Source organism: Pseudarthrobacter sp. fls2-241-R2A-127, assembly GCF_030209355.1.
In the GTDB taxonomy this organism is placed as follows: Bacteria; Actinomycetota; Actinomycetes; order Actinomycetales; family Micrococcaceae; genus Arthrobacter.
Window position 1 is genome coordinate 1 of record NZ_JARVSF010000010.1, and the last position, 108,181, is coordinate 108,181.

97 protein-coding genes, 7 tRNA genes, 1 pseudogene and 1 riboswitch are annotated in these 108,181 nt (G+C 66.6%); of the genes and pseudogenes, 47 read left to right on the forward strand and 58 right to left on the reverse strand.

All coding sequences use genetic code 11. From position 1 onward, the window contains the following. The first annotated feature begins 79 nt into the window (after positions 1-79). The 4 genes from QRN53_RS08185 (at position 80) to QRN53_RS08200 (ending at position 4,422) form a co-directional block, all read left to right on the forward strand. Complete coding sequence (locus tag QRN53_RS08185) at positions 80-1,051, forward strand: PfkB family carbohydrate kinase (protein WP_285243521.1); 972 nt, start codon at positions 80-82, stop codon at positions 1,049-1,051. Between the two features lie 64 nt (positions 1,052-1,115). Beyond that, entirely contained in the window at positions 1,116-2,576 is a 1,461-nt protein-coding gene (locus QRN53_RS08190) for an extracellular solute-binding protein (RefSeq protein ID WP_285243522.1), read from the forward strand. Continuing rightward, the gene (locus QRN53_RS08195; RefSeq protein WP_285243523.1) at positions 2,573-3,502 is read left to right on the forward strand and encodes a carbohydrate ABC transporter permease; all 930 of its coding nucleotides are present in this window, start codon (positions 2,573-2,575) and stop codon (positions 3,500-3,502) included. Before QRN53_RS08190 ends, QRN53_RS08195 begins: the two co-directional genes overlap by 4 nt. 8 nt (positions 3,503-3,510) lie before the next feature. Beyond that, on the forward strand, positions 3,511-4,422 hold the full coding sequence (locus tag QRN53_RS08200) for a carbohydrate ABC transporter permease (protein WP_285243524.1): 912 nt from the start codon (positions 3,511-3,513) through the stop codon (positions 4,420-4,422). Positions 4,423-4,985: 563 nt separating this feature from the next. On the opposite strand, the gene QRN53_RS08205 is transcribed toward QRN53_RS08200, so the two are convergent. Then, positions 4,986-5,067 (reverse strand) — tRNA-Leu (locus QRN53_RS08205). Positions 5,068-5,269: 202 nt separating this feature from the next. On the opposite strand from QRN53_RS08205, the gene QRN53_RS08210 reads away from it, so the two are divergent. Further along, positions 5,270-5,875, forward strand: a complete 606-nt coding sequence (locus QRN53_RS08210; protein WP_009358190.1) for an ANTAR domain-containing response regulator — start codon at positions 5,270-5,272, stop codon at positions 5,873-5,875. A gap of 146 nt (positions 5,876-6,021) precedes the next feature. On the opposite strand, the gene pyk is transcribed toward QRN53_RS08210, so the two are convergent. The 11 genes from pyk to hisI all read right to left on the reverse strand — a co-directional run bounded on the left by pyk (position 6,022) and on the right by hisI (position 21,336). Continuing rightward, on the reverse strand, positions 6,022-7,512 hold the full coding sequence (pyk, locus tag QRN53_RS08215; protein WP_285243525.1) for a pyruvate kinase: 1,491 nt from the start codon (positions 7,510-7,512) through the stop codon (positions 6,022-6,024). A 64-nt stretch (positions 7,513-7,576) separates the two neighbouring features. After that, positions 7,577-9,034 (reverse strand): glutamate synthase subunit beta, encoded by a 1,458-nt coding sequence (locus tag QRN53_RS08220; protein WP_285243526.1) that lies wholly within the window; start codon positions 9,032-9,034, stop codon positions 7,577-7,579. Continuing rightward, on the reverse strand, positions 9,027-13,640 hold the full coding sequence (gene gltB, locus QRN53_RS08225) for a glutamate synthase large subunit (protein WP_285243527.1): 4,614 nt from the start codon (positions 13,638-13,640) through the stop codon (positions 9,027-9,029). The genes QRN53_RS08220 and gltB overlap by 8 nt, the downstream gene beginning before the upstream one ends. 260 nt (positions 13,641-13,900) lie before the next feature. After that, positions 13,901-15,076 (reverse strand): prolipoprotein diacylglyceryl transferase, encoded by a 1,176-nt coding sequence (gene lgt / locus QRN53_RS08230; protein WP_285243528.1) that lies wholly within the window; start codon positions 15,074-15,076, stop codon positions 13,901-13,903. A 3-nt stretch (positions 15,077-15,079) separates the two neighbouring features. Beyond that, positions 15,080-15,892, reverse strand: coding sequence for a tryptophan synthase subunit alpha (gene trpA / locus QRN53_RS08235; protein ID WP_285243605.1), 813 nt, complete (start codon positions 15,890-15,892; stop codon positions 15,080-15,082). A gap of 11 nt (positions 15,893-15,903) precedes the next feature. Next, positions 15,904-17,223, reverse strand: a complete 1,320-nt coding sequence (gene trpB, locus QRN53_RS08240) for a tryptophan synthase subunit beta (RefSeq protein ID WP_285243529.1) — start codon at positions 17,221-17,223, stop codon at positions 15,904-15,906. A 125-nt stretch (positions 17,224-17,348) separates the two neighbouring features. After that, on the reverse strand, positions 17,349-18,170 hold the full coding sequence (gene trpC / locus QRN53_RS08245) for an indole-3-glycerol phosphate synthase TrpC (protein ID WP_285243530.1): 822 nt from the start codon (positions 18,168-18,170) through the stop codon (positions 17,349-17,351). Continuing rightward, a complete protein-coding gene (locus tag QRN53_RS08250) occupies positions 18,170-18,457 on the reverse strand; it encodes an HGxxPAAW family protein (RefSeq protein ID WP_285243531.1) in 288 nt (95 codons plus the stop codon). The genes trpC and QRN53_RS08250 overlap by 1 nt, the downstream gene beginning before the upstream one ends. Positions 18,458-18,561: 104 nt before the next feature. After that, positions 18,562-19,206, reverse strand: coding sequence for a Trp biosynthesis-associated membrane protein (locus tag QRN53_RS08255; RefSeq protein WP_285243532.1), 645 nt, complete (start codon positions 19,204-19,206; stop codon positions 18,562-18,564). Then, positions 19,206-20,768 carry an anthranilate synthase component I gene (locus QRN53_RS08260; protein WP_285243533.1) on the reverse strand — a complete coding sequence of 521 codons (1,563 nt, stop codon included), beginning with the start codon at positions 20,766-20,768 and terminating at the stop codon, positions 19,206-19,208. Before QRN53_RS08260 ends, QRN53_RS08255 begins: the two co-directional genes overlap by 1 nt. A 115-nt stretch (positions 20,769-20,883) precedes the next feature. Beyond that, positions 20,884-21,336 carry a phosphoribosyl-AMP cyclohydrolase gene (hisI, locus tag QRN53_RS08265; RefSeq protein WP_285243534.1) on the reverse strand — a complete coding sequence of 151 codons (453 nt, stop codon included), beginning with the start codon at positions 21,334-21,336 and terminating at the stop codon, positions 20,884-20,886. Between the two features lie 111 nt (positions 21,337-21,447). Here hisI and QRN53_RS08270 point away from each other — a divergent pair, with 111 nt between their 5' ends. After that, a complete protein-coding gene (locus QRN53_RS08270; protein WP_285243606.1) occupies positions 21,448-22,092 on the forward strand; it encodes a TIGR03085 family metal-binding protein in 645 nt (214 codons plus the stop codon). Between the two features lie 51 nt (positions 22,093-22,143). Here the strand turns inward: QRN53_RS08270 and hisF are convergent, their stop codons facing one another. The 14 genes from hisF to QRN53_RS08340 all read right to left on the reverse strand — a co-directional run bounded on the left by hisF (position 22,144) and on the right by QRN53_RS08340 (position 33,438). Further along, entirely contained in the window at positions 22,144-22,920 is a 777-nt protein-coding gene (gene hisF / locus QRN53_RS08275; protein WP_285243535.1) for an imidazole glycerol phosphate synthase subunit HisF, read from the reverse strand. Between the two features lie 63 nt (positions 22,921-22,983). Next, positions 22,984-23,844, reverse strand: a complete 861-nt coding sequence (gene hisG, locus QRN53_RS08280) for an ATP phosphoribosyltransferase (RefSeq protein WP_285243536.1) — start codon at positions 23,842-23,844, stop codon at positions 22,984-22,986. Positions 23,845-23,928: 84 nt separating this feature from the next. Next, on the reverse strand, positions 23,929-24,192 hold the full coding sequence (locus tag QRN53_RS08285) for a phosphoribosyl-ATP diphosphatase (RefSeq protein ID WP_009358176.1): 264 nt from the start codon (positions 24,190-24,192) through the stop codon (positions 23,929-23,931). Positions 24,193-24,298: 106 nt separating this feature from the next. Continuing rightward, positions 24,299-24,784, reverse strand: coding sequence for a 6,7-dimethyl-8-ribityllumazine synthase (gene ribH, locus QRN53_RS08290; RefSeq protein WP_285243537.1), 486 nt, complete (start codon positions 24,782-24,784; stop codon positions 24,299-24,301). A gap of 18 nt (positions 24,785-24,802) precedes the next feature. After that, positions 24,803-25,537: a GTP cyclohydrolase II gene (ribA, locus tag QRN53_RS08295; RefSeq protein WP_285243538.1), complete on the reverse strand. Its 735-nt coding sequence runs from the start codon at positions 25,535-25,537 to the stop codon at positions 24,803-24,805. Next, entirely contained in the window at positions 25,534-26,292 is a 759-nt protein-coding gene (ribB, locus tag QRN53_RS08300; RefSeq protein WP_502934833.1) for a 3,4-dihydroxy-2-butanone-4-phosphate synthase, read from the reverse strand. The genes ribA and ribB overlap by 4 nt, the downstream gene beginning before the upstream one ends. Further along, complete coding sequence (locus tag QRN53_RS08305; RefSeq protein ID WP_285243539.1) at positions 26,289-26,951, reverse strand: riboflavin synthase; 663 nt, start codon at positions 26,949-26,951, stop codon at positions 26,289-26,291. Before QRN53_RS08305 ends, ribB begins: the two co-directional genes overlap by 4 nt. Beyond that, the gene (gene ribD, locus QRN53_RS08310; RefSeq protein WP_285243540.1) at positions 26,951-28,090 is read right to left on the reverse strand and encodes a bifunctional diaminohydroxyphosphoribosylaminopyrimidine deaminase/5-amino-6-(5-phosphoribosylamino)uracil reductase RibD; all 1,140 of its coding nucleotides are present in this window, start codon (positions 28,088-28,090) and stop codon (positions 26,951-26,953) included. Before ribD ends, QRN53_RS08305 begins: the two co-directional genes overlap by 1 nt. 168 nt (positions 28,091-28,258) lie before the next feature. Then, positions 28,259-28,406, reverse strand: a riboswitch (FMN riboswitch). Positions 28,407-28,445: 39 nt separating this feature from the next. Further along, positions 28,446-29,123, reverse strand: coding sequence for a ribulose-phosphate 3-epimerase (gene rpe, locus QRN53_RS08315; RefSeq protein WP_285243541.1), 678 nt, complete (start codon positions 29,121-29,123; stop codon positions 28,446-28,448). 67 nt (positions 29,124-29,190) lie between these two features. Beyond that, on the reverse strand, positions 29,191-30,819 hold the full coding sequence (locus QRN53_RS08320) for an RsmB/NOP family class I SAM-dependent RNA methyltransferase (RefSeq protein WP_285243542.1): 1,629 nt from the start codon (positions 30,817-30,819) through the stop codon (positions 29,191-29,193). Beyond that, positions 30,816-31,736, reverse strand: a complete 921-nt coding sequence (fmt, locus tag QRN53_RS08325; RefSeq protein ID WP_285243543.1) for a methionyl-tRNA formyltransferase — start codon at positions 31,734-31,736, stop codon at positions 30,816-30,818. Before fmt ends, QRN53_RS08320 begins: the two co-directional genes overlap by 4 nt. Then, positions 31,733-32,323 carry a peptide deformylase gene (def, locus tag QRN53_RS08330; RefSeq protein WP_285243544.1) on the reverse strand — a complete coding sequence of 197 codons (591 nt, stop codon included), beginning with the start codon at positions 32,321-32,323 and terminating at the stop codon, positions 31,733-31,735. Before def ends, fmt begins: the two co-directional genes overlap by 4 nt. A gap of 78 nt (positions 32,324-32,401) precedes the next feature. Continuing rightward, positions 32,402-33,262, reverse strand: a complete 861-nt coding sequence (locus QRN53_RS08335) for a cytochrome (RefSeq protein WP_285243545.1) — start codon at positions 33,260-33,262, stop codon at positions 32,402-32,404. Positions 33,263-33,366: 104 nt separating this feature from the next. Beyond that, a tRNA-Val gene (locus QRN53_RS08340) sits at positions 33,367-33,438 on the reverse strand. Positions 33,439-33,722: 284 nt separating this feature from the next. Here QRN53_RS08340 and QRN53_RS08345 point away from each other — a divergent pair. The 7 genes from QRN53_RS08345 (at position 33,723) to QRN53_RS08375 (ending at position 36,076) form a co-directional block, all read left to right on the forward strand. After that, positions 33,723-33,795, forward strand: a tRNA-Gly gene (locus tag QRN53_RS08345). 47 nt (positions 33,796-33,842) lie between these two features. Beyond that, a tRNA-Cys gene (locus QRN53_RS08350) sits at positions 33,843-33,913 on the forward strand. A gap of 37 nt (positions 33,914-33,950) precedes the next feature. Further along, positions 33,951-34,022: transfer RNA gene (locus QRN53_RS08355), tRNA-Val, on the forward strand. Between the two features lie 56 nt (positions 34,023-34,078). Next, positions 34,079-34,151, forward strand: a tRNA-Gly gene (locus QRN53_RS08360). 31 nt (positions 34,152-34,182) lie between these two features. Next, positions 34,183-34,254 (forward strand) — tRNA-Val (locus QRN53_RS08365). 147 nt (positions 34,255-34,401) lie between these two features. Beyond that, the gene (locus tag QRN53_RS08370; protein ID WP_285243546.1) at positions 34,402-34,665 is read left to right on the forward strand and encodes an antitoxin; all 264 of its coding nucleotides are present in this window, start codon (positions 34,402-34,404) and stop codon (positions 34,663-34,665) included. Positions 34,666-34,846: 181 nt separating this feature from the next. Further along, the gene (locus tag QRN53_RS08375) at positions 34,847-36,076 is read left to right on the forward strand and encodes a benzoate/H(+) symporter BenE family transporter (RefSeq protein WP_285243547.1); all 1,230 of its coding nucleotides are present in this window, start codon (positions 34,847-34,849) and stop codon (positions 36,074-36,076) included. On the opposite strand, the gene zapE is transcribed toward QRN53_RS08375, so the two are convergent. Continuing rightward, on the reverse strand, positions 36,073-37,110 hold the full coding sequence (zapE, locus tag QRN53_RS08380) for a cell division protein ZapE (protein WP_285243548.1): 1,038 nt from the start codon (positions 37,108-37,110) through the stop codon (positions 36,073-36,075). The genes QRN53_RS08375 and zapE overlap by 4 nt on opposite strands. A 216-nt stretch (positions 37,111-37,326) precedes the next feature. On the opposite strand from zapE, the gene QRN53_RS08385 reads away from it, so the two are divergent. Genes QRN53_RS08385 through ybaK form a run of 3 tightly spaced genes read left to right on the forward strand, consistent with a single transcriptional unit; the run spans position 37,327 to position 39,269 of the window. Further along, positions 37,327-38,253, forward strand: a complete 927-nt coding sequence (locus QRN53_RS08385; protein WP_285243549.1) for a sulfurtransferase — start codon at positions 37,327-37,329, stop codon at positions 38,251-38,253. A 30-nt stretch (positions 38,254-38,283) separates the two neighbouring features. Further along, positions 38,284-38,745, forward strand: a complete 462-nt coding sequence (locus tag QRN53_RS08390) for a SufE family protein (protein ID WP_285243550.1) — start codon at positions 38,284-38,286, stop codon at positions 38,743-38,745. Between the two features lie 11 nt (positions 38,746-38,756). Next, positions 38,757-39,269: a Cys-tRNA(Pro) deacylase gene (gene ybaK, locus QRN53_RS08395; RefSeq protein ID WP_285243551.1), complete on the forward strand. Its 513-nt coding sequence runs from the start codon at positions 38,757-38,759 to the stop codon at positions 39,267-39,269. Here ybaK and QRN53_RS08400 read toward each other — a convergent pair. The 3 genes from QRN53_RS08400 to QRN53_RS08410 are packed head-to-tail and all read right to left on the reverse strand — an operon-like array spanning position 39,266 to position 42,985. Beyond that, complete coding sequence (locus tag QRN53_RS08400; RefSeq protein WP_285243552.1) at positions 39,266-40,090, reverse strand: SDR family oxidoreductase; 825 nt, start codon at positions 40,088-40,090, stop codon at positions 39,266-39,268. The two genes, ybaK and QRN53_RS08400, sit on opposite strands and share 4 nt — an antisense overlap. A 38-nt stretch (positions 40,091-40,128) precedes the next feature. Next, a complete protein-coding gene (locus tag QRN53_RS08405; RefSeq protein WP_285243553.1) occupies positions 40,129-41,700 on the reverse strand; it encodes a succinic semialdehyde dehydrogenase in 1,572 nt (523 codons plus the stop codon). A gap of 1 nt (position 41,701) precedes the next feature. Then, positions 41,702-42,985, reverse strand: a complete 1,284-nt coding sequence (locus QRN53_RS08410) for an alpha/beta hydrolase family protein (RefSeq protein WP_502934834.1) — start codon at positions 42,983-42,985, stop codon at positions 41,702-41,704. A gap of 127 nt (positions 42,986-43,112) precedes the next feature. On the opposite strand from QRN53_RS08410, the gene QRN53_RS08415 reads away from it, so the two are divergent. The 9 genes from QRN53_RS08415 to QRN53_RS08455 all read left to right on the forward strand — a co-directional run bounded on the left by QRN53_RS08415 (position 43,113) and on the right by QRN53_RS08455 (position 53,172). After that, complete coding sequence (locus tag QRN53_RS08415; protein ID WP_285243554.1) at positions 43,113-43,604, forward strand: hypothetical protein; 492 nt, start codon at positions 43,113-43,115, stop codon at positions 43,602-43,604. Positions 43,605-43,660: 56 nt separating this feature from the next. Continuing rightward, a complete protein-coding gene (gene msrB / locus QRN53_RS08420) occupies positions 43,661-44,137 on the forward strand; it encodes a peptide-methionine (R)-S-oxide reductase MsrB (protein WP_285243609.1) in 477 nt (158 codons plus the stop codon). A 166-nt stretch (positions 44,138-44,303) separates the two neighbouring features. Continuing rightward, entirely contained in the window at positions 44,304-45,671 is a 1,368-nt protein-coding gene (locus QRN53_RS08425) for a DUF6421 family protein (RefSeq protein WP_285243555.1), read from the forward strand. Further along, entirely contained in the window at positions 45,668-46,396 is a 729-nt protein-coding gene (locus QRN53_RS08430) for an SDR family NAD(P)-dependent oxidoreductase (protein WP_285243556.1), read from the forward strand. The genes QRN53_RS08425 and QRN53_RS08430 overlap by 4 nt, the downstream gene beginning before the upstream one ends. A gap of 40 nt (positions 46,397-46,436) precedes the next feature. Continuing rightward, the gene (locus QRN53_RS08435; RefSeq protein ID WP_285243610.1) at positions 46,437-47,534 is read left to right on the forward strand and encodes a threonine aldolase family protein; all 1,098 of its coding nucleotides are present in this window, start codon (positions 46,437-46,439) and stop codon (positions 47,532-47,534) included. Between the two features lie 58 nt (positions 47,535-47,592). Continuing rightward, positions 47,593-48,243 carry a DUF3000 domain-containing protein gene (locus QRN53_RS08440; RefSeq protein ID WP_285243557.1) on the forward strand — a complete coding sequence of 217 codons (651 nt, stop codon included), beginning with the start codon at positions 47,593-47,595 and terminating at the stop codon, positions 48,241-48,243. Positions 48,244-48,282: 39 nt separating this feature from the next. Continuing rightward, the gene (locus QRN53_RS08445; RefSeq protein WP_285243558.1) at positions 48,283-49,617 is read left to right on the forward strand and encodes an HRDC domain-containing protein; all 1,335 of its coding nucleotides are present in this window, start codon (positions 48,283-48,285) and stop codon (positions 49,615-49,617) included. A gap of 118 nt (positions 49,618-49,735) precedes the next feature. Then, positions 49,736-51,016, forward strand: coding sequence for a thiolase family protein (locus tag QRN53_RS08450; RefSeq protein WP_285243559.1), 1,281 nt, complete (start codon positions 49,736-49,738; stop codon positions 51,014-51,016). Further along, positions 51,013-53,172, forward strand: coding sequence for a 3-hydroxyacyl-CoA dehydrogenase NAD-binding domain-containing protein (locus QRN53_RS08455; RefSeq protein ID WP_285243560.1), 2,160 nt, complete (start codon positions 51,013-51,015; stop codon positions 53,170-53,172). The genes QRN53_RS08450 and QRN53_RS08455 overlap by 4 nt, the downstream gene beginning before the upstream one ends. Positions 53,173-53,227: 55 nt before the next feature. Here QRN53_RS08455 and QRN53_RS08460 read toward each other — a convergent pair whose 3' ends face one another. The 11 genes from QRN53_RS08460 to QRN53_RS08510 form a co-directional block, all read right to left on the reverse strand. Beyond that, entirely contained in the window at positions 53,228-54,784 is a 1,557-nt protein-coding gene (locus tag QRN53_RS08460; RefSeq protein WP_285243611.1) for an ABC transporter ATP-binding protein, read from the reverse strand. 7 nt (positions 54,785-54,791) lie between these two features. Beyond that, positions 54,792-55,580, reverse strand: a complete 789-nt coding sequence (locus QRN53_RS08465; protein WP_285243561.1) for an energy-coupling factor transporter transmembrane component T — start codon at positions 55,578-55,580, stop codon at positions 54,792-54,794. A gap of 7 nt (positions 55,581-55,587) precedes the next feature. Beyond that, the gene (locus tag QRN53_RS08470; RefSeq protein ID WP_285243562.1) at positions 55,588-56,439 is read right to left on the reverse strand and encodes an ECF transporter S component; all 852 of its coding nucleotides are present in this window, start codon (positions 56,437-56,439) and stop codon (positions 55,588-55,590) included. A gap of 196 nt (positions 56,440-56,635) precedes the next feature. After that, on the reverse strand, positions 56,636-57,658 hold the full coding sequence (locus tag QRN53_RS08475) for a nucleoside hydrolase (RefSeq protein ID WP_285243563.1): 1,023 nt from the start codon (positions 57,656-57,658) through the stop codon (positions 56,636-56,638). A 38-nt stretch (positions 57,659-57,696) separates the two neighbouring features. Then, positions 57,697-58,674, reverse strand: coding sequence for an aldo/keto reductase (locus QRN53_RS08480; protein WP_285243564.1), 978 nt, complete (start codon positions 58,672-58,674; stop codon positions 57,697-57,699). Positions 58,675-58,683: 9 nt separating this feature from the next. Beyond that, a complete protein-coding gene (locus QRN53_RS08485) occupies positions 58,684-59,244 on the reverse strand; it encodes a hypothetical protein (protein ID WP_285243565.1) in 561 nt (186 codons plus the stop codon). Then, positions 59,241-59,858 carry a DUF402 domain-containing protein gene (locus QRN53_RS08490; protein ID WP_285243566.1) on the reverse strand — a complete coding sequence of 206 codons (618 nt, stop codon included), beginning with the start codon at positions 59,856-59,858 and terminating at the stop codon, positions 59,241-59,243. Before QRN53_RS08490 ends, QRN53_RS08485 begins: the two co-directional genes overlap by 4 nt. Continuing rightward, complete coding sequence (gene dxs / locus QRN53_RS08495; protein WP_285243567.1) at positions 59,855-61,828, reverse strand: 1-deoxy-D-xylulose-5-phosphate synthase; 1,974 nt, start codon at positions 61,826-61,828, stop codon at positions 59,855-59,857. The genes QRN53_RS08490 and dxs overlap by 4 nt, the downstream gene beginning before the upstream one ends. A gap of 129 nt (positions 61,829-61,957) precedes the next feature. Next, positions 61,958-64,771, reverse strand: a complete 2,814-nt coding sequence (locus tag QRN53_RS08500; RefSeq protein ID WP_285243568.1) for an aconitate hydratase — start codon at positions 64,769-64,771, stop codon at positions 61,958-61,960. 165 nt (positions 64,772-64,936) lie between these two features. Then, positions 64,937-66,325, reverse strand: coding sequence for a class I SAM-dependent RNA methyltransferase (locus QRN53_RS08505; protein WP_285243569.1), 1,389 nt, complete (start codon positions 66,323-66,325; stop codon positions 64,937-64,939). Then, on the reverse strand, positions 66,322-68,298 hold the full coding sequence (locus QRN53_RS08510; protein ID WP_285243570.1) for an APC family permease: 1,977 nt from the start codon (positions 68,296-68,298) through the stop codon (positions 66,322-66,324). The genes QRN53_RS08505 and QRN53_RS08510 overlap by 4 nt, the downstream gene beginning before the upstream one ends. 118 nt (positions 68,299-68,416) lie before the next feature. On the opposite strand from QRN53_RS08510, the gene QRN53_RS08515 reads away from it, so the two are divergent. Continuing rightward, complete coding sequence (locus QRN53_RS08515; protein WP_018761109.1) at positions 68,417-69,091, forward strand: potassium channel family protein; 675 nt, start codon at positions 68,417-68,419, stop codon at positions 69,089-69,091. Further along, the gene (locus QRN53_RS08520; protein ID WP_285243571.1) at positions 69,088-69,849 is read left to right on the forward strand and encodes a potassium channel family protein; all 762 of its coding nucleotides are present in this window, start codon (positions 69,088-69,090) and stop codon (positions 69,847-69,849) included. Before QRN53_RS08515 ends, QRN53_RS08520 begins: the two co-directional genes overlap by 4 nt. A 56-nt stretch (positions 69,850-69,905) precedes the next feature. Here QRN53_RS08520 and QRN53_RS08525 read toward each other — a convergent pair whose 3' ends face one another. The 4 genes from QRN53_RS08525 to dut form a co-directional block, all read right to left on the reverse strand. After that, positions 69,906-70,679, reverse strand: coding sequence for a DUF3159 domain-containing protein (locus tag QRN53_RS08525; protein WP_285243572.1), 774 nt, complete (start codon positions 70,677-70,679; stop codon positions 69,906-69,908). After that, a complete protein-coding gene (locus QRN53_RS08530; RefSeq protein WP_285243612.1) occupies positions 70,676-70,984 on the reverse strand; it encodes a single stranded DNA-binding domain-containing protein in 309 nt (102 codons plus the stop codon). Before QRN53_RS08530 ends, QRN53_RS08525 begins: the two co-directional genes overlap by 4 nt. 46 nt (positions 70,985-71,030) lie before the next feature. Beyond that, entirely contained in the window at positions 71,031-71,744 is a 714-nt protein-coding gene (locus tag QRN53_RS08535; RefSeq protein ID WP_285243573.1) for a DUF3710 domain-containing protein, read from the reverse strand. A 106-nt stretch (positions 71,745-71,850) separates the two neighbouring features. Further along, positions 71,851-72,363 (reverse strand): dUTP diphosphatase, encoded by a 513-nt coding sequence (gene dut / locus QRN53_RS08540; protein ID WP_285243574.1) that lies wholly within the window; start codon positions 72,361-72,363, stop codon positions 71,851-71,853. A gap of 102 nt (positions 72,364-72,465) precedes the next feature. Here dut and QRN53_RS08545 point away from each other — a divergent pair, with 102 nt between their 5' ends. From QRN53_RS08545 to QRN53_RS08555, 3 genes are all read left to right on the forward strand, one after another. Next, complete coding sequence (locus QRN53_RS08545; RefSeq protein ID WP_285243575.1) at positions 72,466-72,954, forward strand: DUF3093 domain-containing protein; 489 nt, start codon at positions 72,466-72,468, stop codon at positions 72,952-72,954. Between the two features lie 194 nt (positions 72,955-73,148). Then, positions 73,149-74,459, forward strand: coding sequence for a septation protein SepH (gene sepH / locus QRN53_RS08550; RefSeq protein ID WP_285243576.1), 1,311 nt, complete (start codon positions 73,149-73,151; stop codon positions 74,457-74,459). 113 nt (positions 74,460-74,572) lie between these two features. After that, positions 74,573-75,157 carry a dihydrofolate reductase family protein gene (locus QRN53_RS08555; RefSeq protein ID WP_285243577.1) on the forward strand — a complete coding sequence of 195 codons (585 nt, stop codon included), beginning with the start codon at positions 74,573-74,575 and terminating at the stop codon, positions 75,155-75,157. Between the two features lie 56 nt (positions 75,158-75,213). On the opposite strand, the gene QRN53_RS08560 is transcribed toward QRN53_RS08555, so the two are convergent. From QRN53_RS08560 to QRN53_RS08585, 6 genes are all read right to left on the reverse strand, one after another. Beyond that, on the reverse strand, positions 75,214-77,841 hold the full coding sequence (locus tag QRN53_RS08560; protein WP_285243578.1) for a bifunctional lysylphosphatidylglycerol flippase/synthetase MprF: 2,628 nt from the start codon (positions 77,839-77,841) through the stop codon (positions 75,214-75,216). Continuing rightward, complete coding sequence (locus QRN53_RS08565) at positions 77,838-79,205, reverse strand: alpha/beta hydrolase (RefSeq protein WP_285243579.1); 1,368 nt, start codon at positions 79,203-79,205, stop codon at positions 77,838-77,840. The genes QRN53_RS08560 and QRN53_RS08565 overlap by 4 nt, the downstream gene beginning before the upstream one ends. 250 nt (positions 79,206-79,455) lie before the next feature. Beyond that, the gene (locus QRN53_RS08570; protein WP_285243580.1) at positions 79,456-80,196 is read right to left on the reverse strand and encodes a thymidine kinase; all 741 of its coding nucleotides are present in this window, start codon (positions 80,194-80,196) and stop codon (positions 79,456-79,458) included. Next, complete coding sequence (locus QRN53_RS08575) at positions 80,189-81,418, reverse strand: alkaline phosphatase family protein (protein WP_285243581.1); 1,230 nt, start codon at positions 81,416-81,418, stop codon at positions 80,189-80,191. Before QRN53_RS08575 ends, QRN53_RS08570 begins: the two co-directional genes overlap by 8 nt. A 1-nt stretch (position 81,419) precedes the next feature. Next, positions 81,420-82,163, reverse strand: a complete 744-nt coding sequence (locus QRN53_RS08580; protein WP_285243582.1) for a DUF5998 family protein — start codon at positions 82,161-82,163, stop codon at positions 81,420-81,422. 41 nt (positions 82,164-82,204) lie between these two features. Next, positions 82,205-84,889 (reverse strand): bifunctional acetate--CoA ligase family protein/GNAT family N-acetyltransferase, encoded by a 2,685-nt coding sequence (locus tag QRN53_RS08585; protein ID WP_285243583.1) that lies wholly within the window; start codon positions 84,887-84,889, stop codon positions 82,205-82,207. 76 nt (positions 84,890-84,965) lie between these two features. Here QRN53_RS08585 and QRN53_RS08590 point away from each other — a divergent pair, with 76 nt between their 5' ends. After that, positions 84,966-87,482: a DNA gyrase/topoisomerase IV subunit A gene (locus tag QRN53_RS08590; RefSeq protein WP_285243584.1), complete on the forward strand. Its 2,517-nt coding sequence runs from the start codon at positions 84,966-84,968 to the stop codon at positions 87,480-87,482. Between the two features lie 34 nt (positions 87,483-87,516). Here the strand turns inward: QRN53_RS08590 and QRN53_RS08595 are convergent, their stop codons facing one another. Beyond that, on the reverse strand, positions 87,517-87,954 hold the full coding sequence (locus QRN53_RS08595; protein WP_285243585.1) for a hypothetical protein: 438 nt from the start codon (positions 87,952-87,954) through the stop codon (positions 87,517-87,519). A gap of 16 nt (positions 87,955-87,970) precedes the next feature. Here QRN53_RS08595 and QRN53_RS08600 point away from each other — a divergent pair, with 16 nt between their 5' ends. Both QRN53_RS08600 and QRN53_RS08605 read left to right on the forward strand, forming a co-directional pair. Beyond that, positions 87,971-88,645: a DUF8462 domain-containing protein gene (locus QRN53_RS08600; protein ID WP_285243586.1), complete on the forward strand. Its 675-nt coding sequence runs from the start codon at positions 87,971-87,973 to the stop codon at positions 88,643-88,645. Between the two features lie 267 nt (positions 88,646-88,912). Beyond that, positions 88,913-90,310, forward strand: coding sequence for a plasmid pRiA4b ORF-3 family protein (locus QRN53_RS08605; protein ID WP_285243587.1), 1,398 nt, complete (start codon positions 88,913-88,915; stop codon positions 90,308-90,310). A gap of 151 nt (positions 90,311-90,461) precedes the next feature. On the opposite strand, the gene QRN53_RS08610 is transcribed toward QRN53_RS08605, so the two are convergent. Then, positions 90,462-90,803 carry a YegP family protein gene (locus QRN53_RS08610; protein ID WP_285243588.1) on the reverse strand — a complete coding sequence of 114 codons (342 nt, stop codon included), beginning with the start codon at positions 90,801-90,803 and terminating at the stop codon, positions 90,462-90,464. A 398-nt stretch (positions 90,804-91,201) separates the two neighbouring features. Continuing rightward, a complete protein-coding gene (locus QRN53_RS08615; protein ID WP_285243589.1) occupies positions 91,202-91,444 on the reverse strand; it encodes a YegP family protein in 243 nt (80 codons plus the stop codon). Between the two features lie 377 nt (positions 91,445-91,821). Between QRN53_RS08615 and QRN53_RS08620 the strand changes: the two genes are divergently transcribed. From QRN53_RS08620 to QRN53_RS08630, 3 genes are all read left to right on the forward strand, one after another. Beyond that, positions 91,822-92,415, forward strand: a complete 594-nt coding sequence (locus QRN53_RS08620; protein WP_285243590.1) for a hypothetical protein — start codon at positions 91,822-91,824, stop codon at positions 92,413-92,415. A gap of 93 nt (positions 92,416-92,508) precedes the next feature. Then, positions 92,509-93,075, forward strand: coding sequence for a recombinase family protein (locus tag QRN53_RS08625; protein ID WP_285243591.1), 567 nt, complete (start codon positions 92,509-92,511; stop codon positions 93,073-93,075). 431 nt (positions 93,076-93,506) lie between these two features. Continuing rightward, positions 93,507-93,794 carry a VOC family protein gene (locus QRN53_RS08630; RefSeq protein WP_285243592.1) on the forward strand — a complete coding sequence of 96 codons (288 nt, stop codon included), beginning with the start codon at positions 93,507-93,509 and terminating at the stop codon, positions 93,792-93,794. A gap of 694 nt (positions 93,795-94,488) precedes the next feature. Here the strand turns inward: QRN53_RS08630 and QRN53_RS08635 are convergent. Together QRN53_RS08635 and QRN53_RS08640 are read right to left on the reverse strand one after the other, a co-directional pair. Beyond that, on the reverse strand, positions 94,489-95,553 hold the full coding sequence (locus tag QRN53_RS08635; RefSeq protein WP_285243593.1) for a S1C family serine protease: 1,065 nt from the start codon (positions 95,551-95,553) through the stop codon (positions 94,489-94,491). Positions 95,554-95,865: 312 nt separating this feature from the next. Next, positions 95,866-96,036: a hypothetical protein gene (locus QRN53_RS08640; protein ID WP_285243594.1), complete on the reverse strand. Its 171-nt coding sequence runs from the start codon at positions 96,034-96,036 to the stop codon at positions 95,866-95,868. A 567-nt stretch (positions 96,037-96,603) separates the two neighbouring features. Between QRN53_RS08640 and QRN53_RS08645 the strand changes: the two genes are divergently transcribed. From QRN53_RS08645 to QRN53_RS08660, 4 genes are all read left to right on the forward strand, one after another. After that, positions 96,604-96,885 carry a DUF4193 family protein gene (locus QRN53_RS08645; RefSeq protein WP_502934835.1) on the forward strand — a complete coding sequence of 94 codons (282 nt, stop codon included), beginning with the start codon at positions 96,604-96,606 and terminating at the stop codon, positions 96,883-96,885. A 10-nt stretch (positions 96,886-96,895) separates the two neighbouring features. Beyond that, positions 96,896-97,264, forward strand: a complete 369-nt coding sequence (locus QRN53_RS08650) for a phosphatase PAP2 family protein (RefSeq protein ID WP_285243595.1) — start codon at positions 96,896-96,898, stop codon at positions 97,262-97,264. A gap of 89 nt (positions 97,265-97,353) precedes the next feature. Further along, positions 97,354-98,427, forward strand: coding sequence for a glucose 1-dehydrogenase (locus QRN53_RS08655; protein ID WP_285243596.1), 1,074 nt, complete (start codon positions 97,354-97,356; stop codon positions 98,425-98,427). After that, entirely contained in the window at positions 98,424-99,425 is a 1,002-nt protein-coding gene (locus QRN53_RS08660; RefSeq protein WP_285243597.1) for an aldose 1-epimerase family protein, read from the forward strand. Before QRN53_RS08655 ends, QRN53_RS08660 begins: the two co-directional genes overlap by 4 nt. A gap of 111 nt (positions 99,426-99,536) precedes the next feature. Here QRN53_RS08660 and QRN53_RS08665 read toward each other — a convergent pair whose 3' ends face one another. Then, complete coding sequence (locus tag QRN53_RS08665) at positions 99,537-99,974, reverse strand: MarR family transcriptional regulator (RefSeq protein ID WP_285243598.1); 438 nt, start codon at positions 99,972-99,974, stop codon at positions 99,537-99,539. 147 nt (positions 99,975-100,121) lie between these two features. Between QRN53_RS08665 and QRN53_RS08670 the strand changes: the two genes are divergently transcribed. The 7 genes and pseudogenes from QRN53_RS08670 to QRN53_RS08700 all read left to right on the forward strand — a co-directional run. After that, entirely contained in the window at positions 100,122-100,589 is a 468-nt protein-coding gene (locus QRN53_RS08670; RefSeq protein ID WP_285243599.1) for a hypothetical protein, read from the forward strand. Continuing rightward, entirely contained in the window at positions 100,586-101,227 is a 642-nt protein-coding gene (locus tag QRN53_RS08675; RefSeq protein ID WP_285243600.1) for a gluconate 2-dehydrogenase subunit 3 family protein, read from the forward strand. The genes QRN53_RS08670 and QRN53_RS08675 overlap by 4 nt, the downstream gene beginning before the upstream one ends. Continuing rightward, the gene (locus QRN53_RS08680) at positions 101,224-102,879 is read left to right on the forward strand and encodes a GMC family oxidoreductase (RefSeq protein ID WP_285243601.1); all 1,656 of its coding nucleotides are present in this window, start codon (positions 101,224-101,226) and stop codon (positions 102,877-102,879) included. Before QRN53_RS08675 ends, QRN53_RS08680 begins: the two co-directional genes overlap by 4 nt. 2 nt (positions 102,880-102,881) lie before the next feature. Then, the gene (locus QRN53_RS08685; protein WP_285243602.1) at positions 102,882-104,672 is read left to right on the forward strand and encodes a thiamine pyrophosphate-requiring protein; all 1,791 of its coding nucleotides are present in this window, start codon (positions 102,882-102,884) and stop codon (positions 104,670-104,672) included. Between the two features lie 3 nt (positions 104,673-104,675). Continuing rightward, positions 104,676-105,779 carry an enolase C-terminal domain-like protein gene (locus tag QRN53_RS08690; protein WP_285243603.1) on the forward strand — a complete coding sequence of 368 codons (1,104 nt, stop codon included), beginning with the start codon at positions 104,676-104,678 and terminating at the stop codon, positions 105,777-105,779. A gap of 31 nt (positions 105,780-105,810) precedes the next feature. Continuing rightward, positions 105,811-105,945, forward strand: coding sequence for a hypothetical protein (locus tag QRN53_RS08695; RefSeq protein ID WP_285243604.1), 135 nt, complete (start codon positions 105,811-105,813; stop codon positions 105,943-105,945). Positions 105,946-106,087: 142 nt separating this feature from the next. Beyond that, positions 106,088-106,681, forward strand: a pseudogene (locus QRN53_RS08700) (glycoside hydrolase family 15 protein); the annotation flags it as partial. A gap of 18 nt (positions 106,682-106,699) precedes the next feature. On the opposite strand, the gene QRN53_RS08705 reads toward QRN53_RS08700, so the two are convergent. After that, positions 106,700-107,770, reverse strand: a complete 1,071-nt coding sequence (locus tag QRN53_RS08705) for an IS110 family RNA-guided transposase (RefSeq protein WP_285243613.1) — start codon at positions 107,768-107,770, stop codon at positions 106,700-106,702. Between the last annotated feature and the right edge of the window lie 411 nt (positions 107,771-108,181).

Genomic DNA, 108,181 nt, shown 5'->3' on the forward strand with positions numbered 1-108,181 from the left:
GTCCTCTTATTGCGTCAAATCGATCCCCGTGTCATCAACCTGCCGGGGCAGTACACCTAGCCCTGCCCGGGAGACAACCATGGAATACCTTGGAGCAGCACGACGAGATGCCCACCAGGCCCTGGACGCCGTCGTTGTCGGTGAAGCGCTGATCGATGTGGTCACCACACCGAACAGCCGGGTGGAGTACCCCGGCGGGTCGCCGGCCAACGTCGCCTACGGCCTCGGGCTGCTGGGCGTCCCCACGGGCCTGCTCACCGCCATCGCACCCGATGCACGGGGAGTTTCGATAGAAAATCACCTCCGCCGGGCAGGAGTGACTCTTCTGCCCGGTTCAAAATTTCTTGACCGCACGGCGACAGCCACCGCAACCCTCGGACCCGACGGATCAGCCGAATACGACTTCGACATCCGCTGGGAGCTGCAGGCAGCAACGCCTGCCTATTTCCCCAAAATCCTCCACACCGGTTCAATAGCAACCTTCCTGAACCCCGGGGCCGGTTCCGTCAGAACCCTCCTCGAACGGGCCCACCGGCATTCCACCATCACGTGCGACCCGAACATCAGGCCATCCCTGCTTGGCAGCCATTCAGAAGCGAAGGCAACCTTCGAAGACATCGCCGCCCTGACCGACGTCGTCAAACTCAGCGATGAGGACGTCCACTGGCTGTACCCCTCGAAAACACTGGAAGAAGCCGCTGGGCACATCCTCCGGCTGGGCGCAGGGCTGGCGGTGATCACTACCGGCGCCGCCGGCTCACGGTTCACTTCCCTGTCGGCGAGCATCACTGTTCCCGCAGTCACAGCGACCGTGGCGGACACCATCGGTGCCGGCGACTCCTACATGGCCGCACTCATCCTGGGCCTCCTTACGCGAGGCACCGAAGGATTTGCCCCCGCCGTCATGGAGCAGCTGGGACGCACCGCCGCCGCAGCAGCGGCCATCACCGTCCAGCGCGCCGGAGCGAACCCGCCTACCCTTGACGAACTGACATCTGCTGTCGGGGCACCGACCTCCGCGCCCCAAGCTTTCGCGTTCGATCAGGTGTAAGAGAAGCAACCCTGCGGACAACAAAAGCACCGGACCCCGTTTACTCTGTTAGGAGGAGCCGATAATGACGTCCGAAAAGACACGGGGGCAACCAGCCCCTTCGCATTCGCTGCGGCCCAGCGGCAGGTTCGCACAGCTTAGCCGCCGTTCCATGCTGGGCCTGACCGGGATCGCCGTGGCGGGAGCCACCGTGGGCGCTTGGCCGCGGCTGACCGGTGCTGACATCCCGGGCCGGGGCAGCAAGGCCTTGAACATCGCCATCCTTGGGACGGCGGCGGATGCCGCGGGCCGCCAAGGCCTGATCCAGGCCTTTACCGCCGCGCATCCAGACATCCCCGTGCAACTGCAGGCGATTCAGGGTGCGGACTGGAAAGACTTCTTTTCCAAGATCCTCACCATGGTGGCCGCGGGAGCGCCGCCGGATGTCGTCTATGTCGCCACCGAAGGCGCCCAGTTGTTCGCCGACAAACTCGCGGAGCCGTTGGACAGTTTCGTCCGCCGGGACGCTGCGGCGATGCGTGATTACTTTAACGACGTCCATCCCAGCTTGCTGGAAGCCTTCATGTACCAAGGAAGCCTGTACCAACTTCCACTGGACTGGAACGCGGCCAACATGTACATGAACACCACCACCTTTGCCCAAGCCGGGCTTGACCGGCCCAAGGACGATTGGACGAAGGACGACTTCGGCGCCACCCTGAAAGCCCTTCGCAAGGCCCGGCCAGCTGATTTCACCCCGTACTACTGGACCAACCGCCTTTTTGGCGGGGTCGTGCCGTGGCTCTACGCCAACGACACCAGCTTCCTGTCCGAAACGAAGGCACCGGGCGGGGACTGGCTGTGGGACGCCTTTTACCCGTCCGACCCTGCCCGTGGGATCCGGGGCGGCGGGTATCAGTGGCTGGCTCCGAACGCCGAGGACGGGCGGGTGATCGAAACATTCGACTATTTGCGCGAACTGGTGGCCGAAGGACTGGGCGTGCGTCCCGAGTCCGGGGGCGGAAACGCCTTGGTGGGCCTGTTCGGCAACAACCGCATCGGCACCACCCCCGCAGGGGGATACTGGGCGCAGGGTCTGCACGAGGCCGGGATGAGTGCCGATCAATTCGACGTGCAGTTCTTCCCGCGCTGGCGGACCCAGCGACATCAGTTCGGCGCTGCCGGCTACGCGATTATGCGCACGGCGAAGGACAAGGATGCCGCGTGGGAGTGGGTGAAGTTCTGTTCTACGCGTGAAGCGATGCAGCTGGCCATTCCCAAGCCGAACACCACGCCGACCCGCCGTTCGATGGTCAACGAGTCCTTCTACGCCGCCACCGGGCCTCGGCACTGGAAAGTCTTCTACGACACCTTGGACAGATTCCCCACCTCCGGCCCGATTCCCGCCCCGCCCCAGCAGGCCGCCGTCGAAACTGCCCTGATGAAGAACGTGTCCACCGCGGTCAGCGGCAGCTCCGCCGACGTCCGGACAGCGATGGGCAACCTGCAGCGCGACCTCGAACTGGCTCTGAGGAGGAACTCATGACTGCCGCATCCACCGCCCAGGGGCGAACAGTGAAACCGCTGGCCGTAAAGCGCTCCCTTGTGGAGCGCTGGCTGGCGAGGATTTTCCTGGCTCCCACCGTGCTGGGGATGGCCCTGTTTACGTTCCTGCCGATCATCGCATCCTTGGTCCTGGCTTTCTTCCGCTGGGACATCATTTCGGCGCCACAGTTCGTCGGTTTCGCCAACTTCGCTTCACTGGCAGAAGACCCCACCGTACGCGTGTCCTTCCTCAACACCGTCGTGTTCGTCGTTGTCGCGGTCATTCTTCAGCTGGGCATCGCGCTCTGCCTGGCATCCATGCTGCAGGCCCGGATGCCATCCTGGCTGAGGGTGTTCCTCCGCTCCACCTTTTTCTTCCCGCTGGTCCTGTCCGCCGCGTCCGTGTCCATCTTCATGCGGTATATGTTCAACGAACAGTTCGGCGTCGTGAACTGGCTTTTGTCACTGGTCGGGATTCCCGCTGTGCCGTGGTTGACAAGCCCCGCGGCATCGGCCGCCGTCGTTGTGCTGGTCTACGTCTGGCAAAACTTCGGCTTCTCGTTCCTGCTGTTCCTCGGCGCGCTCACCAACATCCCGAAGGAACTCCACGAAGCGGCGAACCTTGATGGCGCCGCAGGCTGGAAGCAGTTCAGCAACGTGACGCTTCCACTCATCAGCCCCACGGTGCTCGTGGCCTCGGTCATGGCCATCATCAGCGCCCTGCAAGTCTTCGACCAACCGTATGTCCTGACCAACGGCGGCCCCGGCGATTCCACCCGGACAGCCGTCATGGTGATCTTTGAATCCGCCTTCCAGCAACTGGAGTTTGGCAAAGCCTCAGCCATCGGTCTGGTACTCACCGTGCTGATCCTTGCCGTCACCGCTCTCCAGTTCCGCCTTAGCCGCCGCTTCGTGTTCTACCAGTGAGGTCCCCCATGCCCAGCCACACCCTGCAGACCGGGACCGGCAAGCATTCCGGTTCCACCACCGACACGCCCACCACCCCCAAGCCTTACCGGACACGCCGGCTGCCCGCAGCCAGCACCGTCGGCAGATACACGGCGTTGGCCGTGGCAGCGGCGCTGACCCTCGGCCCTGTCCTGTGGACCTTGTCCACGTCGCTGCGGACGCCGTCGGCATCCTTCAACCTGCCGCCGTCCTTCCTGCCCGTCAACCCTGACTTCACCGCTTACCAGGAGGTGTTCCAGCAGATCAATGTCGGCCTCCTTGTCCTGAACAGCGCCCTGGTAACGGGGCTGATCGCACTTGGGCAGATGGCATCGGCGACCCTGGCCGGCTACGTCTTCGCCCGCCTGGATTTCCGCGGCAAGAACGCCGTCTTCTCGCTGGTCCTGGCCACCATGATGGTCCCCGTACAGGTCACTATCGTCCCGGTGTTCATGCTGATCCGCGGCATGGGCCTGTCCGACACCCTCCTGGCCTTGATCCTGCCCGCCGTCCCCACGGCATTCGGCACCTTCCTGTTGCGCCAATACTTCCTGGGCCTGCCGAATGACTTCGCGGAAGCGGCCGCGCTGGACGGTGCCGGACCCTGGCGGATCTTCCGGTCCATCTATGTTCCTTTGGCCGTCCCCGGCATGGCCATCGTTGGGATCCTGGCCTTTAACTTCCATTGGAACGAGTTCTTCCGGCCGCTGATCCTCACCATCAGCGAACAGAACTTCACCCTTCCCCTCGGCCTGGTCACGCTTCAGGGGAACCTCGGCACGGGCAGCATTTCCGTGGTTCTCGCCGGCGTAATCCTGTCCATGCTGCCGGCCCTGGTCGTCTTCATCTTCGGCCAACGGACTCTGCGGGAAGGCCTTACGGCCGGCGCCAGCAAATAGGGCAGATGTTGTAGACAGGAACACGTCCCCGGGGTGCATCATCTCGGAATGGCAGGGCGAGTAGCTCCCGTGAGTTGGTGGTGCGGTCAGCCCAGCGGACGGTAGATGCAGCAACCATGGCTGCTGCAAGGGCCGGCGGGACGGCGCCGGCGCGGGACAAAACGAGCGCGAAAAAGGCCGATAGACCAAATATAAGTGTCGACAATGTCCCCACCCCCTTAGGCAGGACAATGGCGAGCTCGGCTCCCTGCGTCGCCCTAAATTCGCCTATCTTGTATGTCCTTGCACCAAGCTAAAGGCACTTCATGTCGTTCCCACTCCCCCGGCGAATGAATAGGCGTAGGCAAACTGCGGCCCACCCAACAAAACTGGAACGAGGACGCGCATACCGCCAGCTCATCAGTCGGAAGGCCCACAAGCCAGGGCCCTGGACCCGCCACCCACACAACTGAATAGGTCACCGCGGGGCCAGGCCACAGCCCGCGACCCAATCCGTGAGGCGACGCGACCACAAGCTTTGTCAACACGTTAAAGCAAAAACCCCTCTGACGAGGGGTTATGCGTGCCCGAGGTGGGACTCGAACCCACACACCTTTCGATACCGCATTTTGAGTGCGGCGCGTCTGCCAATTCCGCCACTCGGGCGCGGAATACATGGAGTGAAAGTACGCCCACAGCTGACTGTGAGCAACGCGATCGCTTCACGTACGCGGAATTACTCTACATGCAGATAGGCTGAATTCCAGAATCGCGCCGCCGTCGCCGCAACCGAACCCCTGCAAGCCAAGTACAGCCGCGGTGGCACCTAAGATAGTGATGTCCCGCCGTACCTTTTCAAGGAGATCCCGTGACTGAACAGACGGAGTCCAAGCCCACGTCCCAGCCGGCGCGCCGCGTCATTGTGGCAGAGGATGAAACCCTCATCCGCCTCGACATCATCGAGATCCTGCGCGGTGAAGGCTATGACGTTGTGGGTGAGGCGGACAACGGCGAGAAGGCCGTCCAGCTCGCAGAAGAACTGAAGCCGGACCTGGTCCTCATGGACGTCAAGATGCCCGTCATGGACGGCATTTCCGCGGCCGAGAAGATCGTCAAGGCCCGCATCGCCCCCGTGGTGCTGCTCACCGCCTTCAGCCAGAAGGAACTGGTCGAGCGTGCCCGGGACGCCGGCGCCATGGCCTACGTGGTGAAGCCGTTCACCCCCGCAGACCTTATCCCGGCCCTGGAGATCGCCCTCTCCCGCCACGAGGAAATCAAAGCCCTCGAGAGCGAGGTTTCCGACCTCCAGGAGCAGTTCGCCACCCGCAAGCTCGTGGAGCGCGCCAAGAGCCTGCTGACCACCAAGATGGGCCTGACGGAGCCGGAGGCCTTCCGCTGGATCCAGAAGACCTCCATGGACCGCCGCCTCAGCATGCGTGAGGTCGCCGAAACCATCATCAACCAGGTCAACTAGCCTGCGGGCAGGCCCCGGAGGAAGTACGACGCCGGCCCTGCCACCAACAGTTGGGCAGCCCACCAAAGCGCCCGCTCACCGCAGAAGCAAAGCAAAGAACCCCCGCCAACCGGCGGGGGTTCTCTGCTTTATCCGAAGACTGGGGCCTAGGCCTTCTTCTTCTTTTCCGGCCAGGGGCCGAGCTTTTCCTTGTTGCTGCTGACTTCACCGGCGCGGGTGGAGTCGGCCAGGTCGCCTACCTTGTGCACCTTCAGCGAGTTGGTTGAACCGGCCTTTCCGGGAGGGGACCCGGCAGCGATGACCACCAGGTCACCGTCCTGCACCAGGCCCATTTCCTCGAGACTGCGGTCCACCTGCGCCGTCATGGCGTCCGTGTGGTCCACCATCTGCACCAGTACCGGCTGAATGCCCCAGGTGAGCGCCATCTGGTTCCAGACCTGCTCCACCGGGGTGAACGCGAAGACCGGCTTGATGGGCCGCAGGCGTGACAGGCGCCGGGCGGAGTCTCCGGACTGGGTGAACGCACAGATGTACTTGGCGTCCAGCTGGTCGGCGATTTCGACGGCGGCACGCGTGATGGCGCCGCCACGGGTCTTGGGCTTGGTCCCCAGCGGGGGGACGCGCTCCAGGCCGTGGACCTCGGTGGATTCGATGATCCGGGCCATGGTCTTGACCGTTTCGATCGGGTACTTGCCCACGCTGGTCTCGCCGGAGAGCATGACGGCGTCGGCACCGTCAAGGACGGCGTTGGCGCAGTCGGAGGCCTCAGCACGGGTTGGGCGCGGGTTATCGATCATCGACTCGAGCACCTGGGTGGCCACGATGACCGGCTTCGCCCAGCGGCGGGCGAGCTCGATGGCGCGCTTCTGCACGATCGGCACTTCCTCCAGGGGAAGCTCCACACCCAGGTCGCCACGGGCCACCATGATCGCGTCGAACGCGTCGATGATCTCCGGCAGCTGCTCAACAGCCTGCGGTTTTTCGATCTTGGCGATGACCGGCACGCGGCGGCCTTCTTCATCCATGATCTCGTGCACGCGGGTGATGTCTGACGCGTCACGGACGAAGGACAGGGCTACCAGGTCCACGCCGCGGCGCATCGCCCAGCGGAGGTCGTCCTCGTCCTTTTCGCTCAACGCGGGAACGTTGACGGCCACGCCCGGAAGGTTGATGCCCTTGTTGTTGGACACCATGCCGCCCACCGTTACCTCGGCGACCACCTTGACGTCGTCGACCTCGATGGCACGCAAAGCCACCTTGCCGTCGTCGATCAGGAGCGCGTCCCCCACCTTGACGTCCTCGGTGAGGCTCTTCAGGGTGGTGGAGCAGATCTCCTGGGTGCCGGGAACGTCCTCGGTGGTGATGGTGAAGATGTCACCTACGGCGAGGGCGTGCGGGCCGTCTACGAAACGGCCCAGGCGGATCTTGGGGCCCTGCAGGTCGGCCATGATGGCCACGGCCTTGCCCAGGTCCGATGCCGCCTTGCGGACGTTTTCGTAGGTGTTGTCATGCACGGTGTAGTCACCGTGGCTCATGTTCATGCGGGCGACGTCAACGCCGGCCTCCAGCACAGCCAGGGTGTTCTCGTAGCTGGCAATTGCCGGGCCAAACGTAGCCACAATTTTTGCGCGTCTCATATACCTACCCTATTGGTCTCTTGCATTGGTTAAGTTGTCGGCGAGGTGAACCCTCGATGCACCCCTAGAGGACGGCGATGGCGCGGTCCGTCGGTGCGACGGGAGCGGGAAGGATGGTGCTTCCCATGAGGTACTTGTCCACGGCTGCCGCGGCGGCACGGCCTTCGGCGATGGCCCACACAATCAGGGACTGCCCGCGGCCGGCGTCACCGGCGACGAACACACCTTCGGTGTTGGTCATGTAGTAGCCGTCGCGGGCCACGTTGCCGCGCCCGTCGAAGTCGGCGTGCACCTGGTCGGTGATGCCGGCAGGCTCTGCTCCGGTGAACCCCAGGGACAGGAACACGAGGTCGGCGGGAATGATCCGCTCGGTGCCGGCCTTGGGGAGCCGCTTGCCATCCACGAACTCGGTTTCGGCTACCTTGACGCCGGTGAGCTTGCCGTTTTCGCCAACGAATTCCACGGTGGACGCGAGGTAGGTGCGTTCGCCGCCCTCCTCATGGGCGCTGGCCACTTCGAAGAGGTTGGGGAACGTAGGCCACGGCTGGTGGCTGGCGCGCTCGGCCGGCGGCTGCTTGCCGATAGCAAGGGTGGTGACGGATGCTGCCCCGTGCCGGTGGGCGGTGCCGAGGCAGTCGGCACCGGTGTCACCGCCGCCCAGGATGACCACATGCTTGCCATTGGCGTGGATCTGGTGGTCGATGGTTTCCCCGGCCACCACGCGGTTGGCGGGTACCAGGTAGTCCATGGCGAAGTGGACGCCTTCCAGGTCCCGGCCCGGGATGGGCAGGTCGCGCGGGACGGTGGCACCGGTGCAAACTACGACGGCGTCGTAGCGACGGCGCAGCTGCTCCCAGGTCACGTCGGTACCCACGGCCACGCCGGTCCGGAAGCGGGTGCCTTCGGCCTTCATCTGCTCGACGCGGCGGTCCACCTGCTCTTTTTCCATCTTGAAGTCGGGGATGCCGTAGCGCAGCAGGCCGCCGATCTTGTCGTCCCGTTCGTACACAGCAACGGTGTGGCCTACCCGGGTGAGCTGCTGTGCGACAGCCAGGCCCGCCGGGCCGGAGCCGACCACCGCAACGGTCTTGCCGGTCAGGCGCGTGGGCGGCAGCGGGTTGACCCAGCCGTTCTCGAACGCCTCGTCGATGATCGAAACTTCAACCTGCTTGATGGTGACGGCAGGCTGGTTGATCCCCAGGACGCAGGAGGCCTCGCACGGCGCCGGGCACAGGCGGCCGGTGAACTCAGGGAAGTTGTTGGTGGCGTGCAGCCGCTCAATCGCCTCCTCCCCCTTGTCCCGCCACATGAGGTCGTTCCACTCGGGAATGAGGTTACCCAGTGGGCAGCCCTGGTGGCAGAACGGAACGCCGCAGTCCATGCAGCGTCCGGCCTGCGCCTTCAGGACGCCTTTTTCCTGCGCCTCGTAGACTTCCTTCCAGTCCATGATGCGCACGGGAACAGGACGGCGCGGCTGGGTTTCACGCTGGCGTACTTTCAGAAATCCGCGTGGATCAGCCACCGGTCACCTCCAGGATTCGAGACCATACTTCTTCGCCATCGGGGTCAAGGCCCTCTTCGATGGCGTCAAGTCGGGTTTGCAGCACAGCCGCGTAGTCGCGCGGCAGCACCTTGGTAATGCGGGCAACGGTGTCGTCGAAGTTCTCGAGGAGCCGCGCCGCCAACTGGGACTCGGTTTCCTCGATGTGCTTCACCAGCAGCCCGTGGACAATGTCGCGGTCCTCGGCGTCGAGCTCGCGCAGCTGCAGCTCGCCGGAGTCCAGGGCCTGCTTGTTGACGCGGGTGGTCCGCAGGTCCAGCACGTAGGCGGTGCCGCCGGACATGCCCGCGCCGAAGTTGCGCCCGGTGCGTCCCAGGATCAGCGTCTGGCCGCCGGTCATGTACTCGCAGCCGTGGTCGCCGATGCCTTCGACGACGGCCGTGGCACCGGAGTTGCGGACCAGGAAGCGTTCGCCCACCTGGCCCCGCAGGAACATTTCGCCACTGGTGGCACCGTAGCCGATGACGTTGCCGGCGATGACGTTGGTCTCCGCCTTGAAGACGTTGGTCCGGTCCGGGCGGACGATGATCCGGCCGCCTGACAAGCCCTTGCCCACATAGTCGTTCGAGTCGCCGAAGAGCCGCAGGGTGATGCCCGCCGGCAGGAACGCGCCGAGGGACTGGCCGGCAGTACCGTTCAGCGTGATGTCGATCGTGTCCGTGGCCAGCACATCGGTGCTGAAGGTCTTGGTGACAACGTGCCCCAGCATGGTGCCAACGGAACGGTCGGTGTTGATGACGTCCACGTTGATCTTCACGGGGCTGCGGTCCGTCAACGCCTCGGTGGCCATGGTGATCAGCCGCTGGTCGAAGTGCTTGTCCAGCTCGTGGTTCTGGCCGGTCATGTTCCGCAGCGGCGCGTCGTCGTCAAACTCCAGGCCATGCAGGATCGGGTCCAGGTCCAGGCCGTCGGCCTTCCAGTGGTTGACCGCGTCGCGGGCATCCAGGACCTCGGCGTGGCCAATGGCCTCTTCGAGGCTGCGGAAGCCAAGCTCGGCCAGGATTTCGCGGACTTCCTCGGCCAGGAACTCGAAGAAGTTGACCACGAACTCCGGCTTGCCGCTGAAGCGGGCGCGAAGCTCAGGGTTCTGGGTGGCAACGCCCACCGGGCAGGTGTCAAGGTGGCAGACGCGCATCATGATGCAGCCTTCCACCACGAGCGGAGCGGTGGCGAAGCCGAATTCCTCGCCGCCCAGCAATGCGGCGATGACAACGTCGCGGCCGGTCTTGAGCTGGCCGTCAACCTGCACCACCACGCGGTCGCGCAGGCCATTGAGCATCAGCGTCTGCTGGGTCTCGGCCAGCCCGAGCTCCCACGGGACACCGGCATGCTTGAGCGAGTTCAGCGGCGAGGCGCCGGTTCCGCCGTCATGGCCGGAAACCAGTACGACGTCGGCCTTCGCCTTGGTCACGCCGGACGCCACGGTGCCGATCCCCACTTCGGAGACAAGCTTCACGTGCACCCGTGCGGACGGGTTGGCTCGCTTGGCATCGTAGATCAGCTGCGCCAGGTCCTCGATGGAGTAGATGTCGTGGTGCGGGGGCGGGGAGATGAGCCCGACGCCGGGGGTCGAGTGGCGGGTGCGGGCCACCCACGGGTAGACCTTCTGCGCCATCAGCTGGCCGCCTTCGCCGGGCTTGGCACCCTGGGCCATCTTGATTTGGATGTCGTCGGCGTTGGTCAGGTACAGGCTGGTGACGCCGAACCGGCCGGAGGCGATCTGCTTGACCGCGGAGCGGCGCTTGGGGTCGAGCAGGCGCTCCACGTCCTCGCCGCCTTCACCGGTGTTGGACTTGCCGCCCAGCTGGTTCATGGCGATGGCCAGCGTCTCGTGGGCCTCCTGGGAGATGGAGCCGTAGCTCATCGCACCGGTGGAGAACCGCTTGACGATGCTGGAGACCGGCTCCACTTCCTCGAGCGGAACGGAGGGACGCTCGTTCTTGAACTTGAGCAGCCCGCGCAGGGTCATCAGGTTGGTGGACTGGTCGTCAACGCCCTTGGTGTAGGCCTTGAAGATGTCGTAGCGACGCTCACGGGTGGCGTGCTGCAGCCGGAAGACGGTCTCCGGATTGAACAGGTGCGGCTCACCGTCGCGGCGCCACTGGTACTCGCCGCCGCCCAGCAGGGGCCGGTGCGGCTGCTCGATGCCGCCTTCCGGGTACGCCATCTGGTGGCGCGCGGACACCTCTGCAGCGATGACGTCCAGCCCCACGCCGCCCAGCTGGGAGTGCGTGCCGGCAAAGAACTCGTCCACCAGTTCCTGTCCGAGGCCCAAGGCCTCGAACGTCTGGGCACCGGTGTAGGAGGCAACAGTGGAGATGCCCATCTTGGACATGATCTTCAGGACACCCTTGCCGAGGCCCTTGATCAGGTTGTAGACGCCGTCCTGCGGCGTGACCCCGGTGACGTCGCCCGCGGCGATGAGCTGTTCCACGGATTCCATGGCCAGGTACGGGTTGACGGCGGAGGCGCCGTAACCGATCAGGACGGCCACGTGGTGCGTCTCGCGGACGTCGCCGGCCTCGACCACCAGGGCGGTCTTGGTGCGGTTGGCGCTGCGCAGCAGGTGGTGGTGCACGGCGCTGACCAGCAGAAGGGACGGGATCGGCGCCCACTGGGCGTTCGAGTCACGGTCCGAGAGCACGACGTACTGGACGCCACGGTTGATGGCACCGGAGACCTGCTCGCAGATCTCGGTGAGCCGGGCGCGCAGGGCGTTCTCGCCGCCTTCGGGGCGGTACAGTCCGCGGACCTTCATGGCCACGCGGTTGCCGTCAGCGTCCTCGATGTTGGCGATCTTGGCGAGCTGGTCGTTGTTGATTACCGGGAACGGCAGCTGCACCTGCGGCTGGCGCACCCGCTTGGTATCCAGCAGGTTGCCGTTGGGTCCGATGGCGCACGTCAGGGACGTGACCAGTTCCTCCCGGATGGCGTCCAGCGGCGGGTTGGTTACCTGCGCGAAGGACTGCACAAAGTAGTCGAAGAGCAGCCGGGGGCGCTTGGACAGCACCGCCACCGGGGTGTCGGAGCCCATGGCGCCCAGTGGTTCTGCGCCGGTGCGGGCCATCGGGCCCAGGAGAATCTTCAGTTCCTCGGTGGTGTAGCCGAAGGTGCGCTGGCGGATGTTCACGGACGCGGCGGTGTGGACCACGTGTTCGCGCTCGGGCAGCTCATTGAGGTCGATCAGGTTGTCCTTGACCCACTCGGCCCACGGGTTGGCCGCGGCGACTTCGGCCTTGACCTCTTCGTCGTCGATGATGCGGCCGGCCTCGGTGTCCACCAGGAACATCTTGCCCGGGGACACGCGGCCCTTCTTGACCACCTTGGAGGGCTCGACGTCGATCACGCCCACCTCGGAGGCGAAGACGATCAGGCCGTCTTCGGTGATCCAGAAGCGGCCAGGGCGCAGGCCGTTGCGGTCCAGCGTGGCACCCACCAGGTTTCCGTCGGTGAAGGAGACGGCGGCAGGGCCGTCCCACGGTTCCATCAACAGCGAATGGTACTCGTAGAACGCGCGCCGTGCCGGATCCATGGTGGCGTGGTTTTCCCACGCCTCGGGGATCATCATCATGATCGAGTGCGTGATGGGGCGGCCGGAGAGCCAAAGCAACTCGGCTACCTCGTCAAATGACGCGGAGTCCGACGCGCCCGGGGTGCAGATGGGGTACAGCTCTTCGGGAGAGTCGCCCAGCAGCGGGTTAGCCAGCTGGGACTGGCGGGCCCGCATCCAGTTCCGGTTGCCCTTGACGGTGTTGATTTCCCCGTTGTGGGCGATGGTGCGGAAGGGCTGCGCCAAAGGCCAGGACGGGAACGTGTTGGTGGAGAAGCGCGAGTGGACGATCGCGAGCTTGGTCTTGAAGCGCTTGTCCGAGAGGTCCGGGTAGAAGGGCTCCAGCTGCGCGGTGGTCAGCATGCCCTTGTAAACGATGGTCCGGGAGGACAGCGAAGGGAAGTAGACGCCGAATTTGTTCTGGGCGCGCTTGCGGATCCGCCACGCACGGGAGTCAAGTTCGTTGCGGTCCAGTTCCTCACCGCTGGCGGAGGCCAGGAAGGGCTGGGAGAAGTAGGGCATGCAGGCACGGGCCATGGCGCCCACGAGGTCGGCGACAACCGGGACCTCACGCCAGCCGAGGACCTTCAGGCCTTCGTCGGCAGCAAGGCCCTCGATGCCTGCCTTGGCTGCGTTGGCTTCACGCTGCTCTGCCGGCAGGAATGCGGTGCCGGCCACGTACTGGCCGGGGCCCGGCAGCTCGAACTCGGTGACTGCCCGGAAGAACTCGTCCGGGATCTGCATGAGCAGGCCTGCGCCGTCGCCCGTTCCCTCGTCGGCACCCACGGCGCCGCGGTGTTCAAGGTTGCGCAGGGCAGTCAGGGCGGCGTCGACAATGTCGTATCCGGGCTCGCCGCGCAAGGTGGCGATGATGGCAAGGCCGCACGCGTCTTTTTCCTGCTCGGGGTTGTACAGCCCGGCAGCCTCCGGCATGGCGGCGAAGCGCTTGAACGGCGACAGTGCAGTCTCAGGCTGCTCCGGTTCGGACCAGCTGGGAGTGTGAAGAGTTTGGGTCATGGGAGACGTCCTTCCTCCTGATCGTGCGTATGGAAGGGACACCGTTGGCCCCACTCGTCGGCGCCGTTGCAGGGGCACAACAAAGTGTTGATTACTGGAAATTGTAGGTCAGCGCAGCCTGCTGAACTAACGGTTACGCAGGCACCTGCCCGGGGCTTCATCCGGCAGCATCTCTTTACTGCCAGGATGGGCCCCATGCCACGACATTGTGGTTTCGGGCCCTTCGAGCGGTGGCTCTGCTGCCCTGCCTGGCCGGCCTCCTACTTACCGGCGCCGGCCTCCGATGCGGGTCCTGTGGCTGTGCTGCCGGAAGTTCCGGAAGCCGTGGCATCCGTGCCAGGCGTGAAGCCTGCCGGAGCCGCCGCGGGTTCTTCCGTGGGGGCGGAAGCATGCCGGGAACCGCTTTGGTTACCTGGGAGATTACCACGCGAATCACTATCTGAGACAACAGTGTCCGGATCACGGACTTCCTGCTCGTCTTCCGCCGGGGCTCCGGCCACGGCCGCTTCGCCCGCCTCGTGCGGTTCCCGGCCCGGCAGGTACACGCTGTCCGGTTCCGGCCGGCCCTTCAGGCCGAGCAGGAGGAATGCGATCAGCGCCGCCAGGAACACGAAGATGCTTGTCCAGACGTTGAGCCGGGTAGTAATGCCCAGGATGTTGATTTGTTCGGCGTCATCGATGCGCATGGCTTCGATCCAGACGCGTCCCAGCGTGTAGTACATGGCGTACAGCCAGAACAGCCGGCTCCGCCGGAAGTTGAAGCGCTTGTCCAGGGCCAGCAGGATGAGCACGCCGGCCACGTTCCAGAGCGATTCGTAGAGGAACGTGGGGTGGAAGAGGGTGTCCGCAGGCATGCCGGCCGGGAAGTTCGGGTTGTTGGGGTCGATCTGCAGCCCCCACGGCAACGTGGTGGGGCCGCCGAAGAGTTCCTGGTTGAAGTAGTTGCCCCACCGGCCCAGCGCTTGGGCCAGGAGCAGGCCGGGAGCGGCCGCGTCGACGAAGGCGCTGAGCTTGACGCCGCTGCGGCGGCAACCGATCCAGGCACCGACCGCGCCCAGGACGACGGCGCCCCAGATTCCGAGTCCGCCACGCTGGATCTGTGGGATCAGCGAGAGGTCTCCGGTCCCGTTGAAGCCGGGGCCAAAGTAGGCATCCGGTGACGACACCACGTGATACAGGCGCCCGCCGATGATGCCGAAGGGAATGGCCCAGATGACGATGTCCCACACGCTGCCTTCGGGGGCGCCGCGCTTTGCCCACCGGACGGAGGTCAGCCACAGGCCAACCACAATTCCGGCCAGGATGCACAGCGCATAGGCGTGGATCCGGAGGCTGCCCCACGGCAGGGGGATGTCGAAGCCGGACCAGCTCGGGCTGGGGATGCTGCCAGGCATCAGGGTGGGTGCCAGGGCGGCTGCCTGGATCAGTGCCTGCATGGGTTATGCCCCGTCCGTGGTGTGCCCGGCTTCCGGCGCCAGGCCGGTGCTGAGGTCCTTGGTGAGGGCGGCGACGGCGTCCACTCCCCCGTCGCGGAGGGCAGCGACCAGGGCGGTGCCCACAATGACGCCTTCGGCGTACTCGGCGATTTCCCGGACCTGGCCCGCGGTGGAAACTCCGAGGCCCACGCAGACGCGCTCCGCTCCGGCGTCGTGCGCGGCGGCCACCACGTCCTTGGCGGCAGTACTGACGGACGTGCGGGCACCGGTGACGCCCATGATGGAGACGGCGTAGACGAACCCTCGGCTCGCATCCACGGTCCGCTGCATGCGCTCGGCGGTGGAGGACGGGGCAACCAGGAACACCCGGTCCAATCCATATTTGTCAGACGCTGCCATCCACTCGGTGGCCTCGTCCGGAATCAGGTCCGGCGTGATGAGCCCGGCTCCCCCGGCCTCGGCCAGTCGGCGGGAGAATTCGTCCACGCCCATGCGGACTACGGGGTTCCAGTAGGTCATGACCAGGACGGCGGCGTCGGTCTTGCTGGTGATGCCGGCGACGACGTCGAAGACCTGCTTGACGTGGAAGCCGTTGGCCAGCGCCTCGGTGGTGGCGGCCTGGATGACCTGGCCGTCCATGACGGGATCGGAGTAGGGGATGCCGATCTCGATCAGGTCGGCGCCGTTCTCCGCCAGGGCAATGCCTGCGGCGATCGTGTCCTCGACGTTGGGGTAGCCGGCGGGGAGGTACCCGATCAGTGCCGAGCGGCCCTGGGCGCGTGCCCGGTCAATGGCTGCTGCTGACTTGCTGGTCATCTCTGCGTGGTTCACAGCTGCTCCCCCTCTTTGCCGATTTCCGATTCGGCGGAATTCTTGTCCAGCAGGTCGAACCATTCGGCTGCGGTGGCCACGTCCTTGTCGCCGCGGCCGGAAAGGTTGACGATGATGATCTTCTCCGCTGCGGTGGCTGGGTCCTCGGCGGCAAGCCGCTGGCCCACCTTGATCGCGCCGGCCAGAGCATGGGCGGACTCGATGGCGGGAATGATGCCTTCGGTCCGGCACAGGAGGCGGAAGGCTTCCATGGCTTCGGTATCGGTGATGGGCTCGTAGCTGACCCGGCCGATGTCCGAGAGGTAGGAGTGTTCCGGTCCGACCCCGGGGTAGTCCAGGCCTGCGGAGATGGAGTGCGATTCGACGGTCTGTCCGTCGTCGTCCTGCATCAGGTAAGAGCGGGCGCCGTGCAGGACCCCGGGCTTGCCCAGGGAGATGGTGGCGGCGTGCCGGCCGGTCTCCACGCCGTCCCCGCCGGCCTCGAAGCCGTAGATCTTCACGGAAGGGTCATCAAGGAAGCCGTGGAAGATGCCGATGGCGTTGGATCCGCCGCCGATGCAGGCACAGACGGCGTCGGGGAGCCGGCCTTCCTGTTCCAGGATCTGGGCACGGGCTTCGTCCCCGATCACCTCGTGGAAGTAGCGGACCATGGCGGGGAACGGGTGGGCCCCGGCAGCGGTTCCGAGCAGGTAGTGGGTGTTGGACACGTTGGCCACCCAGTCCCGGAGGGCGTCGTTGATGGCGTCCTTCAGAGTCTGCGATCCGCTGGTTACCGGGATCACCGTGGCCCCAAGGAGCTCCATCCGGGCAACGTTCAGGGCCTGCCGGCGGCAGTCTTCGGCGCCCATGTACACCACGCACTCCATGCCCATGAGGGCGGCCGCGGTGGCGCTGGCCACGCCGTGCTGGCCGGCTCCGGTTTCGGCGATGATCCGGGTCTTGCCCATCCGTTTGGCGAGCAGTGCCTGGCCCAGGACGTTGTTGATCTTGTGCGAACCCGTGTGGTTCAGGTCCTCGCGCTTGAGGAACACCCGCACTCCCCCCGCATGCTGGGAGAACCGCTTCGCTTCGGTGAGCAGCGACGGCCGGCCGGAGTAGTTCTTGTTCAGGTCGGCAATCTGGGCCCGGAATTCGGGATCGTCCTTGGCCTTGTTGAACGTTTCCTCAAGTTCGTCCAGGGCGGCGATGAGGGACTCGGGCATCCACCGGCCACCGTAGCTGCCGAAGTACGGCCCCGGCGCGTGGCGGAGGGATCCGCCCTGCAGGAATGCTTCGGCGGTGTTGTTCTCAGCGTTCCCTGAGGGTGCGTCGGCCATCAGTCCCGTCCTGTTCCAAGTTGATCGGTCAAAGTGTGCTGTCCCGGCCTGGGCCGGATCGGTGGTTGCATTGCGGAACCGGCCGGCACCGGCCGGCCCCGCAATGCAGGGTGTGCCTGGTGCCGTCAGCGGCGCGTTGCGATCGCGGCGGCACCGGCGGCAGTGAATTCGGCGAGTCGTTCCCTGGGAGTCGCGTGGCTCACCAGGGCTTCGCCCACCAGTATGGCGTTGGCGCCGCTCGCGGCGTAATGCGTGACGTCGTCGGCGTCGCGGACGCCCGATTCGGCGACCACCACTGCCTCGCCGGGGATCAGGCCCGCCAGTGAAGCAAACACTGAACGGTCGACGTCGAGCGTCTTCAAATTGCGCACGTTGACGCCGATGATCCGTGCGTTGGCCGCCACGGCACGCTCGATCTCCTCTTCGGTGTGCGTCTCCACGAGCACGTTCATGCCCAGTTCGGCGCTGAGGGCACTGAACTCGGTGAGCTGGGCGTCGGAGAGTGCGGCAACGATCAAGAGGACGAGGTCGGCGCCGTGGGCACGGGCTTCCCAGATCTGGTACTCGTCAAGGGTGAAATCCTTGCGAAGCAGCGGGACGTCGACGGCGGCGCGCACGGCATCGAGATCGGCCAGCGACCCGTTGAAGCGGCGCTGTTCGGTGAGGACGCTGATGACGGCCGCGCCGCCGTCGGCGTACTGCCTGGCGAGCGATGCCGGATCCCCAATGCTGGCGAGGTCTCCCTTGGAGGGGCTGCGGCGCTTGATTTCCGCGATGACTTTGAGCTGTTCCCGGGTTGGGGAGGTGCCGCCGAGTGCCGCCCAGGCGTCGCGCGCGGGCGCGGCTGCCCGGGCCCGGTCCTTCAGCTCAGCCAGTGAAACGAGCCGCTTCCTGGCCTCCATGTCCTCCCGGACACCGGCATTGATGTCGTCGAGAACAGTTGCCATCAGTGGCCGGAGTTCTTCAGCTTGCTGCCTTCGACTCCGTAGCCTGCCTTGCGCATGACGTAACCGAGGATCAATCCGATCACCATGACCACGGCCCCGCCGATGAAGATGGGGGTGCTGGCGATAACGAACGCGATGGCTGCGATGAGTGCGCCGACGAGCATGACGATGACGCAGGTCCAGGCGGCCGGGCTGTTGCCGTGGCCAAGTTCCTGGCTGTGGTCAATGACGCCGGGGGCTACCGTGCGGGTGCCTGACGTGGAAACGGACGCAGGTGCTTTGCTCATGGAAATCTCCTCAGGATGGATACTGCTTACATTCTGCCATTTTTTGGCTGCCGCCCGCGTACCGCGAGGCGTCCTGCCGGTTCCGGCGCCGGCTGCGGCAGCGCTCAGGTGGGGTCGTCGCCGCGCGAGAGCCGGTCCCAGCTGTCGATCTCGTCCACAGGTCCGGCCGGGGCGGCCGACCCCGTGGCGGCCGGCGCGTCATATTTGGTGCGCGCCTTCCAATGCCGTGACGCGGGAATGATCAGCAGGCCGGCCAGGGCCAGGAGGCAGCCGGCGACGACGGCGAGGGCCGGGAAAGCGGTGAGCTCGACGTGTGCCTGGCTGCCGGAGACACCGGTAGCGGTGGCAATGCTGCCCTGCGCCGCTGCCAGCGGATCAGCGAGGACGGTGGCGGCAGCGGTCACGACGCCGGCCGAGGCAAGGACGATGATGGCTGTGATGACCCACCGGGCGATCCTGCCGGCGATGGACGCGGCAAGTCCGCCCGCGAGGGCCACCAGGGCCAGGGCGGTGACGGTGGTGGCCGCCTTGCTCCCCTGCACGGGCAGGACGCTTTGTGCGGCGCCTGCCTGGTTGGGATCAAGGGTGGCGGTCATCCACGTCTGGGTTGTGGTGCCGAATGCGGCCAGGGCCACGACCGTGATCAGAAGCACCAGCGTGGACTTGCGGGCCCATACCGGCGTGATCCGGGTCTTCCCGGTCCTGCCAACTTTTCCCGTGCTGCCGGCAGCCAATCCCGAGTCAGCCATTACTGCTCCGCCCGGCCGGGGAGTGATTCCGCGGAGATGTTGTGCAGGGAACCGGCCGTGTGGACAGCGCGAAGCGGGGCGGCGGCTTTGTTGACGGTCTCGAGGGCCTCCGTGGGGTTCACGGAATCAGCCACGATCCCGCCGCCGGCCTGGACGTACGCCCGGCCGTCGCGGATCAGCGCCGACCTGATGGCGATGGCCATGTCCATGTCGCCGGCGAAATCGAGGTACCCCACCACGCCGCCATAGATGCCGCGGCGGTGCGGTTCGAGTTCGTCAAGGAGCCGCAGGGCGCGGGGCTTGGGCGCACCGGACAGGGTACCGGCCGGGAAGGTCGCCTTCAGGACGTCGTAGGCCTTGGCCTGCGGCGCCAGCCGGCCCACCACGGTGGACACCAGGTGCATGATGTGGCTGAAACGCTCCACCTCCATGAACTGGGTGACGTCCACGGTGCCCGCCACACAGACCTTTGAGAGGTCGTTGCGGGAGAGGTCCACCAGCATCAGGTGCTCGGCACGTTCCTTCTGGTCCGCGAGCAGTTCCTCGGCGAGGGCCTTGTCCGCTTCCACGGTCTTCCCGCGTGGACGGGATCCGGCGATGGGGTGGGTGATGACTTCCTCACCGGTGACCGTGACCAGGGCTTCGGGCGAGGATCCCACGATGGAGTACTCACGGCCCTCGGCGTCGGCCAGGCTGAAGATGTACATGTAGGGGCTGGGGTTGGTGTTTCGCAGTACGCGGTACACGTCCAGCGCCGAAGCCCGGCATTCCATTTCGAACCGGCGCGAGATCACCACCTGGAAGACCTCGCCGTCCACAATGGCTTCCTTGCCGCGGTCCAGCGCGGCCAGATACTCGGCCTCATCCCAGCGTTCCTGGACGCTGGACGCAAAATCCAGTGCCGCAGGTTCCAGCACGGAGACTGGCTGCGGCACGGGGGCGCTGATCTTTGCCAGGAGTTCCTTGACCCGGGCGACGGCGTCGTGCCAGGCCTCATCCACGCGCTCGGAGCTGTTGTCGAAGTTGATGGCGTTGGCAATAAGCAGGACCGTGCCGTCAACGTTGTCGTGCACGGCCATGTCGGTGACCAGGTTCAGCGCCATCTCCGGCAGCTGCAGGTCGTCCTCGGGCGGGCTGACCAGCCGTTCCCAGTGCCGGACGGTTTCCCAGCCCAGGAACCCCACCAGGCCGGAGGTGAAGGGCGGGAGTCCGTCGAAGCGGTCGGTGCGGAGGGCGTCGATGGTATCGCGGACGGCATCGACGGGGCTGCCGCTCACCGGGACACCGGCGGGCGGTTCGCCCAGCCAGTGGGCCTGTCCGTCCTTGGTGGTCAAGGTGGCGCGGGACCGGGCGCCGATGAAGGAGTAGCGGGACCAGGCGCCGCCCACGGCCGCGGATTCCATCAGGAAAGTTCCGGGCTGGCCCTGCGCGAGCTTGCGGTACAGGCCGATGGGTGTTTCGGCGTCAGCCAGCACCTTGAGCCTGACGGGGATGACGCGGCTGTGGCCGGCGAGCTCCCGGAATTCCTCGAGGCTTGGGCTGATGGTTCCAAGGTCCTGCATGGCTATGCTTGTCCGCCTGTTCTTCGAAAGGGCCGGCCGTGCCGGACACCTTGAGTGTGCTTGCTGGGGGTTGGCCGCGGCCGGATGGGACGCCGGGCCCGGCAACCGGTCCGGCCTAGCTTGCCTGGCCCGTGACGACGGTGAGGCCCCTGCCGTCGAAGCAGGTGCGGGTGCCGGTGTGGCAGGCGGCGCCGACCTGGTCGACGCGCACCAGCAGTGCGTCGCCGTCGCAGTCCATGGCAACTGATTTGACCCACTGGACGTGCCCGGAGGTGTCGCCCTTGCGCCAATACTCCTGGCGTGACCGCGAGTAGAACGTCACGCGTCCGGTGGTCATGGTCCGGTGCAGTGCCTCGTCATCCATCCAACCGAGCATCAGGACCTCGTTGGTGTCGAACTGCTGGACCACTGCTGCCACCAGGCCGGCGGCGTCGCGCTTGAGGGCGGCTGCCACCTCGGCGGGAAGCGGGCCCGCGGCGGGGGTTGCCGGGGCAGATTCAGCGGACGACGACGGTACCTGGGATTCGTCGGATCCGGCGGTTTGGGCGGGGGTTGGCTGCTCAGACATCGGGTCAAGTCTAGTGCCTTTGGCGGCCACACTCCCGATGTGAACAACGGCACGCCACCGGGCGGTGCGATGCTGCCCAACTTCGCGGCTCTCGTGCTAGTTTCACAAGTGATGCATTTCGTCGAACCGTCCCGAGAAGTCCTGGCCGAGACCCTGCTTGCGGCCGGCCCTGATGCGCCCACGCTATGCAAGGGCTGGCGCACCAGGGACCTTGCCGCGCACCTCTACTTGCGGGAGCGGAAGGCCGCTGTGGGGCTAGGTTTGATCATCAAGAGCCTGGCCAAGGCCTCCGACCAGGCCACCGCCAAACTTGCGGCAAAGCTGACCACCACCGAGGACTACGCCCGGCTGGTCAACACGTTCCGGGCCGGGCCTCCTGCGCTTTCGCCGATGAGCATCAAGGCCCTGGACGAAAGCGCCAACCTGATCGAATACTTCGTGCACACCGAGGATGTCCGCCGCGCAGTGGACCGGTGGGCGCCACGGGCCCTGGACGAGGCGTACTCGGATGCGCTTTGGGACGAACTGGTCAAGCGTGCCGCGATCTTGTACCGCGGCGTGGACCTTGGCATCGTGCTGGTCCGTCCGTCCGGTCCCCGCCACGTCGCCAAGCGGGCGCCTGTATCGGTGGCGATCGTCGGTGAGCCGGGCGAACTGCTGATGCACGCCCATGGCCGCACCCGCCATGCCCTGGTCACCTTCGAAGGCCAGCCCGACGCCGTCGCCCTCCTCCAGTCAGCCGAAGTAGGCCTTTAAAGGTAAAGCCAGGTCACTCACAGTGACCTGGCTTTGCTTTTGGCCATGCGACTACCTGACTTCGAAGCCTGCCGCCCGGATGGCGTCCTTGACCTGGGACATCATGTCATCCGGGCCCCAGTGGAAGATTGATGCTGCCAGCACGGCATCCGCGCCGGCAGCGACGGCCGGCGGGAAATGCGCTGGTTCCCCTGCCCCGCCGGAGGCGATGATCGGAACCCTGACGGCGGCCCGGACCAGCTTGATGAGTTCGAGGTCGAAGCCGTCCTTGGTGCCGTCGGCGTCGATGGAGTTGAGCAGGATCTCCCCCACTCCCCGGTCAGCCGCTTCCTTCGCCCACGCGATGGCGTCTATGCCCGTGCCGGTGCGGCCGCCGTGGGTGGTCACTTCAAACCCCGACGCCGTGGGCTGGGAGCCCGGGCGGGTGCGGCGGGCATCCACGGACAAAACAAGCACCTGGGACCCGAAGTGCCGGGTGATCTCGTCGATGACGTCCGGCCGCGCCACAGCTGCGGTGTTGATGGAGGCCTTGTCAGCACCGTAACGCAGGAGCTTGTCCACCTCGGCCACGCCCCGGACGCCGCCGCCGACGGTGAGTGGGATGAACACTTCCTCGGCGGTGCGGCGGACCACGTCGAAGGTGGTCTCGCGGTTCCCGGAGGAGGCCGTGACATCGAGGAAGGTGAGTTCGTCGGCGCCCGCTTTGTCGTACCGGTGGGCCAGTTCCACGGGGTCACCGGCGTCGCGGAGGCCCTCGAAGTTGACGCCCTTGACGACGCGCCCGGCATCGACGTCGAGGCAGGGAATGACACGTACTGCTACTGCCATGGGAACTCCTGGAATTCTGCGGTCTGGTGAACGGGGCCTGGACCGTGCGCTGCGCCGGAGGCGTCAGATACGGCAGGCGTGGATGCTGCTGACCAGGATGGCGCGGGCGCCGAGGTCGTACAGTTCATCCATGATCCGGTTGGTTTCCTTCTTGGGAACCATGGACCGGACGGCCACCCAGTCGGAGTCCCGGAGCGGCGAAACCGTGGGCGATTCGAGGCCGGGGGTCAGGCCGGCGGCCTTCTCCACGAGTTCCTTGCGGATGTCGTAGTCCATCAGGACGTACTGGCGGGCCACAAGGACGCCCTGGAGGCGCCGGATGAGCACCTCGATTTCCTTGGCCGTGCCGTTGGCGGCGCCGCCGTTGCCGGTGCGGCGGATCAGGACGGCCTCGGACTTCAGGATGGGGTCGCCGAAGATTTCCATGCCGGCGGCCTTGAGGGTGTTGCCGGTTTCGACGACGTCGGCGATGGCGTCAGCGACGCCTAGCCGGACGGAGGACTCGACGGCGCCGTCGAGCCGGACCACCTTGGCGTTGATGCCGCGTTCAGCGAGGTAGTTGCGCAGCAGTCCGTCGTAGCTGGTGGCCAGGCGCTTGCCCTCGAGCTCGGCGGCTGAGCTGAAATCGCCCACGGGACCGGCAAACCGGAAGGTGGAGGCGGCGAATCCAAGTGGCAGCAGCTCTTCGGCTTCCACTTCGGCGTCCAGCAGCAGGTCGCGGCCGGTGATGCCGACGTCGAGCGTTCCTTGGCCCACGTAGACCGCAATATCGCGGGGGCGGAGGAAGAAGAACTCGATGTCGTTGTCCGGGTCCACCATGACCAGTTCGCGGCTGTCGCGGCGCTGGCGGTATCCGGCTTCGGAGAGCATGGCGGAGGCGGCTTCGGACAGGGAGCCCTTGTTGGGGACGGCTACTCGCAGCATGGGGAATTCTTTCTGGGGTGGAAGGTCTGGGTTTTCAGGCAATGCAGGCCACAGCGGGCCCGGCGGCAGGCGCCGGACCGGTGGCTACAGATGCTTGTAGACGTCTTCCAGGGTCAGGCCTTTGGCGAGCATCAGAACCTGCAGGTGGTACAAAAGCTGGGAAATTTCCTCAGCCGCGGCTTCATCGGATTCATATTCGGCAGCCATCCATACTTCGGCTGCTTCCTCAACGACTTTCTTGCCGATGCCGTGAACACCGGACTCCAATTCTGCGACGGTACGGGAGCCTTCCGGACGGGTGGCTGCCTTCTCGCTGAGCTCAGCGAACAGCGTCTCGAAATTCTTCACGCCCTCCAGCCTACTTGCTGCGGCCGCACGGGCGCTTCCCGGGCCGTTCCATGACGGGCGCGATGTGAGCGAATACACACCGCGCCCGTCACGCCGGGTACCCGTACTACGCGTACTGCTTCAGGACCAAGGCCGTGGCCAGGGCGGCGGTGACGGCTTCGTGGCCCTTGTCTTCCTTGGAGCCGGGCAGTCCGGCGCGGTCCAGGCCCTGCTGTTCGTTGTCGCAGGTGAGCACGCCGAAGCCCACCGGCACGCCGGTGGCGACGCTGACGTCGGTAAGGCCCGACGTCGCGGCCTGGCAGACGTAGTCGAAGTGCGGCGTGCCGCCGCGGATCACGACGCCGAGGGCCACCACGGCGTCAAAGTGCGGTGCCAGGCGTGCGGCGGCTACGGGAAGCTCAAAGCTGCCGGGAACCCGCAGGACAGTGGGCTCGGCGATGCCGGCGTCCTTGGCTGCCCGGAGCGCGCCGTCCAGGAGGCCGTCCATGATCTGGGTGTGCCAGCTGGCTGCGATGATTGCCAGCTTCAGCTGTGAGGTCTCAGCAGGGTTGAGGGTGCTGAGGTCGATGTCGGGGGCGCCGTGTCCGCTCATGGGTGTGTTGTGTTCCGTTCAGTCTTGTTCGTGGTCGTAAAGGGATTCGGGGGCTGTGACGGGCACGGAGGCCACATCGGTGTCCAGGAGGAGCCGGTGCTCCATCCGGTCCTTCTTGGTGCGCAGGTACCGGATGTTCTGCTCGCGGGAGGGAACCTCCGTGGGGACCATTTCCACCACTTTGACGCCCGCCTGGGCCAGCCTGTTCTGCTTGTCCGGGTTGTTGCTCAGCAGCCGGACCTCGTGCAGGCCCATTTCAGCGAGGATCTGCGCCGCGGCCTTGTAGCACCGCGCGTCAACCGGCAGGCCCAACTGTTCGTTGGCTTCCACGGTATCGAAGCCCGCTTCCTGCAGCGCGTACGCCTTGATCTTGTTGGCAAGGCCGATGCCGCGGCCTTCCTGGCCGCGCAGGTAGAGCAGCGTGCCGCCGTTGTCCCGGATCAGTTCCAGCGCGAACGCGAGCTGCTCCCCGCAGTCGCACCGATAGGATCCGAAGACGTCTCCGGTGAGGCACTCCGAGTGCAGCCGCACCAGGGGGGCCTTGCCGTCGGTGGGGGCGTTGGGCGAGCTGACGGCGAGGTGTTCCACTCCGGTGAGGAGGTCGGTCCATGCCTGGGCCACGAAGTCGCCGAAGGCGGTGGGCAGTTGCACAACGGGACCTCCGCTGACGGGATAGGTCCCGGCTCCGGGTACCGGGTGGTGGTCCCTGTGGCCGTCCTCGTGGCTGTCGTCTCTGGCTGCCGATGCCGTCATGGCTTCTCCTTCTCTACGCCCGGCGTTACCCGGACCTCCTCGCGCTGGGTTCCCCCGGCCCCGGCCCCGGCTTCAAGATACGCCACCAGGTCCTCGATCGAGATCAGCGGACACCCGTGGTCCGCCGCGAACGTCCTGAGACCGTCCAGGCGCATCATTTCACCGTCGTCGTACACTACTTCCGCGATCACCCCGACCGGCTCCAGGCCGGCAAGGCGGCACAGGTCCACCGCGGCCTCGGTGTGGCCCTGGCGTTCCCGCACACCACCCTCAACCGCACGGAGCGGGAAAATATGCCCCGGACGGGTCACGGAGGCCGGGACGGCGTGCGGGTCCGCCAGGATGCGGGCCGTCAGCGCACGGTCCGTCGCGGAAATGCCGGTGCTCACACCGGTGGCGGCATCACAGGACACCGTGTAGGCGGTGCCCTTCGCATCCTGGTTGACCGCCGTCATCGGAGGCAGCTCCAGCTGATCGGCACGGGCGCCTGTCAGCGGCACGCAGATCACGCCCGAGCTGTAGCGGATGGTCCAGCCCATCAGCGCCGGCGTGGCGTGCTGGGCCGCGAAAATGATGTCGCCTTCGTTCTCGCGGTCTTCATTGTCCACCACCAGCACCGGACGGCCGGCGGCCATGGCGCGCACGGCGTCCTCGATCGGGTCCAGGGCTTTCCCCGGCGCCGGGGCCTGGGCCACGGGCCGGCCGGCCGCCGGGTTTCCTTCGACGGCGGTGTCCAGGCGCACTGCGGCGTTCACCGTGCGTCTCCTGCGATGGCGGTTTCGCCGGCCCCGGCTGCAGCGCCCGGTTCCCGGAAGGCCAGCAGCCGTTCGGTGTACTTGGCCAGCACATCGACCTCGAGGTTCACCCGGCTGCCGGTGTGCTTGGTGCCCAGCCCGGTCTCCGCCAGCGTGGTGGGAATGAGGCCCACCTCAAACCAGGGTTCCTGCTCGGCCGCCGGGCTGACGGCAGTCACGGTGAGGGAGACGCCGTCGATGGCGATGGAGCCTTTTTCTGCGATGTAGCGGGCCAGGTTGGCGGGCACCCCGAAGCGCAGCCGCTCCCAGTTGCCCTGGGGCTCGCGTTCCAGCAGCACCCCTACGCCGTCCACGTGGCCTTGCACCACATGCCCGTCCAGGCGGCCGCCGGCGGGGACGCAGCGTTCCAGGTTGACGGAGTCGCCCGCGGCGAGTTCGCCGATGGTGCTCCTGACCAGGGTCTCTCCCATGACGTCGACGCTGAAGTCCTTGCCGTCAATGGCGGTGGCCGTGAGGCAGACCCCGTTGACGGCGATCGAACCGCCAAGTGCCAGGCCCTCCGTGGACCCGGGTGCGTGCAGCCGGACGGTGGCGCTGGTGTCTCCGTCGCGTTCCACTGACAGCACCTGCCCCTGCTCGGCAATAATTCCGGTGAACATCAGCGGCCTCCCTGGGCTTGCTCCGCGGTACCGCGGGTTGGTTGGTGGTCCAGTGCAACTCTGCGTTGCGGTCTTAGGTGAAGTCTCAGGTCCCGGCCGAGCGTCCGTACGGCGCCACCGTCGGAAGCATCCCATTCCCATTGCTGGGCGTCGGCGAGGGTGGTGATGCCCAGCCCGTCCAGGGCCGGGGTGCCGGATCCCAGGAGGGTGGGGGCGAGGTACATGATCAGTTCGTCCACCAGCCCGGCCGAGAGGAACGTGCTGAGGATCCGTGATCCGCCTTCGACCATGATGTGCCGGGCGCCTGCGTCGTACAGCATGGACAGGGCTTCGTCGGGGTCGCGCGTGGGCAGGTGGGTGGCCAGGCCGTCGTCGCCGCGGATTGCGGCGTCGCAGGGAATGTCCCGGAGCCCCATGACGGCCCGCACGGGCTGTTTGGCGGCGAGGCCGCCTGAGGGATTCCTGGCAGTCAGGCGGGGGTTGTCCACCAGCACGGTCTGCGTGCCCACCAGGATGGCATCGATGCGGCCGCGGATGCCGTGGTTGTCGGCCAGCGATTCCGGGCTGGAGATCCACTGGCTGGTGCCGTCTTCCGCGGCGATCCGGGCGTCCAGGGTTTGCGCGATGTGCAGCGTGACGAAGGGACGTTTGGCCGCGACGGCTTCAAACCATTGGCGGTTCAGGTCCAGCGCTTCCTCGGCGCCAAGGCCGCTGCGGACACTTACCCCGGCGTTGCGGAGGGTGGCCGCTCCCCCGGCGGCGGGGTCGTGCGGGTCATCGATGGCGTAGACCACGTCGGTGATCCCAGCGGCGATGATCGCTTCCGTGCACGGCCCGGTGCGGCCCACATGGTTGCAGGGTTCGAGCGTGATCACCATGGTGCAGCCGGAGAGGTCAAGGCCGACGGCGGCTGCCTGGGCTATGGCGTCGGCTTCGGCGTGGGCGGTGCCGGCGCCGCGGTGGTGGCCGGTGACCAGGTGGCGGCCATCGGGGCCGATCACGACGGCACCCACGAGGGGGTTGGCGCCCCGCGGACCCTGCAGGGCTGCCTCGAGCGCTTCCTCCATGGCCCGGATTTCATCGGCGCTGAAGGCAGTGACCACCCCTGCGGCGGGTTTCAGTTCAACTGCGCCGCTCATGCGGCGGCCGTCGGGGAGTTGGTGCCTGCCGTGGAAGCAGCAGGACTTGCGGCGTTTAAGAGCCATCGCTGGGGGTTCATTCGTGTCGTTCCTTCCCTCTCGAACCGCGATGGCTCCGGGGGTACGACAGCAGAACGCTGCGGAGCCCAAAGGCCCGCAGATACAGCTGTACGTGCTTCTCTCATCCAGACTTTAACTGTCGGTACCGGAATTCCACCGGTTCAACCGTCTGCCGGGTCCTCGTGAAAGGGCACCGGCTCGCGGGTCGCGGACTGTCACCGCCGGTTCGGACTTACACCGACCCCGGAGCACGTATGTGTTTTGTTATTGTGCCACAACCGGCAGGGGCCGCCGGTTATTCCGTCGCCGCACGTAATGTCCGGCTTCCCTTTGCACGGAGCAGCTCGATGGCTGCTGCAGGATCGTCCGCACCGTAGACCGCGGAGCCGGCTACGAAGACGTTGGCGCCTGCCTCGGCGGCACGGGCGATGGTCTCCTCCGAGATGCCGCCGTCCACCTGAATGGCAACTCCCAGCCCCGACCCGTCCACTGCTTCGCGCGCCCTGCGGATTTTGGGCAGCGTGATGTCCAGGAATGCCTGGCCGCCGAAGCCCGGCTCCACAGTCATGATGAGGAGCATGTCAAGTTCCGGCAGCATGTCCAGGTAAGGTTCAACCGCCGTGGCGGGCCGCAGCGCCATCCCGGCCTTGGCTCCCCTGCTGCGCAGTTCCCGTGCGAGCTTGATCGGTGCGATGGATGCCTCGGCGTGGAAGGTGACTGATGCGAGCCCGGCGTCGGCGAACCCGGGTGCCCAGCGGTCGGCGTCGGCAATCATCAGGTGCGCATCCAGCGGAACGGGGCTGACTGCCTGGATCCGCTGCACGACGGGCAGCCCGAGGGTGAGGTTGGGGACGAAGTGGTTGTCCATCACGTCCACGTGCACGGCGTCGGCATTGCTGATCCGCTGGAGTTCGGCCTCAAGGTTGACGAAGTCGGCGGAGAGGATGCTCGGGTTGATGCAGCATTGCGCCACGGAAGTGCCTTTCGCTGAAGGTGCTTGGTGTGTTTGGAACGTTCCTGCCCGGGCAGGAACGTCCCGATCAGGATTTCTTCTTGATGATGGCCAGGAACATGGCGTCGGTGTGGTGGATGTGGGGCCAGAGCTGGGCCGTCAGGTCGTGTCCGGCGCCGAGGTTGCCGGTCAGGCTGACGGCATCCAGGGCGGCGCCCGCGTCAAGGAGCTCAAGGTCGTCGCGTTTCCTGATGGCGTCGGCCACGACTGCAGTGGTTTCGGCCGGATGCGGCGAGCAGGTCACATAAGCCACTACTCCCCCGGGACGCACCGCGGCCAGCGCGGATGCCAGCAGCTCCCGTTGCAGAGGGCCCAGGTCTGCGATGTCCTTGGGCGACCTCCGCCACCGGGACTCCGGACGGCGGCGCAGCGCCCCCAGGCCCGTACAGGGAACATCCACCAGGACTCGGTCGAAGCTGCCGGGCTGCTCCGTTCCGACATCACGGCCGTCGCCAGTGCGCACCTGCCAGCTGTCGTGCGGCACGGCGGCCAGGGCCTGGCCCACGAGCTTTGCCCGGTGCGGAGCCGGTTCGTTCGCCAGGAGCGTGGCCCCGCGCTGGTGGGCAAGGGCCCCCAGCAGTGCCGCTTTCCCGCCGGGCCCCGCGCACAGATCCAGCCACGCCTCGGGGGTGGAATCTGCCGACGCGGTTGGCCCGGCACTCTCCGCTGCCGTCGCGCCGAGGTCGACGGCGGCAAGCGCCCTTGCCACCAATTGGGAACCGACGTCCTGCACGCGGGTGGTTCCGGCGCGGACGGAGGACAAGCGGCCCAGGTCCCCGCCGCTGGACAGCGCGGATCCCTCCACCAGTTCACCGGGGGTGGCACCCGTTTCCAAGGCTTCATCCAGGCTCCCAAGCCCTGGCAGGGCCACCAGGTTGACCACGGGGGCGGCGTTGTCAGATTCCAGCAGCGTGTTGATCTCGGAGGCGGGGCGGCCATGGGCCACCAGGGATTGCCGCATGGCCCGGACAATCCACTCGGGGTGGGCGTATCGCAGCGACGCAATCTTCGTTTCGTCGGTCTCGCCTGCAACCAGCTGGTCCAGCCATTCATCAAGGGTGCGGGCCGCGACCTTGCGCAGGACGGCGTTGATCAGTGCCGAGGGGCCTGCACCGATGACGGCGCGGGCGAGCCCAACAGTCTGGTCCAGCGCCGCATGGGCCGGGACCCGCATGGCCAGCAACTGGTGGACACCGAGGCGGAGGGCGTCCAGGACGGCCGGATCAAGCTGGTCAAGCGGCCTGTCCACGCACCTGGCCAGGATGGCGTCGTAGGTGCCTTGGCCGCGCAGGGCACCGTAGCTCAATTCGGTGGCGAAGCCGGCGTCCCGTTTGTCGAGGTGGTGATGCCGGATCCGTGCAGGCAGCACCAGGTTGGCGTAGGCATCTTCCTGGGCCACGGCGCGCAGCACCTCGAAGGCCACCAGCCGGGCGGGGTCGGCGCGCCTGGTGCGCTGGGACGGTGCCTGCTCTGTGAAGCTCCGTTGCGGCCCGCGGTTGCGTTCCCGCCCTTTGGCGTCCCGCCGGCTGGCACCGGCGGGACCGCCGTTGCCCCGTCCGCCGCCGGGCCCACCGCTGCCGCCCTGGCCATTCCGCCCGGCGTTGCCCCGCCCTCCGGACCTGCCCTGGCCGCCCGGGTTTGCTCCGGAACCGCTCATTCGAACACCACGCCCTCCACTGAAGCCATACCGCGCGCCCAGTCGGCGGCGGCCATCATTTTCTTGCCGGCGGGTTGGATCCGGGTGAGTTCCACCGCGTGCGAACCCGTTCCGACCAGCACGGCTTTGCCGTTCAGTTCCATGGTTCCCGGGGCCAGGCCGGTAACATCCGGCCGCAGCCGGACGGGCTCGAGTTTGATCCGCTGCCCGTCCAGCATGGTCCAGGCCCCGGGCTCGGGGGTGACGCCGCGCGCCTGCCGGCTGATGGCAAGCGCCGGGTGGGCCCAGGTGAGGCGCCCGTCGTCCAGGGTCAGCTTCGGCGCCACGGTGACGTCGCCCGCCTGCGGCTGCGGCGCCGCTTTTCCGGCGTCGATGGCCGACAACGTCTGCGCGAGCAGGACTGCTCCGCTGTGTGAAAGCCGCTCGAGCAGGTCGCCTGCGGTGTCGTGGGGGCCCACGGGCTCGGTCAGGGTGCCGAAGACGGGACCGGTATCGAGTCCTTCTTCAAGCTGGAACGTCACGGCGCCGGTGACGTCGTCTCCGGCCATGATGGATCGCTGGACCGGGGCCGCGCCGCGCCAGGCCGGAAGCAGGGAGAAGTGCAGGTTGACCCAGCCGTGGCGGGGTATGGCCAGCGCGGCGGGCGGGACCAAGCCGCCGTAAGCAACGATCGCGGCCACGTCCGGCGCGGCGGCCGTGATGCGTGCGGTGGTGTCGGCTTCGACCTTGGCCGCGTGAATGATGTCGATCCCGAGTTCGGCGGCGCGGCGGGCAACCGGGGAGGGCGTCAGCACGCGATTCCGGCCCAGTGGCGCGTCGGGACGGGTCAGGACCGCGACGACCTCGAAGCCGGCGTTGACCAGGGCGTCGAGTGATGGAACGGCGACGGCCGGGGTACCGGCAAAAAGTACCCTCATTCTGCGGCGCCAAAGCTGCCGGGGGCGCCAAAACTTGTACCGCCGAAGCTGGACCCGACGCTCTTGGCACGCTTGGCCGTGGTGCGTTCGGCGACGGCGTCGTAGTTGGCATTGCGGATGGAGCGCAGAGCTGCCTTCCGGTCGTCGCCCTCGAGCCGGTCGGTGTAGAGGATGCCGTCGAGGTGGTCGTTTTCGTGCTGGAAGCACCGTGCCAGCAGCCCCTCGCCGTCGACCGTCACCGGGTTGCCGTGCATGTCGACGCCGGTGACCCGGGTGGCGCGGAAGCGGCGCACCGGGAAGCCAAGTCCCGGAATGGAGAGGCAACCCTCCACATGGTCCGGCTGGTAGTCCGCGCTGTTCTCCAGCACCGGGTTGATGATGTGGCCTTCGACGCCGTCAATACGGTACGTGAAGACACGTTTGCTGACGCCGACCTGCGGCGCGGCCAGGCCGGCGCCTTCCACGTCCTCCATGGTTTCGGTCATGTCGGCGACCAGTTTGGCAAGCTCGGGTCCGAATTCCGTCACGGGATCAGCCACCGTGCGGAGCACAGGATCGCCGATGATGCGGATATTCAGGATAGCCATGCGCAGTTATTCCTCACGGTTGGCGGAAAAAGGGAACCTGTCCAGTTTAGGTGCTGTCCCCTGCGGTGCCGCTCCGCCTTACGCCGTGCGGGCCTGTGCCAGCGGCGGCGGCGCGATGGGCAGCAGTGCCGTGCCGGCGCTGAGGGTGTCCGCGGACAGTTCCCACACCCGGCGCAGGGCGCAAAACTTCCACCAGTGATGCTTGAGGACCTCCGGATTCGCACGGACGGGACGTACCTCGGTTTCTCCAATGGCGACTGCCAGCAGGACCGGGTTGTCGCCGTATTTCCAGGGCTCCCAGGTTCCGGCTTCGGGATCCACCAGGCTTTCTTCCGCCTTCATTCCGGCGACCAGCTGCATGACCACCTTGTCATCGAGCGGTTTGACCAGCCCGTCGCGAGTGGTGCCCTTGGTTTTGTAGTCGATCAGGCAGACGCGGCCGTTGATGCGGGCTACGAGGTCGAGGGTTCCGGCGTAGCCCACGGACTGGTTCCAGACAGTGATTTCCGGGGCAATGGGCTCCACCCGGAACAGCTCCCACCACTCATCGAAGCGGACCGCGAAGGCTTCTTCACCATTGGCTGCCAGGGCCTCCCGGGCTTCCTTCATGGTGTCCGGGCGCCCCAGCGCCCGGAGCGCCACCTGCTCGCAGTAGTTATGGACCCGGTCCCCGCGGCGCGCGGCGTCGTCCCGGTAGGTTTCGGCAGCCTTGGCCGCACGGTTGATGGCCTGCTTGATCTTCGCCGGGCTGCCCAGGCTGTCTGAGAGGAGGGGATCCTTGGCGAGGCTGCTCGCACCCATGTAGCCGAACCAGCCGTCGAGGCCATGCGGCTGTTGGCTGATGACGGTGGTGATGGACGGCACGGAGAACTGTTCAGACGTGGACCGTGCGTACATCCGGCCGTATTCAGTGGCGTGGGCAAGAAGCGGATCAGTCATACAAAAGACTCTTTCACAGGGGGCTGACAAAATCTCCGGACGCTGGATCCGAACACAAAAAAGGTCCGTTTCCGCTGCGTATGAGCGGAAACGGACCTCTGCGGTGGGCGATACTGGGTTCGAACCAGTGACCTCTTCGGTGTGAACGAAGCGCGCTACCACTGCGCCAATCGCCCCGATGCATTTGAATGCTAGCCGACCATTGGGCCATTTGAAAAATCGGCGCCTGCCGGCCGCGCATATAGAGAGGTTGTCGGGGCCCGGCGGCTGCCCGCCAGCCGCCGTCCACTTCGAATTACACGCTTGTAAGTCGAAAAATTCGCGTGATGACGCGGAAGTGGGGCCGCATGACCATCATCCCTTGGGGGCAATTTGGAGAATCCCGGAACCTCCTATATTGTTTTTACTCGTTGGAACGCGAGGAAATGCCGGAAACGGCAAGGAATCAACCCTCCAAAATGCGGACGTAGCTCAGCTGGTAGAGCACCACCTTGCCAAGGTGGATGTCGCGAGTTCGAATCTCGTCGTCCGCTCGCAGGACACTGTCACAGCAAACATTCTTCGGAATTGACGCTAACACGGTGGGTTGGCCGAGAGGCGAGGCAGCGGCCTGCAAAGCCGTATACACGGGTTCGAATCCCGTACCCACCTCGGTGAAAACCATGGTTTCCGGTTTACCGGAGGCAATGGGCGATTGGCGCAGCGGTAGCGCGCTTCCCTGACACGGAAGAGGTCACTGGTTCGATCCCAGTATCGCCCACTCGGCAAGGAAACTTGCCGGCAGTATCCCGGAGTATCCGGAACAAACTGCACAATGCGGACGTAGCTCAGCTGGTAGAGCACCACCTTGCCAAGGTGGATGTCGCGAGTTCGAATCTCGTCGTCCGCTCTCTTATGTCCCATACCGGTCTTCCGGTTCCGGGCGATTGGCGCAGCGGTAGCGCGCTTCCCTGACACGGAAGAGGTCACTGGTTCGATCCCAGTATCGCCCACTGAAAAGCAGCAGCTCTCCGGAGCTGCTTTTTTATTGTCCCGGCATACGCTGCGGGCGAACGCGATTTCCTTGGCATGCCTTCGCGACGCGGCTAGGATCGGTTGCGCGAGGAGCGACCTGGCTCCGCGATCGAAGGGAGGTGCTCGTGGGTTTACTTGACGATCTAAAGGGCAAGGCTCAGGGTCTGATCCGAGGCAACGAGCAGGCCATCAAGGACGGCATCACCAAGGCCGGCGATTTCGTCGACACCAAGACCGGCGGCAAGTACGCAGGCCACGTCGACAAGATCCAGGATGGCGCTTCCAAGCTCGTTGACAAGAACGGAACTCCCGGCCAGGCACCTGCCGCCGGGCAGGTTCCGCCGGTTGCTCCCGGAAATCCGGTTCCGCCGGCTGACAGGACGCCGTAAAGGATTTGGCCAGGGGCCCTTGCCCCGGCACGTCAAGGAGGTGCGGGTCCCGCCGGGAGGCGGCACCTGCACCTTTGTCGTTTAAGGGCAGCTTCCGGTTGCGCCCTGAACCGGCCACGGCCGCTGCCCGCGGGCACCTTCACATTGCCGGTTCGCCGGTACGCGCCGGTAACCTGCCGGTATGCCTAAGTCCGCAGCGTTTCCCAAAACATCACACACCGGGCGGCCACGGCTGGATTCCCGGCCCGTGGTCGCCGGCATCGTCACGGCACTGGTGGGCTTCACGTCGTCATTTGCGGTGGTCCTGGCCGGCCTGAAGACAGTGGGTGCCGATCCCGCGCAGGCCGCCTCCGGGCTGCTGGCGGTCACGCTCGCCGTCGGGCTTGGTGTGCTGTTACTCGCCTGGCGCTCCCGGGTTCCGGTGACCCTGGCGTGGTCAACGCCGGGTGCGGCGTTGCTGGCAGCGTCGGGAACGCCCGACGGCGGCTGGCCGGCCGCCGTCGGGGCCTTCCTTGTGGCGGGCGTACTGCTGGCGCTGACCGGACTGGTGCCCGCGCTCGGCAGGCTGATGGCAGCAATCCCCACCTCGCTTGCGCAGGCGATGCTGGCAGGGGTCCTGCTTCAGTTATGCCTGGCCCCCTTCAAGGCCTTGGGCACGGTCCCGCTGTTCGTGGCGCCCGTGATCCTGTGCTGGCTGCTGATGATGAAGTTTGCTCCACGGTGGGCGGTGCCGGGCGCGCTGCTGGTGGCCTTGCTGGTGATCGGGATCCAGCTGGCGGCCGGCGGGACCACTATCGGAGCCGAAGCCCTCGTGCCTGCCCTGGTGTGGACCACCCCCGTGTTCACCCTGCAGGCGTTGGCGGGCATCGCGGTCCCCTTGTTCGTGGTGACCATGGCGTCGCAGAACGTTCCCGGGGTGGCCGTCCTGCGGTCGTTCGGATACGAAACCCCGTGGCGGCCCGCCATGCTGGTAACGGGTGCGGGCACCGTACTGGGAGCGCCGTTTGGCGGCCATGCCATCAATCTTGCCGCGCTCAGCGCCGCGCTTGCCGCCGGCGAGGAGGCCGGCGCGGACCGGAGCAGGCGGTGGATCGCCGGTTTCGTCTCCGGGCCCGCGTACCTGGTGTTGGCTGCGTTTTCCGCCGCCCTGGTCACCGTGGTGGGTGCGGCACCGGCGGGAATGCTCGAAGCTGTCGCAGGCCTCGCCCTGCTGGGTACCCTCGCCTCGGCGGTATCGGCCGCATTGGCGGACCCCGAAGACCGGATCGCTCCAGCGGTCACCTTCCTGATGGCGGCTTCGGGCCTGGCCTTCGCCGGAATCGGGTCAGCGTTCTGGGCGCTCCTTGCCGGCCTGGCAGTGCGGGCGCTCCTGGTTCCACTCCGGCGTCCCGTAGCGGAACGGGCCGACTAAGAGGGTTCGTGGTTCTGGCCTTCACGGGCCAGCGCGGTGAGGCGGGAAACGGCACGGAAGTACTTCTTCATGTACCCGCCGGTCATCATTTCCTCGGTGAACAGCTTGTCGAACGGGACACCGCTGGCGAGGATGGGAACGTCCTTGTCGTAGAGCCGGTCCGCCAGGACGACGAACCGGAGCGCCACGGCCTGTTCGCTGATGGTTTCCACGTTCCGCCACACCACGCCGTCGATGCCGTCGATAAGCTGCCGGTAGCGGCTCGGGTGCACGCCCGCCAGGTGGTGGATCAGGGTTGAGAACTCGTCCTGCGCCACGGTCTTGCCGTCGAACTCGGCTTTCATGTGCGCGTTCAGTTCGCTGTTCCTCAGCGGGGCGGGAGCAGCCGGAAGGCCACGGTGCCGGAAGTCCTCACCGTCGATGCGGATGACCTCGAACTGGTCCGCGAGCACCTGGATCTCGCGCTGGAAATCCACTGCCGCGAACCGGCCGTCGCCCAGGGATCCGGGGAGGGTGTTGGACGTGGCAGCAAGCTTGACGCCGGCGTCGGCCAGTTCCCGCATGAGCCTGGACATCAGGACGGTATCGCCCGGATCGTCGAGTTCGAATTCGTCGATGCACACCAGCTTGTAGCTGCTCAGCGCCTCCACGGTCTTGCGGAAGGACAGGGCGCCCACCAGGTTGGTGTACTCCACGAACGTGCCGAAGGCCTTGGGTCCGGGCGCTGCGTGCCAGAGCGACGCGAGCAGGTGGGTCTTGCCAACGCCGAACCCGCCGTCCAGGTAGATCCCCGCCCTGGATTCGTCTTTCTTGCCGAACAGCTTCTTGAATAGGCCGCCCCCGTTACCCGCTCCGACGCCGCCGGCAAATTCTTCCAAGGCGTTCACTGCGGCAGCCTGGCTTGGCTGCTTGGGGTCCGGGCGGTAGCTCGAAAAGGAAACCTCCCCGAACCGCGGCGATGGGTAGAAGCCCTTGAGGAGTTCGTCCACCGAAACTGCCGGAGTACGGGCGGCAAGCTGTTCGATCTGTACCAAGGTGGTCCGTTCTGCTCGTGGGTGGTCCCCAGAAAGGATACCGGCAACGGGCGCCGCAGCCGGGGTCGGCGGGGTCCCCGGCACGGCCGCGTGACCAAGCCAACATTTCGCCCTATTAACGGAATACGGACAACGCCGGGGGCGCTGGCTAGGGTGGGAACAGGTTCCAATGCCGGTCCCACGGTTCTCCGTGCCCTTAGTGAAAGGCCAAACGCCATGCCCTACCCGGTTGAACAGAATGAGAAGTTCGCAGCCTACGCCCACCCCGAGCGGCTCGTTTCCACGGAGTGGCTGGCCGCCGCCATCGAAGGCGGCGCGGTGGCCGACGGCGGGCTGATCGTGGTCGAATCCGACGAAGACGTCCTCCTGTACGAAACCGGCCATATCCCCGGCGCCGTCAAGATCGACTGGCACACGGACCTGAACGACGACGTGGCCCGCGACTACGTTGATGGTGCCGCCTTCGCTGAACTCGCGGCGTCGAAGGGCATTTCGCGGGACAGCACCGTGGTGATCTACGGCGACAAGTCCAACTGGTGGGCCGCCTACGCCCTTTGGGTGTTCACGCTGTTCGGCCACAAGGACGTCCGGTTGCTGGACGGCGGCCGGGACAAGTGGATTGCCGAAGGCCGCGAACTGACCAGGGACCGGCCCGCTCCCGCTGCCGGAAACTACCCGGTGGTCGAGCGTGACGACGCCCCCATCCGCGCCTTCAAGGATGACGTCCTGGCCCACTTGGGCACCGGTCCCCTGATCGATGTCCGCTCCCCCGAGGAATACACCGGCCAGCGGACGCACATGCCGGCCTACCCCGAAGAAGGCGCCCTGCGCGGCGGCCACATCCCCACTGCCGCCTCCATCCCGTGGGCCCGTGCGGCCGCCGAGGACGGGACGTTCCGCAACCGCGAAGAACTCGAAGCCATCTACCTTGGCGAGGCCGGGTTGGCCAAGGGCGACGACGTCGTTGCGTACTGCCGGATCGGCGAGCGGTCCAGCCACACCTGGTTTGCCCTGAAGTACCTCCTGGGCTTCGAGACCGTCCGCAACTACGACGGATCCTGGACGGAATGGGGCAACGCCGTCCGCGTGCCGATCGTCAAGGGCGTCGAGCGCGGTTCCGTCCCCGTCAGCGTCAGGGCCTGACTCCCGGCTTCCCCGCGTAGACTTGGAACGATGACTACTCAAGCTTTGCCCACCGCCCTGGCGGCGATTGTGGACGATTTCCAGGCCCTGTCCGAACCCGAGCGGCTCCAGCTGCTGCTGGAGTTCTCGGAGGGGTTGCCGGAACTGCCCGAGCGCCTCAAGGACCACCCTGAACTCCTCGAGCAGGTGGTGGAGTGCCAGTCGCCGCTGTTCCTCACCATCGAGACGGAGAAGGACGACGCCGGCCCGGCAGGCGTGGTGCATCTCTATTTCAAGGCCCCGGCCGAGGCTCCCACCACGCGGGGTTTTGCCGGCGTGCTCCATGAGGGCCTGGATGGCTTGTCCGCCGGGGAGATCCTGTCCGTCCCCGATGACATGCCGGAACTGCTGGGTCTCACCCGCGCCATCACGCCGCTCCGCATGCGGGGCATGACGGCCATGTTGGGCCGGATCAAGCGCAAGGTGGCCGTCGCTTCACGCGCCAACGGCTGACCCCGTACACGATGGCGCGCAAGAATGCTTTCCAGGGAACCCCGGCCACTGCGGCCTTGACCGCGGCCGGGGTTCCCTTTGTGTTGCACCCTTACAACCACGATCCCGCCGCCGGCAGCTACGGTGCGGAGGCAGCCGCCGCCTTGGGCATCGATCCGTTCCGGGTCTTCAAGACCCTGATGGTGGACGTCGAGGGGAGGCTCGCCGTTGGCATCGTGCCGGTCAGCGGGACCCTGGACCTTAAGGCCATGGCGGCGGCGCTCGGTGCGAAGAAAGCGTCCATGGCTGATCCCGCTGCCGCCCAGCGGCGGACCGGCTATGTCCTGGGCGGCATCTCACCCCTCGGCCAGCGGCTGTCCTCCCCCACTGTCCTGGACTCAAGCGCGTTGGCACTGGAGACCCTGCTGGTCTCCGGCGGCAGGCGCGGACTGGACATCGAGCTGGCACCCACGGACCTGATCCGGCTCACGGACGCCGTGGCGGCTCCGGTCAGTTCGGTCAGCACCGGACGTTCCGGGCCTTAGCCGGGCGGTTGCTGCCCGGAGCGGCCGGTGAAGTTGTCCATGGTCCGGTTGACACCCAGCACGTCCATGAGCCTGTCGAAGGCGCCGACGGGGAGGATTCGAAGCACCGGCAGCAGGTTGACCACGGGCGGCAGGAACAGTTTGCGGCAGCCGGCCTCGATGGCGTCAAGGACCTGGTTTGCCACCTGCTCTTCCCGGAGGATGGGCAGCAGGCGCGGCCAACGGGTCCGAACGCCGTCGAACATCCCGGTGTCAATGTAATAGGGGCAGACCACCAGGGTATTGATCCCGGTCCTGGCGGCGCGCAGCTCGGCGCGGAGGGATTCGTCGAAGCCGAACGCGGCGAACTTGCTGGCTGAGTAGTCGGTCTGGCGGGCGACGCCCACCAAAGCGGCGGCACTGGCGATGGTCACCACGGTTCCACGGCCGCGGCCCACCATGCCGCCGAGGAAAGCGCGCGTGACCCAGTACAGGGACATGACGTTGACCTGCATGGTCCGTTCGATGTCCTGGTCCGTGGCGTCCAGGAGCCTCCTGCCGCTGACCACTCCGGCGTTGTTGACCACAATGTCAACGGGCCCGGCCACCGCTGAAGCGGCCTTGACGGCACTGATGTCCGTCACGTCAACGGCCTGCGCTTCGGCGGAGCCGCCTGCGGCACGGATTTCATCCCGGACTGCCGCTCCGCGCGCGGCGTCCACATCCCAGATCACCACCCGGCTCCCGCGTGCTGCGGCGCCGAGGGCCAGGCGCCGGCCCAGACCGTTTCCACCTCCGGTGACCAGCAGCGTTGCACCGTAAAGCCTGGTTCCTCTGGCCATGTCAGTCCTCCTGGGGTTTCGGCGCCACGGACACTGTCCTAGCGGCCTCGGGGAAGGCGGCCCATCAGTGTGATGGCCCGTTTCATGATGCGTGCATAAGACTTGTTCGACATTCCCGCGGCCGGCGCCACGCGCAGCAGCCGCTGCACGGCGATGGTTTGCGGCTCGGTGTACTTCAGCATGCCTTCCCGGCCATGGCGGCGGCCGGATCCGGAATCCTTCATTCCCCCGATCGGTGCGTCGTGGGAGGCCCAGGTGGCGGCATAGCCTTCGTTGACGTTGACGGTGCCCGTCAGCAGCCTGCGGCCAACTTCTTCGCCGTGGCGGGCAGACCAGACGCTGGCGTTCAGTCCAAAGTCGGAGTCGTTGGCCAGGGCCACGGCTTCGTCGTCATCCGCTGCCCGGTAGATGGCGACCACAGGCCCGAACGTCTCTTCGCGGGCCATGAGCATGTCGCCGGTGACGCCTGCCAGGACGGTGGGTTCATAAAACAGCGGTCCCAGGTCAGGCCGCCTCCGGCCTCCTGCGAGAAGTTCAGCGCCTTTGGCCAGCGCATCCTGGACGTGGCTGTCCACCCGCTCAACCTGCGTCTGGCTGATGAGTGAGCCCATGCCGATGTCCCAGTCGGGCCCCGGCCCCAGGCGTATACCCTTCACCTTGGCGGTAAAGGCGGCAACGAAGGAGTCGTAGACGGCCGTGTGCACATAGATCCGTTCAATGCTGACGCACAGCTGGCCGGAGTTGGAAAAGCAGGCGTGCACCGCACCGCCGGCAGCCCTGCCAACGTTTGCGTCCGCGAGCACGAGCATGGGGTTCTTGCCGCCGAGTTCGGCGGAAAAGCCAATGAGCCGGGCGCTGCACTGCCGGGCGACGGTCTTGCCGGTTTCCGACGATCCGGTAAACATCAGGAAATCGACCTGCCGGATCAAAGCTGGACCTATCTCTGTGCCAGGGCCGGTCACGATCTGGAACAAGTCTGCCGGAAGGCCGGACTGACGAAGCAGCCTGAGCATCAGGAGCGCCGTGAAAGGGGTCTGGGAATCCGGTTTCAGGACGATGCCGTTTCCGGCCAACAGCGCGGGAATCGCGTCCGAGACCGCGAGGGTCAACGGATAGTTCCACGGACTGATGATGCCCACGACGCCTTTGGGCAGCAGGTATTCGGTGGTGCGGGTCAGGGCCGGGAACGCCCCCTTCCGGCGGCGCGGCCGGAGATACCCCTCCGCGTTGCGTTCGTAATAGTCCGCCGTCATCACAACGTCAGCGAACTCTTCGAAGGCACTCAGCCGCGACTTGCCGCTTTCAGCCTGGACCAGGTCCAGGACGTCCCGCTCCCGGTCCACCAGGAGGTCGCGGAACCGCCGGATGACGGCCCGGCGTTCGGCGACCGGCCTGGCTGCCCAGCCGCGCTGTGCCTCGCGGGCAGTGCTGACAGCAGTATCGACGTCGGGCGTGCTGCACAGCGGGACAGCCCCCACCGGCGAGCCGTCAAACGGTGCGTAGGTGGCGTGCCGCGGGCCGTCCGGCGCCGCGGACACCAGCCACTGGAGTCCGGCAGCCAGGTCCCGGCCGCGGGCGGTCAAGGCCGTGACACCGCCCGGCGCGGCCACGTCAGGCCCCTGCCGGGGTGGCCCGGCCAAGCGATCCCGGGTTGAGCCGGGGGGCGAGCTGTTGCCGGAGCCAGGCTTTGACCAGCCGTTCCCAACGCTCCGGATCAACGTTCCATTCCTTGGTGTGCCGCGCGTGGTTGAAGGTCTCGAACGTGACCATCTCGGGATTGCGCTCGGCCAGCAGGGCCGAGGGTCCATACGGCACGTACTCGTCGTCAACGCTGTGGATGACCAGCGTGGGGGTCCGCAGCTCGACGGCCCGGGAAACCCAGTCCATGACTTTCAGGTCAACGGGAGCCGAGAGGCCGGTGAGCCGGCGTCCCAGCGGATGGCCCAGCATCAGCTGCCCGTACCGGCCCACCAGCGACGGGATCCGGTTCAGCTGGGCGTGGTGGGCCAGCACCGTTACCCAGTCGATGACGGGTGCGTCGAGAACCATCGCCCGGATCAGGTGCCGGTAGCGGGACAGGTCGGCAGTCTGCAGGCAGATGGCACCGCCCATGGACCAGCCGAACAGGACCACCTCCCCGGCCCCGTTGGCCAGCGCGTACTCGATGGCCGCTTCGATGTCCTGCCATTCCGTTGACCCCAGGCCATAGCGCCCGTCATCGGCCGACGGAGCAAGCCCGTCGTTCCGGTAGGACACCAGCAGGCTGGTCAGGCCAAGTTCCAGCGCCGGGCCCACCGCCCGCAGGGCTTCCTGCCGGGTTGCGCCGCGGCCGTGGACCATGATGGCCCATGTCCGCGCGGTCCCTTTGGCCCGCACCAGCCAGGCAGGTGCCTCGCCGCGCTCCACGGGGATAAGCGCGTCCTCGAATGGAATGCCGACGGCGGCCGGGTCAGGGTAGGTGGCGCCGCTCCACCATCCCCAGCGGGCCGTGGAGAGGTCTCCGCTGTAGACGGCTTCCACCTCGCGCAGGACGGTCCGTTCCGCAGGCGAGTAGGACACGATGCGGCCGATCCGGGCGTGGCCCTTGCCGCCGTCGAAGAAGAAGCCGTACACCCCGTCAACGGTGGTGTCGTCGTTGGCGGCCAGGATCACCTGCTGTTTGTGCCCGTCACGGATCACGGCGAGGACTTCCTTGTCCGCCGCGCGCTGCCGCGCCGGGGTGATCACCCTGCGCGCAAAGTACACGGCCAGGGCGGAGGAACCGGCTCCGAGCAGGCCGGCCAGTGAGCCGCCGGCAATGGCCCCGCCCACTGCCCACTTCGCTCCCGGCGACATCCCGCCGGAATCCCGGGTGGGTGCAGTCAGTGCAGGGCGCGCTCGCCGGAAAGGTGCCATGGCTCTATTCTTACCGGCGTTGCGGCGGATACCCGCATTCGCGGGCGGCTGCGGCACGCCCCGCGGCAATCCGACGGTGTTCGCGGGGCGCTGTGCGGGCGTGCGCGGGCCGGACTAGGCTATGCCCATGAGTGATCCAATCGTCATCCTGACAGAAGAACCCCTGGGCGCGGACGACCGCCTGAACATCGAACGGCTCGTGGACGGGTCGGACAGCAGCCTGGTGGTCCTTGTGCCGGCCAATACAGAACGGCATCTGCTGGTGGACTTCCTCGAAAACCTGTCCATGCTGGACGTTGCCAAGGCATTCAGGGACCTTGCGGGCCGCACTCCGGATGACGCCGCCGAGCGGGTCCATGCGGATGAGACACTCGCCGCCTCCCTCGCAGCCTTGGCGGGACTGGGCTCCGGGGTGACGGGCCAGGTGGTGGCCGGCAAGGCGGTGGACAGCCTGGTCTCGACGGTCAAGGAGTCCGGTGCCTCGCAGGCGGTGGTGATCACGCGGCCGCACGCCGTGGCGGATACCTTCCATACTGACTGGGCCAACAAAGCCCAGGACCAGCTCGGCGTTCCCGTGCTCCATCTGTACGCAGGCTCGGGATTTATCGGCGACTCCTGAGCGTTGGTACTGCCATGAGCATCTTTGGAAACATCTTCGGTCAAAACGCAACGGGCATGGTGGACGCCGGCGGGCAAGCGGACACCAAGGAAGGCGCTGCCCCGGAAACCGCCGTGCAGAAAAGCGATGCACAGTGGCGGGAAGAACTGACGCCGGAGGAATACCGGGTCCTCCGCCAGGCCGGTACGGAACGCCCCTATACCGGCGAATACTGGGACACGCACACGGCCGGGGTCTACCAGTGCCGCGCCTGCGGGACGGAACTGTTCACCAGCAACGAGAAGTTCGATTCCCACTGCGGCTGGCCGTCCTTCTGGGCACCCCTGGCCGAGGGAACCGTGCGCTACATCCACGACCGGACCTTGGGAATGGACCGCGTGGAAGTGCGTTGCGCCGCCTGCGACTCGCACCTGGGCCACGTGTTCGAAGGTGAAGGCTACGGCACACCCACCGACCAGCGGTACTGCATCAATTCGGTGTCCCTGCGGCTCGTCGAAAAGGAAGGCCCTGACGACGCACCGTCCGGCAACTGAGGCGCAGGCTCCCCTCCCGCCGATCAATCAGTCCGATGCTGGCCTCAAGGTCGGTGCAAGCGTCTGGAGGCCAACAGTTTCTTACGCTCAGCGCCTCCGGGCATAAGTCATTCTGGTTGCTTGTTACGCTCACCAGAGCAGCAAGCAACCAGAAAGGCAGCCGACCATGACACAGGCCCTGACCACCGCCGTGGCGGGAATTTCCGCCCGGAACGAAGACTGGCTCCGGCTCAAGGGCGCCGCCACCGCCCTGCAGGCCCTCCAGTCCCAGGACGGCTCGGTTCCCGAGGCCGGGAACCACGCCGAGGCGTCCCGGCATGTGTCCGCCATCATCGACGCCGTCCAGGCCCTGGCGCCCGCGTTCCCCCACGACGCGGCCTACCTGGACGCCCTCCGACAGGACTTCGCCGCGTGGGCAGCCGGCGGGTTTGCGGTGCCGGACTTCCTGTCCTCGCTGCTGGCGTTCCAGCCGCAGGACCTGCGCCGGGACGGTCTCCAGCATCTGGTGGTCTTCCCCATGTACACCCAGAACGGCAGCAGCAGCCGGCTGGTGGAGGCCGTTCTCATCGAGGTCATCTGGCCGGAATTCATTGCCGGGCTGGAGGCAGGGGATTACTCGAACAAGCTGTTCGTGCCCATCCGTTTCCTGGACTTCACCCCCGGCTACGACACGAACTCCGCCGTGCTCTTCCCCGAGACCGTGGCCGTCAGCCGGACCCCCACCTTCACCTGGGGCGCCATCTTCGCGGACCGCGAGGCAGCGAGGTTCCGCCGCGTCCTCAAGGCTGCCGCGGACATCACCTCACTGGAACTGCCGGCAGGCGCCGCCGAACTGCTGGCCGACCAGGACCTGACCGAAGCCACCTTCGTCATGTGGGACCTCATCCACGACCGGACCCACATGCGCGGGGACCTGCCCTTCGACCCCTTCATGATCAAGCAGAGGATGCCCTACTTCCTGTACTCCCTGGAAGAATTGCGCTGCGACCTCACGGCCTTCCGGGAGTCGGTACGGATCGAAAAGGATGACGACGCCGATCCCCAGGCGAGGCGGCACGCCAAACTGGTGCAGTACGCCATCATCTTCGACCGGATCTTCCGGTTCGCCATCACCGGCAACCGGGTGCGCAACTACGACGGCCTGGGCGGCCAGCTCCTCTTTGCCTGGCTGCACCAGCAGCACGTGCTGCACTGGACGGACACCCGGCTGACCATCGACTGGGACGAGGTGGCTGACGCCGTCATCGCCCTGGGCGAGAGCATCGACGAACTCTACTGGCGCTCGATCGACCGCCCCAAGACCGCCCACTGGCTGGCCGCCTACCAGCTGGTGTCGGCAACCGTCACCCCCAACCCGGCCTCCGTCTGGGCCAAAGGCCCGGACGCCCTGCCGCTCGCGGGAACCCCCCGCGGCCTGACGGACCAGGTGCTGGACGACGAATTTCCGCTGTCCATGTTCTACGAAGCATTGGAGAAGAAGATGCGCCCGGTCATCGAATCAACCGCCGGAATCACCGGCCGGTCAGCGCTGTGAACCAGTCACCGGACGGGAAGGCGCTGACAATCCTGGTCACGGGCGGCAGCGGCGCGTCCGGAATCGCCGTTGCCCGGGCCCTGGCCGGCGCCGGACACCGGGTGGCCACGGTGGGCTCGGACGCGGCCCGCATCAAGGCGGCCGCCGCAGAGGCGGGCGGCGACGTCACACCGTTCGCATGCGACCTCGCCGCATTGGCTGACGTCCGTCAGCTTCGCGAAGATGTGGGCGAGGCCTTGGGAACGGTGGACGCGGTGATCCACCTGGTGGGCGGCTGGCGCGGCGCAACGGGCATCGCAGACCAGTCCGACGACGACTGGGCGTTCCTGGAGCGCGGCGCCATCACCACCCTGCGCAACGTCTCACGCGTCTTTTTCGACGATATCGCCGCCTCCGCGCATGGCCGCTTCGCGATGGTGTCCTCCACCGCCCTGGACAAGCCCGCCGCAGCAGTGGCCAGCTACGTGGCAGCGAAGGCCGCCGCGGAAGCCTGGACCATGGCCATGGCGGACGGCTTCCGAAAGGCTTCGAAGGACGGCGGCGGGCAGGCGGCCGCGGTGGTCCTGGTGGTGAAGGCCCTGGTGGATGACAGACTGCGCCGCAAGCATCCGGAACGCTCCTTCCCCGGGGCAACGGACGTCGCTGACCTGGCCGCCGCCGTCGTGCGGTTGTTCAACACCCCCGGCGCCGAACTGAACGGTGCCCGGCTCCGGCTGGCGGACTGACCGCCGCCACTGTCCCTACACTGAAAGCGTGAGCAATCCTATGACGACCACAGCACAAACACGCGCCCCGCAGCGGCTGCACGACCCCGGCGTGCGCGGCTTCGCCTCCGACAACTACTCGGGAGTCCACCCCGAGGTCCTGGCAGCCCTGGCCGCCGCCAACGAGGGCCACCAGGTCTCCTACGGCGAGGACGACTACACCGCCCGGCTCCACGAGGTGATGGTTGACCACTTCGGCGCGGGCATCGAATGCTTCCCGGTCTTCAACGGCACGGGCGCCAATGTCGTGTCGCTGCAGTCCCTGCTCCCCCGCTGGGGCGCCGTGGTGTGCGCTTCCACCGCCCACATCAACATGGACGAGAACGGCGCGCCGGAACGAATCGGCGGCATGAAGCTGCTGCACGTCCCCACGCCCGACGGCAAGCTGACGCCGGAACTCATCGACCGGGAAGCCTGGGGCTGGGGCGACGAGCACCGCGCCCAGCCGCTGGCGGTCTCCATCACCCAAACCACGGAACTGGGCACCTGCTACACCCCCGAGGAAGTGCGGGCCATTGCCGACCACGCGCACGCCAAGGGCATGAAACTGCACATGGACGGGGCCCGGCTGGCCAATGCGGCAGCCCACCTGGGTGTGCCGTTGCGTGCCTTTACGCGGGACGCGGGCGTGGACATCCTCTCCTTCGGCGGCACCAAGAACGGGTTGCTCTACGGCGAAGTGGTAGTGGCTCTGAACCCCGAGGCAGCACACGGCCTGGTGTACCTGCGCAAGATGGACATGCAGCTCGCCTCGAAGATGCGCTTCCTGTCGGCCCAGTTCATCGCCTTGCTTGAAGGCGACCTGTGGCTCCGTTCGGCCTCGCATGCCAACGCCATGGCCACCAGGCTCCGCGCCGCCGTCGACACCATTGAGGGTGTCCGGCCCACCCGGAAGACTGAATCCAACGGCGTGTTCGCCGTCCTTCCGCCGGGGGTGGCTGACCGGCTGCGCAGCTCCTTCCGCTTCTACGACTGGGACGAGGCCGCCGGCGAAGTCCGGTGGATGTGCTCCTTCGACACCACCGAGGAAGACGTGGACGCCTTCGCCGCCGCGATCCGCAACGAACTGCGGGACTACCGGGACAGCCGGGCCGGGTGACCGGCCCGTGACGGCGAGCCTTCCCCTCCGGCCGCGTCCGGCACCGTAATCTGCCAAGGTGAACGCACTTGACCAGGTTCCCCCGGCATTCCTCGATGCCTTGGGAACCCTCAGGAAGGCACAGTGCCGCAAGGAACTGCGCCTCGCCGAGATCCCCGCACCCGCACGCCTGGCACCTTTCGCCGTCGCGCTGGGCGCCGAAGTCATGGCGCCCGGCGCCGGCACGCCCGCAACTCCCGTGCACGGCCCCGCGGCCATGGCCTTCGCGGCCGCCCCGGCCACCGGGGACGAGGACGAAACGGAACTCGCCACCGGGCGCTTCATCCTGCTCCACGACCCCGACGGCTCGGCCGTCTGGGACGGCGAGTTCCGCATCGTCACCTACATCCGCGCCGAACTGGAACCGGACATGGGCAATGACCAGATGCTCGGAACCGTCGCCTGGACCTGGCTGGTGGAAGCGCTCGAAAACCACAAGGCGGCCTACCGGGCGGCCGGCGGCACCGCCACCCGCGTCCTCTCCGAAAGCTTCGGCACCCTGGCCGGCCGGCCTGGCTCCATCGACATCGAACTCAGGGCCTCCTGGACTCCGGATTCCTCCGACGTCCAGGCGCACCTGGAGGCGTGGTCTGACATGGTGTGCACCTTCGCCGGCCTGCCGCCCCTCCCCGACGGCGTCACCGCCCTCCCGCACCGGCGCCGAAGCTGACCGGGCTTTGACTGACCTGCCCGGTAAACTGGGAAAATCATGACCCCAAACATTCCGGAAAACACCACAGCCGGCGTCCCGGCTGATGCTGCCGCAGCCCATATCACCGTGGAGGGCTTCGACAGCCCCATCCCCGAAATCATCGACCTCGACTCGCCCCGCGACGGCGTTCCCCTGGTCATCGAAACCCAGTCCGGCCTGGAGCGCTGCGCCGCCGCCATCGCTGCCGGCACCGGGCCCGCGGGGGTGGACGCCGAGCGCGCTTCCGGATTCCGCTACGGCCAGCGGGCCTTCCTGGTCCAGATCCGCCGGGAAGGGGCCGGAACCTGGCTGATCGATCCCGAACCATTCGGGAACCTGGACATCATCAACGACGCCCTGCGGGGCGTCGAGTGGATCCTGCATGCCGCCAGCCAGGACCTGCCCTGCCTCTCCGAACTCGGAATGTGGCCGGACAAGCTCTTCGACACCGAGCTCGCCGCGCGCCTGGCGGGGCTGCCCCGGGTGGGCCTCGCCGCCGTCATCGAGCAGTTGCTCGGATTTGGCCTGGCCAAGGAGCACTCAGCGGCCGACTGGTCCACCCGCCCGCTGCCCGAACCGTGGCTGCGTTATGCCGCCCTGGACGTCGAAGTCCTCACGGAGCTGCGCGAGGAACTCATCGAGCTGCTGCAGGCTGACGGGAAACTCGAGTACGCGGAGCAGGAATTCGCCGCCATCCTTGCGGCCGGCATCGCTCCCCCGCGCGTGGATCCGTGGCGGAAGACCTCAGGCCTGCACCAGATCCGGGACCGCCGGCAGCTTGCCGCCGTCCGGGAGCTGTGGCTGGAACGCGATTCACTGGCGCAAAAGCGCGACGTCGCCCCTGGCCGGCTCATTCCGGACTCCGCCCTGGTGGCCGCGGCAAAGGCCATGCCCGCCACCGTGCCCCAGCTGCTGGGCACCAAGGGATTCCACGGCAGGGCGGCACAGCGCGAGGCCCCGCGCTGGCTGCGGTGCATCGCCGCAGCCCGGGACCTTGAGGACCTCCCGCCCCTGCACCTGGCCACCAACGCCCCGCCGCCGCCGCGGGTCTGGGCAGACCGGGATCCGGAGGCCGCCGCCCGGCTTGCCACCGCCCGGCCGCTCCTCCAGGAGAAGGCGGAGGAGCTGAAGTTGCCGCTCGAAAACCTGCTCACGCCCGACTTCCTGCGCCGCGTGGCCTGGCGCCCGCCGGCCGAGGTCACGCAGGAAGCAATTTCCGCCGAGTTGCGGATGCTCGGTGCCCGTGAGTGGCAGGTGGGACTGACTGCGCCCCTGATCGCCGAGGCGTTCCTGAACCCGCAGCCGCTGCCGCCCCGGGAACCCAAGCCCATCGCTGCCGCGGGCGGCGAATAACCAACGCCTTCGGCCCTTGCGGGCTAAGTTACTCACGAGTAACATCGATCGTACCGACGCCATGCTGCTGCCGCCCTCCGGCATGCACCCGGCGCTACGTCTCGATGAGGAGTTACACGTGAGCCAGCACGGAAGCGGCGCATCCCCGCGCACTGTCCGCGACGTCGTCTTTGTGGACGGCATCCGAACACCCTTCGGCAGGGCCGGCGAGAAAGGGATCTATGCCGGGACCCGGGCCGACGACCTGATCGTCAAATGCATCCGCGGCCTGTTGCGCCGCAACCCGTCACTGCCGGCGGAGCGGATCGACGAAGTGGCCGTCGCCGCCACCACCCAGACCGGAGACCAGGGGCTCACCCTGGGCCGGACCGCTGCCCTGCTGGCAGGGCTTCCGCGGACGGTCCCGGGCTTCGCCATCGACCGGATGTGCGCCGGCGCCATGACAGCGGTCACCACCACGGCAGGCAGCATCGGTTTCGGCGCCTACGACGTAGTGATCGCCGGCGGCGTTGAGCACATGGGCCACCACCCCATGGGATCGGGCGCGGACCCCAACCCGCGGTTCATGTCCGAGCGCCTGGTGGACCCGGCAGCCCTGAACATGGGCAACACCGCCGAAAACCTGCACGACCGCTTCCCGGCCATCACCAAGCAGCGCACCGACGCCTACGCGGTGGCTTCCCAGGACAAGCTTGCCGCCGCCTACCAGGCGGGCAGCATCCAGCCGGACCTGGTTCCGGTGGCCGCCAGGAAGCCGGGCCAAGGCTGGACCGTCCACAGCAAGGATGAACCACCCCGCCCCGGAACCACGATGGCGGACCTCGAAAGCCTCCGCACCCCCTTCCGCGCGCACGGCAGGGTCACCGCCGGGAACGCCGCCGGGCTGAACGACGGCGCCACCGCCGCTGTCCTGGCGTCCTCCGAAGCCGCCGCCGAACTGGGGCTGCCGGTGAAGATGCGGCTGGTCAGCTACGCCTATGCCGGCGTGGAACCCGAGGTCATGGGCATCGGTCCGGTACCGGCCACCGAAAAGGCGCTGAAGAACGCGGGCCTGACCATCGAGGACATCGGCCTGTTCGAGATCAACGAGGCCTTTGCCGTGCAGGTCCTGAGTTTCCTGGACCACTATGGCATCGCCGACGACGACCCCCGGGTCAACCGGTATGGCGGGGCGATTGCCGTGGGCCACCCGCTCGCATCCTCAGGGGTCCGGCTGATGATCCAGCTGGCCCGCCAGTTCGAGGAAGACCCCTCGGTGCGCTACGGCATCACCACCATGTGCGTGGGCCTGGGTATGGGTGGCACAGTGATCTGGGAGAACCCCCACCACCCCGACTACAGTGGAACCCCCTCGGGGGAGACCGCCGCCACCACCGTTTCCGAAGGAGCCACCGCATGAGCGCCGCAGATTACCGCAAGTTGGCAGACCTGTTCCCCAACGAAACCGTGACCCACTCCTACGTGCAGGACATCCTCCTGCCGGGCACGGACGGCAAGCCGGGCCCCGGAACGTTCGCCCTCATCACCCTGGACAACGACCTCGACCACACCAAGCCCACCACCCTGGGACCCAACACGCTGGTGGAACTCGGCACGGCGCTGGAGGGCCTGCGTGAACGTGCCGCCCGAGGTGAGATCGTCGGCGTCGGCGTCACCGGAAAGCCGCACTACCTGGTGGCCGGCGCGGACCTCTCCGCAGTGAAATCGCTGGAAAAGCGCGAGCACGGACTCTGGATGGCACAGCTGGGCCACGACGTCTACGCGACCCTGGCCAACCTTGGCGTCCCCAGCTTCGCCTTCATCAACGGCGCAGCCTTGGGCGGCGGCCTCGAAATCGCCCTCCAGTCCACCTACCGGACCGTGTCCAGCGGAGCAGGCGCGATGGCACTGCCGGAGGCTTTCCTGGGCCTGGTGCCCGGGTGGGGCGGGGTCTACATCCTGCCCCGGCTGACCGGGCCGGAGAACGCCGTCAAAGTCATGATCGAGAACCCGCTCAGCAACAACCGCACCTTGTCCGGCGCGCAGGCGTTCGCACTGGGCATCGCGGACGCCATCTTCGAACCCGCGGATTTCCTGGAACAGTCGTTGGCATGGGCCGCGGACGTCATCTCCGGCGGCGTCGTCCCGGAACGTTCCAACGCAGTCGACCCTTCCGCCCCCGGGGTGGAAGCCCGCTGGCAGGCCGCGGTGGCGGCCGGCCGGAAGTTCGTGGAGGCCAAGACCTCCAACGCGTCGCCGGCACCGGGAAAGGTCCTTGACCTCCTCGAGGCCAACCGCACCATGACGGCGGCGGAATCCGCCGCCCTCGAGTGCGAGACCCTGGCCGAGCTGATGCAGACCGACGAGTTCCGCTGCACCGTGTACGCGTTCCTGGACCTGGTGCAGAAGCGTGCCAAGCGGCCGGCCGGGGCACCCGACCGCAAGCTCGCCCGCCCGGTCACCAAGGTGGGCGTGGTGGGCGCCGGCCTCATGGCCGGCCAACTGGCGCTGCTCTTCGCACGCCAGCTCAAGGTGCCCGTTGTGCTGACCGACATCGACCAGGTCCGGGTGGACAAGGGGGTGGCCTACGTCCACGCAGAAGTGGACAAGCTGCTGGGCAAGAAACGCCTCAGCCAGGACGCCGCCAACCGTACCAAGGCGCTGGTGACCGGTTCGGTGTCCAAGGAGGCCTTCGCTGATGCGGACTTCGTGATCGAGGCAGTCTTCGAAGAACTCAGCGTCAAGAAGCAGGTGTTCAAGGAAGTCGAGGCAATCGTCTCTCCGGAGTGCATCCTGGCCACCAACACATCCTCGTTGTCCGTAACGGCGATGGCTGCGGACCTGGAGCACCCGGAGCGCCTGGTGGGGTTCCACTTCTTCAACCCCGTGGCCGTCATGCCGCTGCTGGAAGTTGTGCGTGCCCCGCGGACCGACGACGCCGTCCTGGCCACCGCCTTCGAGCTGGCCAAGGCGCTGAGGAAGAGCGCCGTGCTGGTCAAGGACGCGGCCGCGTTCGTGGTCAACCGCATCCTCCTGCGGCTCATGGGGGAAGTCACCGCGGTCTTCGATGAGGGAACCCCAGCCGAAGTGGCCGACACTGCGTTGCGTCCCATGGGGCTTCCCATGTCGCCTTTCACGCTCCTGGCCATGGTGGGCCTGCCGGTGGCCCAGCACGTCCAGGAATCGCTGCACGAGGCATTCGGCGACCGCTTCCCGGTCTCCGCCAACCTTGCCAGGCTCATCGACAACAACGTGAAAGCGCTCTGGGAAACTGCCCCTGACGGCTCCCGGACCATTCCGCAGGCAACCACCAGCCTGATGTCCTTTGGCGCCAATCCCTCCACCGCGGAGCAGGTGCTGCGGCGCGTCCAGGATGCCCTGGCCGAGGAAATTGGCCTGATGTTGGACGAGGGCGTCGTGGCAGGCCCGGAAGACGTGGACCTGTGCATGATCCTTGGCGCGGGCTGGCCCCTGTTCCTGGGCGGCATCACACCCTACCTGGACCGGGTGGGAGCATCCGAGCGGGTGAACGGCCGGCGTTTCCTCGCCCCCGGCGTGGCGTCCCGTCCCGCCTAGCCAGTGGCGTCCCGCCTGGCCGGCCCCCGTCAGCCCTGGGCCCCGGAGGGGATGGTCAGGCGGGGACCAGCCGGCCGCCGTCGAGAGCCACGGTACGGTGCGCCACTGATCGTGCGTAGCCCAGGTCATGGGTAACGAGCACGACGGCGGCACCTTCCGCGGCTGCCAGGCGGACGGTTGCGTCCAGCAGGGCCAGTCCGTCTCCGTCCAGCGCCACAGTGGGTTCATCCAGTGCCAGGACGGCGGGCTTGCGCGCCAGGACGGTGGCGAGGGCCAAAAGGCGCTGGGCTGACGCCGGCAGCTCGGCGGGGTGTTCCTGGGCAGCGTCCGCCAGCCCCACGGATGCCAGCGCCGCCGTGGCACGTTGGGCTGCCAGGGCCGGACCGACCAGGCGGGCAAGGCCAAAGCTGACCTCCCGCAGCGCGGACCGTTCGAAAAGTTGGTCCCGGGGCTGCTGGAACAGCAAGCCCACCGAGGCCGCCGTCCGCCCCACCGGTGCGCCCGAGATGTCGGCCCCCCGGACCAGCACGGACCCCGCGGTGGGGCGGAGCAGCCCGTTGAAATGCCGCAGGAGCGTTGATTTACCTGCACCGTTGGGCCCGGTGACGGCCACGATTTCGCCCGGATGGACGGCAAGGTCGGCGCCCCGAAGCACCAGCGGAGGGCCGCCCGGCTCCCCCGTGGGTCCGGCCTTCCGCAGCCGCCTGCGGGCTCCCGGCCCGGCCGGGTACGCGAAGTCGACACCCCGCAGCTGCAACGCCGGAATACCCGTCTGCGGCACCCCGGGCCGGGAAACGGCGACCGGGGCCGGCACGGGGGCGGGGCGACGGATGGCAGGCGGCAAGACCCCGGAGCCGGTCCCCATGGCGGCGGGCGGACCGCTGCCGGTGACAGTCCCCCCGGACAGCACCACCCACGTGCCGGCCTCCAGCAGCAGTGGATCAATAGCCTGGCTGAGGATGACGACGGCGGTCCCGCGGGCCAGGAGGTCCCGCACCACGGCTGCGAGCCCGTCGGCGCCGGCCGCGTCAAGGGAGGCGAACGGCTCGTCCATGACCAGCACCGGGGGTCCGGTTATGATGGCGCAGCCGATCGCCAGCCGGCGGAGCTGGCCGCCCGAGAGCCTGGCAGGATCCTGTTCCAGTTGGTCGTGCAGGCCCAACAGCGCCGCGGTGCGCCCCACCGCGGCTTTCATGGCGGCACGTTCCATCCCGGAGTTCTCCAGGCCGAACGCGAGTTCCTCAGCCACGGTGGACCGGACGGTGGACAGGACCGTCGCAGGGTCCTGTGGAACGAAGCCCACGTGCCGGCCCCACTGGGCGGGATCGATCCGGGGATCTGAAGGGCCGCCGTCGAACTCGAGCCGGGAGCCGGACAGCTCCAGGAAGCCGGCCAGTGCTCCGTGGCCCCCTGGCGGCAGCCAGGCCGCCAGGAGGCGCCCCAGGGTGGACTTGCCGCTGCCGGATGCACCCAAAATCGCGGTGAAGGAGCCCGCCGCGAAGGAAACGGTGACGTCGCGCAGGGCAGTTGTTTCGTCGTCGTGGAACGTAAAGGACCGGATACCGGCAGCAAGGACCGGGCGGTTGGCGCGAACGGCCTTACCGGCATCCATCAGGCGCTCAGGCACTGGCACCTGCCTGGACCAGGCGCAGCACCAGGGCTGCCGCGGCAACAAGCACCAGAACGGCCCGGGCGGTTCGCTGCAGCCGCGAGTCGGGCACTTCCCGGTAGCTGGTCCTGGGTCCGGCGTTGCTGAGTCCGCGTGCTTCCAGGGCTGCGGAGCGGGTGCCGGCATCCTCCACCAGGGACAGGACCAGGGGAACCGCCTGGAGCCGGAACGCAGCAACCCTGGACAAAAGGCCGCGCGTGACTACCAGCCCCCGCGACTCCTGGGCCTGGCGGATCCGCCGTGCCCGGGCACTGATGGCCGGAAGCAGGGTGAGGGTGGAGGCCAGCACGAAGGCGAACCGGCCCTGCACGCCGCGGGCGGACAACGCCGCCACGAGGTCAGGAACGCTGACGCTGAACGAGAAAACCAGCAAGGCCAGGACCACAGCGCCCAGCTGCAGGATCCGCCGACCGGCGAAGCCCAGGCCCTCCGCCGTGACCCGTCCCGGGCCCCATTCGGCCAGGACGGTGGTTCCCTCGGGAAAGAACAGCCCGTGCAGCATCACCAAGGACAGGCTCAATGGAACCAGGATTGCCGCGGCGGCAGCCACCACGCGGCGGGCGGTGCCCCCTGCCGCCGAGAGCCCCAGGGAGGCGGCAAGCACGGTGAGTGAAAGCGGCCAGCTGCCGGCCGCCGTCGTAATGACCGCTGTACTCCCGGCAGCAGCAAGCAAGGTCAGCGGATTCAGGCGCCCTGGCCTGTCCGGCCCGGCGGCCGTGCGTGGGGAGGATGCGGTCACGGCGTGGTCAGTTGTCCCGGGCAGCGCCCTGCGCCGGTGCCTCAGTGGTCGCGGCCGGGGCCTTGCCTGCCAGGACCCGGTGGCGGCGCAGGAACGGGAACTGCTGCCGTGCCCTGCGCGGCAGGGCGTAGACGAGGATGGCCACGATGGTGAACACGATGGCCTTGTCCATGGGGTCGGAGATCAGTGCCTGCTTGGTGATGGCCGCCAGGAGGGTGTCGCCCATGGCACGGAAGGCGCTGACGATCGCGCCTGTGGCCACTCCCGAGGTTCCGCCGAAGACGAACGCCGCCACCGGGGCGGACACCACGCCGGCGATGATGCCGGTGACGAAACCGGCCACCGGGGCGAGGTAGAAACGGCGGAAGAGGCCGTAGCGGGCGGCCAGCCCGGCAAGGCAGCCGATGAGCGCTGCGCCGGCCGCGAAAGGCAGCACGGTGGGGTTGAAGAAGGACCAGACGATGCTGCTGAGTGCGCCGGTGGCAGCGCCGGCGGCAGGACCTGCCAGCACGGCGATCAGCACGGTACCGATGGCGTCGAGGTAGAAGGGCACCAGGGTGCTGCCAACAAACTGGCCCAGCACGATGTTCAGGACCAGCGCCACCGGTATCAGCACCAGCGTGGACGCGGGCAGTGTGGGCAGGACGGCCACGATCAACAGGACGGCCCCTGCCAGGAAACCGGAGAGCGCGATTAGGGCCGAGGCACTCCCCGGACCCCCGGTGATGTCGGACGGCTGGTTCAGGACCAGGTAGACGTAGGTGGCGGCGATGGCCAGGGCGCCGAGGATCTCCAGCAGCCGGCGGCGGCGGGCCGCCGGGCGTTCCTGGGACGGAAGCGTCAGGGAGGGCGATGACATGGGGAATGTTTCCTTCGGGTGCGGGCAGTGGCCCGGCAGAACCGGGCTTGGGTGGAGCTGCCTATGTCACCTCGGCAGCAGCCGGCGGCAACTGCGCCGGGCCGGTCCGTGGCCCATTCTACCGGGCATTTCCGGGCCGGAGTCCGGCGGTAGTCCGGTAATCCGGCGTGCCCCGCGAGGACCGCGCCGGGGCGGCCTAACCCACCCGCCAGGCCAGGCCGCCGACGGCTGACACCAGTTCCCGGAACGCCTGCCCGGGGTTGTTGCCGGAAACAATCCTGGCGTTGGGCGGCGCGCCCCACAGTCCTCGGTAATCGGCCACGGTGGTTCCCATCAGCAACGCAGAATCGGTCTCGACGTCCACTGTGGCGGGGCGGACGCTGTACTCGAGCGTGCCCGCGGCAACCCCGGCGGCGAAGAAATCATGGACGTGCGCCAGGTAGCCCTGGTCGTACAGCCGGTGGAACTCGAAGTAGAACCGCAAGGCGTCGGAGAGATGGCGGATGAGGGTGTTGCCGGACGTACTGCGCAGGCCCTCGGGCTGCTCCGGCAGGACCAGTTCCGGCGCCGCACCGGCCGCCTCGGCGAGCTGCCGGACGTGTTCCGGGCGTAACTCCATCCGCTCGGTGGTGTCCAGCGAACAGACGATCGGCAGCTTCGCCAGCGGTCTGCCGCGGTACGCCGCGTACACCTCCTTGGCCGCGTGCGGGTCCACGTGGGTGTTCCACTCAGCCGTCGGGGTGGTGTTCCCCTGGTGGTAGAAGCTCCCGCCCATGATCACCACTCCGGCCAGGAGGTCAGGCAGGTCGGGCTCCTGGCGGAGGGCCAGGGCGAAATTGGTCAGCGGTGCGGTGATGAGGGCGGTGAGCTCCCCCGGCCTGGCGCGGGCGTGTTCCACCCACAGGTCGACGGCGTTCCGCGCCGACACCCGCCCGGCCGGCTCGGGCAGCACAGCGTGGCCAATCCCCTGCGGACCGTGGGTTTCGGGTGTGGTGGTAAGCGGAATGGACAGCGGCCCGTGCGCCCCGATGGCCACTTCGACGCCCGGCCGGCCGCAGAGTTCCAGCAATGCCAGGGTATTGCGGGCCACCTGCCCGGCGTCCACGTTTCCGGGCGTTGCGGTGACGCACACGAATTCCGTCTCCGGCAGCGCGGCGAGGTAGGCCAGCGCCAGGGCGTCGTCAATGCCGGTATCGACGTCCAGCAGGTAGGAGGTCACAGTCGCGGTACTTCCCGTGCTCTGGGTTTTCCGCTGTCCTAGAAGAGGGCAACCTTGGGAACGGACGGGAAGATGGCGTCCAGCTCCGCAAGGTCTTCAGCCGACGGCTGCCAGTCGGCGGCCGAGGCGTTCTGCCGGACCTGCTCCGGTTTAGTGGCGCCCGCGATGACGCTGGCCACGGATGGCTGCGCGGCAAGCCAGGAGAAGGCAACCTCCACTTCGGTGAGGCCGCGTTCCTTGGCGAACCTGCTGAACCGGCCCAGCTGGTCCCAGTCGGCGTCCGCCACCATGTTGGTCCGCGTGTGGCTGAGGCGCGAACCGTCCGGCGCGTGGCCGGGCGCATACTTGCCCGTCAGCAGCCCGTTGGCCAGCGGGAAGTAGGGCAGGACGCCCAAGCCGAGGGCTTCGGCGGCCGGGGTGACTTCCTGCTCCGCCCGGCGGTCCAGGAGGTTGTAGTGGTTCTGGGTGGAGACGAAGCGTGCGCCGCCGAGTTCGCGGGCCACGTACTCGGCCTGGGCGATCTGCCAGCCGGCCCGGTTGGAATGGCCGATGTACCGGACCTTGCCGCTGCGGACGAGGTCGTCCAGCGCGGCCAGGGTCTCGTCGATGGGTGTCAGCGGATCCGGGGTATGGAACTGGTAGAGGTCGATCCAGTCGGTACCGAGCCGGCGCAAGGACGCTTCGACGGACTGGATGATGTAGCGGCGGGAGCCACGGTCACCGAAGTCGGGGCCGTTGGCTCCTTGGGTGTCCATCCCAAACTTGGTGGCCACCACGGCCTGGTCCCGCCGGCTTCCGAGTGCCTTGCCCAGCATGGTCTCGCTCAGTCCCGGTTCGCGGCCGTAGTTGTCCGCAACGTCGAACAGCGTGATCCCGGCCTCCAGGGCTGCGGATACAACGGCGTCCGTGCCTTGCTGCGACTCAGTGGCGGTGTTGGCCCGGCCAAGGTTGTTGCATCCGAGGCCTACCGTGGAGACGGTGAGGCCTGATTTTCCAACGCGGCGGTAATTGGTCACGGACGACTCCTAGAGGCTGAAGCTGTTGGCTGGCTTGGCTGAGTGCTTGAGTTTGAAATGCCCGGGTTCGCTGTACGGGGCCGCACCAATGCTGAGCTTGGTGAAGTCCAGGTCCTCGCCCCGGGCGCACACCTTGATGGCGTTGACGGCCTTGTTCACGTCCGGGCAGAGGCAGTAGATGTTCAGTTTGTAATCCGTGAACTCGGACCGCTCCACCGTTCCGAGTCCGCGCCAGGCAAGGTGGCTGATGAGGGCGTCCTTGGCTTTCTGCTCCAGGTAGCGGTCCCGTTCCGTGCCTTCCCTGGTCTTGAGGGCGAACTGCGCCACTACCCAGGACTGCTCCTCGTTGGGGATTTCGGCGTAGCCGTCCTCCTGGCACTGGGCTGCGAAAGCATCCAGCAGGCTGTCGGCACCATCTGCATCGGGGACGTCGGTTTCCTCCGTTTTGCTCTGGTGCCCCACGGCGCCGAAATTCATGACGAACTGGGAGTACTCCTCGTCGAACCAGGCTTCCCGGAAGTGGAGGATTCCCTCGTCGTCGCGCTTGTAGACCCTGACTATGCCGCTCATATGCGTCCCTTTGTAAACCATTCAACGTCGGTACCGTCGAAAGGCGCCTGCTGCGCCTTCACGGCATGGAAAAGCACATCCGCGGCCGACTGGATGTCCTCGATCAGCCGCTGCGGGTAGCGCATGGACACGCTGTGTTCCGCGAATTCGTCCTGGTCGTCGATGAAGACACCCCGTGATTCGGTGCGGATCACGTCCAGGTCCATGTCGATCACATGGAACTCGGTCACGGCAGGCCTGATGTCGGTCCATTCGTGGCCCACTGCGAGGTCGATGTAGAGCTGCACACCGGCGGGATGGGCGGAATCGTAGAAGGTGGCCACCCAGTCGCCGTGGCGCGGTACCAGGAGCACCGCGTCAGAGCGTGTGTAGAACGCTGCGCCGGGGCGCGAGCAGAACTCGTTGGTGCCCTGGAAGATCCACCATCCGTGCTGGTCTTCACCGAGATACCGCCCTGGCACCACCCAATGTGCCTTGCCGTTCCATTTCCGGTTCCGGGATACCACCAGCTGGCCCGGCTTAAGGTTGCCCGGGACCCGCGTGGTGGTGGTGTGCACAACGGGCCCCGACTCCCCCACGGCGCCCGGGTATTTCAGTGCGTCTTCGTCCCTCACAGGATCGGGAGGCTGCCAGTGGTGGGGTGCTGCTGCCCGGGCAGGGGACGCGCGAACGGTACCTTTGTGCCCAAAACCTGTGCGACGACGTCGTGCGTTATCTGCTGGGCGGTGAGTCCCACGCGCTCCAGGACCTGGGCGCGGGTGCCGTGGTCGAGGAACTCGACGGGCAGGCCCACCTCGTTCAGTGCGGTATCCACACCGGCTGCCCGCATTTCCTGGCGGATGCGCGGGCCGACGCCGCCGGCCCTGACGCCGTCCTCGATGCAGATCACCAGCCGGTGGTGCGAGGCCAGCGCAATGATCGAACGGCTGACCGGGAGCACCCAGCGTGGATCCACTACCGTGCTGCTGATGCCCTGTGCGCCAAGCCGGTTGGCGACGTCGAGGGCGAGCTCGGACATGGCACCGACGCTGACGATCAGGACGTCGTTCTCGGTGGAGCCGGAGGGGCGGCGTGCCAGGATGTCCACGCCGTCGCTGAGCCGTTCCAGGGCTTCCACCTCGGGACCCACCGATCCTTTGGAGAAGCGGACCACACTGGGCGCGTCGCCGATGGCCACCGCTTCCCGAAGTTCCTCCCGCAGGCGGGTGGCGTCGCGGGGTGCGGCGAGGTGGAGGCCGGGAACGATCTGGACCATGGCCATGTCCCACATGCCGTGGTGGCTGGGGCCGTCCGGGCCGGTGACACCGGCCCGGTCCAGCACGATGGTGACGCCGGCCTTATGGAGGGCGACGTCCATCAGCAACTGGTCGAAGGCCCGGTTCAGGAAGGTGGCGTAGACGGCGACGACGGGGTGGAGCCCGCCAAAAGCCATGCCGGCAGCAGCGGTAAGGGCGTGCTGCTCGGCGATGCCGACGTCGATGACGCGCTTCGGGTGCTTGGCGGCAAACTTGTGCAGGCCCACCGGGATCAGCATGGCTCCGGTGATGCCGACGATGTCCTCGCGTTCGTCGGCGATGGCGGCGATCTCGTCGGCGAAGACCGAGGTCCAGGACTGTGCGCCGCCGGTGCCCGTTGGTTCGCCGGTTTCGGGATCGATGATGCCTACCGCGTGGAACTGGTCCGCTTCATGGGCGCGGGCAGGGGCGTACCCATGCCCCTTTTCGGTCATGGCGTGGACGATCACGGGGCCGCCGTAGTTCCTGGCGGTGGAGAGCGCATGCTCCATGGCCTGGAGGTTGTGGCCGTCCACGGGGCCGATGTACTTCATGCCGAGGTCCTCGAACATGCCTTGCGGGGCCCACCAGTCCTTGATGCCTTTTTTCATGGCGTGCAGGCTCTTGTAGGTGAACTGTCCGGCGGGGCCGCCGTTTTGGAGCTTCTTCTTCCACCAGTCCAGTGCGCCTTCATAGGCGGGTGCGGCGCGGAAGGAGTCGATGGTGGGGCGCAGGGACGCGAGGTAGTCGGCGAAGCCGCCCACGGTGGGGGCGTAGGAACGGCCGTTGTCGTTGACGACGATGACCACGCGGCGTTTCTTGTCTGCTGCGATGTTGTTGATGGCTTCCCAGGCCATGCCGCCGGTCAGGGCGCCGTCGCCCACGATGGCCACCACGTGCCGGTCGCCTTCGCCGGTGAGCTGGCGGGCCCGGGAGATGCCGTCCGCCCAGGACAGGGAGGAGGACGCGTGCGAGCTTTCCACGATGTCGTGTTCGGACTCCGCGCGTGAAGGGTAGCCGGAGAGGCCGCCTTCCTGCCTGAGTGTACTGAAGTCCTGGCGCCCGGTGAGGAGCTTATGGACGTAGGACTGGTGGCCCGTGTCGAAGACGATGCTGTCGCGGGGGGATTCGAAGATGCGGTGTACGGCCAGCGTCAGTTCCACGACGCCAAGGTTGGGTCCGAGGTGTCCGCCCGTCTGTGAGACGTTCGTGATCAGGAACTCCCTGATCTCCGAGGCCAGCTGCTCCAGCTGTTCCTCGGTCAACTCGTTCAGGTCCTGCGGATTCCGGATGGTGTCCAAGATTCCCAATGACCCCTCCTTTGGGTGGTAGACGTGCCGTTTAACTCTAACGCCTTGGCTTGGCTGCAAAGCCGAAGCCCCGGCTGGTCGGTGACCGGCCGGGGCTTCGGGGTGGATGGTGACTGCTGTCAGGACCCGCTAGTTGGCGGAGATCTGGCGCAGCACGTACTGCAGGATGCCACCGTTGCGGTAGTAGTCCGCTTCACCCGGGGTATCGATGCGCAGGACGGCGTCGAACGACTTCGAGGAGCCATCCTCCGCGGTGGCGGTGACCTTCAGGGTCTTGGGCGTGGTGCCCTCGTTCAGGGCGGTGACGCCCTCAACGGCGAAGGTTTCCGTGCCGGTCAGGCCCAGGCTGGCAGCGTTCTCGCCGGCCGGGTACTGCAGCGGCAGGACGCCCATGCCGATGAGGTTGGAGCGGTGGATGCGCTCGTAGCTCTCGGCGATGACGGCCTTGACGCCCAGCAGGGCGGTGCCCTTGGCGGCCCAGTCGCGGGAAGAACCGGAACCGTACTCCTTGCCTGCCAGGACCACCAGCGGGGTGCCGGCTGCCTGGTAGTTCTGGGCGGCGTCGTAGACGTAGGCCTGCGGACCGTCCGCCTGGGTGAAGTCGCGGGTGAAGCCACCCTCAACGCCGTCCAGGAGCTGGTTCTTGATGCGGATGTTCGCGAACGTTCCGCGGATCATCACTTCGTGGTTGCCACGGCGTGAGCCGTAGGAGTTGAAGTCCTTGCGCTCCACGCCGTTGGCCAGCAAGTACTGGCCGGCGGGGGTGTCGGACTTGAAGGAACCGGCCGGGGAGATGTGGTCGGTGGTGACGGAGTCGCCGAGCTTCAGCAGCACGCGCGCACCGGTGATGTCCTTTACCGGTTCCGGCTGGGCCTGCATGCCCTCGAAGTACGGGGGCTTCCGGACGTAAGTGGACTTCTCATCCCAGGCGAAGGTGTCGCCGGCGGGGGTGTCCAGGGCCTTCCAGCGGTCGTCGCCTTCGAAGACGCCCTCGTAGCCGCGGGCGAACATGCCCTTGTCGATCGAGGAGTCGATGACCTGCTGGACCTCGACCGGGTTGGGCCAGATGTCCCTGAGGAAGACGTCGTTGCCGGCTTCGTCCTGGCCCAGGGCGTCGTTCTCGAAGTCGAAGTCCATGGTTCCGGCCAGGGCGTACGCGATGACCAGCGGCGGGGAGGCCAGGTAGTTCATCTTGACGTCGGGGTTGATCCGGCCTTCGAAGTTGCGGTTGCCGGAAAGCACGGCGGTGACGGAGAGGTCGTTGGCCTGGATGGCCTCGGAGATCTCGGCGTCCAGCGGGCCGGAGTTGCCGATGCAGGTGGCGCAGCCGTAGCCCACGATGTAGAAACCGAGCTTCTCCAGGTAGGGGGTCAGGCCCGACTTGTTGTAGTAGTCGGTGACCACCTTGGAGCCGGGAGCGACCGAGGTCTTGACCCACGGCTTTGCGGCCAGGCCCTTTTCCACGGCGTTGCGGGCCAGCAGTGCGGCGGCCAGCATCACGGAGGGGTTGGAGGTGTTGGTGCACGAAGTGATCGAGGCGATCGACACGGCTCCGTGGTCCAGTTCGAACTCGCGGCCGTCAGCGGTCTTGACCGCGACCTTCTTCGCCGGACGCCCGTTGGACTTGGGGCCGTGGGCGTGCGGGGCTTCCTCGGACAAGTGGGTGGCGTTCGCAGTGAAGGACGGCGAATCCGATGCCGGGAAGCTCTCGTCAATCGCTTCGTCCAGGCTGCCGTCGGCGAGGTCCACCTTGACGTAGTTGCGCAGGTCCTCACGGAACTGTGCCTTCGACTCGGAGAGGATGATGCGGTCCTGCGGACGCTTCGGGCCCGAGATCGACGGGACAACCGTGGACAGGTCCAGCTCGAGGTACTCGGAGAACTTGATCTCGCGGGAGGGATCGTGCCAGAGGCCCTGTTCCTTGGCGTAGGACTCGACCAGGGCGACGTTCTCGTCGGACCGGCCGGTGAGGCGCAGGTAGTCAAGGGTGACGTCGTCGATCGGGAACATGGCGGCGGTGGAACCGAACTCGGGGCTCATGTTGCCGATGGTGGCGCGGTTAGCCAGCGGCACGGCAGCGACGCCCTCGCCGTAGAACTCAACGAACTTGCCCACCACGCCGTGCTGGCGCAGCTGCTCGGTGATGGTGAGAACGACGTCGGTGGCGGTGGCACCGGCGGGGATGGAGCCGGTCAGCTTGAAGCCGACGACGCGTGGGATCAGCATGGAGACCGGCTGGCCGAGCATGGCAGCCTCGGCCTCGATGCCGCCGACGCCCCAGCCGAGCACGCCCAGGCCGTTCACCATGGTGGTGTGCGAGTCGGTGCCGACGCAGGTGTCAGGGTAGGCACGCAGCGAACCGTCAACCTCGCGGGTCATGACGGTGCGGGCCAGGTATTCGATGTTCACCTGGTGCACGATGCCGGTTCCCGGCGGGACCACCTTGAAGTCGTCGAACGCGGTCTGGCCCCACCGGAGGAACTGGTACCGCTCGCCGTTGCGCTGGTACTCGATCTCCATGTTGCGCTCCAGTGCGCCGGAGTTGCCGAAGGCGTCGATCTGCACGGAGTGGTCGATGACCATTTCGGCCGGTGCCAGCGGGTTGACCCGCTTGGGGTCTCCGCCAAGTTCCTTGACGGCCTCACGCATGGTGGCGAGGTCCACAACACAGGGCACGCCAGTGAAGTCCTGCATGATCACGCGCGCCGGCGTGAACTGGATTTCAGTGTCGGGCTCGGCGTTGGGATCCCAACCGGCCAGTGCGCGGACGTGGTCGGCCGTGATGTTGGCGCCGTCCTCGGTCCGCAACAGGTTTTCAAGCAATACCTTGAGGCTGAACGGAAGGTTTTCTGCACCTTCAACGGAGTTCAACCGGAAAATTTCGTATTCGGTTCCGGCTACATTAAGTTTGCCTTTTGAACCGAAGCTGTCCACAGTGCTCATCGCAGGACTCCTCTCGCAACAGTTTCATCTTTGTCGCGCGGTTGACCGCCTGCTAGTTAGGATGCCCTAAGTAGTTCGAGGGCCCGAAAATTGCACACGGCCGGCCGAGAATTCGGGCGCGACGTGGGACTACTACGGCCATCGTAGTCCAAAACAGCGGTGGCATCACGGACCGGGAGCCAGCAGTGCCACGGTCTCCAGGTGGTGGGTGTGGGGGTACAGGTCGAAGGCACGGAGCCCTGCGAGTTCCCAGCCTGAGCGTTGGAAGTAACCGAGGTCACGGGCAAACGACGCCGGATCACAGGACACGTAGGCAATGGCACGGGGCTGCGAGGCAACGAGTTGCCCGACGACGGCTTTCCCGGCTCCCGCACGGGGCGGGTCGAGGATGAGGGCGTCGAAGTTCCGCGGCTTCTGGCGGAGCACACGCTCCACGCGGCCCTGGACCACCTCGACCTTCGGTGCGGAATGGAGGTTCTTGCGGGCATCGCGGCTGGACCCGGGCGCGCCTTCAACCGAGAGTACGGACCCGGTCTCGCCCACGGCATCGGCCAGCACCGCCGTGAAGAGGCCGGCGCCGGCGTAGAGATCCGCCACCACTGCCCCGGCCTGCAGGAAGCCTCCACTCTGCAGGAATTCTGTGACAGCGCCCACAAGTGTTCCGGGCGCGTCGCGATGGATCTGCCAGAAGCCCGCGCCGGACACGCGGTAGTCGTGTCCGGCCGCCGATTCCTGCACCCACGTCCGGCCCCGGACCTGGGTCACGTCGCCGCTGACCGGGTCGAACGCCGCCACGGACACGTCCGCCGGCAGTCCAGCGGCGATGGCCCGGAGCCGTTTGTCCTTGGTTCCGGGGGCCGGTGCCAGGAGTACCAGCGGCCGGGAGCCGTTGGCCGGAGCCGCCACCTCAACGCGGTCAATGCCCTGCAGGTCCAATTCCCACAGGCGCAGGGCGTTGACTGCTTCGGTGGCCAGCGGCATGTCGCGTACCGGAACGATGTGCCCGGAGCGGTGCGCGTGCATCCCAAGCTTCCCGCCGGGGGTGACCGAAAAGCTCGCCCGGGTCCGCCACCCGAGGCCGGAGCCGTCGTCGTGCGACTCCCCCACGGCTTCCACGCCGCCGGTCCACCCGGACGCTGCAGGGTCGACGCCGGCCAGCCGGGTGAGCTGCTCAGCCAGGACGTCGGCTTTGAGTTGCCGCTGCCGGGCCAGCTTGATGTGCCCGAATTCGGCGCCGCCCACCGGCGGATGGCCGTGGCCCCAGGCCCGGCCTGAATCCGCGAGGTGCCAGAAGTGCTCCACCCGGTCCGGGGATGCCTCGAGGATCTCCACGGCGTCCGCCCGCCAGAACTTGGCGTCCTCGCCGGCATCAGTCAGCCGGGCACGGACTTTCTCGCCGGGGATCGCGTGCCGGACGAAGACCACGCGGCCTTCGTGGCGTGCCACGCAGTGACCGCCGTGGGCTACGGGCCCGACGTCGAGCACGGCCTCTTCGCCGGCGTGGCCGGCCTGGTCGGTTGCCGGTACTGCCGCGGGCGGGGTTCTTACGGTCACTGGACGTCCTGCAGGTTCTTGGCTTCTTCGGATGATTTGAGCTGCCAGGGAACGCTGGCCACCATGACGCCCGGTTCAAAGTGCAGCCGGGTCTTGATGCGCAGTGCGGTCTGGTTGTGCACCAGCTGTTCCCACCACTTACCCACGACGTATTCGGGAATGTAGACCACGATGAGGTCCCGCGGGGAGTCAAGGCGCATCTGCTTGACGTAGTCCATGATGGGCGTGACCGTCTCGCGGTACGGGCTGGCAAGGACCGTCAGCGGGACCGGGATTTCAAGCTTCTCCCAGTCGGTAATGGTGTGGGCTGTCTCTTCCGGATCGATGTCCACCGTGATGGCGTCCAGCCGCGAGGGCCTGGACGCGCGGGCGTAGGCCAGGGCACGCAGGACAGGCTTGCGGACGTGCGAGACCAGCAGCACTGCGTGGACCCTTGTGGGCAGGGCGCGCGGCGAGGAGTCCTCGTCCACGGCAAGTTCCTTGGCCACATTGTCGTAGTGCGCCCGGATGCTCCACATGATCAGGAAGAGGATGAACATGGCCAGCAGCGCGATCCATGCACCCTGCTGGAACTTGGTGATGAGGACGATGACCAGCACCAGGCCGGTCATGCCGAAACCGATGGTGTTGATGGTCCGGGACTTCATCATCCGGCGCCGCACGGCCTTGTCCTTGGCCAGTTTCAGTTCGCGGCCCCAGTGCCTGATCATGCCGAGCTGGCTGAGGGTGAAGGAGATGAACACGCCCACGATGTAGAGCTGGATCAGCTTGGTGACGTCGGCGTCGAAGGAGATGATCAGCACCAGGGCGCCGGCGGCAAGGGCCAGCACGCCGTTGCTGAAGGCGAGCCTGTCGCCGCGGGTGCGCAGCTGACGGGGCAGGTAACCGTCCTGCGCCAGGATGGAGCCCAGCACGGGGAAGCCGTTGAAGGCGGTGTTGGAGGCGAACACCAGGATGACGCCGGTGGCTGCCACCACGATGTAGAAGGGAATGCTGCCGGCGCCGAAGATCGTTTGCGCGATCTGGCTGATGGCCGGGTTCTGGATGTAGCCCTCCGGCAGCGGGTTGCCGTTGAGCAGGAATTCCTTGGCAGGGTCCAGCACGATGTGGACCTTGGTGGCGTTCGCCAGGTAGATGATGCCCGCGAGCATCGCGGCACCGATGACGCCCAGGAGCAGCAGGGTGGTGGCTGCGTTCTTGCTCTTGGGGTGCCGGAAGTTGGGAACGCCGTTGCTGATCGCTTCAACACCGGTCAGGGCCGCGGCGCCGGAGGAGAAGGCCCGCAGGAGCAGGAATGCGCCGGCCAGCCCCACCAGGCCCTGGTCGAAGCCCTCCGCCGGAACAATGGTGAAGGCTGCCGACGGCGCCTGGCCCAACTGCCCGGTGGCCGCCTGGAAGATGCCCACCGCCGTCATGCCCAGGATGGAGGCCATGAAGATGTAGGTGGGGACGGCGAAGACGCTGCCCGCTTCCTTAATGCCGCGCAAGTTCACCAGGGCAAGGATGACGACGCCGATGGTGGCAATGACGGCCTGCTGGCCATGCAGGGACGGCACAGCCGTGGTCAGGTAGGCCGCGGCCGAGGACATGGACACGGCAACCGTCAGGACGTAGTCCACCAGGAGCGCCGAGGCCACGGTCAGCCCGGCGTACTTTCCCATGTTCACGTTGGCGATCTCGTAGTCGCCGCCGCCGGAGGGGTACGCGTGGACGTTCTGCCGGTAGGAGGCGACGACGGTCAGCAGGACCACCATCACGGCCAGGCCCACCAGCGGTGAGATCGTCACCGCACTGACGCCTGCAAGGGCAAGGGTCAGCAGGATCTCGTCCGGGGCATAGGCTACGGACGACAACGCGTCGGACGCGAAGATCGGCAGTGCGATCTTTTTCGGAAGCAGGGTATGGGCGAGGCGGTCATTCCGGAAGGGCCTGCCCACCAGCACGCGTTTGACGGCGTTCAGTATTGTCAACACCCCACAAAGTTAGTCTGAATCGCCGACGATGTCATGACGGGGCGGGGCCGGGCCGAACCGCGGACGTGCCGGTAGAGTTCTAGCTGCACGATCGTGACGTACATACAGAGGAGATACGGTGGCGCATTTCGTGATCATGGGATGTGGCCGGGTGGGGGCAACGCTGGCGCACACGCTGGAGGATGCCGGGCATTCCGTGGCCATCATCGACCAGGACGACCGCGCGTTCCGCCGGCTCCGCCAGGGGTTCACGGGCCGGAAGGTCACGGGTGTGGGTTTCGACCGCGACACCCTCAAGCAGGCCGGTGTCGGTGAAGCCTATGCCTTCGCGGCAGTGTCCAGCGGCGACAACTCCAATATCCTGGCCACCCGTGTGGCCCGCGAGACGTTCCACGTCCCGCACGTGGTGGCCCGGATCTACGACCCCGGACGCGCTGAAATCTACCAGCGCCTGGGCATCCCCACCGTTGCTGCCGTCCGCTGGAGCGCAGACCAGGTCCTGCGCCGCATCCTGCCCGAGCAGCACCTGGCCGGCGATTTCCGCGAACCCTCCGGGCGGCTGGTCCTGGCCGAATTGGACCTGGACGGCGGCTGGATCGGGCACCGGATCAGCAGCATCGAGAAGGCTGCCGGTGTCCGCGTGGCCTATCTCACCCGTTTCGGCGAAGGCCTGCTGCCCGACGCAGGTACCGCGTACCAGGACGGCGACACCGTGCACGCCATGCTGCAGGTGGACCGCAGCGCCCTGATCGCCCAGATCCTCGCCAAAGCCCCCGCCAAGGAGTACCAGTGAAAGTAGTCATCGTCGGCGCAGGCAGCGTCGGTTCGTCCATCGCCCGGGAACTGCTGGCGCACAAGCATGAGATCCTGCTGATCGACCTCAAGCCGGAGGTAATCGGGCGCAGCGGCCTGCGGGGAGCCCACTGGCTGGTGGGTGACGCGTGTGAGCTTTCCACGCTCCAGGGCGCCAAGGTGGAAGACGCCGACGTCGTGGTGTCCGCTACTGGTGACGACAAAGTCAACCTGGTGGTGTCGCTGCTGGCAAAGACCGAGTTCGGGGTGGGCCGCACCGTCGGCCGGGTCAACAACCCCAAGAACGACTGGATGTTCAATGATTCCTGGGGTGTTGACGTCGCCGTCAACACCCCGCAGCTGATGACCGCCCTCGTGGAGGAGGCGGTGGAGATCGGCGACCTCGTCCGGCTCCTGACGCTTCAGACCGGCGTCGCATCGCTGGTGGAGTTCACAGTGCCCCACGACTCGCACGTAATCGGCATGACCGTCGGGGACATCCACTGGCCGGAGGACGCCACGCTGGTGGCAATCCTCCGCGACCAGGCTCCCATCACCCCGAGCCGGGACGACGTGATCGACGGCGGCGACGAGCTCTTCTTCGTTACCACGATCGCCGCGGAGGACAGGTTGCGTGAGCTCCTCTCCTCAGCTCCCGGGAGCATCGACGCCGGCACCCCGCCGCAGCCCGCCGTCGGCGTCCAGCCTGCCGCAAGCGAGTACGGTCCGGTGCCGGATGACGACGGCTTCGACGGGTAGGCGCGCCTGGCGCCTTGAGGCGTCAGGCGCCCTGGGGCGTCAAGCAGCTTAGGGCGTCAGGCGCCTTGTCCCGCGTCGGGCTGATCTTCGGCGCCGGCCGGTGCCGGACGGGTTACGAGCCAGGCCACCCAGACCCCAAGGATGTACAGCGGCGCGCCCATGATCAGCCGCGTGGTGGCGAGGGCCGCCAGGCCGTCAGCGCCCATCAGGTACAGGGGCACCTGCACGATGAGCCGAAGTGCCAGGACCGCCACGATGATCCAGGTACCCAGCCGGTACGCCTTGACGCGGTCCGGGTTCTTGCGCCAGTCCACTCCCTCGTTACGGATGAAACCAAAGAGGAGCCCGGCCACTGGCCATTTGGCGATGATGGAAACCACCATCGCCAGGATGTAGGCCGCGTTGGTGAAGAAGCCGGGCAGGTAGAAGTCTTCGGCCTTGCCGGTGGTGTTGGCCAGCCACGCCGAAATGCCGACGCCCACCACCCCTGCCAGGGCCTGGGTGAGGGGGCGCCGCTGTGCCAGCCGGGCGATGGTGAAGGCGGCCGCCGATGCCAGGGCAGCCACCAGCGAGAGTGTGAGCTCCCGGGTCACGGTGAACGCCACGAGGAAGACCAGGCCGGGGACAATGCTCTCCGCAATGCCCTGGACTCCCCCGGCGCTCCGCAGGACATCCACCCGGCCGTCGTGGGTGCGGTGGAGTCCTGCCTTGGCCGCGTACTCCGCGGCCAGGCCGGCCACCGGCGACTGCGGGGCTGCCGGCGACGGGCCAGCACCCCGCCGGGACGCGCCGGAGATTTCGGAGGACTGTTCGGGCTGCTGCTCGGTCATTCGTTCTCCTGGCGGGACAAGATTTCGTAACGGGGGTTGAAGATGGTGGGCATGTCCTTGCCGCGTGCGAGCATGCCCTCTACCCGGATCTCGGCGCCCGCTTCGATGCCCGGCACCCGTCGTCGGCCCAGCCACACGATGCGAAGCCGCGCCGGTTTGTTCCGGCCGGGGCCTGGGCCCGGCCGTCCGGTTCCGGTCTCGGAGACGATGACGCTGAACTCCGCCGTCCGGTCTGCGGGTACGAAGGTCACGGATTCAATGTGCCCTTGGCACAGCACGCGTCCTTTGTCCGGAAGTTGGTCCAGCGGGGTCGGCCCGCCGGACGCCTGGGCGGGTCCGCCGTGTGCGGCCTCAGCCGATTTGGGTGATTTCGGGACCACGTTCTGGTTCCTCCAAAGTGGGACCGGCGGGCGGAGGAGTAGCGGAGGCATCCTTGGGGAGCCGCAGCTGCAGCAGGTCCCGCGGCGGCATGGGGCTGTCACCCCGGACCACCACCACCTTGCGGAAGAGCGTCTCGAGCGGCTCGGCGGCCGGGCGTTCCAAGGCGGCGGGTCCGCCCAGGACTCCGCGGAGGAACCAGCGCGGACCGTCGACGCCGATGAAACGGGCGACCCGGTAGCCTTGGCTGCCGTCCGGAAGCCCGGCAGGGAGTTTGGCAACCAGTTCCGTACCAAACGCGCCTTCCACTTCTTCGACCTGGCCGCCCTGGGCACCGACCGACTGGCCGATCTGTTCGCGGATTTCGTCCCACAGCGTCTCTGTCTTGGGGGCGGCGAACGCCTGCAGTTGGAGGCTGGATCCGTTGAGGTCAAGGGTGACTGCCACCACCCGTTGCGTTGCCTCTTCAACCTCGAGGCGGAGCTGGAGTCCCTCGCTGGGAGTGATCAGCAGGGCGCCGAGGTCTACGAAGCCGTCCCGGCCGCTTACCTCGGACTCATCGAAGGGGCCATCCTGGCCGCGCGTGGAAGCGGCGGCCCTGGCTTCTCCGGGTTCCGCTGCCGTGAGCTCTTCGGCCGGTTGCTCCGGCTCTTCCTTCTTGGCTTTCCTGCCGAGCCCAAAGACCATGGGTGACTCCTTCGTTCCTAAAATGTGCCAGTTCTCAATATCTGCCGGTCGGGACCAGGTCCTGCCGTCGTGCGTGCTGGCGTGGCAGCGGTTGTGGGTGGAGGTGTCAAGCTCCGGGAATGTTGAACCCGCCGGTGGAGCCGAAGCCTCCGGTGCCGCGCACGGATTCGCTCAATTCGCTGACAGGAATGAATTGGGCGTGTTCCACCCGCTGGATAACCATCTGGGCAATTCTATCGCCGCGGCGCAGCTCAATCGGGTGTGATGAGTCGGTGTTCAACAGGGTTACCGATATCTCCCCCCGATAGCCGGCATCCACTGTGCCCGGTGCGTTGACGATCGTCAGGCCGTGCTTGGTGGCCAGTCCGGAGCGCGGGTGGATCAGCGCCACGAACCCGTCAGGCAGGGCAATGGCCACACCGGTGGGGACAAGTTTGCGCTCCCCCGGCATCAGGACCACGTCTTCGCGCGCGCGAAGGTCCGCTCCGGCATCGCCGGGATGCGCGTAGGAAGGAGCTTCCAAGTCCGGATCCAGCATCTTCAACTGGACCTGCAAGGTGGGCGCGGCTGGAGCTGCCGGTTCCGGGACGAGGTCTACTGCGGTGGGATGTTCAGTCACAGTCACTCACTCTAACCCGGGCCCGCGCACCAGACCCAGATGGGCAGATCCCGGCCCGGCACCCAAGATGAAATAGCGGACCAAAGGTGGAAAGCTTGGCATATGCCCGAATCAAGCACGCCAGCGTCCGTTCCCAGCACTCCTTCGGCCGGGACTCCCCTCACCTACAGGGAGAAGCTCTGGCCCAACGCCTGGATTTGGGTCATCGCCGTGGGCGTCTCCGCCGCCGGCATCCTGGTGTTCGCACCCATCAGCATGCCGGCCGGTTATACGGCGGCAGTGGTGCTTTTTGCCATCATCAGCGCGCTCCTGGTCCTGTCCACTCCCAGCATTACGGTGACCCGTGACGCACTGACGGTCGGACGGGCCACCATCGAACGCAAGTTTGTCGGCAGCGTAGAGCAGTTCACCTCCGGCGAAGCCACGGCGGAGCGGGGCACGAGGCTGAACGGGCTCGCCTACCTGTGCATCCGGGGATGGATCGACCCCGTCGTGAAGATCGAGATCACCGACCCGGCAGACCGCACCCCCTACTGGCTTGCCTCCACCCGGCACCCGGACAAGTTGGCCGCTGCCCTGACCCGGCGCTGAGGGTCAGCAGTACAGGACGGCAGCCGCTTCCCGCCTGCGGTTATTCCTGCCCGGCGCAGGGCGTGCAGCCCTGGCACTGACCCTTTGGGCCGGAATCAAGCGGAAAAACACGGCGCGCCCTGCCCCTTGAGCCAATTCCGCGCCACCGGGTGGCAGAGTTTCGATTGATAGTAATGCCAGGGTGGAGGATTTGTATGCAGGATCTACGGCTTGTAGGCGTGCACGACGACGGGACGCATCTCCTGTTGAGCGGGGCCGGCGGCGAGATGTTCCAGCTGCCGATCGACGAGGCCCTCAGGACGGCCAGCCGGTCTGCGCCTAAACCGCGGGCGGAGCGGCCTGCCGTTCCGATGTCGCCCAGGGATATCCAGGCCCGGATCCGCGCCGGCGCAACCGCTGCCGACGTTGCGGAGCTGTCCGGGATGCCGCTGGCCAAGGTGGAGCGTTACGAAGGGCCGGTCCTTGCCGAGCGCGAGTACGTTGCGCAGCAGGCCCGGAAAGTTGAAGTCGCGGCGCCCTCCCCCGGCCATGACATCTACCGTTCCGCGTTTGGCGACAATCCCGCCACCCTGGACGATATGGTTTCCCATCGGCTGTCCGCACACGGCATCGACCCCGCGACCGTGGAGTGGGATTCATGGCGGCGCCAGGACGGCACCTGGACGGTATCAGCGAGCTTCGAAGCCAAGCCGGGCGGGACTTCGGGCATCGGCGAGGAGCCTCCCGCCCTGTGGACATTCAGTCCGGCACGCAAATCGCTGCAGAACACCAACCGCTGGGCGCAGCAGCTCAGTGAGCTTGAGCCGTTGGACGGGCCCGTTCCGGCCCGTCGGCTCACCGCAGTCTCGGACCGGCCCTTCGACTTTGAAACCGACGCAGACTCGTCCAAGGCTTCCTCCGCCGGCCAGGGCCCAGCCCAGGAGTCCGGCAAGGAATCCGACGGCCTTCTTGACATGCTCCGGTCGCGGCGCGGCCAGCGGATAGGCGTTGACGAAGACTCCGATGACGCACTGGCCCTGCTGCTGACCCATGGGGTTCCGGCGGCCCATCCCCGCCCGTCCGAGGTGGTTCCTGAACCTGAGTCAAAGGAACCGGAGCCCCAGGACGACCAGCGGGACGCACCCGCAGCCCAAGGCGATTCGTTCATCCGCCGCAGGGACGCCAGGCCCTCCATGCTGTCCAGGCTCAGCTTGCTTCCGCCGCACCGCGACGCCCAGGACGACGCCCTGCGGCTTCACGACGGCGTCAGCACGGACACGCGGGAAATCACCATCGCTGCGTCCCCGCAGAAACCTTCCGGCAGCAGCCAGGGCTCCGGAACCGGCGGCGCCGGGCTGGATGAGCTGCTTGGCGGCAACCCTCGCCGCACCGGGGCAAAGCAGGACGATGCTGCCCCCAGCACCGGCCAGCTTCCGGAGGCCGAGGCGCCTGAACGGCCGGCAAGGCCAAAGCGGTCCAGCGTTCCCTCTTGGGATGAGATCGTTTTCGGAACCCGAAGCGACTAGGAGCTTCCTCCAGCCACCCCTGATGGACCTGGGCGCGTGCTAGGATCCCCACCAACGGCCGCGCGTAGAGCGCAATCACCAGGAGGTTCGCGGTGCCGGACACAACCTGCCATATGTCTATTTCCCTCGACGGCTTCGTCGCCGGACCGGACCAGAGCCTTGAGAACCCGCTGGGCAAGCGGGGCCTTGAACTGCATGGCTGGCATATCGGCGATCCCCGGGTCACGGAGGAAAACCAGGTCGCAGCCGGCTGGCTGATGCGGCCGCGTGGCGCATACGTGATGGGACGGAACATGTTCGGCCCCATCCGCGGCGAATGGGACGGTGACTGGACCGGCTGGTGGGGACCTGAACCGCCTTATCACGCGCCGGTCTACGTCCTGACCCACTATGAACACCCGCCCATCGAGATGGAGGGTGGAACGACGTTCCATTTCGTCACCGAAGGATTCGATGCCGCCTACGCTGCCGCTGTCGAAGCTGCCGGCGGAAAAGGCGTGGACATCGCCGGTGGAGCATCCACCGTCCGCCAGGCACTGATCGCCGGGGTGGTCGATGAACTGACGCTCGATATCGCTCCGGTTCTCCTCGGTTCGGGAGAGCGCATCTTCGACGGCGTCGAGTCCTTCGGCTTCGAGCCCGTCGAGGTGCTGAACTCGCCGTTGGCCACCCACATCCGCTACCGCAAGACCGGCTAGCAGCGGAAGAGCAGACTCCGCCGGTGCAACCGAATCCGCCCTTCCCGCGTGTGAAGCTATCCGGCAGCGCGTCCGCTTCCCGTGGTTCTTGGCAGCAGGAGTTGTCCGGCGAGGCCCAGCCGCCGCAGTGTGGAAATGTCTCCTAAATAGGCTGTTGTGATGGCGTTGGCAATGGCGGGAAGTGCTGCAGCGTCGTTGTAGACCAGGTACAGCGGCTCGTAATGGGGCGCAAACTTGTTCTTGAAGGCGAGCAGCGAGCGGAAGCCGTAGACGGGTTCCAGCCTGTTTCCACACCAGTCCAGCACACGTTCCAGGGCCGTACTTGGGGCGCCGCCGTCGCCGGTCTGCAGGGAATTTGCGAGGGGCGCTCCGGACAAACTGACGTAGCTGTAGCCCTCGTCCCTGAGTGTGAGGGCGGCGGTGGCGATGAGCAATTCCATACTGTTCGGAAACCCGTTGGTCCGTCGTCGCATGAGGTCAAGGGTCCAGCCCACGATCCTGCCGTTACTGTATGACGGAAGCCAGGAGGTGACTCCGTGCACCGTCCCGTCCGCGTCCAGTGCCACCAGGCACCGGACCTCAGGATCCTGGAGCTCGGCGATGCCGCCGAGGGTGAATCCCAGTTCGGGAAGTTTCTTGTCGCCTACCCATTCCTTGGATATGTCGTCGATTTGTTGCCGGGTCGCCGGGGGTGCCTGCGCGTAGTTGATCCATTCGACCTGAATTCCTTCCTTCCGCGCCCGGTTGATTTTTGTCCGGATGTGTTGGAACTGCCGCCCGGCGAAGCTAAGTGCGGCCAGGGGGAGGATTGTCTGGAGGGCGACTTCAATTGAGCTCCAGCCTTTTGCTGCGGCTTCATCCCGAAGGGACTGGTCGGCGGAGTAGAAGCAGGGCGTCCAGCCGTTCTCTTCACAGAAGCGGGCGAACCCTGCCACACACGTCCGGTACCCGGCTGCCGAGCCGACGGGTGAGCCCAGGGCCAGCGCCACGCCGGAGTTAACCCGGTAGGCCACATACCCGTCGCCTTCGGGCGTAAACCAGTAGCGGTTGCCTGGCCACGTGGTCATCCACGAGAGGGGGTTTCCAGTCCCGGAGCGAAGGATGTTCCGCACCCTCGAAGGGTCCAGGGGGTGCGGGTTGGGGGGCGTCTGCAGGAACGAGCGGAGCACGAGGATCCCGGTCAGCGCCCAAAAAACGATCCCGGTACCCTCATAAACCATGACGGCAAAGGCGCTTTCGGGGAAGATTGCGGGCGGGATGTCCAGGGTGTAGCCGAGCGGCAGGAATCGGTCGGGCACGTCTGCGAGGAACTGTGCAGGGGTGGGAACCGGTGTGAAGCCGTCCGCCAAGGCCGTCCCGGCCCCAACGTAAATGACTGCGAGCCCGGTCCCCAGCATCAGGACCCAACGGCCGAGCCGGGCGTAGGTGCCCGCAGGCGCGCTGGCAGGGAAAAGATCGCGGAATCTGAGGACCAGCAGGAACATCACACCCGGCAGCAGCAGCGGGATGACGAGGCCCCACTTGTTGTGCAGATGGCTTAGGTCCTGGAAATCCATGTTTTGTTCCTGCAGCGTCCCGAGTACCCGTGGCCACAACACTCCGGCTATATGGATGGCGGCCAGGGCAGCCGTACTTCCGAGAACGGCGAGGGCAGACCACCACGCAAAACGTCGGCCCCGCCGGAGCCCTTCGGCGCTGAGCAGCAGCAGGAAACAAGGAAGAATGGCCATGAATATTCCGCCGGCCCCGGCCCGGAGCTGGAGGAGCATCATTTGGCATTCAGCGGACCTTGGTGCCGGGGAACAGGCGCTTCTGAGCGCCTGGGGATTGACGGGCTGGAGATCAGTGGACAGGAGCCTGAGCACCGCGAGGGGGGCGGGAGCGTGCCGGGACAAACCTGCGATCACCGGTCCGATCGCGAAGGCGGCAACCCCCAGCGCCACCAGGACCCGTACTTCCCGCCGGGACATCCGGGGCCACGCGAACACTGGCCGGCGGCCGAAGAAGAACGGTCCCAGGAGCAGTCCGGCGGTTGCGGAAGAGATCCGCACGAGGTCTGCGTAGGATCCCTCGTAGAGGACCAGAAGCAACAGCAGTGTGAGCAGGGCCGTGCGCAGGCGGCGCCGCCACAACACCGGCATCGTTGTGGATGCCGCCATCAGTACTCCGCAGAGGGCGGCAGTAGGGCCTACGTATCGGTCCGACATCAGGACGACCGGCCAGGAGCCCATGGTGGAGTGTATTGACCAAACCAGCCCCGCTGCTACCGTGACGCCAAGGATCTGGCTGGTCGCCACCGCCGCCGCATACCGGGCAGATCCGAGCCGCCGCTCCAACGGAAAGCCTGCCAGCAGCACCGCGACCGTGGCAGCGAGGTAGTACAGGGGCTGTGGCAGCCAGAAAGCTGAGGACGCAACGGACCAGGGCCGGATGAAGAGTGATGAGGGGGCTGCTGCCACCGATCCGAGTCCGGCCCGGAAGGGCACGTGATAGACGTTCAGTATCCGCGGCACCCCTGTGGCAGCCCAAAGCAGGGCCACGTAGCCGAGCGTCACAGGTGCTGAGCGGAGCCTTGGGACCAGCTGACCCATGCGTGCCGGGAACCGGGCCAGGTAATTGCCGGGACCGCCCCGCAGGGCGGCCTCCATGCGGTCCCCGACCGCAGAGTTGGGCGTTTCAGTCATCGCGCTGAGAGGCCGAAGCGTTGGAACAGCAGTGGAAGGCCCATCTTCAAGCCGTAATCAACGGCATCTCCGCGGTGGCCGATCGCATCCCCGGTGAACCGGTAGGTGGTCATGCCGGCGGCTTTGGCATCTGCTGCGGCGGCGGATACCTGCGGTGAGTAGGTGCTGTCCAGGGTGCCGCTCGTGAAGATGGCCTCCAAGTCGGTGTATTTGTGGGCTTTGAGGATTGTGGCCGGTTCTTCGGCGGTGAAGCTGGCCTGATTGCCGCGGAAGATGGTTTTGACGGTGTCCTGGACGCTGCCGCTGACCGGCTCGATCTCACCGGATATGTCCAGAAGCGAACCGAAGAGTTCGGGTCTTTTCGCAGCGAATGACAGGGCGCACTCGCCGCCATTTGAGTAGCCCGCTACAGCCCAACTGTCCCGGCCGGGCATGACGTTTAGGTTGGTTCGGATGAAATTGACAACGTCGGTGGTGACGTACGAATAAACGTTGCCGCTTGGGGAGTCGACGCAGACGGGGTTCTGGTAGGGACTTCCCAACTGGTCGACTGTGAGCAGGAGCGGGGCCAGGCCATGGTTCTTGGCAGCCATGGCGTTCAAACGGGCGACGGCGTATTGGTTCTGGTCCGGACCTCCGGGCTGGCCCATCATCATGACGATGATGGGTAGTGGCGGCGGGTCAGCAACCAATGCTGCCGGGGGAAGATACAGGTAGGCGTGGCGGGCCTGGAAACCGGAGACCGTGGCAGGAATTGCAACCGGACCGGTCCGCCCGGTGGCCGGCATCCCTGCCGGCGGCTTCCAGGTCTGCCATAACGGCGCCGTGGCCGCCCCTGCCGCGACCGGATTCAGCTTGGGGAGTGTCAGGAAACGGCCCGTGTTCACTCCCAGGAGGGAACCGAGCGTGGGATTCAGCCTGTAATCGGCGTTCACTCCCAGGACAGCCGTGGCCAGAAACACCGCGACGGAAACAACGGCCACGATCTTCCGCCACCATCGTGAGCGCCACAAATTCATCAGGGCCAGCGCAACGGCAGAAAAGGCAAGAATGACCCACGTGCGGGTATCCCCGTCCAACGGAAGGCCAAAGATGTTCAGCCAGCCCTCGCAGATGACCAGGACAAGTACGCCCGCCAATGCGCCGGCAACCAGGGCAAGCAGGGGTGGAAGCCACACACGAAGTGGGGTTTGGTTGCTGCGCAGGACCGGGCCCGCAGTCTCGGGAGCCGCTGTTCCTCTTCGGACCCGCCGGCGGACGGAAACCGGGCGCCACGCCAGATACGCGATTGCCAGGACGCTGGCCGCGTCGAAGGCGTACCGCAACGGCTGCTGAAGGATATTCAGATTGAGTAGGTTGTCCATGTCCCTCCCTGACCATTCCAGACCAGTCAGCCACCGTGCCCCTGAAAGGAGATTACGGTTTCGCTGGACGCTGAGGCACCAGTAGCGGGTACTCGCATTTCTCCCCTGCACCCCCGCCGAGTGGGTAGGTACCGGGATTTGCGCGGGCGATCCGGAGTAGGGATAGGGGGTTCCTTCGCCGCCTGGCCCGGCAGGGTTTCACCGGTGAAGAGGAAGGATCAATCTTCTGGTCCGGCAGTCCCGGGCCGCGTCAGGCTCCGCGGCCGCCATGGCCGCCCTCGCCAGGGCCGCCCGAACCGCGCCAGAGGCAGGCATCCACCTCGAACGGCAGCAGCTGGTCCTGCTGCGCCATCAACGAGGCACCGTGTGCCGTGACCCGCCGCATAAAGTGGCGCCGGCACAATGTCTCGTAACCAACCACAGGTACATGCCCGGCCTCCGGCACAGCAGCCTCCACCGCCATGTCCACGTCGCCCACCACCACCTGCGCACCCTCGGTGACCATGACGCCGTCGACCGTCCTGGCGTTGTGCGTTGCCCGGCGCCCGCACCAGCACAGCGCCTCCACCTGGAGCACCTGCACCCGGTCCGCCAGCTCGATGAGGCGTTGGGAGCCCGGGAACAGCCGGGTGCGGAAATCGGCGGTGATGCCGAACGCGAAGACGTCGACGTCGATCTCGTCCACCACCTTGGCCAGCTGCTCCACCTGTTCCGGGGTGTAGAACTGGGCCTCGTCACAGATCAGGTAGTCAACCCGCCGGCCTTGGGTGCGGCGGACCATGACCTCCTCCCAGAAGTCGGTGCTGTCCAGCACTTCCACGGCGTCCGTCTCCAGGCCCAGGCGGCTGGAGATCCGGGATTCGCCGGCGCGGTCGTTGCGGCTGAACCGCACCCCGCCGCGGCCGCGGACCCGGTGGTTGTAGTCCATCTGCAGGGCAAGGGTGGATTTGCCGCAGTCCATGGTGCCGGAGAAAAAGATGAGCTCAGCCACGCCCCCGGTTCCTTCCCTCGGCGGTGAAACAGAGCAGCGGGACCTCCCGCTCAGCCTTGGTCAGCGAGCCGTGCTGGCCTACGACCTCCATGGCGGTGGGCCGCATGCGCCGGCCGTCATAAAGGGCGACGGCGTCCCGCGCCGCGATCATCACGTCACCGATCCTGCCCTCAACAGCGGGCCGCACGTCGCCGAAGAGTCCCCCGGCAATGGCGTCTTCCCGGGTGAAAGCCCACACCCGGTCCCCGAACCGCGCCTTCCAGGCGGCCAGCAGCCGTTCCGCAGCTCCGTCCGCTGCGGCTGCTTCCTCCAGGTACAGGTGCACCATCCGGGGTTCGCCGGCCGTATGCCTGACACCGTCAACCAGTGCGGAGTCGGCGGAGAAGTCGATGCGCTGGGATTCGGGAATGTCGAGCATCCCGTGGTCTGCGGTGAGCAGGATCGTGGTCCCGGCGGGCAGCGAGGAGTTGAGCCGCTTGACGGTGGCGTCGAGCTCCTCCAACTGGTGTTCCCACTGCTCCGACCGGCAACCGTAGCGGTGGCCGGCCTTGTCCAGCTCATTCACGTAGAAGTACATCAGGGACGGGCCGGCAGCGGCCATGGCATCGGCGGCCGCCCCGGTGCGCGCGTGGGCGGTGGTTCCGGAGATGAACCTGCCGCCGCGCAGGGCGGCCCGGGTCATGGGCGAGCCGTCGAACTGGCCAAGGCTGACAGTGCTGACGTCCACCTGATCCGCCACCCGCTCAAAGACGGTGGGGAAAGGCTGCCACGTGGCCGGGTCAACCCCCGGGTCCCAGTTCCCCAAAAGGTTGACCACCTTGTCCTGCCCGGGGTCCAGGACGTCGTAGCCCACCATGCCGTGCTGGCCGGCCGGAAGCCCGGTCCCGAAGCTGGCCAGCGCCGCCGCCGTGGTGGACGGAAAGGCTGAGTCCAGCCATACGGGGACATCACCCTGCCCTGCCTGCACCACGGACCTCAGGAACGGCGTGTGGGCGGATTTCTGCTTCAGGAGGTTCCTGCCCAGGCCGTCGGCGAGGACAACACAGACGCGGCTGGCCTTGGGGAGCCCGAGGGTGTTCTCAAAGCCGTCCACCCCCAGGCTCGCCGCGGCACTGGTAAGGACTTCAGCGACGGAGCGGTGCCCGTAGGCAGGGGCGGGCGGTAGATCGGGGGTGGGTCCGGAGGCGGGAGTCTGTTCGGCTGGGTGGCGGGCTTCGGGCATCTCAGCGCTGCTGGTGCCCGCGGCTGAGCCGGTTTCCGAACACCCCGGACCGCGGACGGGGAGCCATCGACTGCACGTGGGACACGGGCGCTGCCGAGCCGGTGTTGACGGCGCGCAGGGCCCGGGCAAAAAGCTTCGCGTCCTGCACGGCCTGCAGCCCGTCGGCCTCGGCGCTGATGCGGAGCACGATGTCCTCCTGCGCGATGGTGCCGGTGTAACCGTGGTCGGCTTCACACTGCGGGTCTCCGCAGCTGGCCGGCCCCATGTCCAGGCGCTGGCCGCCGGACCACGCAATGGACAGGGTCAGTTCGCGGACGGGATCGGACGGCTTGTAGTTCTGCGGCTGGGCGTACATGTAGCTCAGGACCACGGAGCGGATCTGTGCCACGGGAACGGATTCGGTGGAGATCTGCGCGACGATCTGCTCCCCGGCTTCGTCCAGCTGCTGGTCGTCCACGTGGGTGATGACGAGCATGTCCGCGGTGAGCACCAGCACGGTGATGTGGCGCCGCACCTCTGCCCGGTCGAAGTGGGTTTCCAGGTGCACCAGGTGGGCCACACAGTCCCGGCCGTCCAGCGCGTCGTCAACGACGTCGGAGACCAGCCGCGGGTAGAAGCCGGCCTTCTGCAGCGCGTCTTCGAGGCTCTGGCCCTGGAGCCCGTGGTTGTGTGAGCTGTGCTGTCGGAGTGCCTGGTTTTCATTGCCGGGCGTTTCGGGCGCCGACGCGGGAGGCTGGAAGCTCATGCCCCCATTTTCACAGATCGGCCGGTCACTTGCTAACCGCCTCAGCCCAGCATTGCCCTGCGGGCGCTGTCCGTCCGCTGCGCGGCGTTGCCAATCCGCACGTCGGCGGCGAGGATCGTGGCCCCGGACGTGCCGCACAGGACGGGGTTGAATTCCACGAGCGCGATCTCCGGATGGTTGTCCTTCATCCAGGCCAGCCGGGCTGCCAGGTCCTCCAGGGCCTGCACGTCTACTGCGGGCAGTCCCTGGTACCCGAACAGCTTCCGTGACGCCCTGGGTGCACGGATGAAGTCGTGGACGTCGGCGGCGGACAGCGGTGGAACCCGGTGGGCCCAGTCGTCGAGGAGGTTGACGGCGTCCCCTGCGAGGCCGAACGAAATCACCGGGCCAAGCAACGGGTCTTCGATGGCCCGAAAGGTGCAGGCCTGGCCCACCGCTGCCATGGACTGGACTTCAAGGGCCGGGTCGCCGTAGGCGGCGAGCGCACGCCGCATCTGCACCACGTTCTGGCGCAGCGAATCGGCATCCTCGATGCCAAGGCGTACCCCGCCCAGGTCCAGCCGGTGCCGGAGGGCGGGGTCCGTGGTTTTCAGCACCACGGGCCAGCCGAGGGCTTCCGCCGCGTGCACGGCCTCCTCGGGCGTAGTGAAGGCGGCCGACGGCAGGACGGTGATGCCGTAGTGCCCCAGGAGGGAAGCTGCCGCCGCCGGTCCCAGTTGCTTGAGCTGTTCGCCCGTGACGTCCCGGAGCAGCTCATCGAGTTCGGCCTCGGCTTTGCGGGGATCGCAGCCTGCCGGTTCCACGAACTGTCCCTGGTCGCGGGCAGCCCATTCCGCATACCGCACCACGGCGGCGAGCGCGGCGACGGCGGCACCGGGGTTGGAGAAGCAGGGGACGGTGCACCCGCCGGCACCCACCAGGCCCTCAACGTTGATGGCCGGGTCCAGGATGCCGCTGAACGCCGCCACCACGGGTTTCCCCGCCGCGGCCGCACACTCCGCCAGGACCCGGGCCACTGCGTCAACGGTCAGGCCCCGGGCGGGCAGGAGGGCTGCGACGGCGGCGTGCACGGTATCCGGGGCAAGTGAGTCAAGAAGCGCTTTCCGCAGCGCGGGGAGCGCCACCGACTGGCCGGCGTCCAGGTCGAGGTCGGAGACCAGCTGGGCCACACCCAGCCCGTGTGCCACGGCGCTGTCCGCCACCACGTTGCCCAAGGCCTGGGAGTTACTGAAGATGGCGACGTCGGGCCCTTCCGGAAGCGCCTGGCCGGACACCACCTGGGCGACGTCCACCAGCTCTTCCACGGTCTCCACCCGGATGACGCCCGACTGGCGCAGCATGGCGTCCAGGGCGCCCGCCGGCGCCTGGGTGGTCCGGACGGCGTGTCCGGGCGGCAGCCGCAATCCCATGGTGTCCGATTTGGCAACGATCACCGGCTTGGTGCGGGCCAGGCGCCTGGCGATCCTGGAGAACTTGCGCGGGTTGCCAATGGACTCCAGGTACAGGCCCACGGCGGTGGTATCGGCGTCGTCCTCCCAGTACTGCATCAGGTCGTTGCCGGAAACATCTGCCCGGTTGCCGGCCGAGAGCATGCTGGAGAGCCCCAGCCGGCGCCGGCTGGACGCGGCATACAGCGAGACACCGATCGCCGCCGACTGGCTGAACAGCCCCAGGCCCCCGCGCAGCGGCGGGGTGGGCGCCATGGAGGCATTCAGCGACACGTCCGGGTGCGTGTTGGCGATGCCCAGCGACGCCGGGCCGATCACGCGCATCCCGTTGGCCCTGGCCTGGCGCACCAGGGCGCGCTGCCGCAGCAGGCCGCGTTCGCCGTCGTCCGCGAAGCCTGCCGTGGCAATCACCACGCCTTTGACGCCGGCAGCCGCGCACTCTTCCACGACGCCGGCCACCTCCTCGTAGGGCACGGCGATGATGGCCAGCTGGACGGGTTCGGGAACCTCTGACAGCTTGCCGTAGGGGATCATCCCCGCCAGTTCCAGAGCCTCCGGGTTGATGGCGTAGACGGATCCGTGGAAGCCGCCTTCGATAATGTGTTCCAGCAGCTGGTACCCCACGGTGCCCCATTTGCGGCTGGCTCCGATGACGGCAACGGACGACGGCGTCAGCAGGTCCCGGACGCTCCTCGCCTCGGCGCGGTGCTCGCGGGATTCCATGACGGCGCGCGACTTCTCGGTGGGCTCCACGTTGAACTCAAGGCTGACGACGCCGTCGTCGAAGTGCCGCTTGACGTCGTAGCCGGCGTCGGAGAACACCATCAGCATCTTGCGGTTCTCCGGCAACACTTCGGCGGTGAATTTCCGGATCCCGTTCTCGTGCGCCGCGGCGGCGAGGTGCTCCAGCAGGATGGAGCCGATGCCCCTGCCCTGGTGGGCGTCGGCGATATTGAACGCCACCTCTGCTTCGGTGGGGTCGGTGAGCCGGTCGTAGCGGCCGATGCCGATGATCTCGCCGTGGATGGTGATGACGAACGCCACCCGGTCCTTGTAATCCACTTCGGTGAAGCGTTTGAGTTCCTTGGCCGACAGCCTGGCCTTGAACGCGAAGAAGCGCATGTAGATTGAATTCTGCGACTGCCCGGTGTGGAAGGCCTGGACGGCGTCGGCATCCGACGGGTGGATGGGCCGCAGGTGCGCCGTTCCGCCGTCACGCAGGACGACATCGGCCTCCCAATGTTCCGGATATTCGCCGTCCCCGGGCTGATCCACCATAGGCTTAGCCTAGCCAAGAACTCCCGCAGCATGCCCGAAAAGCTGCCAGCACCCCCAGAAGGATCCACCAAACCCCATGGCCCGCCGCCAAAGTTCAAAACCCATCGTGGACGACAACTACACGGAGAACATCGTCGATATCGATGTCACGTCCGAAATGCAGGGCTCCTTCCTGGAGTACGCGTACTCGGTGATTTACTCCCGGGCGCTTCCTGACGCCCGCGACGGGCTCAAGCCGGTGCAGCGCCGCATTTTGTACATGATGAGCGACATGGGCCTTCGCCCGGACCGCGGCCATGTCAAGAGCGCCCGCGTGGTGGGCGAGGTCATGGGAAAGCTGCACCCGCACGGTGACGCGGCCATCTATGACGCCATGGTGCGCATGGCCCAGGACTTTTCCCTGCGGCTGCCGCTGATTGACGGGCACGGCAACTTCGGCTCGCTCGACGACGGCCCGGCAGCGCCCCGGTACACCGAGGCCAGGCTGGCGGCGGCCGCCCTCACGCTCACCAACCACCTCGACGAAGACGTGGTGGATTTCGTCCCCAACTACGACAACCAGCTCACCCAGCCGGACGTCCTGCCTGCAGCCTTCCCGAACCTGCTGGTCAACGGCGCCACCGGCATCGCCGTCGGCATGGCCACCAACATGGCCCCGCACAACCTGGTGGAAGTGATCGCGGCAGCCCGGCACCTGATCGCCCACCCGGACGCCACGCTGGAGGACCTCATGCGGTTCGTGCCCGGCCCTGATCTGCCCAGCGGCGGCAGGATCGTGGGCCTGGACGGCATCCGGGACGCGTATGCCACCGGGCGCGGCTCCTTCAAGACCCGGGCCAAGGTGGAAATCGAGCAGCTCTCGGCACGCCGCACGGGCCTGGTGGTCACGGAACTGCCGTACATGGTGGGCCCGGAGAAGGTGATCGAGAAGATCAAGGATGCGGTCAACGCCAAGAAGCTGACCGGCATCAGCGACATCGTGGACCTGACCGACCGCAAGCATGGGCTGCGGCTGGTCATCGAGCTCAAGAACGGTTTCAACCCGAACGCCGTCCTGCAGCAGCTGTACCGCTACACGCCGATGGAGGACTCGTTCGGCATCAACAACGTCACCCTGGTGGACGGCCAGCCGCAGACCCTCGGCCTGGTGGACCTGCTGTCCGTCTACGTGAACCACCGCATCAACGTGGTCCGGCGCCGGACCGTCTTCCGCCTGGGCAAGAAGAAGGACCGCCTGCACCTGGTGGAAGGCCTCCTCATCGCCATTGTGGACATCGATGAGGTCATCCAGATCATCCGCTCCTCCGACGAGGCCGCGGCGGCCCGGACCCGGCTGATGTCCATCTACGACCTCACCGAGGTCCAGGCCAACTACATCCTGGAACTGCGCCTGCGCCAGCTCACCAAGTACTCCCGGATCGAGCTGGAAAAGGAGCAGGACGAACTCCGCCGCGAGATCGCGGAACTGCAGGCCATCCTGGACTCCGAGGAACTCCTCCGCACCGTGGTTTCCGACGAACTCGGCGCGATCGCCGAGGAACACGGCACACCGCGCCGGACCGTGCTGCTGGAATCCGAGGCCGTATCCCCCACCATCGCCGCCGAACTCGCACCGGCCCCCGGGAAGGGCAAGGCGGCCCCGCTCTCGCTGGAGATCGCCGACGACCCCTGCTGGGCGATCCTTACCGCGTCCGGGCAGGTGGCCCGGACCAGCAACCAGGAGCCCCTCGCCGAAGCCGGGCCCCGCAACAAACACGATGTGTACGCATCAGTGGTCAAGACGTCGGCCCGCGGCGAGATCGCTGCAGTCACCTCGCTGGGCCGCATGCTCCGCCTGCAGGTCATGGACATGCCCGTCCTGCCGCCGGTATCCGGGCTGCCCAACCTTGCCGGCGGCGTACCGGCCAAGGAATTCCTCACGCTCGTCAAGGGTGAATCCCTGGTGGCATTCGCCCGCCTGGATGAGGTCCTGGCCATCGGCACCGCCCAGGGCGTGGTGAAGCGCGTCCAGCCGGACTACCCCTTGAACCGCGAAGACTGGGAAGTCATCACCCTCAAGGACAAGGACTTCGTCGTGGGCGTGACACCCGCTGGCACCGATGACTCCGAACTGGTCTTCCTGACCAGGCAGGCCCAGCTGCTGAAGTTCCCCGCCGCCGTCGTCCGCCCCCAGGGGCGCACCGCAGGCGGCATGGCGGGCATCAAACTGGCTGCCGGTGACCAGGTGATCTTCTTCGGCGCCGTCCAGCCCAACGATGAAGCCGCCGTCGTGGTCACCATCGCGGGGACCAACGGCGCCCTTCCCGGCACTGCCCCCGGAACCGCCAAGGTCACCGCCTTCGACGAATACCCGGCCAAGGGACGCGCCACCGCGGGCGTGCGGGCACACCGGTTCCTGAAGGGCGAGGACATGCTGCTGCTGGCGTGGGCCGGGCACGGCCCGGCGAAGGCTTCCTCGGCAGCCGGCGTGGCACGGTCGCTGCCGCAGGAGCATGGCCGGCGCGACGGCTCGGGGGTCCCGCTGTCCCAGGCCGTGGAGATGGTGGGACCGGCCATGGCGTGGACGGCGGAGCCGGCGCCCGATAACCAGTAGTTGCCGGTCCGGCGGTAATGTCCGGGCAGGTTACCTAGCCCGCGACGTCCCGGCGCCGGAATCCGGCGACGGCGAGCGCCACCAGCACGGCGATGGTAAGGACCGACACCAGGACGCTGTCCCAGGCGGTGCCCTGCCGCAGCGGATCGTGGCCAATGTACTGGAAGAACGGTGACACCTGCCGGATCCTGTCAAAGACGTCCACCAGCGGGGCGAGCGCGTTGACGATGTAGGCGAGCACCGCCAGGACTGCGGGTATGCCGCGGCTGAGCCCGGTCCGTCCGGTTGACGCCGACAGTGCCAGGGCAAGGGCGCCGAAGACCACGCCCAGGAGGGCAAGGTGCAGCATGGCGGCGGCAACCTTGTGACTGACAACGCAGCTCCCGCCGGAACGGGCCGCCGACTGGCGCCGGACCGGGGACGACCTGCTGCGCCTGCTCGATGCGAAGGGCACAGGACTGGTCATCACCATTGATGAGATCCATGCCGTGGACAGGGCGGAGATCGCCCAGCTGGCCGCCGATGTCCAGCACTTCATCCGCGACGGGCTGCCCATCGGCCTGATCTTCGCCGGCCTGCCGTCGGCGGTGTCCGATCTCCTCAATGAAGGCGTTGCGACCTTCTTGCGGCGGGCCGACAGGATCAATCTCCACGAAGCGGCCATCGCGGAAGTCACCGCGTCATACAGTGAGCTCTTCAGCCAGGGAGGCATCAGCATCTCCCCCGACCTCATCAACCAAGCCGCCGAAGCCACGGAAGGGTATCCCTTCCTGATCCAACTGGTGGGCTACTACCTCTGGCTCGAAGCCGACAAGGCAGGATGGAAACTGGACCAGACCACGGTTCAGCGTGGAATCGCTGCCGCCCAACGACGGAACACCTTCGTAGTCGTCGAGTCAGCACTGTCGGACATCTCGGACAGAGACCGCGAGTTCCTGGACGCCATGGCCGCCCAGGAAGGCCCCTCGGCGGCAGGCCAGATCGGCGCCATCCTCAAGGCCAAGCCCAACGTCATTTCCAAATACCGGAACAGGCTCATCGCCGCGGGCCTGATCGAGTCCGCCGGCTACGGCAAAGTCGACTTCGCAATCCCCGGACTCCGCCAATACCTCCGCAGTAGATTGCCAGAAGGTCAATCCGTTCGTGGCGTTTTCCCGAGGTAGAACTGCTCAGCCAGCCCGATTCACGGCAGAGCTTCCAGGCCGCAGGGTCAAAAGACGCGTTCGAGTAGGTCATGTCGGTCCCCATGCCAGTGTTCGGCGTGGTCAGGATGCGACCGGTCAGCTTGCAACAGCCTCTCAAGTCACTGAACGGCGCGCCAGACAAGCCTGCAACACGTGGGCCACCTACGCCGTTTGCCCGCGCTGGCGGAGCGGACGCCGGGGCCGGGACAGGTCTCGTCCGAACGCTGGGACTGGCAGGATAGTGCTGTGACGGTACGAGGTGCAGATGAAGGTCCCGGGTCGATGTTGCTGCAGGTGAAAGTCTGGATTGTGGGCAGTGAGCCGCTCATCTGGCGGCTCCTCGAAATCGACCCTTCCCTGACCCTGGACAGGGTGCACGAGGTCATCCAAACGACCGTGGGCTGGCGGGATTCACACCTGCATTCCTTCACGGACACCGACCCCTACGTTCGTCTGCGCGCCGTCAACGGGCACGTGCGGGAGCCCCGGCGCTGGGTACCTCTGGATCTGCTGGAAGACAACGACGACGACCTGCCCGAGACGGACTGGAACCTAGGCCAGGTCCTCACCCCGGAATCCGGTCCCCTGTTCTATGAATATGACTTCGGCGACGGCTGGATCCACCGCCTCGAACTCACCGGAACCCTCCCCATGCCACCCAACGCCCCAAGGGCGCGACTCGTGGACGGCGCACGGCGGGCGCCGCTGGAAGACTCCGGCGGCATCTATGGCTACCACGACCTGCTCGACGCCCTCGCGGACCCCGGCCACGAAAAGCACAACGACCTTCAGGCCTGGATCGCATGGACAGCCGGACCATGGCAGGAATTCGACCCGGAACAACTGGAAATCGATACCGTAAACAAGGAACTGGCCCTGCTTTTCCCTGCTCCCGATGCCAAGCAACACCGCCCCGGGGGTGAGTCCCTGACCCAGGAACTCACCAACCGGATGCCTCCCGGACTACGACGCGAATTCCGCTCATACCTGCACGCCGCCGGCCTCGACGGCCCCGCAACGGTCGAAGCAGACCTCGCCGAGGCGATGACCGCCCCCTATCTCTGGCTCAGCCGCCGCATTGGGCTTGATGGTCTATCCCTCACTGCTGCCGGCTGGCTGCCGCCGGCCGTGGTCCGCGAGGCAATGACCGAGCTCGACTGGGACCAGGATTGGATCGGCAAAGCCAACCGCGAGGATCAGACCCTGCCCGTCCTTCAACTGCGCGAAAGTGCTCAGCGGCTCGGTCTGATCCGCAAAATCAAAGGCAGGCTCGTCCTTACATCTGCCGCCAAACGGCTGCTCGATGACCCGACAAGCCTTTGGCATTTCCTGGCCAGATCCATCTCCCACCGGCACCGTCACGACGCCGAACGCGACGCAACACTGCTACTCCTGCTCGAAGTCGCCGCAGGGAAACGAACCGAACGGGCCGACTACCTTGAAGCCGTCGCCTTCGGCCTCGGCGCACTCGGCTGGAGCACCCGCACCGGAGCCGAACTCGAACCGAAGACCGTCCAATCTCTCCTCGTCGACGCACAAGAGGTCCTGCTGAACCTCGGCATCTTCGATGACCGCTTCGGGCTCAAAACAAACACCGCTAAAGCACCAGGCCAAGCATTGGCCCGCGCAGCACTTCATTCATAACCACTCACAACCAGACAGATCACCGGCCGCCCCGAGATAACCCACGTTACGGAGGATAAGTCGGCATTGAAGCAGCGGTATTCGCCGCTTCCGAATACGCCGGCTCACGAGCCGGCGTTGAGAGGGGGCAGAGAAACTCCTCTCCTGCGGCTCAGGAGAGGTTGTGGATTGCCTCCGCGCAGCGCGGGCCGGTGACGGCCCGGCGGACCGCCCTGGCTCGCCCGTGGAAGTCGATCTTTGGCATTCGCGCGGAATCATCAGTCTGGCCACCAGGATCACTCCAGGCTGCCGGCGGTGCGGCATTGCTGGTCGTTGTGCAATGATCGGCGATCAGGCCCATGCCGGCGTACTCCCGCACGGCGGAGATGCCGGCAACGGCATCCGTCTTTGTCTCGAAGGGTTTAGAAACTGCCATGATGGTGCCATCCGGCGCCGTCAGCCGGAACCTGAAGGCTGATTCCGCGTCGATAAACAGTTCGAACATTCCTGCCATTGCGATCCTTTCGTCTGCGGGATCTTGAGGCCACATCTTTGCCGCCCCGACAGGCAGGAGGCATCGTTGCCTCCGTTTTCCATGATGGATCCCGCGTCCAAATTTTCATCAATTCAGCATGCGTTCCTCGAGTCTCCCGTGGGAACGTCTACCAGCGCAAGGATTTGCCCGGTATCCAACCGAAGTGATCCCCCGCTCTCAAGTTCAGCCCACGGGCAATAGCGGGTGCGAAAACCACATGGGCTGATAGTGGACGTTAGGTAAAGCTGCTGGAAAGTGGGGGTCGAAGGCTGCCCTTTTTGGGCTAGGAAAGGCTGTGTATTGCCCCGGCCCAGCGGGGCCCGGAGACGGCTTTGCGGACCGCCCTGGCGCGGCCGTGGAAGTGGTCTTTGCTGCCCTCAGGGGATCGGCGGATTGACTTGCAAGGTCGTTGGAGGTTCGCGGTTTTGTGGGAGGGCTGCCGTGCAGGAGTCGGTGATCAGGCCCATGCCGGCGTACTCCCCGACGGCGGCGATGCCTGCCACGGCGTCGGTCTTAGTGGTAAAGGGTTTGGATACGGCCAGAACGGTGCCATCTGGTGCTGGTAGGCGGAACCTGAAAGCAGATTCTGCGTCGATGAACAGTTCGAACATTCCTGCCATTGCGTTCCTTTCGGTCTGCGGGATCCCTGGGCCGGCGTCGTTGCCAACCGTGCGCATGGCATCGTTGCCAGCGCTTTCGTGGTGTCCCGCTCCAAATTTTTCATCAATTCAGCATGCGTTCGACGGGTCTTTCGCAAGGGCTCCTGCCTGCGCAAGGGTTAGCTCGGCATCCAAGCGAAGTGATGCCCTGCTCCCGGTCGGGCCGGCCGCACTTCGCGCGAACTCCACGAGCGGCCCCTCAGCTCGCCGTGGCCGTCGTCAACAAGGACAACCTCCCCTGTCTGAGCCCCTACTGTTGGAAATGCCGACGCGTTGCGTGCGGCGAGGCTGCGGTGCCAAGCCAAGGTCTCTCAGGCTTGAGTCCTTGAAGGAGTTCCGTGTCGGACCTGGTACCGGAGTATCTGACGTATGACTACCGCTGCACCTTCCGCGGGTTTCCCGGCGTCCATCACGACCCGGACGATTATCCGATGTTCTGGACCGTGAAGGTCAAGGGCCGGGTTTGGGACGACGAGGATGAGGGCGATGGTAAGGAGGTGACCGTCGGCGAGGCCGAGCTGTACGTCGTCCCCGACGCCGGCATCATCGACCTCTTCCTGACGTTGGACGCGGTAAACCAAGAGGTCGCCAGCATCGGCGAGATGCTCACCGTCAACCGCCCTGATCTGATCCACGAGATGAGCCTCGGCGGGGATCTGCTGATCCTGTCATGGCTGAAAGTCGTACCAAGATTCCGCGGGAACAAGCTGGGTCACTCAATGCTGAAAGCGGTCCTCAGCACGGTTGGCAGATCATCGACGAAAGTCATCATCGAGGCCACTCCCCCATTGACCGACAACGGCCCCATAGAAGGCAGCCCGGAATACCTCGCCGGAAAGGCTGCCCTGCGGCGGTACTGGGAAAGTTTCGGGTTCCAGCCGGCCCATGGCGATTACCTGGTCCTCGACGACATGGCCGACGGCATCGACTGAGCCGCGTCACCCCCACGCCCCGGGATCTACCCCTTGACGTCCCCACCTCACACCCTGACACTCGATTCCACAAGTCAATGGTTGGAGGCAGCCGTGAACGGTCAGCGCATCGGCTACGTGCGGGTCAGCACGCTCGACCAGAATGAGCGGCGCCAGCTCGAGGGCCACGTCCTGGACCGGGTCTTCACAGATAAGGCCTCGGGCAGGGACACCGCGCGGCCGCAGCTGTCAGAGCTGCTGCGGTTTGCCCGCGACGGCGACACTGTGGTCGTTCACAGCATGGACCGCCTCGCCCGCAACCTCGATGACCTGCGCGCTCTTGTCCAGGGCCTCACCCTGCGCGGCGTGCGGGTGGAGTTCCTCAACGAGCAGCTGGTCTTTACCGGCGAGGACTCCCCCATGGCCAACCTCATGCTCTCGGTCATGGGTGCCTTCGCTGAATTTGAGCGGTCCCTGATCAGAGAACGCCAGCGCGAAGGCATTGCGCTGGCCAAGCAGCGCGGCGCCTACAAAGGAAGGAAGAAGACCTTGACGCCGGAAAGGGCGGCAGAACTTGTCCGGCGCGCCGGCACCGGCATCCCGAAAGTCGTCCTCGCCCACGACTACGGGATCAGCAGGGAGACGGTCTACCAGTACCTCCGCCAGGCCACCCTGAAGTAGAACTACATCTTCCCCGGCGTTCCCAACCAACGCCAGGGGTTACCCTGCAGGGTTATCCATGGAACTTCGGCCAACCGCCATTTGGCCGGAGTTCCGCCAATTCCTGCGGAGCACCGCAAAGTCCCCCACGAGCGGCGCACCACTGTCGACCAACCTCCCCGCAGTCGCTCGATTGCGGTATGCAGGGCAAACACGAGGGTAGGCAGTCATCACTGTTCAGCTTTACAGAATACCTCTTATCGGCTCGCTTAAATGGCAGGGGAGGAACTTCAGAATTGGGTTCCGGACGGTGCATCCGAGGTATCCGTTTCAGCATATTTTGAGTGCCAGGATGAGGTGCCCTGGCGGTGCCGCGCCCTTAGGCCGTTACAGCGGAAAGATTACTCGGTGCATGCCTTCTCGTTGGGCCCTTGCGGCTGGGAGAATGCTTCATGGATCTAAAGCACTCCTACGATCCGGCCGACGGGTTTCCGCGGATCATGCCGTCCCTGCGGTACGACGACGTCCAAGGCGCCCTGGCATGGCTCGAAGAGACTTTTGGCCTTCGCGAGCATCTTCGCTGGATTTCAACCGAGGGCATCGTGCGGCACGCAGAGGTGATGTTGGGAGAGGCCTTTGTGGAGCTTGCCCAGTCCTCGGACGATCAGCCAAGTCCCCGAACCCTTGGTGCTACCAGCTCAGTCATCATCGCGATGGTCGAGGACGTCCAGAGCCATTAACAGCGGACACAGGCGGCCGGCGCGAAGATCATCTCGCCCTTTGAGGACAAGCCCTGGAGTCTTCGCCAATACACGGTTGAAGACTTGGAAGGACATCGGTGGGAGCTCTCCCAGCAGACCAGATTTGTTCCGCCCCAGGAGTGGGGCGCCACACTCAGTCCCTGACAAGTAGGGCCTGAGGAAGAACGCCATATCGACAGGAACGATGGCGGGAGCGCCAGATCCAGTTGCTATGGCTTGGGAATCGGCGACCTGACCCGATCACCGTTTGGAGCGCTGACCGATTGCAGGCCCAGGCGGTCGTCATACTGAAGAAATGTGTGGATTTTGCCGGCCCCGACGTAGAAAGCCGTGAAAGGCTCCAAGATATGGGCAGCATGACCATTGACGGGCGTCGGGATGGGAATAGGTCCGCCTGCGCAAACCTCCTGGTGGGGTGGTTTCCAACCCGTCATTGCTCCATCGATGTCCGGGGCTGGCTGCATGACCGTCCGGACTGACCACCCAAAGTGGGAATCAGTGGGATTGCCGCCCGTGTTACAGGTCGGGCAAAACCATAGTTATTACAACCCTCCAAAGAGCTTGGTGCCGGAGACGGGAGCGTTGGAGAGACGTGTGATGCCCGGCCACATTTTCGGGTCACGAGTGCCTGGAAGTCGGCCGCCAGGAGGGAGGCGGTGCATCTTGAGGTTGCTCAGCGTTCTCCGGATAGGTCGCCAAGGGTGATGTGCAGGTTCTGGGATGTTGAGCCGCGCTGCACGGTGACGTCCACCTGCTGCCCGGGGTCCTGCTTCCTGAGGGCCGCGAGCAGGTCGGTCACGTTTCCAATGTCTGCTTGGGCGAACTTGGTGATGATGTCTCCTGCCTTCATTCCGGCCTGTTCTGCCGGGCTTCCCTGGGAAACACTCACGATCAAAGCCCCGGCCGTCGTAGGCAGGGAGAATCGTTGGGCGAGTTGTGGTGTGATGTCGGTGGGGACCACGCCGAGGCCGGCGTGTTTGACCGAGCCGTTTGCCAATAGTTGGTCGGCGACGTCGGTAACCGTGGAGGAAGGCGTAACGAACCCGATGGCCACGGCTCCCGTGCTGGGTGGAAGGTACGCCTCGGAAAGACCGATCACCTGGCCGCTGGAGTCGGCTACTGCGCCGCCGGAATTGCCGGGGGAAATCGGTGCGTCGGTCTGCAGCAGATCGATGGCGCCGTGGGGTGATTCCTTCGACGGCGGCATGTTCCGGTGCAGGCTGGAGACGATCCCGGCAGTGACGGTTTCCTCCAATCCCAGCGGGCTGCCGATGACCACGGTCATCGAACCCACCTCGGGATCGGATGCAGCGAATTTTGCGGCCGGAACGCCGGTGCGGTCGACCTTCAGGACAGCAAGGTCCGTGACGTCGTCAACGCCGATGATGGTGCCTTGGGACTGGGAGCCGTCAGCGAACTGGACCTCGACGTCCTTGAAGGGCTGTTTTTGCTGGTCCTCCACGACGTGCGCGTCCGTGACGATCGATCCGTCGCTGTGATAGATAACCCCGCTGCCCAGGCCGATGGCTGTCCGGATGGTGACGACGGAAGGCTCGACTTCCCTGACAACGCCGGGAACCGCAGGCAACCCGGCGCCGTCCGCCAACTGTGTTTGCGAAGCTCCCGGGGAAGCAACGGACGACGAGGAACTGGGCGCCGGTGCCGGGGTGCCGGTGCAGCCCGTCAATGTCAAAGCCGCAGCCGTCACTGCGGCCGCGGCGCAGAGTCCAAACCTCATGGATACCTCCTCTATTAGCGTTACGGGCTGGCAAAAGGGATGTAGGGCTGGTACTGGTCAGAAGTCCCATTCTCGATGGGGACATTAATGGTGGTTTCCTGCCCCTTCACCCTTACTGTCAGGTCAGCCCGTGCTCCCGGACCTTCCGGGGCACTGTTGAGTATGACGGGTGTCTGGTCAAACTCTCTGTTCCCGTTGGCCGGGATCTTGACCCGTACCTGCTCGTCGGAGTCAGCCAGGACCATCTCGATATCCGTGGCGTGGTGTTGATGATCGTCCCGAGGACGCGGGCGGCTTCATTCTGCCCGGATGTTACAGCAGAACGCTTCGCAGCTCCAGCCCTGCAAAGCTCAGGTCTGAGCCGAGCGCAACGGGGTCGCGGTCCCCCTCAGCAGGTTCCGAACAACCGGCCATCAGGAGGGCTGCAACCACCATGACCGGCAAGAAGCGGAGAAATTCGATGGCGCCGTGGGTGGGTTTCATGATGTTCCTTTCCTTGGCCTTTCGATCCCTTCTAATGCACCCGCCCCGCTCAAGCGTCTCCCCAGTGTCGCGCGGCAGTTGCGCTTACGCAATAGCTTTTCCCACGCCCCACTACTTTTTGCTGATCGTTGCCCTCCCGTGACCGAACAAGGCTGCCGCTACAAACTGGGAGATAATGTTGTTTGCATCTTGCCAAATACTCAATGGGAGTAGCACTGGGTGCTTTGGACGAAGACGCGATCCGCGGCCTATGGGGTGCGATCCCGAAAGGTTGCGCCGCCTGCCTGGCGACGTGACAAGGAAATCTTTTGCACGCTTCTTTTGGACACCACGTGGAAAAGGTCGGCAGCCTTTGGTGCGGCCTGCGTCATCGGCGGCTTTCTGGTCACTGGGCTCCCGGCCCCAGTTACCGGACCGCCCCCATCGGTGCTCCGGTCGCTGGGGACTTGCGGGCATGCCTCCGGTATCGGTATACCATTGCGCATCGACAACTGTTGCGCTACCGTTCATATCACTTCTCACTCCCAGCCTAAGAGCAGCCGTTCCAACAGGAGAAATGAGTGCGCCGTGGCAAGCGATTACGACGAAGTCCGGCCAGAGGTCAAAGAGTCGCGGGAACGGTCCCCGGAGGCCCTGCGCACAGAGAACACCCCGGACGCCCGCAGGGTGGCCAGGGAACTGGACGAAGCCGGCACTGTGGACGGGATAGAACTGCCGGCGGACTTCATCGCGGAGGAGCTCGTCGTCGAAGTCGTCCCACAGAAGGAGGACGACTTCCCCTGCTCGTCCTCCGCCACCGTTCCCGCTGGCCAGGGAAAGGGACGGCAACGCCTACTGCATCGAATGTGAGGGATGAGCAGTGGCCGGTCTGTCGCCGGCTCCGCGAACCGGACACGCGCAGCCGGGCCACCCCGCGTCGCCGCCCCGGCCGGACAGTCCGTCCCCTGATGAGGGCACCGGCCGCAACCGGACTTCGGGGATGGGCCGGCCAAGGCATTTCCGTTTAGGCGACTGGTGCATCCTCCCCCGGTACCTCAACCTGTGTGCGGTATCCATACTGGCCTTGGCCGCTGCTGCCGGAGGCCTGGCGCTGGAAGCAGCAAGCCGCGTCTACCTGGGCTACCACTGGTTTACCGACACACTGGCCTCCGCGTCGATCTCCGTGGTCCTCCTGGCGGTGGTGATCATGCTGGACATCAGCCGTGGCGGCCGGGCGGCAGAACCGTGAGGGCAAAAAGCTTCCGACCCCCTTGCTGTTGCGCACCCGCAAATAAAGCGGGACACTGGCGAAGACAACCACGGCTAAAGGGAGGCATCATGCGTGCGCTGACAGTTACCCCTGGAGTTAAGGACTCCCTTCACCTGCGCGATATTCCAGAGCCGCCGGCGGGCGGGGGCCAGGTGCTGGTGGAGGCACTGGCCGTGGGCCTGTGCGGCACGGACAGTGAGATCATCGACGCCGACTACGGCGAAGCTCCGCCCGGCCAGGACTACCTGGTGCTGGGGCACGAAAACCTGGGCCGGGTGGTGGAGGCGCCGGAGGGTTCCGGGCTGGCGGCGGGAGACCTGGTGGTGGGCATTGTCCGCAGGCCCGATCCCGAGCCGTGCAAGGCCTGCGCCGCCGGCGAATGGGATATGTGCCTGAACGGCAAGTACACCGAGCACGGCATCAAAGGCCTGGACGGATTTGCCCGCGAACAATGGCGCGCGAACCCGGAAGCCATGGTGAAACTGGACGCCGGGCTGGAAGACGTGGGAGTGCTGATGGAGCCCACCACCATCGTGGCCAAGGCCTGGGAGCAGATCAACAGGATCGGGCAGCGGGCCTTCTTCGACCCCCACGTCGCGGTGGTGACCGGGGCCGGGCCCGTTGGCCTGCTCGCCGCGCTTGTGGGCGTCCAACAGGGCCTGGAGGTGCACGTGTTCGACATCGTCAAGGACGGGCTCAAGCCGGACTTGGTCCGCGCCCTGGGCGCCACCTACCACAGTGAGACCCTGCCCGACTCCGGACTCAAGCCCAACGTCCTGGTGGAATGCACGGGCGTGACCCCCGTGGTGCTGGACGCCCTCCGATGCCGCGCCCAGGATGCCATCACCTGCCTGACGGGCGTCTCGGGCACGGGGAAGCAAACCGAGGTGGACGTCGGCGCGCTGAACCGCGAGGAAGTGCTGATGGACGGCGTGGTGTTTGGCAGTGTCAATGCCAACCGGCGCCACTACGATGCCGGCGCCAAGGCCCTGGCCGCTGCCGACGCGGACTGGCTGCAGCGGCTGATCAGCCGCCGGGTTCCGCTGGGGAAATTCGCCGAGGCTTTTGACCGCCACCCCGATGACGTCAAGGTGGTACTGGACCTCCAGGCGAAGGATGACGGCGGGAGCCGGCAGCCATGAGCGCCGCAGCGATGAACCAGACGGCAAGGAGTGAGGGCCAGGCAGGACAGGCGGCCAGCAGTGGCCACCGGCTGCCGTCAGGGCGCCAGTACGACATCCGGCACGGCCGGCACTCTGTCCACCTCACGGAGGTGGGAGGGGCGTTGCGGGACTATCTGCTGGACGGCCGGCCCCTGGTGGAGGGCTACGGTCCGGAGGAGATGTGCACGGGGGCGCGGGGACAGTCCCTCATCCCGTGGCCCAACAGGGTCAAGGGCGGCAGCTACGAGTGGGGCGGCAGTACTCTGCAGCTTGATCTGAGCGAGCCTGACAAGGGCGGGGCCATCCATGGCTTGACCCGGTGGCGGAACTGGGATGTCGAGGAACAGCGGGAGGACGGAATCTCCTTCACGCACACCCTTCACGCCTGCCAGGGCTGGCCGTGGGTGCTTGACTGCCGCCTGGACTACGGGCTCGACGACGGCGGGCTGAGTGTGCGGACGACCGTAACCAACCGCAGCCCGGAGCCGTGCCCGTTTGGCACAGGCGCGCATCCGTACCTAAGCCTGGGGCTGCCGGGCCAGGTCATCGACGCGGGCCTGGTCCAGGTGCCGGGGCGGACTTACCTGCCCGTGGATGAACGCGGCATCCCCACCGGGCACCAGCGCGTGGACGGCACCGAGTATGACCTGCGCGAGCTCCAGCAACTTGGGGCGCGGCACATCGATGTGGCCTACACCGACCTGGTCCGTGACGGGGACGGGCGCGCCAGCGTGACGCTGCTGCGTCCTGACCGCTCGGGTGGCGTTGAGCTGTGGGTGGATGGGACGTACCCCTACCTGGAAATCTTCACCGGCGACACCCTCCCACAGCCGCACCGCCGGCGGACCGGACTGGGCGTGGAGCCCATGACCTGCGCCCCCAACGCCTTCAACTCCGGAGAAGGCCGGATCACCCTCAAACCCGGGCAATCTCACACCGGACACTGGGGCATCAAGCCGCTCTCAACGGCCCCCTGAACCCATCCGGACGTACAGGAAAAGCAATGACAGCCACCGGGCGACTCTTGCGTAAACGCAAGTATTGGGGTTCAATGAAGGCATGGCTTGCCGTACCAGGATCTTGTCCCGTCAGGTACCGGATCCCAACGTGAAGCGGCCGTCGGAGGTACCCTGGCCGCCGGCGGCGGCTGCGAAGGCCTCCAGGGCGGCCGCCAGTGCGGGCCGGCGGCCGGCAGGCATTCTGGAAATCACCTCGGCGATGGCCTGCCGCCGGTGCTGCAGCACAGTATCGACCAGTTCCTTGCCCTCACGGGTCAACTCCAGCCGGATATACCGGCGGTCGGCGGGATCTTCACGGCGCTGCAGCAGGTCAGCGGCCACCAGCCGGTCGCAAATGCGGGTGGCATTGGAGGCGTGGACGCCAAGCTCCGCGGCCACGCCGCCCAGATTTTGGGGCCCGTGGGTATGGATCAGGACCAGCACCCGCAGTTGCGGGGTGTTAACGATGTCCTCAACCTCAGCAACAGAGCGCGCCACCACACGCATGAGGGTGTCGGCGGCAGCCATCACAGCTTCGACTTCCCGACTTAGGGTTTCAGGGACCGGCCCAGACCCGGCAGATGTATCCATGGGCACCAGTTTCCTCCAATAGTTGCTACCCCGCAAAGTTTGCCAGCTCCCCCGCTTGGTGGGCAGCCGGCATGAAGGAGAATCATGAAGACGCACCATCCGGCTGATCCGGTCAGCAGCACGGTCAACGGGATTGACCGGCTCATCCGGAACGTGCAGACGGGGCGGTTTGAACGCTCCCTGTCAGGGCTGACAGCTGCCGGGGCACTGGTCACGGCGGCGGAGATCTACCTTGAACACGACAAGGCCAGCTTCGGCAACAAGTGGATGTGGGTTCCCGTGGCCCTAGGCCCGGTAGGGGCCGCCGCGGGAGTGGCCGGCGTCTTCAGCCGCCGCATGGCAAAGACCGCCCTCCCCCTGGCCAGTGCCGCCATCATCGCCAACGGACTGCAGGGAACCTGGCTGCACCTCCAGGGGATCCGCCAGAAACCCGGCGGGCTGTCCAACCTGCGCTACAACCTGGAGATGGGGCCGCCGCTGTTCGCGCCTCTGCTGGTCACACTGGTGGGCGGCATGGGCGTCCTGGCCTCCGTCCTGAGGCGGGAACCATGAGCAGCCTTCCGCTGCCCGAGGCCGACGGCGGCGGACGCTACCCCGGCTTCCGCACCCTCGCCCAGGCAGACCATTGGGACCGGGCCACCTCCGCCGTCGTCGAATCCCGCCTGGGCATCCCCCCGGACGTCCGATTCTTCACGCCCCCGGAGGAGGCCGCGGCCAGCGCCCTCTTCGACCTGCTGCTGGGCCAGCAGGACGAACCCCGCGTGCCGGTGGTGAACATGGTGGACGCAAGGCTGGCCGAGGAGCAGACTGATGGCTGGCACTACGACAACATGCCGCGGGACGGTGAAGCCTGGCGGGCAACCCTGGCAGCACTGGACAGCGAGGCGCGCTCCCGTGCCAGCTGCACCTTCGCCCGCCTGGATCCGGACCAGCAGGCCGGGCTCCTGCGGGACATCTGCAACCTTGACCGGGAGCCCTGGCACGGGCTGCCGGCGGACCGGGTGTGGAGCCTCTGGACCCGGTATGCCTGCACCGCCTTCTACTCCCATCCCCTGGCCTGGGACGAGATCGGTTTCGCCGGACCGGCCTACCCCCGCGGTTACAAAAACCTGGGGGTGGACCGGCTGGACCCGTTCGAGGTGCGGGACATCCGCCCCGGTGCGGATCCGACGCATGGGGCAGACCGGTGAGCAGGGTCCGCGATCGCAATGAGTCTGCGTGGCTGCTCCCAACCGGGCCAGGCAGCAACCTGCGGCTGCGCGAGGACATGCGGCGGCACGACGAAACCGATGAGGTGGACATTGTGATCGTGGGCTGCGGCGCAGGTGGCGCCACCCTGCTGCAGCGCCTGGCCCGCGCCGGCTGGCACGCCGTGGCACTGGAGGCGGGGCCGTTCTGGGAGCCGGAGCGGGACTGGGTCAGCGATGAGGCCGGGTCCCACCACCTGTATTGGACCGAACCACGGGTGATCAGCGGGTCAGATCCCGTCCCCTTGGGGTCAAACAACTCGGGCCGCGGCGTCGGCGGGTCGATGGTCCACTTCGCCGGCTACACTCCGCGCTTCCACCCCAGCGACTTCAGGACCTTCAGCACCGATGGTGTGGGCGCGGACTGGCCCTTGGACTACGCGGACCTGCGGCCGTACTACGAGGACATCGAAGCGGAACTGCCCGTCGCCGGCGAGCACTGGCCGTGGGGTGACCCGCACGGCTACCCCCACCGGCCGCACCCGGTGTCCGGCAACGGCGAACTGTTCCTCCGCGGCGCCAATGCCTGCGGCATCACCGCGAAGGTGGGTCCGGTGGCCATCGCCAACGGTAGGTTCGGCAACCGGCCGCACTGCATCTACCGAGGCTTCTGCCTGCAGGGCTGCAAGGTCAACGCCAAGGCATCCCCGCTGATCACGCACGTTCCGGACGCGCTGGCCCACGGCGCCGAAATCCGCCCGCACTCCATGGCCACCCGGATCTGTTTCGATGAACACAGCGGGCTGGCCACCGGCGTGGAATACGTCCAGGGTGGCGTCACCAGGTTTCAGCGCGCCCGGATGGTGGCGGTGGCCGGCTACTCGATCGAAACCCCGCGGCTGCTGCTGAACTCCACCTCGCTGCGCTTCCCGGATGGAATGTGCAACGACTACGACCAGGTGGGCCGGTACCTGATGGTTCAGGGCGCGCCGCAAACCGCCGGGAGGTTCCAGGCCGAGGTGCGGATGTGGAAGGCCCCTCCCCCGGAAGTCAGCACTGAGGACTTCTACGAAACGGACCCCGCCAAGCCCTACAAACGGGGGTTCTCGATCCAGTGCGTGTCCCCGCTGCCCATCACCTGGGCAGAACACGTTGCAGCGCAGGGGCACTGGGGGCCCACCCTCCGCCGCTACATGAGCGACTACCCGCACTGGGCCTGCCTGGGCGCTCTGTGCGAATTCCTCCCCCTGGAGGAGAACCGGGTGACCCTGGCGGACGAAACGGACCGCCAAGGCATCCCCGTGGCCCGCTTCAGCTACAGCCAGTGCGGGAACGACCGGCAGCTGATGTCCGCCGCGCAGCAGGTGATGGAAGAAATCCTGACGGCGGCGGGGGCGGAGGAGGTCATCACCATCAACCGCTACGCCCACCTGGTGGGCGGGGCCCGGATGGCGGCCACCGAAGACGCCGGCGTCGTGGACCGGAACTGCCGCAGCTTCGCGGTCCCCAACCTCCTGGTCACCGACGGCAGCGTGCTGCCCACCCAGGGCAGCGCCAACCCTGCCCTGACCATCATGGCGCTGGCGGCCCGCGCCGCCCGCGTCCTGGTCCATGGCGCCCACGGGGGTGCCCGGATGAGCGCAAAGGAAGACTGATCATGGCAACAACAGTGGCCGACTACCTGCTCTCCCGGTTGGGTGAGTGGGGCGTGGACAAGGTCTTCGGTTTCCCCGGAGACGGCATCAACGGCATCCTGGCGGCCTTTGGCAAGGCGGGCAACCAGCCGAAATTCATCCAGGCCCGGCACGAGGAGATGGCGGCGTTCGAGGCCGTGGGCTACGCCAAGTACGGTGGCCGGGTTGCCGTGTGCATGGCCACCTCCGGGCCCGGCGCCATCCACCTGCTCAACGGCCTGTATGACGCCAAGCTGGACCATGTTCCGGTGGTGGCCATCGTGGGGCAGACCGCCCGCAGCGCCATGGGCGGGTCCTACCAGCAGGAAGTTGACCTGCTGACCCTGTTCAAGGACGTCGCCTCGGACTATGTCCAGATGGTCACCGTTCCCCAGCAGCTGCCCAACGTCATTGACAGGGCCATCCGGGTCGCCGAAGCCCAGCAGGCACCCACAGCGGTGATCATTCCGGCGGACGTGCAGGAACTGGAGTACGCCGCCCCTACGCACGAGTTCAAGATGGTGCCCTCCAGCGTCGGCGTCCAGTGGCCGGACATCCAGCCTGACGGTGCGGCAATCCGGGGCGCGGCCCAGCTCCTGAACGAGGGATCCAAGGTGGCCATTCTGATTGGGCAGGGCGCCCGCGGTGCGGCTGCCGAGGTCCGGGAGGTGGCCGAACTGCTGGGTGCCGGGGTGGCCAAGGCGCTGCTGGGCAAGGACGCCCTGCCCGATGACCTGCCATACGTCACCGGTTCCATCGGGCTGCTGGGCACCCGGCCCAGTTACGAGATGATGCGGGACTGCGACACCCTGCTCACGGTGGGGTCCAGCTTCCCGTACACGCAGTTCCTGCCGGAACCCGGGCAGGCCCGCGGCGTGCAGATCGACGTGGACCCGAAGATGATCGGGCTGCGCTACACAAACGAATTCAACATCGTGGCCGACGCCGCCACGGCCCTGCGCGCCCTGATCCCGCACCTGGCGCGGAAGCAGGACCGGTCCTGGCGGGAAAACCTGGAGTCGAACATCGGCCGCTGGTGGGAGACCATGCACGACGAAGCCATGGTCAGCGCCAACCCCGTCAACCCCATGCGGCTCTTCGCCGAGCTCTCCCCCCGGCTGCCGGCGGATGCGATGCTCAGCGCGGATTCCGGTTCCTCCGCCAACTGGTACGCGCGGCAGCTGAAGTTCCGGGACGGCGTCCGCGGTTCGCTGTCCGGCAACCTGGCCACCATGGGCCCGGGTGTCCCCTACGCGATTGGCGCCAAGTTCGCGTTTCCGGGCCGTCCGGCCATCGCGTTCGTGGGTGACGGCGCCATGCAGATGAACGGGCTGGCGGAGCTCATCACCGTGAAGCACTACTGGCGGGAGTGGGACGATCCGCGGCTGGTGGTGGCCGTCCTGCACAACAATGACCTGAACCAGGTCACGTGGGAGATGCGGGCCATGGGCGGGGTGCCGGCCTTCCGCGAGTCCCAGGTCCTGCCCGACGTCGACTACGCGGGTTTCGCCGAAAGCCTGGGTCTGCAGGGCATCCACGTGGAGGATCCCGACGACGTGGGGCCGGCCTGGGAGAAGGCCCTCGCCGCGGACCGGCCCACCGTGCTGGACGTGCGCACCGATCCCGATATTCCGCCGATCCCGCCGCACGCCACCTTTGAGCAGGCGCGGAAGACGGCCGAAGCCATGGTCAAGGGCGATGACAGCGCCTGGGGTGTGGTGAAGGAAGGGGTCAAGACCAAGATCCAGGAATTCCTGCCGCACAAGGAGGGCTGAGACATGTCCGCCGCCACCCCCGTCACCGCAATCCGGGCCAGCGCCTACACGGTTCCCACCGACGCACCCGAAGCGGACGGCACCTACAGCTGGGACTCCACCACGCTGGTCCTGGTGGAAGCGGACGGCGGCGGGACGACGGGCCTCGGCTGGACCTACGCCCCGGCAGCAGCGGCGGCCCTGGTGGAAGGCCTGCTGGCCCCGGCCGTTCAGGGTGTTGACGTCCTGGACGTGCCGGCGGCGGCTGCGGCGATGGCCCGGGCGGTGCGCAACCCGGGGCGGACGGGCGTGGGCTCCTATGCCGTGTCCGCGGTCGACTGTGCCCTCTGGGACCTGAAGGCGCGGATGCTGGAGCTGCCGCTGCACAAGCTCCTTGGCGCTGTCCGGGACACCGTGGCGGTGTACGGCAGCGGTGGCTTCACCACCTACACCGTGGACCAGCTGCGGGACCAGCTGCAGGGCTGGGCCCTGGAGCAAGGCATCCCCCGGGTGAAGATCAAGATCGGCCAGGACAGCGGAACGAACGTTCCCCGGGACCTGGAGCGCATCGGCCAGGCGCGCGCCGCCGTCGGCACCGGTACCGAACTGTTCGTAGATGCCAACGGCGGCTACACCGCCAAGCAGGCGGTACGGGTGATGCGGGAGGCAGCAGCAGAGCACGTCACCTGGTTCGAAGAACCGGTCTCCAGCGATGACCTGGCGGGGCTGCGGGCGGTGCGTGCCGCCGTCGACGCCGATGTCGCAGCCGGGGAATACGGAACGGGACTGCCCTACTTCCAGCGCATGTGCAGCGCGGACGCCGTGGACTGCCTGCAGGCGGACGTCAGCAGGTGCGGCGGGATCAGCGAATGGCTGCGGATCGCCGCCGTCGCCGCCGCCCACGGCCTGGAGGTCTCGGGGCACTGCGCACCCCACCTCAGTGCCGCCGTCGCCGCCGCAACACCCAACTTCCGGCACCTGGAGTGGTTCCACGACCACGTCCGGATCGAGGACCTGTTCTTCGACGGAATCCTTGACCCCGGCGGCGGCCGGGTGCGGCCGTCTGATGCCCCCGGCAACGGACTGGCCTTCCGCGCCGCCGACGCAGAGCCCTACCGGATTCACTGAAAAGCAGGATGACAGGACGGAGAGGAAGCCCATGCGCACCAGCCCAGGCAGCGGAAACCCGCCAGACGTCAAGCCGCTGAACCCGGACCCGACAGGCCAGGACCCCGGCGCCAAGGACCATGCCGCCGGGGAGAAGCGCAGCTCCAGGCGGCGATCTTCGAGGTGACGCGGCTGCCAGGGGCAGGAGTCTCCACGACGTTAGCGAGATGCTCCAGGCCCACCATGTGGCTGGACTCGGCGGCTCCCGCGGCGTTCCATGGCGAGCCCTACATCATCGACCTTCCCGCAGCCCTGGCGGCCGAGGCCGCGCGTTGATGGAGTACCTGGAGGGGGCGTGGGACCGGCCGGACAACGGGCTCTGGGAAATGCGCGGACCCCGGCGCCATTTCACCCATTCCAAGGTAATGGCCTGGGTCGCCGCGGACCGGATGGTCAAGGCAGTCCAAGAGTCCGGCCTCCCCGGACCCGGCGAACGCTGGGACAGACTGCGCAAGAAGATCCACGGCGATGTCATGGCCCACGGCTACGACGAAAAACGCAACACTTTCGTCCAGTCCTACGGCAGCAAAGAACTCGACGCCAGCCTGCTGCTGATCCCCCGCGTCGGGTTCCTCCCCCACGACCATCCCCGCGTGGTGCGCACGGTGGACGCGATCCAGCGGAACCTGACGCAGGACGGGTTCGTTCTCCGATACCATCCGGAAGCCAGCAATGACGGGCTTCCCGGCACGGAGGGTGTCTTCCTGGCCTGCTCCTTCTGGCTGGCCGACGCACTCCTGGGCATCGGCCGCCGGGACGAGGCCGCGAACCTGTTCGAACGCCTGCTTACACTCCGCTACGACGTCGGCCTGCTCAGCGAAGAATGGGACCCAAAAGCCCGCCGTCAACTAGGCAACACCCCCTAGACTCTTCTATGTCTGTCAAGCCGTTTTCATTGGTTCGGATGAGGCAGTAAGCGTTCGGTAGATGCGGCGGGCCATGTAGCGTTTGATGCAGCGGCGGATTTCCTTGTCGGTACGGCCTTCGGCGCGTCGTTTTTCCACGTACTGACGGGTTTCTGCGTCGTGAGTCACTCGCGTTACCGCGACCATGTGCAGTGCGCTGTTCAGCGCCCTGTCGCCTCCCCGGTTCAGCCGATGCCTGACCGTGTTCCCGGAAGAAGCTGGGATGGGGTTTACGCCGGCCAGAGAGGCGAAAGCTGCCTCGTTACGAACCCGGCCTTCGTGTGACCATGCGGTCAGACACTTCGCGGCGCTGATTGCCCTGAACCCTTTCTCTTCCAGCAAGGGTGCCGCCTCGCTGACCCTGACCAGCTCGTCCGGTTGCTTCTCATTGTTTTTGAGCTGCTCGTCCAGTTCGAGGATATGTTTGGCCAGGCGAATGGCCTCGTTACGGGCGACGGACAGGGACAGTTCTTCCTCGCGGGGCCGCCAGCGCGAGATGTCCGAGGTTTGGGAGGCGGTCAGGGACTTGCGGGCGTCGACCCCCAGGTTGTTGCTGCGTACTAGAGCGTTGAGCGCGTTGACCGACCTTGTGCGGTCGGCACTCATGGCGCCGCGGGCGGTGGTCAAGATCCGCACCGCTTGGCGGATCCCGTCATTGAGCCGGGGGCGGCGAAGCTTATGCGCGGGCAGTGGCAGCGTTGCGGCCGCGATCTGGTGGGCGTCCAAGGCATCGGTTTTACCCACACCGCGGCGTTTCTTGGCATCCATGCGTGGTGCTTCGGCGACCGGATAACCATGGGAGGCCACTGTGCCCGCCAGGATCGCCCCGTAAGTCGCGGCGCCTTCGATGACCCAGAGGGTGTCGGCATCCGCGCCGGTGCGGCGGGCTACCCAGTTGATGGCCCGGTTGATTCCGGCCGCATTGGTGGGAAACGCCCGGGATTCAAGAAGGGCACCGGTGGTGGCTGCGAGGATTGCGTAAACATGGTTGCGGGCGTGTGTGTCGACGCCCACGACAAATGGGTGGGCATGAGCGACGATGGACATGGCGGTCACGGCACCTTTCCGAAGAACGAAGGACATGGGTCAACGGCCGTCACCGGCCGGTATCAGTCCGGGTAGGAGTCACTTCGGAACAGCACTGTGATGGGTCACGCCCTGCAAAGGGTGGACAATCTTCTGATCAAGCAACCGAGGTGGGCCGGACGGGTACCGGCCACCCAACCCCAAGGATGGACAAGTCCACAGCAAGACAATCCATGTCAATGATCGTATGAGTCACATCTTCGGGGCCGGGGCGGCCAATAGCCATCCTGCCAGCCGGTCCCGGACCAGCTATGATCAAGACTCACAGATGAGTAAGTCCTATTGCGTAGGACGGGTGAGAAGCCTTTTAAAGTAAGGCGGAGAGTGTTAAACCCGGTATGTGAACCCCGAACTAAACACTCTCCTGACCAC

What these genes read in the sequence shown, in the direction of transcription:
- hisI (WP_285243534.1), bottom strand. Translation starts at nt 21,336, where the DNA reads ATGTCTGAGCAGCCAACCCCCGCCCAAACCGCCGGATCCGACGAATCC.
- QRN53_RS08305 (WP_285243539.1), bottom strand. Translation starts at nt 26,951, where the DNA reads ATGTTCACCGGAATTATTGCCGAGCAGGGGCAGGTGCTGTCAGTGGAA.
- QRN53_RS08565 (WP_285243579.1), bottom strand. Translation starts at nt 79,205, where the DNA reads ATGGACAACCTACTCAATCTGAATATCCTTCAGCAGCCGTTGCGGTAC.
- trpC (WP_285243530.1), bottom strand. Translation starts at nt 18,170, where the DNA reads ATGGCAACTGTTCTCGACGACATCAATGCCGGTGTCCGGGAGGACATG.
- QRN53_RS08455 (WP_285243560.1), top strand. Translation starts at nt 51,013, where the DNA reads ATGAGCGCCGCAGATTACCGCAAGTTGGCAGACCTGTTCCCCAACGAA.
- QRN53_RS08415 (WP_285243554.1), top strand. Translation starts at nt 43,113, where the DNA reads ATGAGTGATCCAATCGTCATCCTGACAGAAGAACCCCTGGGCGCGGAC.
- QRN53_RS08535 (WP_285243573.1), bottom strand. Translation starts at nt 71,744, where the DNA reads ATGGTCTTTGGGCTCGGCAGGAAAGCCAAGAAGGAAGAGCCGGAGCAA.
- QRN53_RS08545 (WP_285243575.1), top strand. Translation starts at nt 72,466, where the DNA reads ATGCCCGAATCAAGCACGCCAGCGTCCGTTCCCAGCACTCCTTCGGCC.
- QRN53_RS08190 (WP_285243522.1), top strand. Translation starts at nt 1,116, where the DNA reads ATGACGTCCGAAAAGACACGGGGGCAACCAGCCCCTTCGCATTCGCTG.
- def (WP_285243544.1), bottom strand. Translation starts at nt 32,323, where the DNA reads ATGGCTATCCTGAATATCCGCATCATCGGCGATCCTGTGCTCCGCACG.
- QRN53_RS08675 (WP_285243600.1), top strand. Translation starts at nt 100,586, where the DNA reads ATGAGCAGCCTTCCGCTGCCCGAGGCCGACGGCGGCGGACGCTACCCC.
- QRN53_RS08640 (WP_285243594.1), bottom strand. Translation starts at nt 96,036, where the DNA reads ATGAAACCCACCCACGGCGCCATCGAATTTCTCCGCTTCTTGCCGGTC.
- QRN53_RS08655 (WP_285243596.1), top strand. Translation starts at nt 97,354, where the DNA reads ATGCGTGCGCTGACAGTTACCCCTGGAGTTAAGGACTCCCTTCACCTG.
- QRN53_RS08615 (WP_285243589.1), bottom strand. Translation starts at nt 91,444, where the DNA reads ATGGCAGGAATGTTCGAACTGTTCATCGACGCAGAATCTGCTTTCAGG.
- QRN53_RS08410 (WP_502934834.1), bottom strand. Translation starts at nt 42,985, where the DNA reads ATGGCACCTTTCCGGCGAGCGCGCCCTGCACTGACTGCACCCACCCGG.
- QRN53_RS08690 (WP_285243603.1), top strand. Translation starts at nt 104,676, where the DNA reads ATGTCCGCCGCCACCCCCGTCACCGCAATCCGGGCCAGCGCCTACACG.
- ribD (WP_285243540.1), bottom strand. Translation starts at nt 28,090, where the DNA reads ATGAGCGGCGCAGTTGAACTGAAACCCGCCGCAGGGGTGGTCACTGCC.
- QRN53_RS08555 (WP_285243577.1), top strand. Translation starts at nt 74,573, where the DNA reads ATGTCTATTTCCCTCGACGGCTTCGTCGCCGGACCGGACCAGAGCCTT.
- hisG (WP_285243536.1), bottom strand. Translation starts at nt 23,844, where the DNA reads ATGCTGCGAGTAGCCGTCCCCAACAAGGGCTCCCTGTCCGAAGCCGCC.
- QRN53_RS08470 (WP_285243562.1), bottom strand. Translation starts at nt 56,439, where the DNA reads ATGTCATCGCCCTCCCTGACGCTTCCGTCCCAGGAACGCCCGGCGGCC.
- fmt (WP_285243543.1), bottom strand. Translation starts at nt 31,736, where the DNA reads ATGAGGGTACTTTTTGCCGGTACCCCGGCCGTCGCCGTTCCATCACTC.
- QRN53_RS08335 (WP_285243545.1), bottom strand. Translation starts at nt 33,262, where the DNA reads ATGACTGATCCGCTTCTTGCCCACGCCACTGAATACGGCCGGATGTAC.
- QRN53_RS08425 (WP_285243555.1), top strand. Translation starts at nt 44,304, where the DNA reads ATGACACAGGCCCTGACCACCGCCGTGGCGGGAATTTCCGCCCGGAAC.
- QRN53_RS08630 (WP_285243592.1), top strand. Translation starts at nt 93,507, where the DNA reads ATGGATCTAAAGCACTCCTACGATCCGGCCGACGGGTTTCCGCGGATC.
- QRN53_RS08485 (WP_285243565.1), bottom strand. Translation starts at nt 59,244, where the DNA reads ATGAGCGGCATAGTCAGGGTCTACAAGCGCGACGACGAGGGAATCCTC.
- QRN53_RS08685 (WP_285243602.1), top strand. Translation starts at nt 102,882, where the DNA reads ATGGCAACAACAGTGGCCGACTACCTGCTCTCCCGGTTGGGTGAGTGG.
- QRN53_RS08670 (WP_285243599.1), top strand. Translation starts at nt 100,122, where the DNA reads ATGAAGACGCACCATCCGGCTGATCCGGTCAGCAGCACGGTCAACGGG.
- ribH (WP_285243537.1), bottom strand. Translation starts at nt 24,784, where the DNA reads ATGAGCGGACACGGCGCCCCCGACATCGACCTCAGCACCCTCAACCCT.
- QRN53_RS08435 (WP_285243610.1), top strand. Translation starts at nt 46,437, where the DNA reads ATGACGACCACAGCACAAACACGCGCCCCGCAGCGGCTGCACGACCCC.
- QRN53_RS08705 (WP_285243613.1), bottom strand. Translation starts at nt 107,770, where the DNA reads ATGTCCATCGTCGCTCATGCCCACCCATTTGTCGTGGGCGTCGACACA.
- QRN53_RS08250 (WP_285243531.1), bottom strand. Translation starts at nt 18,457, where the DNA reads ATGAGCAAAGCACCTGCGTCCGTTTCCACGTCAGGCACCCGCACGGTA.
- ybaK (WP_285243551.1), top strand. Translation starts at nt 38,757, where the DNA reads ATGGCGCGCAAGAATGCTTTCCAGGGAACCCCGGCCACTGCGGCCTTG.
- QRN53_RS08390 (WP_285243550.1), top strand. Translation starts at nt 38,284, where the DNA reads ATGACTACTCAAGCTTTGCCCACCGCCCTGGCGGCGATTGTGGACGAT.
- trpB (WP_285243529.1), bottom strand. Translation starts at nt 17,223, where the DNA reads ATGGCCGACGCACCCTCAGGGAACGCTGAGAACAACACCGCCGAAGCA.
- hisF (WP_285243535.1), bottom strand. Translation starts at nt 22,920, where the DNA reads ATGGCAGTAGCAGTACGTGTCATTCCCTGCCTCGACGTCGATGCCGGG.
- ribA (WP_285243538.1), bottom strand. Translation starts at nt 25,537, where the DNA reads ATGACGGCATCGGCAGCCAGAGACGACAGCCACGAGGACGGCCACAGG.
- msrB (WP_285243609.1), top strand. Translation starts at nt 43,661, where the DNA reads ATGGTGGACGCCGGCGGGCAAGCGGACACCAAGGAAGGCGCTGCCCCG.
- trpA (WP_285243605.1), bottom strand. Translation starts at nt 15,892, where the DNA reads ATGACCAGCAAGTCAGCAGCAGCCATTGACCGGGCACGCGCCCAGGGC.
- QRN53_RS08660 (WP_285243597.1), top strand. Translation starts at nt 98,424, where the DNA reads ATGAGCGCCGCAGCGATGAACCAGACGGCAAGGAGTGAGGGCCAGGCA.
- QRN53_RS08610 (WP_285243588.1), bottom strand. Translation starts at nt 90,803, where the DNA reads ATGGCAGGAATGTTCGAACTGTTTATCGACGCGGAATCAGCCTTCAGG.
- QRN53_RS08590 (WP_285243584.1), top strand. Translation starts at nt 84,966, where the DNA reads ATGGCCCGCCGCCAAAGTTCAAAACCCATCGTGGACGACAACTACACG.
- QRN53_RS08375 (WP_285243547.1), top strand. Translation starts at nt 34,847, where the DNA reads ATGCCTAAGTCCGCAGCGTTTCCCAAAACATCACACACCGGGCGGCCA.
- QRN53_RS08270 (WP_285243606.1), top strand. Translation starts at nt 21,448, where the DNA reads ATGCATTTCGTCGAACCGTCCCGAGAAGTCCTGGCCGAGACCCTGCTT.
- QRN53_RS08255 (WP_285243532.1), bottom strand. Translation starts at nt 19,206, where the DNA reads ATGGCTGACTCGGGATTGGCTGCCGGCAGCACGGGAAAAGTTGGCAGG.
- QRN53_RS08445 (WP_285243558.1), top strand. Translation starts at nt 48,283, where the DNA reads ATGACCCCAAACATTCCGGAAAACACCACAGCCGGCGTCCCGGCTGAT.
- QRN53_RS08665 (WP_285243598.1), bottom strand. Translation starts at nt 99,974, where the DNA reads ATGGCTGCCGCCGACACCCTCATGCGTGTGGTGGCGCGCTCTGTTGCT.
- QRN53_RS08260 (WP_285243533.1), bottom strand. Translation starts at nt 20,768, where the DNA reads ATGCAGGACCTTGGAACCATCAGCCCAAGCCTCGAGGAATTCCGGGAG.
- QRN53_RS08575 (WP_285243581.1), bottom strand. Translation starts at nt 81,418, where the DNA reads ATGCCCGAAGCCCGCCACCCAGCCGAACAGACTCCCGCCTCCGGACCC.
- QRN53_RS08460 (WP_285243611.1), bottom strand. Translation starts at nt 54,784, where the DNA reads ATGGATGCCGGTAAGGCCGTTCGCGCCAACCGCCCGGTCCTTGCTGCC.
- QRN53_RS08580 (WP_285243582.1), bottom strand. Translation starts at nt 82,163, where the DNA reads ATGAGCTTCCAGCCTCCCGCGTCGGCGCCCGAAACGCCCGGCAATGAA.
- QRN53_RS08595 (WP_285243585.1), bottom strand. Translation starts at nt 87,954, where the DNA reads ATGGTGATGACCAGTCCTGTGCCCTTCGCATCGAGCAGGCGCAGCAGG.
- QRN53_RS08185 (WP_285243521.1), top strand. Translation starts at nt 80, where the DNA reads ATGGAATACCTTGGAGCAGCACGACGAGATGCCCACCAGGCCCTGGAC.
- sepH (WP_285243576.1), top strand. Translation starts at nt 73,149, where the DNA reads ATGCAGGATCTACGGCTTGTAGGCGTGCACGACGACGGGACGCATCTC.
- lgt (WP_285243528.1), bottom strand. Translation starts at nt 15,076, where the DNA reads ATGCAGGCACTGATCCAGGCAGCCGCCCTGGCACCCACCCTGATGCCT.
- pyk (WP_285243525.1), bottom strand. Translation starts at nt 7,512, where the DNA reads ATGAGACGCGCAAAAATTGTGGCTACGTTTGGCCCGGCAATTGCCAGC.
- QRN53_RS08195 (WP_285243523.1), top strand. Translation starts at nt 2,573, where the DNA reads ATGACTGCCGCATCCACCGCCCAGGGGCGAACAGTGAAACCGCTGGCC.
- QRN53_RS08200 (WP_285243524.1), top strand. Translation starts at nt 3,511, where the DNA reads ATGCCCAGCCACACCCTGCAGACCGGGACCGGCAAGCATTCCGGTTCC.
- QRN53_RS08320 (WP_285243542.1), bottom strand. Translation starts at nt 30,819, where the DNA reads ATGAGCGGTTCCGGAGCAAACCCGGGCGGCCAGGGCAGGTCCGGAGGG.
- QRN53_RS08585 (WP_285243583.1), bottom strand. Translation starts at nt 84,889, where the DNA reads ATGGTGGATCAGCCCGGGGACGGCGAATATCCGGAACATTGGGAGGCC.
- gltB (WP_285243527.1), bottom strand. Translation starts at nt 13,640, where the DNA reads ATGACCCAAACTCTTCACACTCCCAGCTGGTCCGAACCGGAGCAGCCT.
- QRN53_RS08500 (WP_285243568.1), bottom strand. Translation starts at nt 64,771, where the DNA reads ATGAGCACTGTGGACAGCTTCGGTTCAAAAGGCAAACTTAATGTAGCC.
- QRN53_RS08560 (WP_285243578.1), bottom strand. Translation starts at nt 77,841, where the DNA reads ATGACTGAAACGCCCAACTCTGCGGTCGGGGACCGCATGGAGGCCGCC.
- QRN53_RS08385 (WP_285243549.1), top strand. Translation starts at nt 37,327, where the DNA reads ATGCCCTACCCGGTTGAACAGAATGAGAAGTTCGCAGCCTACGCCCAC.
- QRN53_RS08635 (WP_285243593.1), bottom strand. Translation starts at nt 95,553, where the DNA reads ATGAGGTTTGGACTCTGCGCCGCGGCCGCAGTGACGGCTGCGGCTTTG.
- QRN53_RS08525 (WP_285243572.1), bottom strand. Translation starts at nt 70,679, where the DNA reads ATGACCGAGCAGCAGCCCGAACAGTCCTCCGAAATCTCCGGCGCGTCC.
- QRN53_RS08695 (WP_285243604.1), top strand. Translation starts at nt 105,811, where the DNA reads ATGCGCACCAGCCCAGGCAGCGGAAACCCGCCAGACGTCAAGCCGCTG.
- QRN53_RS08400 (WP_285243552.1), bottom strand. Translation starts at nt 40,090, where the DNA reads ATGGCCAGAGGAACCAGGCTTTACGGTGCAACGCTGCTGGTCACCGGA.